Below are 113,317 nucleotides of genomic sequence, written 5' to 3' on the forward strand. Positions count from 1 at the left end.
GTATCGTTCACAAAACCGCAAGACTATCGCATACCCAATTTGCTGAAGCGTCGAAAGACGAGTCGGCACACCGAATTTCTTGACGACCATAGAGCATTGGAACCACCTGATCCCATCCCGAACTCAGCAGTGAAACGATGCATCGCCGATGGTAGTGTGGGGTTTCCCCATGTGAGAGTAGGTCATCGTCAAGATTAAATTCCAAAACCCCTGTCTGCTAAAGCGGACAGGGGTTTTGTCGTTCTCGGCCCGTCAAAAGTCGCAGACGTAAAAAAGCCAGCTCCTGGATTCAGGGGCTGGCTTTTTTATGCTCGCAAGAATGAAATGATTAGAACGGCTAGATCACCGTCGCAGAGACCTTGCGCTCTTCGCCCAGGTAGCAGAAGTTCAGGCTCGCACAGAACGCTACATAAGATTCATTGGTACCACTGCTAAACGAAGCCTTATCCAAACAGCTTCAGCACATTGTTCATCGCATCATCGGCAAAATCCTGGATGAACGCCTGGAATCCCGGCGCGTCACCACCCTGCGCCGGTTCGGCGATGATGGTCCAGGTGGCGATGGATTTGTCTGAGCCCAAAGACTCCACCTGCATCGCCGCCCACAGATTCGCCACCCCCAGGGTGTTGTAGATCGTGGTCCAGGTCATGTTCCGTGCCTGATCGTCGCGGGAGTTGAGTTGTTCAACGACGAGGTTGCCGTCCTTGAAGAACTTCTTGCGCAGCGAAGTCACACCTTCACCGGTCATTTCGATGTGTGACAGCGCCGGAATGAATCGGTCGAAGCCGGCAAAGTTACCGACAACGGCCCAGACCTGTGCGGCCTTGGCCGGGACTTCCACTGTGGACACGATGTGGCAGCCTTGCGGGTTTTTGATCAGGGTATCGGGTTGCAGAGTGCTCATGGTTTTGCTCCGTGCTGGTTTGGATGGAATCAGATGAAATTGATTTCTTTGAGGTAGTCGCACCCGCGTCGCAGCAGCGCCGGGGATTTATCCGGATAGCGCGCGCCCATCTGCCGCACACCGGCCTGGGCGTTGGCGTGACCAATCATTGAGATGTCGCCGATGTCTTCTTCGAAGCCGTTGAGGTAGAAGCCCAGCACGCCGAACAGCGCGTTATCGCTGTCGACCCGGCCCAGTTGCTGCTGCCAGTCGGCGACGCTGACCAATGAAAATTCCCGCCCGGCGTCACGAAACGACGCCACATAGCGCTCCCAGCTCAGGGGCTCGGGATTGTGCAAGTTGAACACCGCGTTCTCCGGCTGATAGCGGCTGGCATGGAAGGCGATGAAACGGGCGAGGAAGTCCACGGGCATCAGGTCGAAATTCAGCGCGAACTCCGGTACCTGGCCGAGCTGGATCGAGCCCTTGAGCATCAACATCAAACGATTCTTGTGTGGCTGACACACGCCAGTGAGGCTGTTGAAACTGATGTTGCCGGGGCGATAGAGATTGACCTGCACACCGCGTTCGCGCGCGCGTTCGAGGATCCGCTCGCCGACCCATTTGGAAAGGTTGTAGCCGTTCTTGATGTAGATAGGCGGGGTTGGCGCTGCGGGTAGCTCGAGTACCTGGCCATCGGCGTTAATCGTGCTGGACGCCGAGAGTGTCGAGACGAAGTTGAAGATCTTTTTGCTCTGCCCTTCGCACAATCGCAGGCATTCGAAAATCGGCTCGACGTTGTCCCGCGCCAGTGACTCGTAATCGAGTACGTGATTGACATTGGCAGCGTTGTGCACCAATGCGCCGAACTCTCGATCAAGGCGCTGATAGGCCTCATCGGCCAGCCCCAGGCAAGGCTGGGTGATGTCCGCCGTGTACACCCGCACCCGACTCAGGTCCAGATGCTCCAGCCGGTTCTCACGCAATGCCTGAGCGAACCGCTCGACTGCCGATTGCCCGTTGCCATCGCGGACCAGGCAGGCGACTTCGCTGGCGCCCCCGGCCAACAAGGCTTCGACAATGTGCACGCCGACAAAACTGTTGGCGCCGGTGACGATCACCTTGCGTACATCGCCCAGACGGCTGATGGGCAATGGCTGCACATGCAGTTCACGGGAGGCATCTGCCAAGGCTTGCTCGCTCAATACTTGTTCGCTGCCTGAACCTCGCATCAGTGTCGCAAGCTTGGCGATGGTGGGCAGTTCGATGAAGCGGTTAATCGAAATGCTGCGACCAAATTCTTCGCGCAAACGCAGGAGCATGCGCGACAACAGGATCGAATGACCGCCCAGATTGAAGAAGCTTTCATCTGTGGAAATATCGCTGGCCGGCAACGCCAGCAACTCGGTCCAGATCTCCAGCAATAGCGCTTCATCGGCGTTGGCCGGTAGCCGTCGCAAGGTGTTTTCGCTAACACTGACCGGCAGCTCCAGCAGCGCCTTGCGATCGACCTTGCCGTTGCTGGCGTACGGCATGCTCATCAGTTCGGTCCACGCCACGGGCTGCATGTAGTCCGGCAGACACTGCAGGGCATGAGCCTTCAGGGCATCGCGAGCAGTACCGGCTCGATGCTCCTGAGGCTGCGCAAGGAAGGCCAGGATTCGCCGGTGGCTGTCGATCACCACCGCCACCTGACGGTACAACTGGCTGTCGCGCAGGCAGCGTTCGATCTCCTCCGGCTCGACTCGAAAGCCGCGAATCTTTACCTGGTTGTCGCGCCGCCCGCACAGCTCGATTCCCTCGCACGTCCACTTCGCCATGTCGCCGGTGCGATAGACGCGCAAGGCTTGGCCATCAGGCAACGTCAGGGTCAGATAGCGTTCGGCAGTCTGCTGAGCGTTATTCAAATACCCAAGGCACACGCCGGGACCGGCGATGTACAACTCACCGACGGTCTGCTCAGTCACCGGCTGCAAGTCCTCATCGAGAATCAGCACCTGACTGTTGGCGATCGGGTCGCCGAGGGTTCGGTTGTTGTCGTCCGCCTGCAGCTGCCGCGCGGTAATCAGCACCGTGGCTTCGGTCGGGCCGTAGAGGTTGTAGAACTTGCCTTGGCCGGTCAGTTGCTGGATGACCCAAGGCTCGCAGACATCACCGCCGGTCATGACGTGTTCAAGGTTGCGCAGTTGCTCCAGCGGCAGAATGCTCAGCAGTGCCGGTGGCAAAAAAGCGTGGCTGAGTTGCCATTGACGGATCAGCTCCACCAGTTGCAGTGGATCGCGGCGCTGGTTATCACCGGGCACGACCAGTTCGGCGCCTTGCAGCAAGGTCGGGAAAATATCGATCAGCGACGAGTCGAAGCTTAGTGAGGAAAACTGCAGCACCCGGCTTTGTTCGGTCAACTGCACATAGTCGGCATACCAGGCGGAGAAGTGAGCGAGGTTGGCCTGGCTGAGCAATACGCCTTTGGGATGGCCGGTGGTGCCCGATGTGTACAGCGCCATGCACGGTGCATCGAGAGCGGGGCGCTGACGCATCAGTGGTTGCTCGAGATTCACGGCGGTGCCGTCGATAGCCGTGATATCGAATCCCGGCATTTCAGTTGCTAGCGGATGCTGCCCGTCATGCAGTAATAACGCCGCATCGGCATTCGACAGAATGTACTGTTGGCGTTGCAGCGGATGGCTTGGCTCCAGTGGCAGGTACACTGCGCCGCTGCCCAGAATCGCCAGAATCCCAGCGTATAACGCGCTGCATTTCGGCAGGCAGATCCCCACGACCACTGGGCCTTCATGCAGAGAGAGCAAGGGCTGCAATCGTTGTTCGATCGCACGGCTCAGGTCATGCAGTTGACGATAGTCCAGGGTGATGTCGGCAACGTTCAACGCAGGCCTTTCGGCGCTCTGAATGAGGCGCGGCTCAAGTCGCTCGATCAGCGGCTGCTCAGCCAGTTTGAGCAGTTGCGGATGAGCCGTGGCATTGCGGTGATGGAGGTACGCGAGGCTGTCGAGAAACAGCAGGTTTTCGCGCGTCGCGACGTGAACGTCGGTGGCCGGTTCGGTGCGCAGGAAATACTCGGCGTCCCGGGAGTAGCGACTGACCAGCAGCGCCACGTGATCGACCAGGTCCGCCATCGCGCGCAAACGCAGCGCCTGGCCGTTGCCCGTGGTTTCATCGGCGATCGGCAGGCGAGTGAGCAATGTCGAGTCGACGGTGAATATCAGATCCAGCGCCGGTAGCCCCGAAGCGACCGACAGGTCGATGCCCAGTTGCAGCGTCAGGCGCGGCGCAATACTGGGAATCTGAATGTTCAGGCTGGCATCATCGATCACCAGATCCAGATGCGCCGGCACCGGTGCATCGAATGTCGTTATCCGCGTCAGTGCATGACCGTGTTGTTCGAGCTCCAGCGCCAGCGCGGTCAGGGCCTGGCTGTGTCCAGCGAGAAGAATGTCGAGACGTCTCATGACGGGGTCCTCGTCAAAGCAAATAATCGCTCAAGGCGCTTTGCACGCACGGCGAATCGAGCAGCGAACTGCTGCGGAAAAACCGCACGATGTTGGCGACCAGCGGATGGTGGCGATTGATCGGGAAGGCCAGGCCGGACATCTCGTTCTTGAGGGACTGGCGCGTGGCGTTGTTGATCTGCAAAGCGTCGATCAGGTGGAAGTCGAAGGCTTTCTGAATGTCGTTGGTCAGGTAGTGGCCGATGAACACTGGCAGGATCTGCGCGATGCGCTGGCGGTCGTTTTCGCTCGCGGTATGCCAGTAGATGCGCACCATCCGCGACCAGAATCCAGAGTGCCGACCTTCGTCGAGCAAGTGGTCGGCCATCAGCCCCTTGATCGACTGCTTGACCGTATCGTCCTTGGCAAACGCCGCGACATCACCGGTTACGGTGTTCTCGGCGATCGCCACGCAAATCAGCTCCACGGCGCTGCGCAGGTGTTCCGGTGCGAGGGCGATGGCGGCCGGGATCGCGCGGCTCAACTCGATTTCGTCGGGCAACTCAATGGGCGTGATGCCGGTCATGGCGACGGTCTGTTGCATGAAATCCATGGCCACCAGCGCGTGGTAATCCTCGTCGACGACCACGGTCATGGCGTCATAGCGACAGGCGAAAGGGAACGTCATGGCGAAGCGATTCTTGGCGATGCTGCGGGCGGTCTTGTCGACGATCTCGGTTTCGAAGATCACCACATCGTTGATGAATTTGTAGAGCGTCTGCACCAGGGCGAAGTCGCGCTGCTCCGGGCATTCGCGCAGGAACGTCTCGCTGAGTACCAGTGGTTGCCGACTCAGCGGATAGATCAGTTTGTCGTCGTTCTCCAGCAAGCGCCGCGGGCGGGTGCGGATGGTGGCGCGGCTCTCCCAGGCGTCGGCGAACGACAGATAGTCGGCGGCGTTCATGGGGTCACCTCCGCCAGAGGCATGCTCAGGCGCAAGCCATCCCACAGGGCGATGCGGCTTTCCACGGCGGCGATGGCGCTGGCGTACACGTCTGCCTGGCGTTGCGGATCGCTGTCGACTAGTCGGGCAAGGAGTCGTTCTGCGGCGGGGCCATGGTCTTCAGAGTCGACTTCGATGTGACGTTCGAGGTAGTAACGAAAGGTTGGGGCCTGCTCGATGCCGATTCCCCAGTCGTCAAGAATGCGCTGGAACATAAGCGGAATCACACTCTCGCGACCATGCAGAAATGCCGCCGCGACACTGTGTCCCGGGGCGTGCAACGCGGTGTACAACGTATGGCGCACGAACCGCGCAGTTGCCGGGTCGACCTCGACACTTTGCAGCGCCACGTCATAGCTCACGCCTTCCTGCTGCAGCGACACGAATCGTTCTATGGCGGACGTGTTCGCGCCGACCTCGCGCATGGCATCGAGGTATAACTCGAAATGGCTGTAGTGCCCCTGTGCCGGGCGGTCGTCGGATTCTTCACCGAGTACGATCTCGTTGATCAATCGTGCCGCCTGTGGGTCGCTAGGGGGGAGCCAGGGTAATTGCGTACACGTCAGTTCCTGTTGCAATCGCTTGGTCAGCGACATGAAGTCCCAAACTGCAAATACATGGCTTTCCATAAAACGCTGTAGAACCGAGAGTGAATGTATTTCGGAGAAAATCGGGTGTGCACTCAGTTCGGCTTTCTTTTGCTCAAGATGCTCTCTGGTGGGTCTCATTGGCGAACCTTTAAGTTGTCAGTTGTGTAGGCTTGATCAAGAGTTGGTTGCGGGTTTTAAGTTTCTTCAGGCGAGCAGTTGCCTCAATTGAATTGATCATTTTTTGTTACTTTTGAGCCATATTTTGCGGGTCGTTCAGCCAGTGCCCTATGTCGGCGTAGAAAAACTAGTACACAAATAAAGCGCTGGGCAAGTTATTTTTTTAGTGTTTTTGACTTCAACTTTATTTGACGTGATAAGTTCCAATAAGACTATTTGTATAAGTTTTATTTTGGCGTAGTTGCTCCTTCCGTCTTATATAAGTCAGAATTTTTATAAAGAGTGAATGCCTCACTCGAAGCAACTTTCTTGATGAACTCGTTGAGGTGATCTTAGGGGGAAGTTCGCCGGGGATGACGTCGACGCTTCCGTTCCCGTGGCAAGGCTCCTTCCGTAGGTTCTTGGTGCGGGGGGACTGTTCCATTACTGCAGTGCGTCGCCCCGTTCTTAGGTTGTCGGCACCCCAAGAGTGAGCGTAATTCAAGGCAGCCGCTATCACCGACCCCTGGGGGGCGGACAGGGCTGTATAGGCGGGAGATTTGTAAGTGGATCGTTCGATTTCAAGCGGACTGTCGGCTGTACAGCCGAGAGGGAGCGGGCTCCCTCATCACTGCTTTACTTCGGGTTGTTTCTGCTCTGGGCTTCAGGGCTGTTGAGGTATTGGGTGATGACCTCAACCCCACGATTGAGGTGAAGGGTGAGCAACTTCACCGAACCTTCGACATCCCGCTCTTGGGCGGCACGCAACATGGCCCGGTGGTCTTCCTGGGACAGTTTGCCAAGGCCCATGGCTTCCAGATTGAAGCGCAGGAAGCGTTCTTCCTCATTCAAACCGTCTTCTACCAGTTTCAGCAGGCGCTTATTGGGCGCCTTGCCGTAAAGCGCCATGTGGAAGAGGCGGTTGAGCCGGCCGATTTCGGTGTAGTCGAGTTCGGTTTCCAACTCATCGATATACCGGGCGGCCTGTTCGAGGTCCGCAGTGTCAAGCAACGGCACCGACAGGCGCAGCGCTTCGGACTCCAGCAGTATGCGCAGGGCGTAGGTTTGCGCGGCGTCACCCTGGACCAGCGGGGCGACTACGGCACCTTTGTGGGCGACCACGTTAAGCAGCGCCTGGGCTTCGAGCTGGCGCAGGGCTTCACGCACCGGCATGCGGCTGACACCGAAGAGGTCGGCCAGGTCTTGCTGGCGCAGGGCGATACCGCAAGGCAGGCGACCATCGAGAATGGCCGAGCGCAAGGTTTGCTCGATGACTGAGCGTGCCAAGTGAGCGGGAATCGGCCCGTTGACTTTGATACTGCTAAGCGGGTTGGGCTTTTGTGACACTACTACACACCCTGATTGGCTGATTTGTTTTTGGATCCAACTGACACTAGTAACCGCCTGACGGCTTGTCAAACGCGCAACAGAGCGCCTTTCCATGAGTTTAGCGCGGCCTCGTTGATCTCACCGTGCCGTTGTTTTTTCGCAAGCTAACCTACACCATCAACCGACTTCCACCTGCCCAACCTGGATACCTCGCATTGGCGGTACGTTTCCCGATCTCACGGACATTGTGCTCGCTGTGCGGCGCGTTGCTGCTGGCCGGCGTAATGCTGGGCGCAGTGCAGGGCGATTGGAATTTTTCCTCCATCAGCCGCCGGGCGCAGGCATTGTACGGACCTTTGGGCGAAGGTCAGCAGCGCATCGATGATTGGCAGCACCTGCTGGCCACCCAGAAGCAGGTCGGCGAGCTGGAGCAGCTCAAGCAGGTCAACCAGTTCTTCAACCAGCGCATACGCTACGTCGAAGATGTCGATCTGTGGCATCAGACCGATTACTGGGAGACGCCGATCGAAGCCTTGTGGAAAGGCGCTGGCGATTGCGAAGACTACGCTATCGCCAAGTATTTCAGCCTGCGTCACTTGGGCGTCGCCAGTGACAAGCTGCGTATTACCTACGTGAAGGCGTTGCGCCTCAATCGTGCGCACATGGTGTTGACCTATTACTCGAGCCCGCAGGCCGTGCCGCTGGTGCTCGACAGCCTGATCGACGAAATCCGGCCCGCCAGCCAACGAACTGATCTGCTGCCGGTCTACTCTTTCAATGCAGAAGGGTTGTGGTTGCCCGGTGCCAAGGGCAACCAGAGGGTCGGTGATACCAAACGCCTGTCCCGTTGGCAGGACGTACTGAAAAAAATGCAGGCCGAAGGATTTCCGGTCGAGTCGATTAACTAGGAGCAGCCCACAGATGTCATTGTTCAAACAACTGTTGATCGCAATCTGTCTGTTCCTGGTCATCGCCTTCACCGGCAGTTTCATGGTCAGCCTGGAGAGTTCGCGAACCCAGTACGTCAATCAGTTGCGATCCCACGCCCAGGACGCGGCAACGGCGCTGGCGCTGTCCCTGACACCGAACATCGATGACCCGGCGATGACCGAGTTGCTGGTCAGCTCGATTTTCGACAGCGGCTATTACGCCAGCATCCGTGTGGTTGATTTGTCCAACGACAACACACTGGTAGAGCGCAGCGGTATCCCGGCGGATACCAACGTCCCGGCCTGGTTCGTCAAATTGATCGGCCTGGAGCCTGCCGGCGGTGATGCGATCGTTAGCCGTGGTTGGGAGCAGGCTGCTCGGGTAGAGGTAATCAGCCATCCGATGTTCGCCCTGGCCAAGCTGTGGCAGAGCGCGTTGGGCAGTCTGGCCTGGTTGCTGATCTGTGGGGTGGTCAGCGCGATACTGGGTGCGCTGCTGCTGCGCCGACAATTGAAACCGCTTGATTACATGGTCCAGCAGTCCCATGCCATCGCCCGTCGCGAGTTTCTCAGCTTGCCCGACCTGCCTCGCACGCCTGAACTGCGGCGCGTGGTGCAGGCCATGAACCAGATGGTCGAGAAGCTCAAGGCGCTGTTTCAGGAACAGGCCGAGCGCAGTGAAAAACTGCGGGCCGAGTCATATCAGGACAACCTGACCGGGTTGGCCAACCGGCGTTATTTCGAGATGCAGTTGCACGCGCGGGTGAGCAATCCTGAGCAGGCCAGTTCTGGCTATTTGTTGTTGTTGCGGGTTCAGGATCTGGCGGGGCTTAACCAGCGTTTGGGCGGTCAGCGTACAGACGAACTTTTAAAGGCCGTCGGCGAGCAACTGTCCCGAGAGTGCGCGCGATACCCGGAAACCCTGAACCTGGTCACACGGATTCGTGGCGGCGAGTTTGCCGTGCTGGCGCCAGGGCTGGTGCGCGAAGAAGCGTTGCAGTTGGCCCAGCACCTCGACAGCGCCATGGCCAGCCTGCATGCGACCGGTGCGACGGACGTGGCTACGGTGGCCGCGATCGGGCTGGCGCCATTTGTCTACGGCGACGCGCCGCAAGCCGTGCTCGGTCTGGCGGATCAGGCGCTGGCGCAGGCTGAAGGCCAGAGCGATTCGAACTGGGTCTGCCTGGATCGCAGCGCTTTGGCCGGTGTCGGCGATGATCACCATGCCTGGCACGGTTTGCTGGATCAGGCGCTGAATCAGCGGCGGTTCACGTTGTTTTTCCAACCGGTAGTGGCCAGCCAGGACACGCAGCTGGTGCTGCATTTCAAGGTCCTCTCACGGCTGATCGACGATCAGGGCCAGAGCATTCCGGCCGGGCGCTTCCTGCCATGGCTGGAACGCTTCGACTGGACCGCGCGACTGGACCGCCTGATGCTGGAGTTGGTGCTGGAACAGATGGCCAATCACGAATCATCCCTGGCGCTGAACCTGTCTTCGGCAACCCTCGAAGACCCGCAGGCGCTGAATGGGCTCTACGAACTGCTGCGTTCGCATTCCAATCTGGGATCGCGCCTGACCCTGGAAATCGGCGAAGAACAACTGCCGGACCAAGCCTTACTTGAAGACCTGACGCGGCGTCTGCGCGAACTTGGGTTCTCGTTGAGCCTGCAGCATTTTGGCGGGCGTTTCAGCATGATCGGTAACCTGGCGCGGCTCGGTTTGGCGTACTTGAAGATCGATGGCAGCTACATCCGCGCGATCGATCAGGAAAGTGACAAGCGCCTGTTCATCGAAGCCGTTCAGCGAGCAGCCCACAGCATTGATCTGCCGCTGATTGCCGAACGGGTCGAAACCGAGGGCGAACTGGCGGTGATTCGTGAGCTGGGGGTTTATGGGATTCAGGGACGGTTGGTGGGTGAGCCGAAGCCTTGGGGGTAGGCCTCTGGATTTTCAGATGTCTGTGAGGGCGCCATCGCGGGCAAGCCCGCGATGGCGTCAGTACAGGCGACGAAGGAAAAGCTCAGATCAACCCATCCTCATCATCACCCACCAAATGACTCAACCCGCCCAACGCTTCCCGCGCCTGGCTCCGGTCCATGAGTTTGGCCTGTGCCGGCGCTGGCAGGTCGGTGACGAGGATCACGCCTTTGCTGATCAGCACTTCGATCAAGTCGTCGAGTACCCGGATCATTTCCAGGTCGCTTTTGCGCAGTTGCTTGAGCTGTTTGATCTGCTTGAGCTGGGTGAGGCTGTTGGCCATGAGTTCATTGGCGAACCAGGCCTGGAGATCAGGGTGGTCGGCCGGCAGCGTTTCCGTGGATTCGGCGTAGGCTTCGGCTTCCACGCGCATCAGTTGTCCGTCTGTATTGCGTTGCACGTAGAACATGGAACATCCCTCGGAGAAGAACCGCGTCATGCTGTCAGCAGCATAGGCGAATTCAGCCATATGGTTATTCGCTAACGGTATTTAAAATCCTGTTCTTATATCTATAAAGTTAAACCCCTGCGTACCTGCCGACCAATCGGCGCGCCGCACGACACGAACCATCACGACATCCGTGAGTTTCTGATCGACGTGCGCGCCCCTGAGCGTGCCGTGCGTGGGAGTGATTTATGTCAGCCGTATCCGCATCACCAGCCATCGCGCCACAACACTTTGAAATTCGCCCGTTCAGCGGCGCAGTGGGCGCCGAAATCATTGGCCTCGATTTGTCCCGCCCGATCAATGACCAGGATTTTGCCCGCATTCACCGCGGGCACCTGGATCATCACGTGGTGGTGTTGCGCGACCAGCGCATTTCGCCCCAGCAGCAAATCGATTTCAGCCGCCGTTTTGGCGTGTTGCAGATCCATGTGCTCAAACAATTCCTGCTTGCCGGTCACCCGGAAATCCTCATCGTTTCCAACATTGTCGAAAACGGCCAGAACATCGGCCTCGGTGATGCCGGCAAGTTCTGGCACTCCGATCTCTCCTACAAAGAGCTGCCGAGCCTGGGTTCGATGCTGCATGCCCAGGAGCTGCCATCGGAGGGCGGCGACACGCTCTTCGCCGATATGCACAAAGCCTGGGACACCCTGCCCGAGGCGCTGCGCAAAGCGGTGGAAGGTCGCTCGGCGGCGCACTCCTACACGGCGCGTTACAGCGAGACCAAATTCGAAGGCAACTGGCGCCCGACGCTGACCCCTGAGCAACTCGCCCAGGTCGCCGAAGTGGTGCACCCGGTGGTGCGCACTCACCCGGAAAACGGTCGCAAGGCGCTGTTCGTCAGTGAAGGTTTTACGACCCGAATCGTTGGTTTGCCCGAAGACGAGAGCAAGCACCTGCTCGACGAGCTCTACGCCCACAGCGTGTTGCCACAAAACATCTACCGCCATCAGTGGCAGCCCCACGACCTGGTGTTCTGGGACAACCGTTCGCTGATCCACCTTGCCGCCGGATGCCCAAGCCATCTGCGCCGCAAGCTGTATCGCACCACCATCCAGGGCGACGCGCCTTTCTGATTTGTCGGAGATTGATCATGTCCAAACGTCTTCCATTTGCGCCGCTGGCCGCCGCCATCGGCCTTGGTTTCAGCCTGATCGCCGGCAGCCTGGTGGCGCCGACCGTGGCTCACGCCGAAGGTGAAATTCGCATCGCCGAACAGTTCGGCATCGTTTACCTGTTGCTTAACGTGGTACGTGATCAGAACCTGATCGAGAAGTACGGCAAGCAGGAAGGCATCGACATCAAGGTCGACTGGACCCAACTCTCGGGCGGCGCGGCGGTCAACGATGCGTTGCTCTCCGGCTCGATCGACATTGCCGGTGCCGGCGTCGGTCCTTTGCTGACCATCTGGGACCGCACCCACGGCAAGCAGAACGTCAAAGCCGTCGCTTCCCTGGGTAACTTCCCGTATTACCTGGTGAGCAATAATCCGAAGGTTAAAACCATTGCCGACTTCACCGAGAAGGACCGCATCGCGGTGCCGGCCGTGGGTGTTTCGGTGCAGTCGCGCTTCCTGCAATACGCCGCCGCCAAGCAGTGGGGTGACAAGGAATTCAATCGCCTCGACAAGTACACCATCGCCGTTCCGCACCCGGATGCGACCGCCGCGCTGGTGGCCGGTGGCACTGAGCTGACCGGGCACTTTTCCAACCCTCCGTTCCAGGATCAGGCGCTGACCAATCCAAATGTGCACGTGGTGCTCAACACCTACGACCTGCTCGGCCCGAACTCGCCGACAGTGCTGTTCGCCACCGAGAAATTCCGCAACGAAAACCCGAAAACCTACAAAGCCTTTTTCGATGCCTTGACCGAAGCGGCCACGTTTGCCCAGAACGATAAAGGTGCGGCGGCCGACACCTACATCCGCGTCACCAAGGCAAAAATCGACCGCGCCGAGTTGCTGAAAATCATCGACAACCCGCAGTTCGAATTCAGCATCACGCCGAAAAATACCTATCCGCTGGCCGAGTTTCTCTATCGCGTAGGCGCGATCAAAAACAAACCGCAGTCGTGGAAGGATTACTTCTTCCAGGACGCCAAACCGCTGCAAGGGAGCTGATTGAAATGAATGCCCCCTTGCAAGGCCACACGGTCAGCAAACCGAATGCAACAGCACAGGCGCTGTTGTCGGTCAATAAAGTCAGCCTCGAATACCGCACGCGGCAGCGTGTGGTACGAGCCACCCACCAAGTCAGTTTTGAAATCGACCTGGCAGACCGCTTTGTGCTGCTGGGGCCGTCCGGTTGCGGCAAGTCGACACTGCTCAAAGCGGCTGCCGGATTCATCCAGCCCGTGGAAGGCGAGATCCGTCTGCAAGGTCAGCGCGTCGATGCGCCGGGGCCGGACCGGATTGTGGTATTCCAGGAATTCGATCAACTGCCACCCTGGAAAACCGTCAAACAAAACGTAATGTTTGCGCTGCTGGCCTCGAAAACCCTCAAGCGCAAAGAGGCAGAGGAACGGGCGCTGCACTACCTGGAGAAGGTCGGTCTGGCGGCGTTTGCCGAGGCTTATCCGCATACCCTGTCGGGCGGTATGAAAGCGCGGGTTGCGATTGCGCGGGCGCTGGCGATGCAGCCGAAAATCCTCTTGATGGATGAACCCTTTGCGGCCCTCGATGCACTGACCCGACGCAAGATGCAGGAAGAGTTGCTGCTGCTTTGGGAGGAAGTGCGCTTCACGCTGCTGTTCGTTACGCACTCCATCGAAGAGGCGCTGGTGGTGGGCAACCGCATCCTGTTGCTGTCACCGCACCCGGGGCGGGTGAGGGCAGAAGTCCACAGCCATCAATACGACTTGCACAGCCTTGGTGGGGTGGCGTTCCAGGCGTCGGCACGACGCATCCACCGGTTGTTGTTCGATGAAGGCCAGTCGCCGGAAACCGAGCGTGAGCTCGACTTCGCCGACATCCGCATCGCTTATTGAGCCAGTGTGAGAGGAGGGCCCGATGCGCCATTTATCATCCCCGCGTGAAGAGTTTGAGACCGTTCTGCAGCCACTGACCAGCGTGCCGCTGGAGCGTGAACTGCCCATCGGCCAACGTCTGTGGCAACAGGGCTGGATTCGTAAAAGCCTGATCCTGATGATGCTCGCCGTGCTGTGGGAAGCCGCTTCGCGCTATACAAACAACGACCTGCTGCTGCCGAGTTTCATGCAAACCGCTCATGCGCTGTACGACGGTCTGCTCAGCGGCGAATTGCTTGGCAAGGTGTGGATTTCACTGGTGGTGTTGCTCAAGGGTTACCTGATCGGGATCGTCCTGGCATTTGCCCTGACGACGCTGGCGGTGTCGACGCAATTCGGTCGCGATTTGCTCAGCACGCTGACCTCGATGTTCAACCCGCTACCGGCCATTGCGCTGCTGCCGCTGGCGCTGCTGTGGTTTGGCCTGGGGCAGAACAGCCTGATTTTCGTGTTGGTGCATTCGGTGCTCTGGGCGCTGGCGCTGAACACCTACGCCGGGTTCCTCGGCGTTTCGGAAACCCTGCGCATGGCCGGGCGCAACTACGGCCTCAAGGGCATGCGTTTCGTGTTGTTCATCCTGATTCCGGCGGCGCTGCCTTCAATCCTCGCCGGCTTGAAAATCGGCTGGGCGTTTGCCTGGCGCACGTTGATCGCGGCGGAGTTGGTGTTCGGCGCCACCAGCGGCAAGGGCGGGTTGGGCTGGTACATCTTTCAGAATCGCAATGAGCTGTATACGGACAAGGTATTTGCCGGTTTGGCGGTGGTGATTCTGATCGGGTTGCTGGTGGAGAACCTGGTGTTTGATTCGTTGGAACGGATGACGGTCAGGCGGTGGGGGATGGTGCGGTGAGGTGAATCTCTCACAAAACTAAACGTGGTTCCTACTTTCTTTGTCGTATGGTGCTCGAAGTAGAAAGCCCATCCATACGATTTCTGTGTGCTAGACGAAGTCGAGTTTGATATCCCGGAGGTGGCGTTCCAAATACTCCGATTGGATCTGGAACAGATAGTAGATTCCGAGAATTGCCTGCGTCTGGCATCGACGTCGAGAACAAGCTTGGGTCTTGTCTTGAGTATGAAGGCGGCTTTTCACCTGCCGATGCTGGCAGTAGCGTTGAGCGATTGAGGGGATAGGGTGGTGGTGACGATGGCATTTCGATCGAGACCCGACGGGGATAAAGATCGAAGTAATCGGGAGGGCTTCCTCTGGGTCTGCTGAACGGAGCCTCATACCACCCGGCGTGCCTGACTAGCCGTTGAATCGAACGAGTACCCAGATACGTAGACGCGGCTCCCGTTATCACACTAGTAGCGGAAAGCACTTGAGATGCTTGGGGAGCGAAATCAAAAATGGTTGCAAGTCCAGCAGCCATACCTGTCATCCCGGATATCGTCCCTAGTCCATTTGCCAGCGTGAGTTGTCCGCGACCAGCTATTAAGGAGGCAAGATTCATGCTTGATCCCAGAGTGGAAGTCACGTAACCAATTGTTCCGATCTCTCTTACTCTGGAAAATAACGCAAGTACGCCCCAATGGCCCGTCGGATCCGACCGATTCACAGGGTCCCCCACGCAATACATATACGCATTCAACCCCCCCCCACCAAACGGGCTCCAGCTGTCCGGGCTATGAAACCGCAACAATCTCGGGTTGTAGGCGCGATAGCCGTTGCCCAACAAATACCAGCCAAAGCTTGCTTCACGCAATTGGCCATTGAAGCCCAGTCGTGTCTCGACCTTCTGCTGCGCGGATTGCTCGCCATAAGCTGAGTAACCGATGGTGTTGGTCTGACTATCGACGATTTCGCCAATGATGGATTGGCTGTGGTCGGTTGCCAGCAGCACTACGCGTGGCCTACTGCAGTTGTCTTGATCAACAGGTTTGCCTTGACTCATACCGGCGCCTTCCAGGCAGTGGAGCAGGTCTTGAGTTTTACTCGCTTGAGCAAGGCTTGAGAACTATCAGAACTGATAGTGGTGTGAGTCGCTTTTTTGGCTGGTGCCAATAGATGCGGTGACTATTCGGCCGCCTTCGCGGGCAAGCCCGCTCCCACAGGTTTTTGTGTGATGCACCAATTCTGCTACCACCGCCAATCACTGTGCGGGCTTGCCCGCGATGGGGCCGGTACCGCCGGCCCATCATTCTGAGGTAGTTTGCTAGCATTGCGTCTGAATCAACCCAGACCAGTCACGAGTGCTCGCCATGCAATTGCCAGACATGAACCTCTTGGTCGCCCTCGACGCCTTGCTCGACGAGGGCAGTGTGGTGGGCGCGGCGCGGCGGATGAATTTGAGCCCGGCGGCGATGAGCCGCACGCTGACGCGCATTCGTGAGGCCATTGGTGATCCGATCCTGGTGCGCGCCGGTCGTGGTCTGGTGCCGACGCCCAAGGCGCTGGAGTTGCGCGAACAGGTGCGCGATGTGGTGGAGCAGGCCGCGCAGTTGTTCCACTCCGCGGGCGTGGTGGATCTGGGCAGTTTGCGGCGGCGCTTCAGTATTCGGGCCAACGATTTCTTCATTGGCATCTATGGCGGCAAGCTGTTCGACACCATGGAGCGTCAGGCCCCGCATTGCGAATTGCGCTTCGCCCCGGAAGGCGACGGCGATGACGAGGCCTTGCGCGAGGGCCGCATTGATCTGAGCGTCAGCAACAATCGGCCGGTGATGCCGGAAGTGAAGGTGCAGAACCTGTTTTCCACCCAGTTTGTCGGGCTGGTGCGCGAGGATCATCCCTTGCTCGATCAGGAAATCACCGCCGAACGGTTTGCCAGTTATTCGCACATCAGCATGTCCCGCCGCGGCATCGCCCGTGGGCCGATCGATGCGGCCCTCAACGCGTTGGGGCTGGAGCGGCGGGTGGCGGTGATCGCGCCGAGTTTCCATGCGGCGATGTTCGCTTTGCCTGATTCGGATCTGATTCTGCCGGTGCCCCGGGAGACGCTGCTGAGCGTGCGCCGGCTGGGGCTCAAGTTGCGTTCGTTCACCCTGCCCATCCCGCTGCCGACCATCGTGCTCAGCCAGGCCTGGCACCCACGTTTTGACAATGATCCCGCCCACCGCTGGCTGCGTGAAACGCTCAAAGCCTGTTGCGATGCGACGTGGCTGGCCGCTCAGCCCTGAGGTGCGCAAGGGGCCACTAACACCTATGGATGGTGGTTGAGCTGAAGCGGCGGTGGTAGTTTTTTCCGTCATTTCTATGCGTGACAAAGGTTCGTTGTCGCGGTGATTGGCAGCGTCTGAATGCTGCGTCCAACGCACTTATAAATTGCCGATAAGTCAGTTTTCGTCAGCGATCAGCGTTCGTAGACTGCCACCTTATTTTTTCGGAGTTGTACACCGATGACCTCCCTGACGGCCACGGCGCCTTTGGCTGCCCCCATGGCGGCCCCTGCGCCGATGGTGTTTGGCCCACGGCTCATCATTGGCCTAGTGGGCGTGTTGCTGGCGGTGCTGGTTGCAGGCCTCAACGAGATGGTGACCAAGGTGGCCCTGGCGGATATCCGGGGTGCGTTGGCCATCGGCTATGACGAGGGCACCTGGCTGGTCGCCAGCTACGCCGCGACTTCGGTGGCCGCCGCGGCGTTTGCACCCTGGTGCGCAGTGACCCTTTCATTGCGGCGCTTCACGCTCTGGGCGATCAGTGCCTTCACCCTGTTGGGGGTGTTGTGCCCGTTGGCACCGAACTACGAAAGCCTGCTGGTGCTGCGCACCTTGCAAGGCCTGGCCGGCGGGGCATTGCCGCCGATGTTGATGACCGTTGCCCTGCGTTTTCTGCCGGCCAACGTGAAGCTCTACGGTCTGGCCGGCTACACTCTGACGGCCACCTTCGGTCCGGGGCTGGGCACGCCACTGGCAGGGCTCTGGACCGAATACGTCGGCTGGCAATGGACGTTCTGGCAAATCGTCGTGCCGTGCCTGATCGCCATGGTCGCGGTGGGCTATGGCATTCCTCAGGACCCCGTAAGGCTGGAGCGTTTCAAACAGTTCAACTGGCGCGGATTGCTATTGGGCTTCCCGGCGATCTGCATGCTGGTGATCGGCATTGTGCAGGGCAATCGGCTGGACTGGTTCGAGTCGAGCCTGATCTGCGCTTTGCTGATCGGCGGGGTGCTATTGCTGGTGCTGTTCCTGATCAACGAATGGTCGCAGCCCGTCCCGTTTTTCAAAATACAGATGCTCGGCATCCGCAACTTGTCGTTCGCCTTGATCACCCTTGCCGGGGTACTGGTGGTGTTGTCGGCGGTGGTGATTCTTCCATCGAGCTATCTGGCGCAGGTCCAGGGGTATCGCCCGGTGCAGACCGCGCCGATCACGCTGCTGGCAGCATTGCCGCAGCTGATCGCGCTGCCGTTGGTGGCCGCCCTGTGCAACCTGCGCTGGGTCGATTGCCGTTGGGTATTGGGGCTCGGCCTGAGCATGCTGGTGCTGTCCTGCATCGGCGGTTCGCAGCTGACGTCGGCGTGGATTCGTGATGATTTCTATGTGCTGCAACTGCTGCAGATCTTCGGTCAGCCGATGGCGGTGTTGCCGTTGCTGATGCTGTCGACCGGCAGCATCAGCCCGATGGATGGCCCTTTCGCTTCATCATGGTTCAACACCGTGAAAGGCTTGGCGGCGGTCGTTGCCACCGGGGTGCTGGACACCTTGACCACCCAGCGCCTGCACTTCCACTCGACGATGCTGGTGGACCGTCTGGGCAATTCGCCCCTGGTCGACAGCGACGCGCCGGGCCTTGCCCGTCGGCTGCATGAGCAAGCCGTGGTGCTCGCCGCCTCGGATCTTTACCTGTGCATGGCCGGTGTCGCCGTGGCGTTGATTCTGCTGATTTTCTGGATGCCGACGCGGATCTATCCGCCGCGCGCACCGACCTGAATGCTCCACTGAAACTGAAGGTTTTTTATGACGACTCAATCAAAGCAAAAAGTGACTGTGGGCGTTGCCGTCGTGATCACGCTGGGCGTACTGGTTTATCTGCTGGCGCCCAACCTGTTCGGCCAGCGCACGCAGCAGAGCACCAACGACGCTTATGTCGCGGCGGACTACACGCTGGTGGTGCCGCGCGTTGTGGGGTTCATCAAGCAAGTGCTGGTGGAAGACAACGAGCAGGTCAAGGCTGGGCAGTTGCTGGCATTGATCGATGATCGCGACCTGCGCGCCGCCGCTGAGGCCGCCGCTGCCGAATCGATGGTGGCGCAGGCGCAACTGCAAAACGCCCGGGCGACCCTCGAACGTCAAGCATCGGTGATCGCTCAGGCGCAGGCAAAAGTGATATCGGCCAAGGCTGAAATGGCATTCGCCGAACACGAACTGAATCGTTACAACCACCTCGCCGGCGTCGGTGCGGGGACGGTACAAAATGCGCAGCAGGCGCGCACGCGCATCGACCAGGCCCGCGCGCAATTGACCAATGCCACGGCGGTGCTGGCGGCGGAGCGCAAGCAGGTCGACATTCTCACCGCTCAGCGTGACGCGGCTGACGGCGGCCTGAAACGCGCGCAGGCGAAACTGGAAATTGCCAGTTATGAGCTGTCTTACACACGCATCGTTGCGCCGCAGGACGGCATGGTCGGCGAGCGCGCGGTGCGGGTCGGCGCCTATGTCACGCCAGGCAGCAAACTGCTTGCCGTGGTCCCGCTGGCACAGGCTTATGTGGTTGCCAACTTTCAGGAAACCCAATTGACCAATGTTCAGCCGGGCCAAGACGTGCAGGTACGTGTCGATACCTTTGGTGGTGAACTGCTGACCGGGCGCGTCGAGAGTATCGCCCCGGCCACGGGCGTGACGTTTGCTTCGGTGAAACCGGACAACGCGACCGGTAACTTCACCAAGGTTGTGCAGCGGATTCCGGTGAAGATTGTGCTGGAACCGGGGCAGCCGCTGGCCGAGCGCTTGCGCGTGGGAATGTCGGTGGAGGCGCGGATTGATACAGCCAGTGGCGATGTGAACGAGGTTGTTCAGCGATGAGTTTTCCAGACAAACATCGATCTCTGTGGCGAGGGAGCTTGCTCCCGATTGAATGCGTAGCGCTCACGGATTTTTCGGCCGTCTCGCAGCCTGGCGCAAGCAAGCTCCCTCGCCACAAGGCGTTGGCCCAGTCGGCAGTGTTTGTTTTTAGCCTGTTTGCGTTGGGCGCCTGCACCGTCGGCCCGGACTTCCAGAAGCCCGAGGCACAACAAATCGCCGAGTGGTCGAAACCCTCAAAAGCCGCCGCCAGCCAGGCCATCAACGAGACCTTGAATGAGCGCTGGTGGGAAGTGTTCAACGATCCGAAACTCTCGGCGTTGAGTCAGCGCGCCTTGACTGACAACCTCGACCTGAAGCTCGCCAGCAGCCGCTTGCAACAGAGCCGCGCCGTGCGCCAGGTGGTGACGGCCGACCGTTATCCAGGCACCGCCGCTGGCGGCAGCTACGCACGTAAACGCAACAGCGGCGAAGGTTTGATGGACCCGTCGGGGAACAACGGCAATTCTGCGTTCAACCTGTGGGATGCCGGTTTCTCCGCATCGTGGGAACTGGATTTCTGGGGCCGGGTGCGCCGCGAAACCGAAGCCGCCGACGCTACCCTCGAGGTCGCGGAAAATGACCGCCGTGGTGTGTTGTTGTCGGTGCTCGCTGAAACCGCACACAACTACATTCAGTTGCGCGGCGTGCAAAATACCCGCGTTGTCACCGAGCAGAACCTCGATGTCGCGCGCCACAGTTTTAAACTCTCGCAACTGCGTCTGGCCGACGGCGTGGCGACCGATCTGGACGTCGCCGAAGCCGCCGCACAAGTCGCCGCCATCGAGTCGCGCCTGCCGGCGCTGGAGCAGCGTCAGGCGCAATTGATCAACGCGTTGAGCCTGTTGATGGGCGAGCCACCGCAGGCGTTGGCCGCCGAGCTATCCAGCGACGCGCCAGTGCCGCAAACGCCACGCCAGGTCGCCATCGGCCTGCCGTCGCAACTGGCCGAGCGTCGTCCGGACATCCGCGAGGCCGAAGCCCGTTTGCATGCCGCAACCGCGAGCATTGGCGTGGCCAAGGGTGATTTTTATCCGCGCATCACGCTGTCGGGCAATGTCGGTTCACAAGCCATGCAACTGAGTGATTTCGGTTCGTGGGGCTCGCGTGCGTTCGGCATCGGCCCGCAGTTCAGCTTGCCGTTGTTCGACGGCGGACGTTTGCGCGGTGTGCTGAACCTGCGCGAGGCCCAGCAACAGGAAGCCGCCATTGCCTACCAGCAAACCGTGTTGCGTGCCTGGCATGAAATCGACGATCAATTGAGCGCCTACAATGCCAGCCAACTGCGCCGTGACAGCTTGGCCGAAGCGGTGCGGCAGAACCAAATTGCCTTGCAAACCGCGCAACGGCAATACGTTGAGGGCGTGGTGGATTTCGTCAACGTACTCACCGTGCAAAGCGCCTTGCTGGCGACTCAGGAGCAATGGGTCGAGAGCTCTGCCGGGGTCTCGCTGGCCGCGGTCGGTTTATACAAGGCGCTGGGTGGCGGATGGCAGTCGGTGTATCCGCTGGCGGCGCAACGCTGAGGGTCGTTCAAGGCTTCGATGACAAATCCGCCATGCCCTTGAGCAATTCGATCGGCAACGGAAAGACGATGGTTGAGCTCTTGTCGCCAGCAATCGAACTCAGTGTCTGCATGTAGCGCAACTGCATTGCGCCGGGCTGGCGGCCGAGCATTTCGGCGGCTTGCATGAGTTTTTCCGAGGCTTGCAGTTCGCCTTCGGCGTGGATCACTTTGGCCCGGCGTTCGCGTTCCGCTTCGGCCTGTTTGGCGATGGCGCGGATCATCGATTCGTTGAGGTCCACGTGCTTGATCTCGACGTTGGCGACCTTGATCCCCCACGCATCGGTCTGGGCGTCGAGCACTTGCTGGATGTCGACGTTCAGCCGTTCGCGTTCGGCCAGTAATTCATCGAGTTCGTGTTTACCGAGCACGGCGCGCAACGTGGTTTGCGCCAATTGGCTGGTGGCCATGAGAAAGTCTTCGACCTGGATGATTGCCTTTTGCGGGTCGAGCACGCGGAAGTACAGCACGGCGTTGACCTTGACCGACACGTTGTCGCGGGTGATCACATCCTGCGCCGGTACGTCGAGGACCACGGTGCGCAAGTCGACGCGGACCATTTGCTGAATCACTGGAACCAACAGGGTCAGCCCCGGGCCTTTGACCTGCCAGAAGCGTCCGAGCTGGAACACCACCCCGCGTTCGTATTCGCGCAGGATGCGCAAGGTCGCTCCCGCCAATGCGATCAACAGCAGTAGCAGCGCGACAAAACCCAGTTGCAATCCCATGGTTATTCTCCAGCTGCCGCCGCGTCAGTCGCGGCCACTTCCAGTGTTAATCCCTTGCGTGCCACCACGCGAACCAGTTGCCCGATTTGCAGCGGTTTGGCACTCGACACTTGCCAGTGTTCACCCTGCAAATGCACCCAGCCGTGAAACGCATCGCCGGCCTGTAATGACAATACCGGCGTCACGCTGCCCAGCAGTCCGGCATCGCCGCTGACGTTTTGCCGTGGGCGGGTTTTCAGGGCGCGGATCAGCAGGACTATCAGCAGTAGCGCACTGATCAGGCCCAGTCCGATCATTAACGGGATGGGCAGATCGGCATCGGTCAGGATCACCGCGCCAATCACGAACATCACAATCCCGCCCAGGCCAATCACGCCGTAATTGGGCAGTGCTGCTTCGGCGATCAGAAATGCGATGCCCAGGATGATCAGCCAGATGCCGACGGGATTGGTTGCCGACAGATCGGTCTCTGCGGCGATCGCAGTGCCGCTCAGCGCCAACAACAATGCAAGGGTAAAACAACGGGTATTCACGTGACCCTCCGGGAGAGTCGCCATTGGTTCTGTCTTGAGTCTAGTTGACCTGGTGGTTGTACGTTTTTTGCTCAGTTGTCGAGGTGTCCGATGGGCGGATTTCCCGTCGAGACGGTCCGGCAGGCCTAGACTTTTACTACGCAGAACAGCGTTAACCACGTCCGCCTGGCAATGTTGCGGACATCGAGGTGCATCATGCGTATGGCAAGAACCGTGCAGCGGAGCCTGGAGAAGGCTCAATGCGACTATGACATCGTCACCCACCCCCACTCGGCCAGCAGTCTTGAAACCGCGCGGGTCGCGGGCATTCCTGCCGAGCGGGTGGCCAAATCGGTGATCCTGGATGATCACCATGGGCATTACCTGATGGCCGTGCTGCCCGCCAGCCGTCACCTGGACCTGAGCAAAGTTCGCAGCAGCGGTGAATGGCAGGTGTCCCGGGAAAGCAACCTGCCGCACCTGTTCGATGACTGCGAACGTGGTGCGGTGCCTGCCCTGGGTGAAGCCTATGGGCTAGACGTAGTCATCGACCCATTGCTGACCCGGCAGAAAGATATCTACCTGGAGGCTGGCAACCACATCAATCTGCTGCACATGAACATGCCAGACTTCCTGAAAATGCTGCCGCATGCGCAGGTGCGGGAGTTGAGTGATTGAATGTGCGGTGTAGTTGCTGCCGTCATCGCGGGCAGGGCTTTCGCAATCCCTGTGGGAGCGAGCCAGCTCGCGATGACCGCGCAGCGGTCCCTTTACTGATTCACAGGAGCCCGACATGGAAAACCCAACTCACAGCCTCCCATCCTTGTTCAAGCAACTCGGCCTGGCCGATGACGCTGAAAGCATCGACAAATTTGTCGCCACCCATTCACCGCTCAAACCCGACCTGCATCTGGCGGACGCGTTTTTCTGGAACCCGAGCCAGGCGGATCTGTTGCGCAAGGAAATTCTGGATGACGCCGATTGGGCGGAGGTGGTGGACCAGTTGGATGTGATGTTGAGGAAGGGGCGGGGGGTGTAAAAATTCAGGTTTCAGGTGGCCACTGTCGAGAGGTATGAACAACGGCAAGTATCCATATTGAATCCGCCCATTGCTCATAAATAATGCGGTAACTCTGGTGGGGAACCAGCTCGCGAGTGCCTGAAATGATTCCGGCAGGTCCGCTGTTTGGATAGTGGGCAAGCCGGGATACCGCGTCGCTGAAACGGGTGTCCATCTCTATGGCTGCTTTCGGATTGAGAGCATGCAAATAATCCCAAATGTCTGCACGATCCTGTGCTGCTTCTTTCGTCCAAGTTACTTTCATTCTTGTCTGATTGCCTGCCTGCGCCTGGCGGCGAATTCTGCTTCAATTTCTTCGTTTGTCAGACCGTCACCATGGCGCATCGAAGTACGTGCGATGTCCACCTTACGTTGCAGGAACGCCTCGTACTCGCGGGATTCACGTTGGGTTTGAACAAACTGGCGCATCATTTCCCGAACGATTTGCGAGGCCGGACGATGAGCTGCTTCTGCTTCTGCCATGAACTGTTCTCGCAATTCAGACTCAAGTTTCATCGTAAAAACAGCTTGTTTTGACATGACCTGTGTTCTCGAGGTTTGTACTGAAAAAGTATATACGTTTTCAGTATCGCGATACCCCGCAGATGCGGCTTACCGATTGGCGGTCAATTTGTTTCAAAACTTGACGAAAAATCCCTTCAAATGCCATATTGATAGTTAGCAAACTAACAGTGTGTTGTCCCTCGTGCCGAATTCTCTCGACGCTCTCCAGATGAACATCAGCAGCTCCATGGTGGTGGCCGCCCGGCATTGGCGAAAAATCTGCCAGACCACGCTGGTCAACTATGGAATCTCCGAAGCGTGTGCCGTCCCGTTGTTGATGATCGGGCGTCTGGGCGAGGGTGTGCGGCAAGTGACCGTGGCCCAAGCGGCAGGGATGGAGAGCCCGTCTCTGGTGCGTTTGCTCGATCAACTGTGCCACGCCGGGTACGTTTGCCGTACCGCCGATGCCCAGGACCGCCGGGCAAAATGCCTGAGCCTGACGGATACCGGTCGGACCCTGGTACACGCTGTCGAGGTCGAACTGGTGCGATTGCGCAACGAGGTACTCGACGGCATCGCCCCGCGAGACCTGGAAGCTGCCCTGCGTGTATTGAAGGCCTTCGAGGCGGCCGGGCAACCTTCGGACACTCACCCTTGAGCGGCTTCTTTTCCGGCATGCCTCCCGCGCGGGACTGGTTTTACGGAGTACGCACGTTCGCGGCTTCGATGATCGCGCTGTACATCGCGCTGCTCATGCAAATGCCGCGTCCTTACTGGGCGATGGCCACGGTGTATATCGTCTCCAGCCCGTTTGTCGGGCCGACCAGTTCCAAGGCGCTGTACCGCGCGGTCGGCACTTTCTTGGGCGCCGCTGCCGCCGTTCTGTTCGTGCCGATGTTTGTCCAGAGTCCCTATGTGCTGGTGGTGGTCATCGCGCTGTGGACCGGGATCCTGCTGTTTCTGTCCATGCATTTGCGCACCGCCAACAACTACGCCTTGATGCTGGCCGGTTACACCTTGCCGTTGATCGCGCTGCCGGTGGTGAACAATCCCTTGGGTGTGTGGGACGTCGCCGAGGCGCGCACTGAAGAAATCTTCCTGGGCATCGCCGTGGCGGCGGTGGTGGGCGCCATGTTCTGGCCCCGACGCCTGGCCCCGGTGTTCAACGATTCGGTGGGTAAATGGTTCGCCGACGCGTCGACTTACAGCCAGCGCTTCCTTGGCCGCAACGTGCAGTCCGAGGAAGTCAGCGCCCTGCGCGCGTCGATGGTGACGACGTTCAACACGCTCGAATTAATGATCGGCCAGTTGCCCCACGAAGGCGCGCGCCCTCAAACCGTGCGCAACACCAAAGAGCTGCGTGGACGAATGATTCATCTATTACCGGTGATCGATGCCCTCGACGATGCGCTTTACGCGCTGGAGCGACGCACGCCGGAGCTGGTGGACAAGTTCACACCGCTGCTGGTCGCCGCCACGCAATGGCTCGAACGCAAGGACGCTGACCTCGATCGCTGGCAAGCGTTGAAAGATCAGCTCGAAGCCCTGCAACCCGACGCCCAAGCGCTGGAGGATCGCAAGCAACTGCTGTTCTCAAACGCCATTTACCGCCTCGGCGAATGGATCGACTTGTGGCAGGACTGCCGCAGCCTGCAACACGCCATCCAGTGTGAAAGCCAGGACAGCTGGCGTGCGGTGTATCGGCACTGGCGCCTGGGCCGGCTGACTGCATTCCTGGACCGTGGCCTGATGCTCTATTCCGCCGCATCGACCGTCATGGCGATCATCGTCGCTTCGGTGTTGTGGATTCTGCTGGGCTGGACCGACGGCGGCGCGGCGGTGATTCTGGCGGCGGTGGCGTGCAGTTTCTTCGCTTCGATGGACGACCCGGCGCCGCAGATTTACCGGTTCTTCTTCTGGACGGCGATGTCGGTGTTGTTCGCCAGCCTCTACCTGTTTCTGGTGCTGCCCAATCTGCATGATTTCCCGATGCTGGTGCTGGCGTTTGCCGTGCCGTTCATTGTGGTCGGCACCCTGACCGTCAAACCACAGTTTTACCTCGGCATGCTGCTGACGCTGGTCAACACCTCATCGTTCATCAGCATTCAAGGCGCCTACGACGCGGACTTTCTCAGCTTCGTCAATTCCAACCTGGCCGGTCCCGTGGGGCTGTTGTTCGCCTTCGTCTGGACCCTGATTGCCCGCCCGTTCGGCGCTGAACTGGCGGCCAAGCGTCTGACCCGTTTCGCCTGGCGCGACATTGTCAGCCTCACCGAACCTGCCACCCTGGCCGATCACCGGAAGCTGGGCGTGCAGGTGCTGGATCGACTGATGCAGCATTTGCCGCGGTTGGCCATGACCGGCCAGGACACCGGCATCGCCCTGCGCGAAGTCCGTGTGGCGCTGAATATGCTGGATTTGCTCGCCTACACGCCCCGGGTTCACGGTGCACCGCAGACGTTGCTGCATCAAGTGGTGACCGAGGTCGGCGAGTATTTCAAGGCTTGCCTCAAGGCTGGTGAACGCCTGCCGGCACCGAGTCCGTTGCTGATGACCCTCGACCGCACCCGTCGTGCCCTTGCCGGCGCGGGTGACGATGAAACCCGTCGGCATCTGCTGCACGCCTTGAGCGGCTTGCGCCTGGCGTTGTTGCCCGGCGTCGAGTTTGTCGGTCCCGCCGACGCTGAAGAACCGCTTCCCCATGGCATCGATGGAGCGCCTTTATGATCGGTGATCTGGATATCAGCGGGGTGTTCCTGCCTACGTTGCTGGTGCTGATGGGCATTACGTATGTGTTGTACCTGTTGGTGCACGGGGTGCTGACGCGCCTGCAATTTTACCGTCTGGTCTGGCACCGGGCATTGTTCAACGTGGCCCTCTACGCCTTGCTGCTTGGCGCCGTGGATTCACTCAGTCGATACCTGATGACATGAAAAAACCGTTTCTAACCCTCGGTCGCGTGGTGCTGACCCTGTTGATCGTGAGCTTCGCCGTGGTCGTGGTCTGGCGCATGGTGATGTATTACATGTTCGCGCCCTGGACCCGCGACGGGCACATTCGGGCCGACATCGTACAGATCGCGCCGGACGTGTCCGGGCTGATCCAGCAGGTGGAAGTGCGCGACAACCAGTGGGTCAAGCGCGGCCAGGTGTTGTTCAGCATCGATCAGGACCGTTTCAAGCTGGCCCTGCGTCAGGCAAAAGCGGCAGTCGCCGACCGCGAGGAAACCCTGGCCCAGGCTCAACGCGAAGCCAAGCGCAACAAGGACCTCGGCAATCTGGTGCCGGGCGAGCAACTGGAAGAAAGCCAGTCACGAGTGGCCCGCGCCCAGGTCGCGTTGATGGAAGCTCAAGTGGCGGTGGACAGCGCGCAGCTCAACCTCGACCGCTCGGTGATCCGCAGCCCGGTCGACGGCTACGTCAACGACCGCGCGCCGCGCACTCAGGAATTTGTCAGTGCCGGACGCCCGGTGTTGTCGGTGGTCGACAGTAATTCTTTCCACATCGACGGCTATTTCGAAGAAACCAAACTCAACGGCATTCACATCGGCCAGCGTGTCGATATCCGCGTGATCGGCGACAACGCACGCTTGCGCGGGCACGTGGAAAGCATCGTTGCCGGCATCGAAGACCGCGACCGCACCAGCGGCAACAACCTGCTGCCCAACGTCAACCCGGCGTTCAGCTGGGTGCGCCTGGCCCAGCGGATTCCGGTGCGGATTGCCTTCGACGACGTGCCGGCGGACTTCCGCATGATCGCCGGGCGCACCGCTACGGTATCGATCATTGACGACAATCATCGGGAGCCCGCGCAATGAGCAAGGCCTCGGGTTTGGCGATTGCCGGATTAGGCTTGTTGCTGACGGCGTGCCAGGTGGTTGGCCCGGACTATCAGGTACCTGACGATGCCGCCATCCACCGCAAAGACTTGCAGGGCGAGTTGGCGGTGGAGGGCAAGCCGGTGGTCTCGATACCCGTGCCAGCCGATTGGTGGCGCTTGTATCAGGACCCGCGACTCGACCAATTGGTCCAGCAGGCCATGGCTTCCAACACCGATTTGCGGGTGGCGGCAGCCAACCTGTCCAGGGCCCGCGCCCAGGTCGACGAGGCTGAGGCCGCCGGTGGCTGGAGTGGCGGGGTGAAGGTGGGTGCCCAGCGCTTGCAGGAGTCCGGTGAAGCATTCTTGCTGCCGGAAAAAGTGCCGGTGGCCAACATCGGCGATATCGGCATCAGCGCCTCGTACCAGTTCGACCTGTTCGGCACTCTACAGCGCGGCATCGAGGCCGCGAAGGCCAATGCCGATGCGACCCAGGCGGCGGCTGACACGGCACGCATCACGTTGGTGGCCGATGTGGCCCGCGCCTACACCCAGGTGTGCGCGGCCAACGAAGAGCGCGAGATTGCCCAGCACTCCCTCGACCTGCAATCGCAAAGCACCACGCTCATCCAGCGTCTGCGCGATGCCGGGCGTGGCGACGAAACCCAGGTCACTCGCTCGCAAACCCAATTCAAATCCTTGCGCGCCGATATGCCCCGTTATGAGGCGGCGCGTCAGGCAGGGCTGTTCCAGTTGTCGATGCTATTGGCCAAGCCTGTCGATCAACTGCCGTCAGGCACGGCGACCTGCGCCGAATTGCCGAAAATCGCGCAACTGATGCCGGTGGGTGATGGCGCATCGCTGCTCAAGCGTCGTCCCGACATACGGCAGGCCGAGCGTCGACTGGCGGCGGCAACCGCCACGATTGGCGTCGCCACGGGGCAGTTGTATCCGGACATCAGCATCGGCGCGACCATCGGCACCGTGGGTATTGTCGACAACCTCGGCGAGCCGTCGACCAATCGCTGGGGCTTCGGGCCGTCGTTGACCTGGACCGTGCCGACCAACGGCGCCCGAGCGCGCATCCGCGAAGCCGAGGCGGCCACCCAGGGCGCGCTTGCGCATTTCGACGGTGTGGTGCTCAACGCGATCCGCGAAGCCCAGACTGGCCTGGCCCAGTATTCGGCATTGCTGCAACGCCGTGATGCCCTGGCAGACGCCGAGCAGTCGGCAAAACTGGCGGCGGATCAGACTCACCGCTTCTTCCAGGCGGGCCGCGCCTCCTTCCTGGCCGACCTGCAAGCGACACGCACCTACATCGACGTCACCGCGCAACTGGCGGCGGCGAACACCCAGGTTGCCGCGAGCCAGATCAATTTGTTCCTGGCGCTGGGCGGTGGTTGGGAAAGCGGACGAACGCAAGCGTCGAACTCCGGCAAACCCTGAGGCCGTTGCTATGCTTTGAAGTGTTGGAAGGGCGCCCCGTGCAAAGCGCCCTTGCTGCACTTAAGGCTCGCGCAGGTCATGGGGAAACCAATAATGAAAAACCCTTATGCTCTCGGCTTCTGGTGCGCCGTCGTAGCGTTGTTGCTGCTTTCGGCCACCTATTTCTACGGCATCATGCTCGCCCACCAGATCGACAAGGCGATGGTGTTCCTCGACAGTGCGGTGGCGCTGATCGCCGTGATGTCCGTCGCGGTGGTGGCCTGGGTGTCCGTCCAGACGCAACGCATCAAAAAAAGACAACTCCAGCAAGGCAAGACGCTGCTGCTGATCTGGGACACCAAGGTCGCGTTGCGTCGGGTCGAAACGGTGTTCGATCGCTATTTCTGGGGCAGTTACTGGCAGCCGGGGCGCACGTTCCAGGAAGTGATGGGTGAACTGACCGGCACGCCGCTGGAAAAAAGTCTCGAAACCCTGAAGAAGCAATGCCTGGAACTGGACAAGCAAGTCGAGGACGACGGCCGACACTGGCTCAACAACGCCCGGGAACTGGCCGACGTCGCCACCGCCATGGCCCGCGAGCGCTATCAACTGGATTTCTGTGACCCGCGTGGCGAAGTGACGGGTGGGGCCGTGATCAATCGGGATTTTGAAGTGCTGGTCTACACGTGGACCGCGCGGCTGAAAACCTTTGATCATCAGCTCGATGAGATTGAGGTTCAGTATTCCTGATCCTGTGATGGTCATGCTGACGCCATCGCGAGCAGGCTCGCTCCCACAGTGATTATGTGTCGATCACAAATCCCCTGTGGGAGCGAGCTTGCTCGCGATGGCGGTCTAATGAGCGCCGACATGCTCAGCACTTCGTTAATAATCCACAGACACTCTTTAACCTTTAATCATTGGGCCGTCCCGCGCGCCTGATGCTAATCTGCACCGCACTTTCAGCGCAGTCGTAACCGTAACCCGCCATGGGTTCAGGGAAGACGACCACACCTTCAACAACGGATATTGAACGGGTCATACATGAATAAATCAGCAGGCGTGCTTCTGGGAATTGTTGTCGCCATGGGTGCAATCAGCGCTGGCGGTGCCTGGTTTACCGGCACCAGGATCGAAGGGGTGTTGAACACTTCCCTGTTGGATGCCAACAAGCAATTGCAGGCCGCACTGGTCGGTTACAAGGGCACTGCATCGCTGGAGCTGGTCTCGCTGGAGCGTCATGTATTCAGCAGCACCGCGCACTATCGGCTCAAGGGTGAAGGCGAAATGTTCGGCGAGGCCCCGGTGGAATTGCTGTTCGTCGATCACATTGAACACGGTCCGTTGCCGTTCTCGCGCCTGATGTCGCTGAAGTGGTTGCCGGTCATGGCCACCAGTCACTACGAACTGGAAAAGACGCCGCTCACCGAAAAATGGTTCGCCGCCGCCAAGGACGCCTCACCGCTCAAGGGTGTCGTGAATATCGGCTACGACAACGCCACCAACGGCACCCTGGAGTTGCTGCCTCTGGAAATGGCGCTGGACGACAAATCCAGCATGAAGTTTTCCGGCCTGAAGATGGATGTCGCGGCGAGCGCCCAGGCGCAGAAGGTCAAGGCCGATGGCTACATGGACAGCCTGAAGCTGACCACCGTTTCCGAAGATCAGGCGCCGGTATTGGTCGAGCTGAACGGGCTGACCCTGGCCAGCAACCTGACCAAAAGCACCTATGGCTACTACACCGGCGACAACACCATCGAACTGAGCAACAGCAAAACCACCTATGGCGTCAAACAGTCGGTGCTCGGGTTCAAGAATTTTGAAATGAAGAACCACACCGAGGAATCGGGCACCAGCGCTTCCGGGCGTGCCGATTACAAAGTCGGTGAAGTGTCGTTGAACGGCAAGGCAGTGGGTTCCGCGCAGATGGCCATGAGCCTGAAGAATCTCGACATCCCGTCCACCCTGGTGCTGATGCAGATTTACCAGACCAAACTGCAACCCTATGAACAGGCCGCCGCCGAGGCTGCCGAAGCAGGGCAACCGGTGCCGGAACTGAACCTGACCGAAGCCGAGGAAGCGCAGCTCAAGACCAACCTTGAACAGTTGCTCGCCGCCGGCCCGCAAGTGGCATTGGAGAACCTGTCATTCAAAACGACCAACGGCGAGAGCCGGGCGAACCTGGTGCTTGACCTGACCAAACCGCAATCGATCGATTTGCCGGCCGATCAATTGGCGAAACAGCTGGTCGCATTGCTGGACTTCAATCTGCAAGTGTCCAAGCCGATGCTCGTTGACGTACTCACTGTGCAGTCGCAACTCGACGGACAGACCGACGCCAAACTCATCGCCGATCAGGTCACGGCCACGGCTGACATGTTCAGCAGCATGGCCGTTGGCTCACAGTTGGCGAAACTGGACGGCAACAACATCGTCACTAAATTGCATTACGCCAACAATCAGGTGGACTTCAACGGCCAGAAAATGACCCTCGAAGAATTCGCCGGTTTCCTGATGAGCAAGTTCGGTGGTACTGGCGAAATCCAGTAAAACCACCGCGCCCACCTTCAGGCGCTGCCGCAGGCTGCGATCGTTTGTTTTTCAATAACCAAAAGATCGCAACCTGTGGCAACTCCTGTGTGCTTGTGTAACCGCAATGTTCATCCAAATCCCACTGCCACCGCGTGAACGGTCCGGCTATAGTTTGCACGCCGACGACGGCCCAACACGCACAAGGTGCTCCGGAATGACCCGTATGACCTCTCTGAAACCTTGGCTGGCGGCCGCTGCCGTGGCTTTTTGCGTGCAACTTCCGGCACACGCCGCGCAGGAGCGTTTCACCCTGAACATCCCGGGTGTTTCCGATGACCGCTTGTTCACGTCGGCCGCCGCCAGCGATGCAGCGGGCTGCGGCGGGCACAACGTTTCGCCGGCATTGGCCTGGAACGCCGGCCCGGCAGGCACCCTCAGCTACGCCATCGTCATGCACGACCCCGATGGCCAGAAAGGGCAGGGCGTTGATCACTGGGTGCATTACGGGATCAAGGCCGGCACACATCAGATTGCGTCCGGCGTCGGCGCCAAATCCGCGCTGGAAGGCGTGGGCGGCACCAACAGCAAAGGCACCACCGGATACGTCGGCCCATGCCCGCCCGTGGGCGACAGCGCGCACCATTACATCATTCAGATCTACGCCCTGGACCTGGCCCCGGATGCCTTGCCTGCCGGCCTGACCCGTGCGCAGTTTCTGGAGAAAATCAAAGGCCATGTGCTGAAAAACAGCAGCGTGGTACGGCGTTACCATCGCTGAAGAATTTTTTAGCGCGGCTTAACCCGAATCGAAAAGGCTGACCGTCTCAGAGGATGAATGGATCATTTTCCTCCTGAGGTCAGCCCCCATGTCCGTCCCTCTGCATTTCCTCCGCCCGGCCGCCCAGGGTTTCGCCGTCGGGTTATTGCTGGCCGTTGCCGGCTGCGGTGTTTCGTCAAAACCCGAGTCTGCCGCAGCGCCGTCTCCGGCTCAGCCTGAGTTGAAAACCGAAGCACTGGCGCAGCACGAAATGGTCGCGGCCGATGCACCGCTGGCCAAGCGCAGGGTGCGAGCAGCGCCGATCGCCAGCTTCGCGCCGATGCCTGCGGGCGAGGCTTATCCACAGGGTTATCGCGACGAGCAGCGCGAGCAGTATCAAACGCTGGCGGACAACCCCATCCACAGCGTCGCCGAAGCGCCGGTCTCGACCTTCAGCGCCGACGTTGACACCGGCTCGTACGCCAATGTCCGCCGTCTGCTCAATCAAGGGCGCCTGCCACCGGAAGGGGCGGTGCGGCTGGAGGAGATGGTCAATTACTTTCCCTACGATTACGCCCTGCCCACTGATGGCTCGCCCTTCGGCGTGACCACCGAACTGGCGGTATCGCCGTGGAATTCGCATACCCGCTTGCTGCGCATCGGCATCAAGGCCTCTGACCGCGCCGTTGCGGAACTGGCCCCGGCGAACCTGGTGTTTCTGGTGGACGTGTCCGGCTCAATGGACCGCCACGAGGGGTTGCCGTTGGTGAAAAACACACTGAAATTGCTGGTCGAGCAATTGCGTGGACAGGATCGGGTGTCGTTGGTGGTCTACGCCGGGGAATCGCGGGTCGTGCTGGAACCCACCTCGGGACGGGAGAAAACGAGGATTCGCGCCGCCATCGACCAATTGACCGCTGGCGGCTCCACCGCCGGGGCCTCGGGCATCGAATTGGCTTATCAACAGGCGCAACAGGCCTATATCCCCAACGGCATCAACCGCGTTCTGCTCGCCACGGACGGCGACTTCAACGTCGGCATCAGCGACTTCGACAGCCTCAAGCAAATGGCTGTGGATAAACGCAAGACCGGCGTGTCCCTGACCACCCTGGGTTTCGGTGTGGATAACTACAATGAACAGCTGATGGAACAACTGGCCGATGCCGGCGATGGCAACTACGCCTACATCGACAACCTGCGTGAGGCACGCAAGGTGCTGGTGGATCAGCTCGGCTCGACCCTCGCCGTGGTGGCGAAGAATGTGAAGCTGCAACTGGAGTTCAACCCGGCGCAGGTCAGTGAATATCGGCTACTCGGCTACGAAAACCGCGGGTTGAAGCGTGAGGATTTCAGCAACGACAAGGTCGATGCTGGCGAGATCGGTGCAGGACACACGGTAACGGCGTTGTACGAAATTGTCCCGGCAGGCGAGAAGGGCTGGTTGGAACCCCTGCGTTACGCTCAATCGGGAGCCGCTGTTGCGCAGAAGAGCGGAGAATTGGCCATGCTGCGTGTGCGTTATCAGCTGCCGGAAGGTGGGAACAGTCGCCTGATCGAACACCCGATCATCAACGCTCCGATTGGCAAGCCCAGCGATGATCTGCGCTTTGCCGCGGCGGTGGCGGCATTCTCCCAGCAGCTCAAGGATGGGCGCTACACCGGCGAATTCAGCCTCAAAGACACCGAAGTGCTGGCGCGTGGTGCGCGGGGCGATGATCGATTCGGCTTGCGCAGTGAGTTCGTGCAGTTAGTGGAACTGGCGCAGAGCCTGCGCACCACCACGGCTGCAAACAATCAGCCGCTCAAGGGAGGCTACAACTGATATGTCTGGCGCTGAATCAAGCGATGAATCGCTGCTGGCGCGCTATCGTTCGGGTGACGGGCCGGCGTTCGAGATTTTGTACGCCCGTCACCGCCAGGGACTCTACCGCTTCCTGTTCGGTCTGAGCGGCAAGGCCGAACTGGCCGAAGAGGTTTATCAGGATACCTGGCTGAGCCTGATCCGCAGCACCAGTCAGCCACAGGGACGGGCGAATTTTCGTACCTGGCTTTACCAGATTGCCCGCAATCGATTGATCGATCACTGGCGCAAACACGGCATCCATAACCCCTTGCACGACAGCTATGACGAACAGGCTCACGCGGTGATCGACAGTACCGCCGATCCCGAGCAATTGCTGAGCCTGAGTCGCGACAGCCAACGTCTCGAACGCGCGTTGCAAAACCTGCCCGCCGACCAGCGTGAAGTGTTTCTGCTGCGCGCTCACGGCGAACTCGACTTTGCGCAGATCGCCACCCTCACCGAAACCCCGCTGGAAACCGTGAAAAGCCGCTTGCGCTACGCCCAGCAAAAACTGCGTCGGCTGCTGGCCGAGGAGGTACTGACATGACTGACGCCCGTCCTACGCCAGAAGAACAAATGGTGAAGCACTTTCGTGAACATGCCGCGGGTGAACCGCCGGCTCATCTGGATGCATTCATCCTGGCCGCCGCGCAACGGGAAGCGCCGGTACGCAAACCGAGCCTGTGGCAACGCTGGGTACAGGCCTGCCAGAAACCCCGTTGGCAAGTGGCATTCGCCAGCCTGGTCGGCGTCGCTCTTATACTGGCGCTAGTACAACCCACGCCTGAACAGGCACCCGGCTACGACTTCGCCCCCAAAGCATCTGCGCCACAAGCCAAAAAAGAGTTCGCCGAAGCCCCGGCGGCTGCGCGCTCATTGGCTGCCCCGGCGCCTGCGGTACCCATGGCCGACGTCGCTGCCCCCGCGCAGAGCGAGTCCTTGAATGTACAAATGGCCGAACAAGCCAACGTCAGCAAGCGCGCCGCTGCACCGTTGAAATCCCTGGACGAGCAACTACGCGAAGTGCTTCGCCTGCAAAAAAACGGGCACAAGCAAGCGGCCGACAAATTGCTCGCCGACCTGCACAAGCGCTTCCCCGACGAAAACCTCACGGCCCGACTCAAGGATTTGCAGAAAAACTGATCGGCACAAGGTTCGACAATTTGGCATCAAGGCCCGAAAGCGCGCACTATCGGGCCATAGTCGATGCGTTGGAGGATGCCGTGACAAAAAAAATCGACCGCATCGCCCAAATGCTCAGCTGCCCACAAAAGGGCGAGGAACTGCGGCGAGCGATTACCGAGAGTCGTAAGGACTTTCTGCTGAATCAGCCGGAAGAAGCCGTGGCTGAAGACGACGACCTTGAAGAGGAACTCTTCGAGGAAGACGAGGATGATGAGTACGACGAGTTTGACTGGACCACTGAGTAACATTCCCTGAAAAATGATCTTCTGTAGGAGGCTCGCTCCTACAGGTAAAGCCCCGCAGCCGAGTGATTTTGGGCTTGTTTAAAAGGGCTTCGGTTTACTTCCTGCAAGCTACAAATTCTTGCGCCATTACCTACGGCTACGCCAGAATCCGCCGGCTTGTGCGCTTGAGAGCGGGTCGGTAGTTTGATTCGCGTCACTGGTTGTCAGTGACCGGGTTTAGCAGCCCGCCGTGGTTAGTGAAGTGCATAGCATCAGTCAGGTTACTTACCTGCACGTTATGGTGGCTGTGCGTGGGGCGCCCTCGGGCGCGCCGGTTTGCTAACTCCCCGGTCTGCTAACCCGCGCACAGCCGCCACCCATCGTTTAGCAGCGACGTGTGTAAGGCTCCACTTCTGGAGTTAGTCAAATGTCCAAAAAAGTCCCCGACCCACCAGCATCCGAATCAGAGCAACCTGAACGCAAAGGCTCGCTCTTCACCGTCAGCCCCAACATCAACACTGAAACTCTGCTCGCCAACGCCTCGGAAGACCTGCTGTCGATCAGCGCCATAGCCGCCGACCTCGCCGACAATGTAGACGGTTCACGCCGCTCCAAAGCCCTGGCGCTCAGCCGCATGGCCGATGGCGTGCATTTGTTGGTGGAGCGGGCGCTGGATCATCTGGATGAACCTGAGATGGCGGCGATTTTAGCCATGCAGCAAAACCAAACCGCTGACGCTCAGGTGCCGGCCAAAAAATAGGCGCGTGTCCCGTCCTGAATAAGCTTTACCTATTATTAATAGGCCGTTTGATTCGACGATAAAATGAAAAAACCGCTTCGGCGGTTTTTTTGGCTTCGGCCAAATGCTCGTTGACCGTAGCTCCGACAATCAATCACTATAAAGTACTATTTTTAGTACCTTTGGAGCCGTCATGGAGCAATTACTCGCTAGCCGGTCGGTTAGCATCACCGAACTCAAGCGCAGTCCCAGCACTGTGATCGAGCAGGCAGGCTCAGAGGCTATTGCTGTTCTTAACCATAATCGTCCCGCCGCTTATCTCTTGCCGCACGCGGCTTATCAGGAATTGCTGGATCGATTGCAGGCAGCGGAAATTCGTGAGGCCATTGCTGCCAGCCGCAATGATCCACGTCCAGCCATCGCCGCCGATACTGTGTTTGCTGAGCTCGACGCCCTCATTGATGAGGTCGCAGCTGAGCAGGGGCATCTGTGAGGCAACTGCTTTTCTCCGCTCAAGCACGAGATGATTTGCAGCAGATCGTGAGATACATCGCCCGTGACAATCCTGGCCGCGCCAAGTCGTTTATTGGTGAGCTGCGAGTGCAGTGTTCACGGCTGATTGCGCAGCCGCTTCTTGGGATTTCTCGGGAGGACTACGCCAAAGGCGTACGAATGATTACTCATGGTCGATGTCTGATTTTTTACTGCGTGGTCGCCAACGATGTTCACATCGAGCGGGTACTGCATAGCGCGCGCGATATTGGCCGGCTGTTTGAATCAAGCAGCGTGGATCACTAGGTCAAAACCCATCACCCACAAAAAAGCCCCAGTCCCTAAGGCCTGAGGCTTTCTCGTTTCTTCTATATGGTGCCCAGGCGTCGTTTGAACTGAGCTCTGCGGCTCCCGGTTTATAAGGGTTTGACTGGTAATGGTTGGGTTAGGCATACACGTGGGCATACACGCTGATGAATGCTGGCAATTAACTGAGGCATACAACGGCTCCTAGTGTCGATGCTGCGCGACCAGGAGCAATGAGTCGTTCAAGCTGTCTCTGTCCACCGAAAAATGTGCATCCCTATGGCAATTTGGACAAAGCGCAACGCAGTTTGATACTCGATCACTGACCTCCACACCTAGTATGTGGTGGACGTCCAGAAATCCAGTATACGGACGGCTTGCTCCGCAACCAGGCCGTTCACAACGCGCACCGCATCGATCTATGACCGCTTTTCGGACCTTCGGATCCCGAGCCGCTCTAGAAATGGTGACTTGAAAACGTAAGGTTTCATCCCGGCCCAAGAGCGATAGGTCGATACCCGGTAGATCGCTAAAGGTGTCATTGGTCGCTATTTCGTAACCATCGGATACCTGCTGTTGAGCAAGGTCCTCCACCCCAGGCCATTTCCATAGAACATCGGCAACCTTGTATGCCTCGTCATAGCGATCATCCATCAGCCACATGGTTGGACTATCTCCATTTACCGCATGGTTCTTTTTGAGACGTCCTAGCTTTCCTTCGGCGATAAGCTTCGCACTTACATTTCTTTGCCCGTTGATAATTCCAGTTATGGCGTTTACAGGGATTAGAGCCGCGAATTTGATAGCCGATTCATAGCGTTGGATCAAGAGTGAGTGAGTGACGCCTTGAGGAGCTTCACGATCAACGATTTCGGCAATTGTTTTGTCCCAATCACCATCGCTTAGACGTGCTCGTAATTGCGCCGCAGAGTATTTCTCCGGTTGGCTTTCCCACCGCCAACACAAGCGGACGCGGGCCGTGAATGTCTTACCTTCAGGTGTGGTGGCGGAAAGAAGTTGAGAATGACCTTTACGTACATCACTCACACTACTGAAGCCGATACCTTCCAAAAAAGGCTTGAGCATTCCACGAGTGACTTTCTCAGCCTCAATGCTTTCGACCGTGCGGAAGGCGCGTTTCTGAGGAGAACTTTCCATAGGTGAATACCGTGCAACAGGCGGTGATGGTGGAAGCACAAGATAGTGTCTAGTGCTTCTTGTAGATAGCGATTTGACGATAGATCAGCCTGAGATAAATGCTCCAGAGGACGCTGGAGCGCCCAAATATTGCTGGGGCCCCTGAGAGTTTCTTATCCACACGGGGTCGGAAACCCGCGGGGATTTGTTAGTGGGAGGTGCTCCAGCTTACTGAAATTTCAATGCTGAAATTGAAAGGATCTTTACGAAATAGGGACATCGTTACCGTATCGGTAATGGTGAGCTCAGATCGGTCGTTTCGTAGGGCAGATGCACAAGTGAACAGGCAGTTCACCGAGTTCACCTGTTCACTAAGCTGGGAGGGCTCCCGCTAACAAGGTCCGGCGGGTTACTCGCCCCGTACGGCAGGGCATTCCTCAGGGGCCCCGGCACAATCTGGGTGCCTGTTACCGATTTTTTTCTCCGGCCAGACACCTGAACTCGCGGGTTTTCGACTCCGAACCCATCGAATATCGCCTGAGGCCGGGGCAATATCGGTGTAATGGTGTCGATCTATCTATCCTTTTCGTTGTTGGTAGACGACGCCTCTCAAGCGTCCTAGCATTCGAATTCTGGATTCGATACCAAGCCAGTGTTGCTTCCGCTGGTGGTGCTATTACCTATTGGGGTGTGGGGAGCTCGAAAAGACGTGTTACAGGTGTTACAGGTGTTGCAGTCGTTGATAACAAGTTGAATTTATTGAGTTTTACAGGTGTTTCACGCTGTTTGTCTTTCACGCACGTTGAGTGTTACAAACCAATTAGGTGTTACAGGTGTGTCTACAAATGTGGATAGGCTGTAAACCGCAATAGCCAGAAGCGGACATGTCTCGCTACTCGACAAGTCCCAAACGACACCATCTCCTTGGATAAAGCATAAAGACATCATGCCGTCGGCCAATCGGTTGCGGTTCTCGAAATCGTGCTATACCCATCAAGGATCGTGGCAGAAAGCCGATATGTAATAGATCATCAGGAGGCGAAGCTAACCACTCGTCTGCTTCTGTGAGATGCTCACTTGATATTATTGACTAATAGATACATGCGCTCATAATTTCGCGCCCTCGAAACCGTAATGCCCATGGATGGCGCAAGAGAGGTGACTCTTGATTTTTTCCGAACAAAAAGTGGCCCAGATGGCGGCTTTCTTTTTGGCTCGCCGTGAAGCTCCGATGGCTCACATCAAGCTGATGAAGCTGCTCTATCTGGCTGATCGCTTGAGTATGGAACGCTACGACGTTCCAATGTCTGATGACTACCAATGCAACATGAAAAACGGCCCGATTCTTTCGGTGACCCTGGATCTGATGAATGGCACTCGTCGAAGTGATGCGTGGAGTGCGCTCATTTCCCCAATCAAAAACAACGAAGTGGCACTCCAGCGAAATTTTGCATGGGAAGAGCTTGATGAGCTGTCTCGGGCAGAATTGGCGATTCTTAATGAGGTGTTCGCGAATTTTGGCCACATGAAGCGCTGGGACATAGTGGATTATGTCCATACGCTGCCGGAGTGGGAGAATCCCGGCAGTTCCAGCAAGCCGATTGACACTGAGTTGACCTTCAAATCCTTTGGATGCAACGAAGTGCAAGCTCATGAGAAGGTCGAAATGCTTCAAACCCGCACGCTGCTAGGTCGGAAACTCGCCGAGATGTCTTGATGCCGCAACGGATTGTTTTTCAGCAAGGAACGCTCTTCATCCTCACTGGGCCTGTCCCGCATCTCCACGTGGTAATGAACGATCCTGTTCATTGTGGCGAAATCAACGAGATGAGCGTTCTGGTAGTAAATTTCTCGTCTGTTCAACCCGGGACGTTCCATGATCCTGCATGTGTCCTCCAGCCAGGTTGCCATCCCTTCATTACCCGCGACAGTTGGGTAGTTTACAGAGGCGCTACAGTGCTAAAGTTGCCCCGACTGGAGACGCAAATTGCAGCCGGGGATGTTCGACCGGACGCCCCAGTCAGCCGCCTCGTCTATGAACAAGTCAGGGCAGGTTTCGATGTATCAGATCTTGTCGCTCCGAAAATCACCCGCTACCTCCGCAGGCACGGTCTCTAGGCACTATTGTGCTGAAGTTCCATCACTCTAGTATTCACGCGCAACCTGGAGCGAATGAGAGCACCAACGGGGTTTTAAGGCAGTACTTTCCGAAAGGAACCGACCTTGCGGATCATTTGCAAGCCACGCTCAATGATGTGGTAAGGCAGCTAAATAGCCACCCTCGGTAAATATTACACTACGAAACGGCCGCTGAACGATTTAGCCAATCCGTTGCGTCCACTGGTTGAATCAACAGCCAAAAGCGGTTATCCAAAAGACATCAAAGTTCGCGAAGCAGATCACAAAAGATAGCACCTTTGATCCAATTCACTCCCATTCCTAGGGCCATGGTGCAAGGTGTACCATATGATTCGGCTTAGGCTCAATTTGCGATTCTTACGCATAAGGACATGATGTGAAGAAAACAATGTATTTGATCCCCGATACAAATTTTTTTGTTCAATGCAAAGAACCACGTGAGTTGGATTGGTCGGCATATCTAGATTTTGATGAGGTTGAGCTTCTAATCACCCGACCGGTTCAGGTAGAACTCGATAACCAGAAAGGTAAGGGCTCGGGGCGCGTGGCTAAAAGAGCTCGAAAAGCATCAACTCTAATCCGTGATTTGCTCATTTCAGAGTCCAATTACATCGAGGTTAGAAGCAAAGAGCCAAGGGTTTTGATTAGAATTCGACAAGATCTCAAGCCTGATACTTTACTGAGTGATGAATTATGTTATGAAGAACGCGATGATCAGTTGGTAGGGGTAACCTCAACTTTAATGAAAGTCAACCCAGCAGATCACATCGCGCTTCTTACGCATGACACGGGGCCGATGGCAAGTTCTAAGTTGGTTGGAGTGCCTTTTAAGGTAATACCGGACGATTGGTTGCTTCTTCCCGAAACTGACGAATTAGATAAGCGCACTAACGCGTTAATAACAGAGCTGAATAAATATAAAAACGCCGAACCTAAATTTCAGATTTCATTCATTTATGATCGCTCAGAGACTGCGAGTATCGACTGCGAAGTTGAATGTTATAAGAAACTATCCAGTACCGATATTGACGAACTATTGACCACTTTGAAGCTGGTATATCCCGAAGAAACTGACTTCGGGGACAGCAAAAAGACACAGCCTCCACCCGAAGATATTCACTCGTCTATTTTTTCAGGATTTAACTCTAAAGATGTTTTTACATCTGCAAGCGAGGATGAAGTGATTGCCTATCAAGGCACAGCATATCCAAACTGGCTTAAAGAGTGCTCGGTTTTTTTTGAAAAGCTTCATTCGCAGCTTAACTTTAGAACCAATTGGCCTGAGGTTTGTATAGCCGCACAAAATATCGGCTCTAGACCAGCAATCGACGCGTTGACGACTTTTTCAACAAAAGGACCTCTTTTGATTTATCCGACGGATAGCTATGAGAGTCTGATGAAGGATTTAGATGACCAGGTACAGCTTCCGACCGTACCCAAAGCACCCCAAGGCTATTGGAAAAAGATTAATATGTTTACAGCTCTGGGGGACTTGCGCGACCTCATGCCGAGGGGCATATATGGCAAGGAATATTCCGGAGCAAACCTTGCCAACCTCTCCAGACTGAGTGCTTCGAGAGATCAAAATCAATTTTACTGGAAGCCAGAGCGCCCATCTGGACCACAATCTGTTATCGCATTGGAGTGCCAACAGTGGCGACATCAAGTTGAAAAAGAAAACTTTAAATTTTTTATTCGTACGGATACTGGGGCTACTGAATATCAGGGCGCATTAGAGTTGCGAATCGATTCCGCCAACCTGACGGAGTCGGTTGAGAAGAGAATTAATATTAATGTCCGCGTCAAGGTTGCGGAAACCATGGAGGTTGCCAGGCAGCTTATTAGCCAGCTGGCATATAGCGTGTAGTGTGAGCCACCATTCCCGACGTCGCGTCCCCCAGCACACGGTTTTAATCAATCAGGGACGGGCGTTCGGACACTCGGAACTGGGTGAGAGTTATCTTGCATAACTCTTTGAGCAGCCGCTTCAGCCTCAATTTCATTTAGTTCTTTCTGGCTTCTGAATATAGAATCTGCTAATCGCGTTCCAGTTGATACTAGTTTTGATAAAACTCGGAGCTGTTCCTTGCATGCGCGACTGTTTGTAGGTTTTGGGTAGTTTATTGTATGGTCGATTTCTCCCCATATTTCTTCAAAGAGAGTGCGTACCTGTATTTCACAGTAAATTGTCGAATCTTGTTTTGGGCTTACAACATAATGAATACTGGTGTAGTACGTCTCCCTTGTTTCCGCGCGGAGGCCAAGTGACTTGAAAAATTCACTAGCTTCTGGATCCCAAGAGTAAGCAACAGGAGGTTCTCTCAGGAACCAATCTCCAGATTCAACCTGCTTAATTATATGGTTGTGTATTTCTGGAAACTGATCTTGGTAAAGATGCAAAACTCTTACGCCAGCTAGATCCGTAACCTTTGTAAATAGATTTTCTGCGGTGATAGGGTTTGCATCTGTCCACTTTCTGGATATTTTGTCCTTCAAATGCCCAGCATCTTTGAGCCTGCTTTTGATTGTATAAATCAAAGGGTTTCCGTAAAGATTAAGCTTAGGCTCCAGCCTGAATGAATCGACTACACCATTTAGAAATTTTTCAAAAAGGTGTTTTTCATTTTGGTATGCCTCAACAGCAGCATTGATAATGGCTTCTCTAGGCATTTTGCTAGTCCAGTAGCTTAATACGAGAAATAAGATCTTCACCAAACGCGATATAACAATCCTTGGTTTCTTCGTAACGTTGGCTAGCACCTCTCAGCGTATTAACGTGATCCGTCTCGATATTCCTGAGGGACGGAACTTGCCACATCGGTTTGTGATAGTGCTGAGCCATAGAAGGGAACGTATTGTGACTGTGCATCACAAGAGTTCCACCTATGGGCTGTGCTAAAAGTTCTGGGGTTAGATGCGAGCGAAGATCCTCTGCAATACATTGTTCAATGACTGTAGGGATTTGATTGGCGTAATGAAGATGTGCCTGCGCTAAATCCCATTTGTTAGTGTATCCGCTATATTTTTTTGCATTGTAAATGGTGTATCCGAGGAAGGTTACAAATTTATCTGGAAAGTTATGGCGCTTTTCGGTTGAGATGAGTTTATATATTATCTCAAATTCATCTTTCCATGCAGATAAAGCTTTTCCTATGTTTCGAATGCCATATAGAGAGAATAAATCTGGAGAGGCTGGTACGAAAAAGCCATCGACTGTCGAAATAATAACTTTATTAAGTGATCCTAAACTTGGAGATGTATCAATAATCACATAGTCGTACCCGTTCTCTTTCGCGTATTGTTCGGCAAGAGACCTAATTTTTGTGATTGTTCTGATCGCCAGTGGCTCTCCGCGATAAGTGTCGGTCCATCGACTAGCGATTTTCTCTTCATAAAGGTGTAATGTTAATCGGCCAGGAATTATATCAAGGTTGTCGCTGATTTTATAAGGAGGTGGGAGGTACTCTAACTCGCCCGTACCTTCTTCCGTTGGCTTAAGCAAGTAATGAAGGCTTCTCGTGTTGGCATTTAAAATCCCAAACTGCATAGATCCTATTTTTTCTTTAGAAGCTTCAAAGCCTTCGTCTATGAATGAGTCTTCGGCCTCCCAAATGGCGTGAACAGTTTCTTGCTCTAAAGAGTAAATTGTCAAATTACATTGTGGATCAGCGTCTATCATTAGGACTTTTTTGCCACTTTCCGAAAGTGCGTGCGCCAAGTGATAGGTTAATGTCGTCTTACCAACGCCTCCCTTGTTATTGAAGACAGAAATTACTTTCACCTAGTCTCTCCTTTTAGGGTGCTATTACCCCATGACTTATGCGTTGAAATCCACTTTAAAAACTAGCTATGTCATGCATCTTGATTGATGTGGTGTTTGAGTCTCTATCCCTTTCCACTTTGGGTCCTAGACCTTTCCTGCTCGCCATCCTAACGAAGGGCAGAGCTAGTCGCTAGCCCTCTTGTGATGGCCTAGTGATACTGAGGGATGAGTTGACTGAAAAATGACGTTTAGAAAAGTAAAACGTGGTTAGGAATCGAGCAACATGGCGCACCAAACTCCTTGCCATTACCCTGTATCGGCCGAAAGCTGGCTGCCGATATGAATGCAGCGGAAGCTCTCGCGAGCTTCCGGTTATCCTCTTCATCGTTTTTTCAGCTTACGTTCGATTAGCTCCATTTCTGCCTTCATTGCAGTGATGGTGAGCTGCTGTGTTGCTGTGCTTTTTCCGAATTTGATATCAACGAGCTTGAGTAGGGCGATCAGGTGGGCTTTTCTCGCTTGAAGAATTTCGGACAGGGATGAGCTGTTTTGTATCGCTGCATTCATGTGTTCAATCCTTGGAATGATGTTAAACAGCCCGCGAAAGCAGGCTGTTTCAGGGTGAATCGACTTTTACATTGAGAGGACATCTTGCATACGGTGCTGGCCGGCTCGGTCAGCCAGCTCTCCCCACTTCCAGCTACCGAAGTTTTCACCCTGCTCCGGGATATCTAGTTTATACATCGACACGGATTCGTGATCGATCAAGCGGGCTGCAGCCCAGAGTTTGCCCCCGACATCGAGTAGCGCCCGTGCCGCCTCATTCCACTTCTCTTCCAAAGCGGTATGCGCAAGGCGTAGCGCTTGTTTCTCGATTTTCTTTTGTTCCTGCTGGGCCTCGGTGATGTGTTGATCGACGATTGTCAGCTCCTGCTCCAACGCGCTGATAATCAGGCTCTGCCGGCGATGTTGTTCCATGGCGGAGGAAAGGTTTTTGGCTGCTTTCTGAGCATCGGTGTTGGCGGCCTTTTCGCCTTCTACATCACCCCAGGCCACAGCCTGTGCATAGGCTGTGGCTGCCTCGGTCTCAGCTTGACGAGCGCGTGTCATGTCTTCCTGCGCGAGCTGACGGATTTCATTCAGGCGCGTGCTGAGGCTTTCTCGTTTTGCATTAAGTTCCAGCTCATCCGCCGCCCAGTTCGCCATGTCCGCGATATAGCCCGCCATCAGGGTTTCACGATTGTCGAGGTTCTCTCGGCGGTGGATCTTTCTATTCAGCACGTGAATTTGTAGGTCCAATGAGTCGATCGTTCTTTTGCGATCGTTGTACTGATCCCTTACTTCGCGTTCTTGGCCTTGCTCGATGGTTTCGGGACTTTCCAGTGCCGCTTCATAGGGGATGAGCGCTGCTTGGAGTGTTTCCAGTTCCATGGTCTGTTGGTCGCGGCGGTCTTTCATTTCTTGAAGTTCGTTCATTTGTCTTTTCTCTATGCAATGGGATTATGGGCTCAATGAATGGCTGGCGAGGCCGGATCGGGCCGGCTCTACCTCTGTCAGTAGGCTGGCCACTAAGCGGCCTGTGCCTCGCTCTCATCTACCGGTACGGTTTTCACCACATAGCAACGCTGGGTGCCCATCCCGGGTAAGCGGACGGAGCAGGAGGCTTTGCCATTGGGACCCGGCTCAAGAACACCGCGGCGAATCAGCTCCTTGTTCACGGCGTTGAGGTTCATGCCCTTGAACACTTCGGAACGCCATGCTTCGGGCAACACGTAGTAGGTATTGGTGGTGTGCAAGGCATCACCTAGGCCGTGCTCCAACGTCTTGCGAAAGCCCAATCGGTCGATGGTGCGCGGACCGTGCTCATCGATCTTCGCAGCGGCTGACTCCCAGCGGGTGAAGCGGCTTTCACCGAAGCGCTCGATCACCTGGCGCAAGCGCGCCAAGATCGCGTCCCCTTCGAGGTTCCCTGCGCCGCCACGTTCATTCATCCAGGCACTGAGGCACACCCGAGCGGCGGTAGTGGCGGTGCCGTCAGGCCAGCCAGTGATCCCCATCGCGGTGGCCAGCTCGCCGGCGGCTGCTGCTAGACCAAACCGGGCCGCCGCACGGTACGCTTGACCGCTGGCCGAGGCGGGCAGTGCCTTGGCAATAAAACCTTCCAAGGTATGGCGCAGAATCGTTGACCACCCATGAAGCTTGCCGGGTTCACAGAGGGCCGACAGGAAGGCGGTGAGTGGTGTGCCGTAGTATTTGGCTACTCGCGCCTTGAGCGCATCGGAGAGCGCGGCGGCGTCATCAAAACCGTTCAGTACGTCGAACATGCCCAGACCTTTGCTGGCGTCCGCTGGCACGGCGAGCATCCGCACTTCCATGCCTGCTTTGAGCTCCTTGTTGGCTTCGGCCATGTGCTGCGCCAAGGTCTTCTCACCGGTCGAGAGAAATAGCAAACGCCACTCCTGCACCTGTCGGCCTGCTTGTCCTCGATCATTGGCGCGAGCCTTGCCAGTGCCGTTGCCAAGCATGTACACCGTTTCGCCAATGATGCGCGGGTCGCACATGCCAATTTCATCCAGCACCAAGAGCCCGTCCGAATGCGCGGCGGCGATGGATTCCAAGGCGTTATCCGTTGATCGCCAGGAACGCACCAAACGCGGGCCACCGTAGATCGAGGCGGCTACTTGCAGGTGGGTCGTCTTGCCGCCCGAACTGTCACCGTAGAGGTGAAAGCCGCCCGACTCGTGGCCAAGAAGGTGTAACAGTGGACCGGCAAACGCTACGCTGGCCACAAACGCCAAGCGGTGATTGCCGATGCACAAGGCGCCGATTTGCTCTTGCCATTGCTCCAGGGTGCCGGCTTCGCTGATTGGTGGGAGCTGCGCGCCGGCCTCATAGAAGTGCAAGTGCTCGACGTGCGCACCGACCTGTTTTTCGGGCAGCAAGAAGGCGCTATCGTGCCAGCCCAAACGGGTGACCAAGCGTGCGCGCTGAGCGCTGTCGAAGCCGCCGAGGTAACTCTGCAAGTCATTGCGTGCATTGCGACCGGAGCGACTGCCGGCGAGTCGCAGGCCCATGTCCACCAGTGGGCCGAGTACGTCTTTGCCAAAGTCGCCAGTCATGGTTCGTGCCGGTATGTTCCAGCGTTTTTTGGCACCGTCTGGATCGTCGAACTCGACCAGCAAACCCCAATTATGGCCTTGCGCATCGCGAGTGCGCGCCAGGATCTCCAGTGGCGAACACACCGGCCGCGCCTCGCCATCGTCACCGGAATAGAACACGCCTTCCGGCGTGAGGCGGAAGCCACCGGGCAGCAGATCGTTTTTGGGTTTCGCGACACGCTTGGTTGTGGCCTTGGCTTTGATTTCCAATGATTCGGCCGGTGCTTTCTCCGGCTCAACACCGAACAATTCGCCGCTGTGTTCCAGCTCGCCTATGTGTGCCGCCGTCCAGCCTTTGGCTTGGGCATCGGCCGCGTCGTCACCGTCGTCCCATTGACCACCTTTAGCGAAAGCTGGTTGGTCATTCTTGAGCGTGGGCTTGAGTTTGAAGACGTCCAGGGCGATCAGTCGCACAGACGCGGCGCCGATCTGGTGAAGTTGATCGGCGACGGCATTCATGCAGCTTTTTCCACTGGCGTCATTGTCTGGCCACAACACCACGGACCGACCTTTGAGCGGTGTCAGGTCAGCTTTGTGCCAGGAGTTTGAGCCGTTCGGCCAGCACGTGGCCACGTAATTGGGCAGCAGAGCCGTCACGGCGTCGGCGGCCTTTTCGCCTTCGCACAGAATGACCGGAGCCTCTGCGCGTTGCGCCAGTTCATCCAGGCGCAGCAGTGGGCGCGGCTCAGGCAGACCTTGCCAGCGCCATTGCTGCGTTTGACCGTCGGCGCGTTGGCACCAGGTCAAGGGTGCAAACACCTTGCGTGGCTTGCCGTCTTCATCCGGGCCCAAATCGAAGCGGTAGAGCGCCATGACTGGCTGGCCCTGAGCGTCGCGGTAAATCCAGACTTTGGACGGCGTACCGTGTTGCCGGTGTTTGGCCGGGCACTTGCTCATGGCCTCGGCCGGGATCGGCTGAATGGCAATCCATTCCGGTGTTTTGTTTTTGCTGGGGCTCGATTTCGATTGAACCGCATCAGCGGTAACGTGCAGCAGATCGGCAAGCCTGTTGCAGGCTTCAACGTCGGTGCTGCCATCCAGATAGCGAACCAGATCAATCAGGTCGCCGCCTTTGTCTCCGGTGGCAAAATCCGCCCAGGTGCCTTTGCTCAAGTTGACCTTGAGCGAGCCGGCGCGCTTGTCGGCACGGGTTGGATTGGGAGCGGTGTATTCCTTGCCGCCATCCACGTGTTTGCCGTTGGGCAGCCAGTGAGCAAGCACACGATCAATGTTCTGCAACGCAACAGCTTTGACTTGAGCGAACGTGGGTCGACGGACGTTGGAAGTAGAGGTGGTCATGCGCCACCGCCTTGCGCCAATTGCAACCCACTGGTGACGTCATCAATGATCGCCTTGACCATCTCACTCAAATAATGCGAAGCCCAGACCATTGAGGCGTTGTCATTCTCCATACCGCTCAGGAAGGTGAGTTTGTTCACGCAATCCATGAGCAAGGAGGCTTGCTCAAGCGCCTCTTCGCACGAGACGCCGGCATTAATTCGGAACAGTGGCTGATTCTGAGCGTTGCACTTGGCAAAGGTAGCGCCGCCAACGGTATTGATCACCATGGAATGATTCATTGCGCGCCTCCGCCCATGGCTTGTCGGGTGGAGTTGTCGGCGTGCACGGCGAGGGTGCGGATCAATCCCAAGGTGCCCCGAACATCCCACAAGGCAGCCGCGATGACGTGGTTGGCTAGACGTGGGCCGTCGCAGTCGAACTGATCTTCAAGAAGCAAAAGTACAGAGTTGGCGCGTTCCACAGCACAGGTAAGGGCGTCAATAGGAACACCGGCTTCGGCGTCGTTGTGGACGCAAAGCAAGTCCTCGGGCAGGGCGAAACTCAGAGCGGAATTCATTGAGCACCGCCGACGGCTTCGAGAGCGCGGGCTTTGGCCATATGGGCGTTGTAACGGGTGAGACGTGTGGCGAGACTGGAGTTGGCGTGTAAAGCGGCGAGAGCCATTGCACGATGGGCAGCGGCGTGAATTTTGGACGGATTGAGGGCTTGCATGGGGTGGAACTCCTATTGTTGAGGAGCTACCACCGTCCGCCGTCAAACGAATTAGGGTGGTAGCTGTGCGCAGGTTGACGGACCGGGACAATAGGAACCCGGCAGACCCGAAGGTCTCCCACGCACAGCCACCATAAATTGGGAATGCGGGCACAAAAAAAGCGCCTGCAATCGTAATGGGGGCGCCTGTGCGCCTATTGTTGATCGGGCCGTCAAACCCGGTCGCTGAATTTGCAGCGACGGCCAGAGAGTAACGTCCGTTTTTCGAAAGTGCAACTGTGCGTATAACTTGCGAAATTTTCAGGTGCGGCATAAATTGTTCTGGCATGCAGATTTACCTCAACGCCTCCGGATCGCTCCCGGGGGCGTTTTCGTTAGTGCTGGGTAGTTATGGGTCGGCTGAGGGTGAGCCATTGCAAGTGGCTACCTTGGCCGGCGCGCTGCCGCATCTGCTGGAGTGCTTCGGGATTGCGCAGCAGGTTGGGAATCAGTTCGCGAGCGTCGTTGATCACCACGTCTGCTGGTGGCTGAACCGCTAGTAGCGTCCACTCCAGGTTCTGCCACAGCACGATCAACACGTGTGCGCCGGCTGCGATCGCCTGATCGCGGAGCGCAAGCAAGCGCTGGCGACCCTTGATCTCTGTTGATGAAGGCATAGGCGCTTCAAGTACGCCGACGAGATCCAAGGTTTGATGGGGAAGAAAGGTCGGAGTCATGCCGCCTCCTGTGTGCAGGTGAACAACGGTTGCGGCGTTTCACCTTTGAGCCACGCCAGGATTTTGTTGTCCTCGACGCACCGTCGGCGGTGTTTTGCCGCGAGCAGATCGCGGCGCTCTGCTAGGCATTCGTCGATGTAGCCGGACAGGTCCGAGGTCAACTTCATTTCACGGTGAAGGCGTTCGCTTGCAGTTTTTTCCTCGGCAAGATCCTGCTCAGTGATGCGTTGCCACACCGCCGGATCGTTCGCGTAGCCGGCCGACTGGTCGACCAGCCAATACGTTACCCAGTCGTTCAAATCCAGCGATTTCAGGGCGGCGCGACGACCTTGCTTCATCGCGAAATGACCCGAACCGTGGATGCTGGAAAACTCCCTGCGTACCGCGTTTTTGCCGATCAGTTGAGGTAATTCCCATGGATTGGGTTTGAGCGGAAGGACCAAGCCATCAGGATTGAAAAAGAAGGCTTCTTGTTCTTCCCCGTTCCAGCTCACACCCGCAATGGTGCGGTGCCGCCAATTGATTGCATCAGGTTGATACAGACGAAATCCGACGCTATAGGAGTCGAGAAAAGGGCCTTTGAATGGGCAATAGTTGCGTGTCATGCGGCCACCTGATCACGTGCTTCAATACGGCTTTTGACCCAGCTCTGAACTTCAGAAAAAACCCAGGCAACTGGTGCGCCACGTGCGGTGCTGTTGCTCAGTTTGACAGGCTGTGGGAAGCCACTGTCGGGGCACTGCATAAGCTTGTAGATAGTCGAGCGCTTGAGCCCTGTAGCAATCTCAAGACGCGGCATGCGTATGAGGGTGGTGGCGGGATCAAAAGGAGTGATGAGGCTTGGGAAGGTGGGATCAAAAGGGGTGACGAGGTTTGGGAAGTTTGAATCGGGCTTTTGTGCGAAGTCGTTTTTCATTGGCATTGCTCTCGATTGGTATGGACTGACGAGAGCAATGATCTAGGCGTTGAAATGCGGTGAGCAGTTCACTTCCACTTTGAAATTTTCGGTTTACATCAAGTCATGCTTAGTGAGGATGGCATCTACTTGTCTGCGGGTGAGAGCCTTCTCAATTTCCGAAGGTAGCCAGGTGGGTCTCTGTTTTGGGGGCAGTGCTATTTGATCTTCCAGCCAGCGATGGACGTGTGTAGCCAAGTTTCGACGTGGAAGCCCCTGGTCTCGAAGGTTGTCCGCTTGCTTCAAAATGGCGGCGTCGCGGGCTGACATTTCTTCGTTGCGATCCTTGCCGCTTAAGATGCCACCTTTACGGCGGATCGCGGTTTTGATGGCTGCGGAAGCAAGTTCAGTAATGTCGTCGTCGTAAAGGGAAATCAGTGAGGTGACCACTTCCAGATGAGCGACATAGCTTTCTAACGCTACGACGCGGCCATCAGGATTGATTTCGGTCGAGACAGCTTGGCAAAACTCCTCCCAAGGCAGTTCCAATATCCGCCAATTCTTCGAAATGACTTTCTGTTCGCTCGCCTGCATCCAATCGCTGAGAGATTCAATCGCCTTTACTGCGCAAGCCATCGCGTAGGCGGCATACGCCTCTTCATCGGATGCTGATTCACAGCATGTGAAGTGGCGGATCCAGTCAGCTAGACGCGATGTTCGAGGAGTTTCCGCATGCTGGAAGATTGACCCTTCCATCCTTACGGCCTCAATACAGAGCGAATTAAGATAACTGCTTTCGTTAGCTTGAATGCGAAACACGCATTGGTCGAGTAAGCGGCATGCATCCATTATTTGCTCGCCGATAAGCGCATAGAGCGACTGGTTCGACAGGTGATCGATAAGTCTGGCCGTCGGTTTTAGGCCCAAGGCGAGATCAATGCCTTCTATAAGTTCCAAGCGGCCTTTCCTTTACCGAAATGTATCCAACCATCCCCGCGCCCTATGTTGATGCGGCACAACCAGCGCGCCGAGCTTGTTCGCACGCGTCGGAAATGGCTAGCCAGCAGTGGCAATGATGGGCTTTCTATGTAACACCAAAGGGTAGCGTTACACGGCGTGTATGGCACCGCTCTAAAACGTGTTACAGGTGAGAAGTCCAATATATTCAGGGGGTTGGTGATGCCCGTTACACCTGTTACACCCGTAACACCGCTTTTGGAGGGGGGATGGATAAGGAGTTTCATACTGCCTTCCCAAATTGGCCTTGCACGACCTTACCAGTCGCTAGCTCATCAAGACGATCGGCGTACCACTGCATCATCACTTTACGCTGTGGGAGGTACACCGCCTTGTTGTACACACCTGCAATTCCTTCTTTTACGTGAGAGAGCTGTGCCTCGATATGGTTTTCGTCGAACCCCTGTTCATTCAGGATCGTGCTGGCGATGTGACGGAAACCATGGCCGGTTTGCCGGCCCGCATATCCCAGCCTGCGCAGCGCCATCAGAAACACGGTGTTGCTGCGGGGTATGGTCCGATCTTTTCTTCCTGGAAATAACAGCGGGTATGCCCCTGTCAGCTTGCGTAGCTCCGTAATTGCTTCAATGGCCTGGCGAGATAGAGGCACTACATGCTCGCGCCGACGCTTCATTCGCTCGGCTGGAATCGTCCATAGCTTTTTGTTGAGGTCGATCTCTGACCAGCGTGCTTCTCGAATCTCACTCGGGCGTGCCGCTAATAAGGCCAGCAATTGGAGACCTAGACGGACGTCCTTCGCGTGAGGGTAAGAGTTGATGGCGCGAAGTAATGCAGGCAACTCTTCTATTGATACGTGTGCATAATTTTCAGCACTGCGCGTCTGTAGAAATTTATTGAGGCCTTCAAGGGGGTTGTGGATCGCTCGACCTGTCACGCGTGCCAAGTCATAGATCTCTTTGCAGAAGGCTCGAACTCTGCCCATTTGCTCAATGATCCCTTTCTGCTCCATGCCGCGCAGAAACTCCATCCATTCAAGGGGCAGTATTTCTGTGTAGATGCGTTTGCCGAAAACGGGGAATACGTGAAGCTCCAGTGCTCCAAGGACTCGACGGGACGTGCCGGCTTCCCAGCTTGAGCGTCTAGCCTCAAACCATTCGCGGCCTAATGCTTCAAAAGTGTTGTTGGCAGCCACCCGGTCAGCAATCTTACGAGCCTGCTTACTGACCAAAGGATTTTTACCAGTTGATGCGTCATCCCGCAGTTGCGCCGCCTTCTGCCTGGCTAGCGAACCACTAATTTCGGGGTAACCGCCTAGCCCCAGCCAGGACCATTTCCCGTCTGGTTTTTTGTAGCGTAACTCCCACGACTTCTGCCCATTTGCCTTGACCCGAAAATACAAGCCGTTGCCGTCTTGCTCCCGGTACGTCGCATTCTCCGGCTCCAATCCTGCGAGAGTAGTGTCGGCCAGTGGGCGGCGTTTGATTTCAGTACGCTTCACTGCGTGTATGCCTCCAGTTCAATGAATCTCAAAGCATACACGTGGGCATACACGGCGTGAAGTTATAGGGGTAGACAGGGATGGATAGCCAGAAACAAGAAAGCCCGCACAGGGCGGGCTTCTTGGAGTGTTTCGTAGACTGTCTGAGACAGGTCTAGACTGCTATATGGTGCACCAGGCGGGATTCGAACCCACGACCCCTGCCTTCGGAGGGCAGTACTCTATCCAGCTGAGCTACTGGTGCGATGCGGGCGCCATGATACTCATATGCATTGCGGGCGTCCATGCTGCTGAAACGCCTGCGTTTTTCCAAAGCGTAACCTGCGGTTGCTACGCTGATCAGAAAATTGCAGCAAAAAACGGCTTTTCGTTCTTTTTTTCGAACGCCCTATTGTCCTTTACCCCCTTTGATCCTAGGATTCGTTTGAGATTTCAAACGCTCTTGTCTGGGTGCTGAACCGCACGAGTTTCGAACAGTGCGCTATTTATGTGCTTCAGCCCGGTGAATGATTTCCCTGACGGCAGCCTACTGAGGCGCCTTTCTACAATCATAATTTGCTCCGCGTATCGCGCGGTGCTGTTAAGGAAAGCCGACATGCAGCTTAAAGACACCCAGTTGTTCCGCCAGCAAGCCTTCATCGATGGCGCTTGGGTAGATGCGGACAATGGTCAGACGATCAAGGTCAACAACCCGGCAACGGGCGAAATTCTGGGCACTGTGCCGAAAATGGGTGCTGCCGAAACCCGCCGTGCAATCGAAGCCGCTGACAAAGCGCTGCCGGCCTGGCGTGCACTGACCGCCAAAGAACGTGCCGGCAAACTGCGTCGCTGGTTCGAATTGATGATCGAGAACCAGGACGACCTGGCTCGCCTGATGACCCTGGAACAAGGCAAGCCATTGGCCGAAGCCAAGGGCGAAATCGTTTACGCCGCTTCGTTCATCGAGTGGTTCGCCGAAGAAGCCAAGCGCATCTACGGTGACGTGATTCCGGGCCACCAGCCAGACAAACGCCTGATCGTGATCAAGCAGCCTATCGGCGTGACCGCTGCCATCACCCCATGGAACTTCCCGGCCGCGATGATCACCCGTAAAGCCGGCCCGGCCCTGGCCGCCGGTTGCACCATGGTGCTCAAGCCTGCTTCGCAAACGCCGTTTTCCGCCTTCGCCCTGGCCGAACTGGCCCAGCGTGCCGGCATCCCGGCTGGCGTGTTCAGCGTTGTTTCCGGCAGCGCCGGCGACATCGGCAGCGAACTGACCAGCAACCCGATCGTGCGCAAATTGTCCTTCACCGGTTCGACCGAGATCGGTCGTCAACTGATGTCGGAATGCGCCAAGGACATCAAGAAAGTGTCCCTGGAACTGGGCGGCAACGCACCGTTCATCGTGTTCGACGACGCGGACCTGGATAAGGCCGTCGAAGGCGCGATCATTTCCAAATACCGCAACAACGGCCAGACCTGCGTCTGCGCCAACCGCCTGTACATTCAGGATTCGGTCTACGACGCGTTCGCCGAGAAGCTGAAAGTGGCCGTCGCCAAGCTGAAGATCGGCAACGGTCTGGAAGACGGCACCACCACCGGTCCGCTGATCGACGAAAAAGCGGTCGCCAAAGTACAAGAGCACATCGCTGACGCCGTTGCCAAAGGCGCTACCGTGCTGTCCGGCGGCAAGCCGATGGAAGGCAATTTCTTCGAACCGACCATCCTGACCAACGTGCCGAAGAACGCTGCCGTGGCCAAGGAAGAAACCTTCGGTCCATTGGCGCCGCTGTTCCGCTTCAAAGACGAAGCCGAAGTGATCGCGATGTCCAACGACACCGAGTTCGGTCTGGCCTCGTACTTCTATGCTCGCGACCTGGGCCGTGTGTTCCGTGTGGCTGAAGCCCTGGAATACGGTATGGTCGGCGTCAACACCGGGCTGATCTCCAACGAAGTCGCGCCGTTCGGCGGTATCAAGGCCTCGGGCCTGGGCCGTGAAGGCTCCAAGTACGGCATCGAAGATTACCTGGAAATCAAATACCTCTGCCTGGGCATCTAAGCCCGGCAAGGCATTGCTTCAAACGCAAAGGGCACGAGAGCGCTGTCCCTTTGCGTGCATCAAACCGGAATTTTCTCTGTGGCCGGGAACGCCGTGGCAGTCGATCATCGCATGCTGCCACCGTTGAATCCCCGTCGCATTTTCCTTGAACCACGCCGCCCGATGAGCGGCGAATGAGGACTGTATGAGCAAGACTAACGCTTCTTTGATGGCCCGCCGTACCGCTGCTGTTCCACGTGGTGTGGGCCAGATTCACCCGATCTTCGCCGAGTCCGCGAAGAACGCTACCGTGACCGACGTTGAAGGTCGCGAGTTCATCGACTTCGCCGGCGGTATCGCCGTGCTGAACACCGGCCACGTACACCCGAAAATCATCGCCGCCGTGACCGAGCAACTGAACAAGCTGACCCACACTTGCTTCCAGGTGCTGGCTTATGAACCGTACGTAGAACTGTGCGAAAAAATCAACGCCAAGGTGCCAGGTGATTTCGCCAAGAAAACCCTGTTGGTCACCACCGGTTCCGAAGCCGTGGAAAACGCCGTGAAAATCGCCCGTGCCGCCACTGGCCGTGCCGGCGTGATCGCGTTCACCGGCGCATACCACGGTCGCACCATGATGACCTTGGGCCTGACCGGTAAAGTCGTGCCTTACTCGGCAGGCATGGGCCTGATGCCAGGCGGTATCTTCCGCGCGCTGTACCCGAACGAACTGCACGGTGTGAGCATCGACGATTCGATCGCTTCCATCGAACGCATTTTCAAGAACGACGCCGAGCCGCGTGACATTGCTGCGATCATCATCGAGCCGGTCCAGGGCGAAGGTGGTTTCTACGTCGCGCCGAAAGAATTCATGAAGCGTCTGCGTGCCCTGTGCGACCAGCACGGCATCCTGCTCATCGCTGACGAAGTACAGACTGGCGCTGGCCGTACCGGTACCTTCTTCGCCATGGAACAGATGGGTGTTGCTGCCGATCTGACCACCTTCGCCAAATCCATCGCTGGCGGCTTCCCGCTGGCCGGTGTGTGCGGCAAGGCCGAATACATGGACGCCATTGCTCCAGGCGGCCTGGGCGGAACCTACGCCGGTAGCCCGATCGCTTGCGCCGCTGCATTGGCCGTGATGGAAGTGTTCGAAGAAGAGCACCTGCTGGATCGTTGCAAAGCGGTCGGCGAGCGTCTGGTCACTGGCCTGAAAGCCATCCAGGCCAAGTACCCGGTAATCGGTGAAGTCCGTGCCCTGGGCGCGATGATCGCGGTCGAGTTGTTCGAAAACGGCGACAGCCACAAGCCGAACGCTGCCGCGGTGGCTTCGGTTGTGGCCAAGGCTCGCGACAAAGGTCTGATCCTGCTGTCCTGCGGCACCTACGGCAACGTGCTGCGTGTCCTGGTACCGCTGACTGCACCGGACGAGCAACTGGACAAAGGTCTGGCGATCATCGAAGAGTGCTTCTCCGAGCTGTGATCACTTAGTGTGACCTGATCGACAAAAAACCCGCTTCGGCGGGTTTTTTTATGCCAAGCGAAATATAACCCGCGCTTTAGCGCTGTATCGAAAGGCCAGCATTCGCTAAGGTTCAAGCATTGCAAGGGAGAGCCGTATGACAGTCGTCAATTTACCCGCCGTGCCAAGAGTGCTGATCGCCGAGGCCGACCCTTGGTCCCGGGACTTGCTCAAGGAAGTGTTGTTGCACGTTCGCTGTGACGCGCGACTGGACTTGTGCGCCGATGGCCAGGCAGCGTTGGAGTTGTTGGCGCTCAACCCGTATGACCTGGTGATCGTCGATTGGGAGTTGCCCGGCGTCGATGGTCTGAATGTGTTGCGCAATATTCGTCAGCGCAAACGCAATCCGCCATTGCCCTTCATCCTGATGAGCAGCCGCAACGACAGTGCGAGCGTGCGCGAGGCCTTGCCGCTGGCGCCGACCGCTTACCTGACCAAGCCACTGAACATGGAAAGCCTGACCCAACGCCTGCAGGATTTACTGCTCAGCGCCGGTCAGGAGGTGTCGTGCGAAGTGCCGGCGTTGGCGCCGGGGATGACATTGTCGGTGTTCCTGGAGCGTCGTCGTGAGCTGGCCGAGGGCGCGCCATTGATGACCGACGTGCAGTTGGCGGTCAAACGCAGCCTCAATCCCAACGGCCTTGATCTGACGGTGCTGGAAGATGAAATTCGCACCGACCCGCAGATCACCGCCGTGCTCATCGCCGCCGCCAATAGTGCCGCGCATCACCACGGCGCCGCCGTACAGACCCTGTCTCAGGCGCTGCATCGACTGGGCACCGGACAAAGCATGAACCTGATTCTGGGGCTGGCGCTCAAACGCAGTGCGCGGCTCAGCGATCCCTGTCTGGCGGACTACGCCGAGCGTTATTGGGACCTGTCGCTGCACACGGCTGAATACGCCCGAACCCTGGCGCGGTTACTCGACCTGGATCAGGCGCGCTGTTATTGCGCGGGCATGTTGCATCGCTTGGGTGACTTGGCGTTGTTGCGTTGCTTGCAGGAATGGAAGCAGGCTGGTGGCGAATTGGACGAACAGGAAGAGGTCGGCGAAGCGCTGGCCAAATTTGGTGCGGCCTATGGTTCGGCGTTGCGTACGCGCTGGCGGCTGCCGCTGGAGCTGCGAGAGCTGATTGCCGCGGTATACCAGCTCGGTGGCGGGGTTTACTCCCGCGAAGCCTTGGTGATGAACATGGCGGCGCAGCTGGCGCGGCTGAACGAACATGAAGGCGTTGAGGAACTGGCCAGAAGCCGCACGGCGCGGTTGCTCAAGATCGGGCTGCCGGAGTTGATGCGGATGCGCAAGAAGTAAGCGCACCAAATCCCGTAGGCGCGAGCCTGCTCGCTCCAACAGGGGATGTGTGGGTTCTGTCAGCCGGTGACAATCCGGTTCTTGCCCTCGCGTTTGGCTTGATACATCGCTGCGTCCGCACGGGCGAAGAGGCTGTCGATGGTTTCATCCTCGTCTGTCAGGCTGGTCAGCCCCTGGCTGACGGTGATGCCGAATGTCTGGCCATCGTGGTTGAAGCTCAGGCGCTGGATCTCCCGTTGCAGGCGCTCGGCCACTTGCAGGGCCATCTCCGGGGTGCAGCCGGGGAATACTGCTGCGAACTCCTCTCCACCAATTCGCCCGAACAGATCGCCTCGACGCAACGCGGCGCGGCCGCTGTCGGCGATGTGTTGCAGCACGTTGTCGCCTTCCTGATGCCCGTACGTGTCGTTGATCACTTTGAAATCATCGATGTCCAGCATCAGGAATGACAGCGGCGTGCCTTGTTGCCGTGCCAGCTCGAACTCCTGATTAGCGCGGTCGAAGAAATGGCGGCGATTGCTGCTCTGGGTCAGGGCGTCGGTGGTGGCCAGGCGTTGCAGCTCGGTTTCCATCTGCTTTTTTTCGGTGATGTCTTCCGCGATGCCAACAATGATCAGCGGCTGGCCGGGCTCCGCCTGACGGTTGATGAAGCATTTGTCGCTGAGCCAGCGCACCTGGCCGTCGCCGTCGATGATCCGGTATTCGCGGTCTTCCACGGCACCTGTGTCGAGCACCTTTGCCAGGCTGCGCTCGGCGTAGTCCAGGTCGTCGGGGTAGATGCTGTCGCGCCACTGGTTGTAGTCGGACAGCAAAAGATCGGCGCAGCGGCCGAAAATCCGTTCGTAGGCGGGGCTGACATACAGCACCTGACGGGTTTCCCAGTTGAACGCCCAAAGCACGGCGTTGACGCTGACCAGCAGCGTGCTGAACAACTGTTCGCGTTCACTCAGGCGCGCCACTTCACCTTGGGCGTGCATCAGCGCCAGCAAGGTTTTTGCGGCTTCTGGCCACTGCGGTGAAGTGGGGTCTTTCAGATTTTTATTGACCATCGGCACAAATCTCAAAGGGCGTACGCCGCTTGAGATTCGAAAGCGGCCATAGCGAAGCCCGCCAGGATGGCGAAGTGTCTTTGAGAGGGGGTATTTTTGACGAAGTTCCCGCTTTTTTGTGACGAGGGAGCTTGCTCCCGCCGGGCGGTAGGGTTGTCACTATTTTCGGCCAGTCCAAAAACCAGTGTGGGAGCAAGCCTGCTCGCGCTAGCGGTCTTCCAGCCAACATCAATGTTGAGTGTCAGTTCGTCATCGCGAGCAAGATCGCTCCCACAGGTTTTGTGACCTTTTGCTGCAATCAGGCGGCCGTAGGACGCAGGGAGTAGGTTTTCAGCTGATCAGCGAAATCACGCAGGGATTGAATCCCGCTGGCTTCCGCTTCGTGTACCCAGTCCTTGATGGCGGCCAGCATGTCATGACCATTTGAGCTGGTCTTGACCCAGATCTGCTGCAATGCCAGGCGTTTTTCGTAAATTACCTTCAGTGCGTGGCTGTGCTCGAGCATGTTCTGGATGCGTACGTGGTGTTTTTCGTCCAGCAGGCTGGTCTCCCGGGAGAGCAGACGCTTGGCGCGGTGGAATTGGTGACGAACCGAATGATCGACCTTTTCCAGCTCTTGCTTGACCAGCGGGCCGATCACCAATTTGCGGTACTGGGCCATGATCTGGAAGCGGTTGTTGAGGATCGCCATCGCGGTGTCCATGTCCAGGCTGCCCTTGCCCTCGACGCGGTGAGCTATCGGCGCGACCCGCTGGACCTTGGCCAGGCGCAGGAAGCTGAACACTTGAATCCATGCCCAGCCCATATCGAACTCCCACTTCTTCACCGACAGTTTGGCCGAGTTAGGGTAGGTGTGATGGTTGTTATGCAGTTCTTCACCACCAATGAGAATGCCCCAAGGCACCAGATTGGTCGCCGCATCGCGGCATTCGAAGTTGCGGTAGCCGACGGCGTGCCCCAGACCATTGACCACGCCGGCAGCCCACACCGGGATCCACATCATCTGGATGGCCCAGATGGTGATGCCGATGGTGCCGAACAGCAGCAGGTCGATCACGCCCATGATCGCCACGCCCAGCAGCGGAAAGCGGGAATAAAGATTGCGCTCGATCCAGTCTTCGGGGCAGTTCTTGCCGTAGATGCGCAGCGTCTCGGGGTTTTCCGCTTCGGCGCGGTACAGCTCGGCGCCTTTGCGCAGAACGGTGGACAAGCCTTTGATGACCGGGCTGTGCGGATCATCTTCGGTTTCGCACTTGGCGTGGTGCTTGCGGTGGATAGCCGTCCACTCGCGGGTGTTCTGCGCCGTGGTCAGCCACAGCCAGAAGCGGAAGAAATGTTTCAGGCCCGCATTCAGCTCCAGGGAGCGGTGGGCTGAATAACGGTGCAGATAGACCGTGACGGCGACGATTGTCACGTGGGTCATCAGCAGGGTGACTGCCACCAGTGACCAGGGCGACAAGCCGAGAAAACCTTCGTACCACATAGGCTATAGGGCCCTCGATAAAGAAAAAAACAGCCGTTGCATTATCACTAAGCCCACAGAGAAAACCAGTCGCCCTTTCAGATAAGAGTGGCTGAATGTGTCTTTAGCCTATAATCCCGGCATTTTTGTAGGGACATGGACCGTCGTATGTCTGCCAGCTATCGCGATGCCTTGCGTGCAGCGCTGCTTTACCTGTTGCTCTCTGTGATCTGGTTGCAGGCGAGTGACTATTTATTGAACAGTCTCTTCGATCACTCAGTCGAGCGGATGCGCTGGCAACTGATCAACGGTTACGTGTGGATGGTGTTGAGCGCCGGGTTGATCTTTATTGCCCGCGCTCGACGGCTTCGAAGCCGAATCGGCGCCAAATCGCGTGAACGCAGCGAAGATCGCGAGCGTTTGCAGCAGGCCGCCGCCGTGTTCGATTGCACCCGCGAAGGGGTGTTGGTGACGGATCGCAACGGGCTGATTGTTCATGTGAACCGCGCGTTCATGGAAATCACCGGCTATCAAGGTGAAGAGGTGCTGGGGCAGCGGCCCAACCTGTTCAAATCCGGCCGTCATTCGGCGGATTTCTATCAGGCGATGTTCGCCACCCTGGACCGCTTGGGCGAGTGGAGCGGGGAAATCTGGAATCGGCGCAAAAGCGGCGAGATTTACCCGCAGTGGCAAACCATCCGCATCATTTTCGATGAGCTGGGGCGGCGTAGCCATTACGTGGCAGTGTTTTCCGACATCAGTGCGATCAAGCATTCCGAGCACGAATTGATGCACCTGGCGCACCACGACCCGCTGACCGATTTGCCCAATCGCTTGCTGTTCACCGACCGTGTCGAGCAGGCATTGGCGTCGGCGCAAATGCACAAGCGTGGTTGTGCCTTGCTGATGGTGGATCTGGATCACTTCAAGATGATCAACGACAGCCTTGGGCACACCATCGGTGACCAATTGCTCAAGGCCGTCGCCCAGCGTTTGCAGGCTATGTTCGGGCCGGGCATCGCCCTGGCGCGGCTTGGGGGCGATGAATTCGCCGTGCTGGCTGAAAGTTGTCCGCAGTTGGTGCAGGCAGCGGCATTGGCCCAGCGCATCATCGACGGCCTCAAAGAGCCTTTCCCGATCGACGGGCAGTCGTTGTTTATCAATGCCAGCATCGGTATCAGCCTGTTCCCCAGCGATGCCCTGAACGCCGAGCAACTGTTGCGCAATGCCGATTCTGCCTTGTTCAAGGCCAAGAGCGCGGGCCGCGATGGTTACGCGCTCTACACCGAAGAGTTGACCGCCCATGCCCGGCAGCGGGTTGAGTTGGCGTTCGAATTGCGACGCGCCCTGGAGGACCAACAGCTGCGGGTGCATTACCAGCCGGTTCACGATTTTCAGACCAGTCGTCTGGTCGGCGTCGAGGCGTTGGTGCGTTGGGAGCATCCGCAACGTGGTCTGGTTTCGCCGGCGGAATTCATTCCCGTCGCCGAGCGCACGGGGCTGATCGCCGACATCGACGCCTGGGTGATGCGCCAGGCATGTCAGCAGATGTGCCAGTGGCGTCAGGCCGGTGTCGAATTGTCGTTTGTCGCGGTGAATGTTTCCTCGCGGCTGTTCGCTCGTCGCGAGCTTTACCAGCAAGTTTCGCAGGTGCTGCGTGAAACCGGACTCGACCCGGCCTGTCTGGAACTCGAGGTCACCGAGAGCGCGGTGATGGACGATCCGGAAGTCGCACTGGAACAAATGCATCGCCTGCGGGAGCTGGGCGTATGCCTGGCCATCGACGATTTCGGTACGGGCTACTCGTCCTTGCTGCGGCTCAAGCGCTTGCCGGTGCAGAAGCTCAAGATTGATCAGGGTTTCGTCGCCGGGCTGCCGTGTGATGAGGATGACTCAGCCATTGTGCGGGTCATTATCGCCCTGGCGCAGAGCATGGGCATGCAGGTGCAGGCAGAAGGGATCGAGCAAGTGGAACAGGCGGCATTCCTGCTCGAGCACGGTTGTCATTTGGGGCAGGGTTATTGGTTCGGTCGACCGATGCCGGTCGGGAAACTGGATTGGGCTCATGCGCCGCTGATTCGGTAAAAGAACCAGATTGCAGCCTTCGGCAGCGCCCACAGAGCAACCCGAAGGCGGCGAGCTTTTGATGTTCCCTCGCCGCAAACCCTTGCGCCGTCAAATAATATCTTCTAGTTATATAAAAATTCTTAAATAGTCTTTTTAAGAATATCAGCGCCTCTCTACTATTGGTTCCACGCCGCAAGCAGTGCCGCCCACTGCCTGGCAACCACACAGTCGAAGGAGCAGCACCATGAGCGCATCTCTGCGTAGCGTTGACGGTCAGGACGAGGCAACCATTCTGCGTGAAATCCAGAGCGCTCTGCGCGATCTGCGTTTTGGCGCCGTGGAAATCACTGTGCACAACGCCCAGGTGGTTCAGATCGAACGCAAGGAAAAATTCCGTTTGCAGCAGCCGGGCAACAAGCCGAGCTGATGCGAACAATCAAAAGATCGCAGCCCGATTCCAGCACCCCATAAAAAAAGCCAACACACCAAGAATTCCAGGAGCTTTCACCATGTCGTCGATTCGCCATTTCGCTTTGGCCGCCCTGGCCAGTGCCCTTTTTGCCGGTTCCGCGGTTGCCAAGGATTACGAGCTGTTGAACGTGTCGTATGACCCGACCCGTGAGCTGTATCAGGAATACAACGCCGAGTTCATCAAGCACTGGCAGAAGGATCACGCGGGCGACACGGTGAAGATCCAGCAATCCCACGGTGGTTCGGGCAAGCAAGGCCGGGCCGTGATCGATGGCCTGCGTGCCGACGTGGTGACCCTGGCCCTGGCCGGTGACATCGACGAAATCGCCAAGCTCGGCAAGACCCTGCCGGCGGACTGGCAGACGCGTCTGCCGGAAGCGAGCACGCCATACACCTCGACCATCGTGTTTCTGGTACGCAAAGGCAACCCTAAAGGCATCAAGGACTGGGGCGATCTGGTCAAGAACGACGTCTCGGTGATCACCCCGAACCCGAAAACTTCCGGCGGCGCACGCTGGAACTTTCTCGCGGCCTGGGCTTACGGCCTGAAAGCCAATGGCGGTGATGAAGCCAAGGCCAAGGAATATGTGCAAACCCTGTTCAAGCACGTGCCTGTGCTGGACACCGGCGCCCGCGGCTCGACCATCACTTTCGTCAACAACGGTCAGGGTGACGTGTTGCTGGCCTGGGAAAACGAAGCCTTCCTGGCCCTGAAAGAAGATGGCGGCGCCGACAAGTTCGACATCGTCGTGCCTTCGCTGTCGATCCTCGCCGAGCCACCGGTGGCGCTGGTCGACAAGAACGCCGAGAAAAAGGGCAACACCGAGATCGCCGAGGCGTACCTCAAGCACTTGTACAGCCCGGCCGGTCAGGAAATTGCGGCGAAAAACTTCTATCGTCCACGTGACAAGGACGTGGCCGCCAAGTACGCCAAGCAGTTCCCGAAACTGGAGCTGGTGACCATCGACAAAGACTTCGGCGGGTGGAAAACCGCGCAGCCGAAATTCTTCAACGACGGCGGCGTGTTCGACCAGATTTACCAGGCGCAGTAATCTGAGCAGAATCCAGACTCATTGTGGCGAGGGAGCAAGCTCCCTCGCCACACAACCAAGGACTTTTATGTCGCGTCGTATCTCCCCCGTCATACCCGGCTTCGGGCTGACGCTGGGTTACACCTTGGTGTACCTCAGCCTGATTGTGCTCATACCACTGGCGGCGATGTTCGTGCATGCCGCTCAACTCACCTGGGATCAGTTCTGGGCAATCATCTCGGCGCCAAGGGTGCTGGCAGCGCTGAAGCTGAGCTTCGGCACCGCCCTGTATGCCGCGATCATCAACGGCATCATCGGCACGCTGCTGGCCTGGGTGCTGGTGCGCTATACCTTTCCCGGACGCAAAATCATCGATGCGATGATCGATTTGCCGTTCGCTCTGCCCACCGCCGTGGCTGGCATTGCGCTGACCGCGTTGTACGCGCCTAACGGTCTGGTCGGTCAATTTGCAGCCGACCTGGGTTTCAAGATCGCCTACACCCCCCTGGGCATCACCCTTGCCCTGACGTTTGTGACCCTTCCATTCGTGGTACGTACCGTACAGCCAGTATTGGCCGATATTCCTCGTGAAGTGGAAGAAGCGGCAGCCTGCCTGGGTGCGAAGCCGTTTCAGGTGTTCCGTCATATCCTGGTGCCGGCACTGTTGCCCGCATGGTTGACCGGCTTCGCCCTGGCCTTTGCCCGCGGGGTCGGCGAGTACGGTTCGGTGATTTTCATCGCCGGTAACATGCCGATGAAAACCGAGATCCTGCCGCTGCTGATCATGGTCAAACTCGACCAGTACGATTACACGGGCGCTACCTCCATTGGTGTACTGATGCTGGTGGTTTCTTTCATCTTGCTGCTGCTGATCAATTTGCTGCAGCGACGCATCGAAACCCCTTAAGGAGGCGCGAACATGTCCCAATCGTCTATTGCTGCCGCCTCTTCGGCCAACGCTGCCCGTCGCGGCAGTGCGACGTCGCGGCGTATCCTGATCGGTCTCGGCTGGCTGATTTTTGCGCTGTTCCTGCTGCTGCCGCTGTTTATCGTGGTGTCCCAGGGTCTGAAGCTCGGCCTCGGTGCGTTTTTCACCGCCATCTTCGAGCCTGATGCGTTGTCCGCCTTGAAGCTCACGGTGATTGCCGTGCTGATTTCGGTGCCGTTGAACCTGGTGTTCGGCGTCAGCGCTGCGTGGTGCGTGAGCAAGTACTCGTTCCGCGGCAAGAGCATGCTGGTCACGTTGATCGACTTGCCGTTCTCGGTATCGCCGGTGATCGCCGGTCTGGTCTATGTGCTGATGTTCGGCGCCCAGGGCCTGTTCGGGCCGTGGCTGCAGGATCACGACATCCAGATCGTCTTCGCCTTGCCAGGCATCGTGCTGGCGACGATTTTCGTCACCGTGCCGTTCGTGGCGCGAGAGCTGATCCCGCTGATGCAGGAGCAGGGCACCCAGGAAGAAGAAGCCGCGCGCCTGCTCGGCGCCAATGGCTGGCAAATGTTCTGGCACGTCACCGTTCCCAATATCAAATGGGGCCTGATCTACGGCGTGGTGCTGTGTACCGCGCGAGCGATGGGTGAGTTCGGTGCGGTGTCGGTGGTTTCCGGGCACATTCGCGGGGTGACCAACACCTTGCCGCTGCACGTCGAGATCCTCTACAACGAATACAACCACGTGGCCGCGTTCGCCGTGGCGAGCCTGTTGCTGATCATGGCGCTCTTCATCCTGCTGCTGAAGCAGTGGAGCGAAAACCGTATTAACCGCCTGCGCGCCAGCGCCGCGGAGGAATAATTCATGTCGATCGAAGTGCGTAACGTCAGCAAGAATTTCAATGCGTTCAAGGCGCTGGATAACATCAGCCTGGACATCCAGAGCGGCGAGCTCGTCGCGCTGCTCGGTCCTTCGGGCTGCGGCAAGACCACGCTGCTGCGGATCATCGCCGGACTGGAAACGCCGGATCAGGGCAACATCGTGTTCCACGGTGAAGACGTATCCGGCCACGACGTGCGTGATCGCAATGTCGGTTTCGTGTTCCAGCACTACGCGCTGTTCCGCCACATGACGGTATTCGACAACGTCGCGTTCGGCCTGCGCATGAAGCCGAAGAACCAGCGCCCGAACGAAAGCCAGATCGCGGCTAAAGTTCACGAACTGCTGAACATGGTGCAGCTGGATTGGTTGTCGGATCGCTACCCGGAACAACTCTCCGGTGGTCAGCGTCAGCGTATTGCACTGGCCCGAGCCTTGGCGGTGGAGCCGAAGGTGCTGCTGCTCGACGAACCGTTCGGTGCGCTCGATGCCAAAGTCCGTAAAGAGCTGCGCCGTTGGCTGGCGCGCCTGCACGAAGACATCAACCTGACGTCGGTGTTCGTGACCCATGACCAGGAAGAAGCGATGGAAGTCGCCGACCGTATCGTGGTGATGAACAAGGGCGTGATCGAGCAGATCGGTTCACCGGGCGACGTCTACGAAAACCCGGCCAGCGATTTTGTTTATCACTTCCTGGGTGATTCGAATCGTCTGCACCTGGGCGAAGACAATCACGTGCTGTTCCGTCCGCACGAAGTGTCGCTGTCGCGGCATGAGCTGGACGATCACCACGCGGCTGAAGTGCGGGATATTCGTCCGCTGGGCGCGACGACGCGGGTGACATTGAAGGTTGAAGGTCAGAGCGATCTGATCGAGGCCGAAGTGGTGAAGGATCACGATAGCCTGATCGGGTTGGCGAAGGGCGAGACGCTGTTCTTCAAACCGAAGGTCTGGCAGAAAGTCGCCAACCTCTAAAAGCATCGCGGGCAAGCTCGCTCCCCAGGGATATCGGTCTGTCACAGATTTTGTGCTCAACACCGACCCATTGTGGGAGCGAGCTTGCTCGCGATTGTGATCTAAACAGCTGCACGTTTCGGATTGACCCTCACCCCGCCCGCACGCGCTTCGATCTGCTCTTTGAGTTCATGGCGCATCCCCAGCAAAAACGCCAGTTCAGCCACCACAAACAGCGGCCCGACAATCAAGCCGGTCACATCATCGACGAACGCCGGTTTGCGGCCTTCATAGTGGTGGCCGACAAACTGAATCGCCCAGCCGATCACAAACATCCCGACACCGCTGGCAAGCCAGACCATGGTGCTTTGCTGCGCCAGAACGTGACCCGCCCATACGCACAGCCCCAGCAACACTGTCATCAGCACCCCGAGGCGCCGTTCAAGGCGCAGGTAAAACCAGGCCGATGCCAACGACACCAACACCGCCGGCGAGAGCCAGCCCCCGCCCCATTGCGGACGCGACAGCAGTACGGCGACGGCCGCGACGATCAGCGGAATACCGATGAAGTGCGTGGCGATGTTGCGCGGGTCACGGTGATACGCGGCGTATTGACTGAGGTGGTCGACGAGGCTTTTCATTGTTGTTCTCCTGTAGGGTGATTGATCATGCCCCGGGGCCGTTTTCCGCTCTGTCAGCCAGGCGACAATCTCTAGGAGTTTTTATGGATATGCAGGTCTGGCGTCCACGCCTGACAGGCGGTCAGTGGTTCAGCCATTTGCCGGTTTCCCTACAGGATAGTCTGCTGTCGGCGGCCAGGGTGCGGCGTCTGTCGCCGGGCCAGCGGCTGTTCAAGCGTGGCGACGCGCCCTGTGGCCTGTACGCGGTGCTTGAAGGGGCGATGCGCATCGGTGCCGTGAACGAGCAGGGAAAAGAGGCATTGTTGAGTGTGGTGGAAGCGCCGCACTGGTTCGGTGAAATCGGTCTGTTCGATGGCCAGCCACGCACCCACGATGCGTTCAGCCTGGGTCATAGCACCCTGGCGCATATTTCGCAGGCGACGTTGCTGGCGCTGCTCGAAGAGCAACCGGTGCATTGGCGACAGCTGGCCTTGTTGATGAGCCAGAAACTGCGCCTGACCTTCATCAACCTCGAACAATTGAGCCTGATGCCGGCCCCCACGCGATTGGCCCATCGCTTGTTGATGATTGCCGAAGGCTACGGCGAAATCGACGAGCCACGCCGCGTCCTGCAACTGCCGCAGGAGCAGCTCGCTTCGATGTTGTCGTTGTCGCGCCAGACCACCAACCAGATCCTCAAGGATTTGCAGGGGCAGGGGATCATCGGACTGAGCTACGGCGAAATCGAAATCCTCGATGCCGGGCGGTTGCGGGCACTCGCTGCAATTTAACGGCTTACACCCACCCCATGTGGGAGCGAGCCTGCTCGCGATGGGGCCGGTCCTGCCAACCACCTGCCTGATCAATCAGCGCAACCCATCCCGAAACTGCCCCGGCGTCATCCCGGTCCAGCGCTTGAAGGCGCGGCTGAAGCTGCTGGTATCGGCAAACCCCAGCAGATAACTGATCTCGCTCAGCGAGACCTGCGAGTCGCGCAGGTGCAGCAGTGCCAGGTTTTCGCGGCTTTCGTTGAGCAGCGTATCGAAGCGACAGCCTTCATCCGCCAGATGCCTTTGCAGGCTGCGCAGGCTCAGGTGCAGGGCCTTGGCGATGTGTTCGGCGCTGGGTTCGCCTTCGGGCAGTTGTTCTTCAATGGCGTCGCGGACCTTGCGCTCCCACGTCAGCGGTTTGAGTTGCGCGAGGGTGCGTTTGAGCACGCTTTCGTTGTGCTCGGCCAGCTCCGGGTTAGCGTCATCCAGGTGGCTGTCGAAGTCGACCAGGGCGAATTCCAGCCGGTCTTCGTCGGCGCCGAAGTGCACCGGCGAGCGAAAGACTTTATGCCACTGATGCGCGTCTGCCGGCTCCGGGCGCCGCAGGTATGTCGCCAGTGGCGCGTAGTCCCGGCCCAGGCGATTGCGGCAGGTGCGCACGTAAATCGCCATGAATGCATCGATGGCCTCAAAGGCCGGGGCCGGGTTGCCGCAAGGGATTTTCAGGCAAAAAAGGTAGCGATCCTCGGTGCGGGTCAGCTCCAGTTCCAGGGCATCGCTGACCACCTGGTGGTAGCGCACGATGCGTTCGAACACCTCACGCAAACTGCCGCTGGCCACCAGCGCATAACCCAACGCATGGAAGGTCGTCGGGCTGACGAAACGCGACACGCGCAAACCAATCGCCGGGTCGCCACTGGTCTGTACCGCCAACTCCCACAGACGCGTGGTTCCGGACAATGGATAGCGCGCGTTGGGGTCTTCCATCAACTGTGGATCGAGCCCCGCTTGCCGGCACAGGCTGGTGCTGTCGAAGCCCAGAGCATCGAGTTGCTTGCGCAAGGCGCGGGTCCAGCTGGCGAGTGAGGTCGGTTCAGTCATGCTGATTGGCGCTTCCGGTCAACAGGTTGGCGTTCACGGCTACCGCTGCAAACGGGCGCAGCAGGCAGGATGCGAGCATCCATAATCAGAGGATGGAAGCATGGACCCTACTTCTGCAAGCCCCCAACGACTGAATGCAGCTCAACGATCGGCACATATTCGCGAGGTGGTGCTGGCCAAAGGTGTCGAGTTGCGTGAGCGCTATCCGGTTCTCAAGCATCAGGACGCAATCGGCGCAAGCATTCTGGCTTTCGCGTTGGCCGGCATGCTCGGTTCTGCGGCGCTCTATATCACTGGGCATCTGGCCTGGTGGGCGTGCCTGTTGCTCAACGCGTTTTTTGCTTCGCTGACCCATGAGCTGGAGCACGATCTGATTCACAGCATGTACTTTCGCAAGCAGAAAGTGCCGCACAACCTGATGATGGGCCTGGTCTGGCTGGCCCGGCCGAGCACCATCAATCCATGGATTCGCCGCCATTTGCACCTCAATCACCACAAGGTTTCCGGTACTGAAACCGACATGGAGGAACGCGCGATCACCAATGGCGAGCCTTGGGGGTTTGCACGGTTGCTGATGATTGGCGACAACATCATGTCGGCCTTCATTCGGATGCTTCGGGCGAAAACCCGGGCGCACAAATTCAGCATCATCAAACGCACTCTGAAGGTCTACGCGCCGCTGGCGCTGATGCATTGGGGCGCGTGGTACGCGTTTCTCGGCTTTCATGCGGCCAACGGCCTTGCGCATCTGATGGGCGCGCCTATCGAGTGGTCGGCCACCACGCTGTCGGTGATGCAGGTGGTCGACATCGCGGCAGTGGTGATCATCGGGCCAAATGTGCTGCGCACGTTCTGCCTGCACTTCATCAGCTCCAACATGCACTACTACGGCGACGTGGAACCGGGCAACGTCATGCAGCAAACCCAAGTGCTGAACGCTTGGTGGCTGTGGCCATTGCAGGCGTTCTGCTTCAACTTCGGCAGCAGCCACGGGATCCATCATTTCGTGGTGAAGGAACCGTTTTACATTCGCCAGATGACGGTGCCGGTGGGGCACAAGGTGATGCGCGAGATGGGCGTACGGTTCAACGATCTCGGCACGTTCGGTCGGGCAAACCGCTTTGTGCGCAAGGACATCACAGAATCACAGCAGGTCCGTGCTGCTCAGGTTTGAGCCAGGCACAAGAAACTCGTTTCACGGTTGCTCGTCATCATTTTGACCCAAAGGGAGTTTAGGTTATGACGCAAGCAAGGAGGTCGGCAGGTGTTGGTTATATGCAAGTAAGGTCTAATAAAGTAATTAAATATTCCTTTGTTGGATAACGGTTTTAGCCAATCATCGGCCTCCAGTGCTGTTGAACAGCGCTGACAGAATTCGAGTTTCCGGGGCCGTCTCCTTGGCAGGGTGCGGCCCCTTTTTTTGCTTTGGAAAACACTCGCGGCGCCCGGAAAAAACGGTTATATATTCTATAATGGTATTAATAAATAGCTTCTTATTCCTTAACGTAAATAGCTCGCCTCCCTATACTCGACCGGGAACAGACATGCAGCAGGAGAGCTCCCCCATGCGCAACGAATCAATTCGCTATCTGATTGTGCCGGGCTGGCAAGGATCGCCAGAAGATCATTGGCAAAGCCACTGGCAGAACAGCCTGCCGAACAGCGCGCGGGTGGAACAGGCCGACTGGCTGACCCCGCGTCGCGAAGACTGGGTCGCAGCGTTGGCTGAGGCGATTGCCGCCGACAGCACTCCGGTGATCCTGATTGCCCACAGCCTGGGATGCATCACCGTCGCCCATTGGGCAGCGACCGCGCCTGTGCAGTTTTTGCGTCAGGTTCGCGGCGCCTTGCTGGTCGCGCCGGCGGACGTCGAGCGTCCGGCGTGTGCGCCGGCCTTGCGCAATTTCGCACCGATTCCGACGGACCTGCTGCCATTCCCCAGCCAGGTCGTCAGCTCCGACAACGACAGCGCCGTCAGTGCGGCGCGAGCCCTGGAACTGGCGCGCAACTGGGGCGCGGAGGCGGGCATTCTCGCGGGTGCCGGCCACATCAATGTCAAGTCCGGTCACCAGCGCTGGGAGCAGGGTTTTGCCTATCTTTATCGCCTGCAAAACCGTCTGGAACAACACGCCCTGCGCCGTGCCTGAACACGTTCTTTAGTTAGCGCCCCCGTCTCCCGGCGGTGTTGGGCGGGAGTCTGCCATGAGTATTGAAACCTTCGGTCAGCCACTGCTGACCTTTCCCGACGCTGAAAAAAGCCCCTTGAGCATTCGTGCCAAGGCGCTGGTGTTCATCGATCCGCGTTCCCGGCAATTGCGCCAGGCGCTGGAGCAACTGGCGCCGCGTGAGATCTCGGTGCTGATCCGTGGCGATACGGGTACCGGCAAAGAACTGCTGGCGCGGCACATTCATCGCGCCAGTGATCGTGGTGGCTTGTTCGTGTCGGTCAATTGCGGCGCGATCAGCCCAACCTACGCCGATGCCGAATTGTTCGGCTATGCCGCCGGCAGTTACAGCGGATCGGCCAGCAGCCGTGCGGGATGGTTTGGTTCAGCCAACGGCGGCACGCTCTACCTGGACGAGATCGGCGACTTGCCGCTGCCGATCCAGATCAAACTGCTCGCCGCTCTGGAAAACCACGAAGTGACCCGCGTCGGCGCCCATCAGCCGAGCCCGGTGGATGTGCGGCTGGTCGCGGCCACCAGCATCGACCTGGCCAAGGCGGTTGCCGCCGGTAAATTCCATGAGCGGCTCTATCACTACCTCAGCGAAGGGCAACTCGAATTGCCGGGCTTGCGCGAGCGGGTGGGCGACATTCTGTCGTTGGCCGAATACTTCCTCGGCATTTACAGCCAGCGCCTGGACCTGCCCGTGCCACTGATCAGCGAAGCCGCACAGGCGGTGCTGGAGCGACACAGCTGGCCGGGCAACACCCGCGAGCTGGAAAACGTCATTCACTTTGCGCTACTGGTGAGTACCGGTGACGAGATCCTGCCGGAGCATCTGAATTTGCCCGACGAAGGATTGGCGCAAATCGAACGGCAGCTCCAACAGATCCTCGACAATGGCTCCGCCGCCGAAAAAGAAGCTCTGAAACAAATGCTTAAGCAAGTAGACCGGCTGTAGGCGCGAGCTTGCTCGCTCTCACATGGAATGCGCGAGTTAGAGCTGTATGAGCAAAATGGAATATGAAAGTGAATAAAAGATATTGTTCGGGAATAAAAAATCCCGGTATTGTCCGCTTCACGCCAGCGATAGCACTTCACTGGCACACGTACTATTGGCCGTCGCCACAAGCGACTGTGATTTTCGATAAGGACACTGCATGAAAAAGGTTCTGTTGTTCACCGCTTTGGCGGCTGCCCTGACCGCGGGCCTGGCCCAGGCTGGCGAGAAACTGGTGGTGGCGGCGACCCCGATTCCACACGCCGAGATTCTTGAACTGATCAAGCCAACCCTCGCCAAAGAGGGCGTGGACCTGGAAATCAAAGTCTTCACCGACTACGTTCAGCCCAACGTACAGGTTGACCAGAAGCGTCTGGACGCCAACTACTTCCAGACCCTGCCGTACCTGAAAAGCTTCAACGAAGGCAAAGGCACCAACCTGGTCACCGTGATCGGTGTTCACGTTGAACCGTTCGGTGGCTATTCGAAGAAAGTCAAATCCCTGGCCGAGCTGAAAGACGGCGCGACCATCGCTATCCCTAACGAAGGCAGCAACAGTGGCCGCGCCCTGATCCTGCTGCAGAAGGCTGGCCTGATCGAGTTGAAAGACCCGAAAAACGCGTTGGCCACGCCGAAAGACATCGCCAAGAACCCGCACAACTTCAAGTTCAAGGAACTGGAATCGGCCATGCTGCCGCGCGTGCTGGATCAAGTCGACCTGGACATGATCAACACCAACTACGCGCTGGAAGCGGGTCTGAACCCGGCCAAAGACGCGCTGGTGATCGAAGGTGCAGATTCGCCTTACGTGAACTTCCTGGTGGCTCGTCCTGACAACAAGGACAGCGCCGCCATCCAGAAACTGGCCAAAGCCCTGACCAGCCCGGAAGTGAAAGCCTTCATCGAGAAGAAGTACAGCGGCGCGGTGCTGCCGGCGTTCTGATTCGCGAGGTAAACCCCTTTACGGTTTCCAACGCCGACGGCTAATGCAGCGTCGGCGTTTTTTATGGGGCGTTCTCTGAAACCTGTGGCGAGCGAGCTTGCTCGCGCTGGGTTGCGAAGCGACCCCAAAGCGTGAATGGGCGGTAGAACATGCACGCCGCGTTGCCTGGCTGTGCGACTGCTGCGCAGCCGAGCGGGAGCAAACGCCCTCGCCACCAAAGCCCGACATCAATCAACGATGAAATCAGGCCACCCTGGCCTTCAACGCCCGGCGTAACGCCACCAATAACTTCACGATGTCCTGCGGGCTCATGGGTTGAAGCGCTTTTGCATCTGCCATTTTCTCTTCCTTGTGAGTGATCGGCCGGGGAGTCTGGCCAATAGCGGTCCGTCCTTGGAGGGGCAAATCGAAAAAAAGATCCTTCCTACAGCGCAAAGGAAAATAGACGTCTTACGTCGCCCCGGCAAATGTCGCAGGGCAATTCGTTGTTTATTTGACGCCGCGCAGCGTGCGCGTTTCAAAGCCTGTTCTAAGCTCACAGACGTATTGCGCTCGCATAACGCAAAGGAGTCTGCATGGCTGGTCCTGGAATCAAAATGGCGATCGGCTTGTGCCTTCTGGCTTCGCTGACCGCGTGTGATGAACAAGCACCGAGTGAGAAGGCCCGGCCACGGGTTTTCGTCCAAGAAGTCAAACCTGCCGAATATGCCGCCAACATCACCTTGACCGGCGATGTGCAGGCCCGGGTGCAGACCGAACTGTCTTTTCGCGTGAGCGGAAAGATCATCCAGCGTACGGTCGACGTCGGTGACCGGGTCTCGGCCAGGCAGGTCCTTGCGCGGCTCGACCCGAAGGACCTGCAAACCAATGTCGACTCGGCGCAGGCTCAAGTCGTCGCCGAACAGGCCAAGGTCAAACAGAACGCCGCTTCTTTCGTGCGTCAGCAAAAACTGTTGCCCAAAGGCTATACCAGCCAAAGCGAGTACGACTCTGCCCAGGCTGCATTGCGCAGCAGCCAAAGCTCGCTGGCGGCGGCCCAGGCGCAGTTGGCCAATGCCCGTGAACAACTGAGTTACACCGCGTTGATTTCCGATGCGCCGGGCGTGATCACTCAGCGCCAGGCAGAAGTCGGGCAAGTGGTTCAGGCCACGGTGCCGATTTTCAGCCTGGCCCAGGACGGTGAGCGCGATGCGGTGTTCAACGTCTATGAATCGCTGCTGGCCGAACCGCCATCGGACAAAGCCGTCGTGGTCAGCCTGCTCGACAATCCGGCGATCAAAACCACTGGCACCGTCCGGGAAATCACCCCGGCGGTCTCCGAGCAGACCGGCACCGTACAGGTCAAAGTCACCCTCGACAGCTTGCCACCGGGCATGCAACTGGGCTCGGTGGTGAGTGCCAGTGCCAATACCCGGGGTAAATCCGCGGTGGAATTGCCATGGTCGGCGTTGACCAAGAAAGTCAGCGACCCTGCCGTGTGGCTGGTGGACGGCGAAGGCAAGGCGCAATTGCATACTGTCACCGTTGGCCGCTACCTGACCGGTAAAGTCATCATCAGCGATGGCCTCAAAGGGGGCGAAAAAGTTGTCATTGCCGGCGGCCAGTTGCTGCACCCCGGCGTGACCGTGGAAATCGCTGAAAACACCTACAAGGAATTGGCCGCGGAGAGTCAACCATGAAGCATCTGTTACTGGTGTTCGCCAGTGTGATGCTGGTGGCCTGTTCGAAAGAGGAAGCAGCACCGGAACCGGTCCGCCCGGTGCTGTCGATCAAGGTCGAAGCGCTGGGTGAACAAAACCTCGGCCGCTTCGCGGGGAGCATCCAGGCCCGATATGAAAGCAACGTCGGTTTCCGTGTGCCGGGACGCATCGCCAGCCGTAGCGTCGATGTCGGCGCGGAAGTCGAAAAGGGCGCCTTGCTTGCCTCGCTCGACCCTACCGATCAGAAGAACCAGTTGCGCTCCGCAGAAGGCGATCTGGCGAGTATCCGGGCGAATCTGATCAATGCCCAGGCCACCGCAAGGCGACAGCAGAGCCTGTTCGATCAAGGCGTGGGCTCCCAGGCGCAACTCGACGCTGCGCAGACTGACTTGAAAACCACCCAGGCTTCCCTTGACCAGGCCCAGGCGGCGGTCAATCAGGCCAAGGACCAGCTGAACTACGTTGAACTGCGTGCCGATCACAAAGCGGTGGTCACCGCGTGGATGGCCGAGGCCGGGCAAGTGGTCACCGCCGGCCAGCAAGTGGTCACCCTGGCACAACCGGACATCAAGGAGGCGGTGATCGATCTGCCGGACACCCTGGTCGATCAGTTGCCCCAGGACGTGGTGTTTCAAGTGGCCTTGCAACTGACCCCGGAAATCAACACCACAGCCGTCGTCCGGGAAATCGAACCCCAGGCAGAAAGCACCACCCGTACCCGCCGTGCGCGCCTGACCCTGAGCGAAACGCCCACCGCGTTTCGTCTGGGCTCGGCGATCAGCGTGACCTTGAGTTCGGCGATCAAGCCGCAAATCGAACTGCCCCTGAGCGCACTGCAGGAGGTGGAGGGCAAATCGCGCATCTGGATCGTCGATACGCAGTCACAAACCGTTTCCCCGCGGGACGTCAGCATCGTCAGCCGCACGGATACCACGGTGGTCGTGGCCAGTGGCGTGAAGTCCGGCGAGCGGGTTGTCAGTGCGGGTGTGAACAGCCTCAAGCCGGGGCAGAAAGTGAAAGTAGATGAGGGCAGCCCACAATGAAAGGGAGTTTCAACTTATCCGAATGGGCGCTCAAACATCAGTCGTTTGTCTGGTATCTGATGTTCGTCGCGTTGCTGATGGGCGTGTTCTCGTACTTGAACCTGGGCCGCGAGGAAGACCCTTCCTTCACGATCAAGACCATGGTGATCCAGACCCGCTGGCCGGGTGCGACCCAAGAGGAAACCCTCAAGCAGGTCACTGACCGCATCGAGAAAAAGCTCGAAGAACTCGACTCGCTCGACTACGTGAAAAGCTACACCCGGCCGGGTGAGTCCACGGTGTACGTTTACTTGCGCGACACCACCAAGGCCAAGGACATTCCGGAAATCTGGTACCAGGTGCGCAAGAAAATCGGCGACATTCGCTACTCGTTTCCCCAAGGCATCCAGGGACCCTCGTTCAACGACGAATTCGGTGACGTGTTCGGTTCGATCTATGCGTTTACCGCCGACGGCCTGACATTGCGCCAGTTGCGCGACTACGTCGAACAGGCCCGTGCCGACATCCGTGGCGTGCCGGGATTGGGCAAGATCGAGATGGTCGGGCAGCAGGATGAAGTCCTGTACCTGAATTTCTCGACCCGCAAACTGGCGGCGCTGGGCATCGATGAGCAACAGGTGGTTCAGGCCTTGCAAGCGCAAAACGCGGTGACTCCGGCGGGGGTGATCGAAGCCGGTCCCGAGCGGATTTCGGTGCGCACATCCGGGCAGTTCATTTCCGAGAAAGACCTGGCCAACGTCAACCTGCGTCTCAATGATCGCTTCTATCGCCTGGCCGACATTGCCGATATTCGCCGTGGCTACGTCGACCCGTCGACCCCGGAATTCCGTTTCAATGGCCAACAGGCGATCGGTCTGGCCATTGCCATGCAGACCGGCGGCAACATCCAGGAATTCGGCAAGGCCCTGCATCAACGTATCAGCGAGCTCACGGCGAACCTGCCGGTGGGCGTCGGGGTGCACAACGTCTCCGATCAGTCCGTCGTGGTCGAGGCCGCCGTTGGCGGGTTCACCAGTGCCTTGTTCGAAGCCGTGGTGATCGTGTTGGTGGTCAGCTTCATCAGCCTCGGCGTGCGCGCCGGTCTGGTGGTGGCGTGCTCGATCCCCCTGGTGCTGGCGATGGTGTTCGTGTTCATGGAATACAGCGGCATCACCATGCAGCGGATTTCCCTCGGTGCGTTGATCATCGCGCTGGGCCTGCTGGTGGATGACGCGATGATCACGGTCGAGATGATGGTCTCGCGTCTGGAGTTGGGCGATACCAAGGAGCAGGCGGCGACCTTTGCCTATACCTCGACTGCCTTCCCGATGCTCACAGGCACGCTGGTAACCGTGGCGGGTTTCGTACCGATTGGCCTCAATGGCAGCTCGGCCGGTGAATACACCTTCACCCTGTTTGCGGTGATTGCCGTGGCCATGTTGGTCTCGTGGGTGGTGGCGGTACTGTTCGCCCCGGTCATCGGCGTGCACATCCTCAGCGTCAATGTGAAGCCGCATGCGGCGGAACCGGGTCGCCTGGGGCGTGCATTCAACAGCGGCCTGTTGTGGAGCATGCGCAACCGCTGGTGGGCGATCGGCTTCACCGTCCTGCTGTTCGCGCTGTCGGTTGTCGGTATGCGCTTTGTGCAAAACCAGTTCTTTCCGGCCTCGGACCGCCCGGAAATCCTCGTGGACCTGAACCTGCCGCAAAACGCCTCTATCGATGAAACCCGCAAGGCTGTGGACAAGCTCGAAGCGACGCTCAAGGGTGACCCGGATATCGTGCGCTGGAGTACTTACGTCGGCCAGGGTGCGATTCGTTTTTACCTGCCTCTCGACCAGCAACTGCAAAACCCCTACTACGCGCAACTGGTGATCGTCGCCAAAGACTTCGAGACGCGCACAGCCCTCAGCGATCGCCTGCGTGAACGTCTGCGCAAGGATTTCGTCGGCATCGGCAGTTTTGTCCAAGCGCTGGAAATGGGCCCGCCCGTGGGCCGGCCGATCCAGTACCGCGTCAGCGGCCCGGACATCGACCAGGTGCGCAAGCACGCCATCGATCTGGCCAGCCAGCTGGACAAGAACCCGCACATCGGCGAAATCATTTTCGACTGGAACGAGCCGGGCAAGGTGCTGCGCATCGATATCGCCCAGGACAAGGCCCGCCAGCTCGGTTTGTCGTCCGAAGACGTGGCCAAACTGATGAACAGCATCGTCAGTGGCTCGACGGTGACCCAGGTCGACGACGACATCTACCTGATCAACGTGGTCGGTCGCGCCGTAGACGCCGAGCGGGGTTCGCCGGAAACCCTGCAGAACCTGCAGATTCTCACCCCGGGCGGCACCTCCATTCCGTTGCTCGCGTTTGCCTCCGTGCGCTACGAACTTGAGCAACCGCTGGTGTGGCGTCGCGACCGCAAACCGACGATTACCATCAAGACGGCGGTAATCGGTGACATTCAGCCCACCGATCTGGTGAAGCTGCTCAAGCCGGACATCGACCAATTCGCTTCGGCATTGCCGGCGGGCTACAAGGTCGCCACGGGTGGTACGGTGGAAGAGAGCGCCAAGGCCCAGGGGCCGATCAACAAGGTCATTCCGTTGATGGTGTTCCTGATGGCCACCTTCCTGATGATTCAACTGCACAGTGTGCAGAAAATGTTCCTGGTGGCCAGCGTCGCGCCGCTGGGCTTGATCGGCGTGGTGTTGGCACTGGTGCCGACGGGAACGCCGATGGGCTTTGTGGCGATCCTCGGCATTCTGGCGCTGATCGGCATCATCATCCGCAACTCGGTGATTCTGGTGACCCAGATCGACGCGTTCGTGGCCGAAGGTTCTTCACACTGGGATGCGGTGGTGGAAGCCACCGAACACCGTCGGCGACCGATCCTGCTGACCGCCGCGGCCGCGAGCCTGGGCATGATCCCGATTGCCCGGGAGGTGTTCTGGGGGCCGATGGCCTACGCGATGATCGGCGGGATCATCGTCGCGACCTTGCTGACGCTGCTGTTTTTGCCGGCGTTGTACGTGGCCTGGTACAGGATTCACGAACCGAAGAAAGAAGTGCGATAAGGCGAGCGCTGCGCGCTCATCGCCAGCAGGCTGGCTCCCACAGGTGCATGCGTTCAACGGTGGGAGCCAGCCTGCTGGCGATGGCGTCCGAACTGACTACACCGGCTTACGCCACACACTCGCCAGCCAAGGCTGCTGCTCCCGCGGCAGTCCCGCTGGCCGGTAGTAATGTTCCAGCTCGACAAACCCCGCTTCGGTGAGCAACTGCTGCCACGCCTGAAGATCGTGATACGCCCCATAGCGCGGCCCGATCCAGCCTTCCTGATTCTCGCCACGGGGGTTGGAGCTGAACAACACGCCACCAGGCTTCAGCGCCCCGCGCAACTCCAGCAATACCCGAGGCAGCTCCTGGCGCGGGATGTGGAACAACACCGCGTTGGCAAAAATGCCGTCGAAACGCCCGGCCGGCAGATCGAGTTTCAGAAAGTCCTGCTGCCAGACTTCGCAGCCGCTGTCCTCACGGGCCATCTGCGCGAATTTTTCCGAACCATCGAGGCCGACAGCTTTGTGGCCCATGCGCGTAAACGTCTGCAGATCCCGACCGGGGCCGCAGCCGAAGTCGAGAATGTCGAACGGTGCCTCGCCCTGAATATGCCGGAGCAGAGCATCGATGTTCTGGCTGACATCGTGATCGCGCGTGCCTTCGCGAAAACCCTCCGCCACCGAGTTGTAGTGGCCGAGGGTGGTAGTGGTGATTTTTTCGAGGTCGTCGGGGGTTTGTTTCATGGTCGGCTGCGCAGGCAATTGGGATTTGCCGAATATACGCCATGAAAATTCAGGTCGTGCAATCTGTGGCGAGGGAGCCTGCACCCGCTGGGCTGCGAGGCCGCCCCAAACCGTGTGTCTGAGAAATTGATGTGTCCATTTTGCGATTGCTGCGCAATTGAGCGGGAGCAAGCTCCCTCGCCACAAAGCCTCCTCACGCGCCCCGACTTCTATCGCTTGTTCAATCCCCGCGCCAGTCTGTCGCCACCCAACTGAATCACCGCCACCAACGCCACCAGCAACACAATCACCGTCAACATGATCTGGCTGTCAAAACGCTGATACCCATACCGGTACGCAATGTCCCCCAGCCCACCCGCGCCAATGGCCCCGGCCATGGCCGACGAATTGATCATCGTGACCAAGGTGATAGTGAACCCGCCGACAATCCCCGGCAGCGCTTCCGGCAACAGCACATGCCAAACGATGTGCCCGCGCCGGCAACCCATGGCCTGCGCGGCTTCGATCAGCCCGTGATCGACCTCGCGCAAACTGACCTTGGCAATCCGCGCAAAGAACGGCGTCGCCGCGATGGTCAGCGGCACCACGGCGGCCCACACGCCGTACGTGGTGCCGACAATCAGGCGGGTGAAGGGGATCAGCGCCACCATCAGAATCAGAAACGGGATCGAGCGGAACAGGTTCACGAACGCGCCCAATGCGCGGTTGATCGCCGGGGCTTCGTAGATTCCGCCTCTGGAACTGGTGACCAGGATCACCGCCAGCGGTATACCCGCCAGCAGTGCGATCAGCGATGACACACCGACCATCAAAAACGTGTCGATAAAGCCTTGCAGCAAACGATCAAACCACATAACCCAACACCTCCACCTGTTGCGCCCAGCGGCCGGCGCGTTGCTGCAGTTCTTCGGCGGTGAGGGATGAACCCGTCACCGACAACAGCAATTGCCCGAGGGCGTGCCCTTGAATCCGTTCCACGCCACCCTGCAACAAGCGCACTCGGCCGCCGAGAGCGCCGAACAGGGCCGCGATGTCAGGTTCATCACCGGCGGCACCGGTAAATTGCAGGCGCAATACCACCGCGTCTTCCGCTGACTGTGGTTGAGCCCGCAAGCGGCTTTGCAGCTCTGGCGGCAGGGCGTGTTGCAATGGCGCGAGCAGGGTCTTGCTGACGTCGTGCTGCGGATTGCCGAACACTTCCCACACCGGGCCTTGCTCGACGATGCGCCCATGTTCGAGCACCACGACGCGATCACAGATCTCGCGGATCACTGCCATTTCATGGGTGATCAAAATGATGGTCAGGCCCAGGCGCTGGTTGATCTCGCGCAACAACCCGAGGATCGATTGCGTGGTCTCCGGGTCCAGCGCGGACGTGGCCTCGTCGCACAGCAGGATCGCCGGGTCGTGCACCAGTGCGCGGGCGATGCCGACACGTTGTTTCTGGCCACCGGACAGTTGCGCGGGGTAGGCCTTGTGCTTGGCTTGCAGGCCCACCAGTTCCAGCAGTTCGCGGACCTTCTGATCGCGTTTTTCCTTGGGCACGCCGGCGACTTTCAGCGGTAATTCAACGTTCTGCCAAACAGTCTTGGCCGACATCAGATTGAAGTGCTGGAAGATCATACCGATGCGTCGACGCAGCGCCACCAGACGATCCTCATCGAACTCGCCAATGTCGACCTGATCGATCAGCACCCGGCCCGAAGTCGGTTGTTCCAGGCGATTGATGGTACGGATCAACGACGATTTGCCGGCGCCGCTGCGACCGATAATGCCGAACACTTCACCGCGCTGGATCGCCAGGTCAATGCCGTGCAGGGCGGCCACCGGGCCTTGTTTGCCGTCGTAGGTTTTACCCAGGCCGACAAAGCGCACGTGGGCACGATTGAGTTCCGGGTGCAGCTCGGTCTGTTTTGCATGGCGGGGCTCTGGAATCTCCAGTCGCCGTTGGGTTGCGGTCGTCATGCTCAGCTCTCCCAGCCGGCTTGATAGAGCTTGCCATGGGCTTTATCCAGTGCGGCGCGCACGGCTGGCGAATGCTGGTAGATGTCGACGAACTTGATCAGGCGCGGGTCGGTTTTATTCTTCGGCTGGATCACGAACTGGATCACGTATTCCTTGTGATCGAGGCCGTCGAACAGTAGCGCGGAACCGGCATCGAAGGTCTTCGCCAGGCGGATGTATGCGGGGTAGCCCTGGACCAGATCGGCGTCGTCATAGGCGCGTACCAGTTGCACGGCTTCAACCTGGAGGATTCTGATTTTCTTCGGGTTGGCAATGATGTCTTCTTCGGTGGCCTTGTAGCCGACACCCGGTTTGAGGGTGATCAGGCCAGCCTTGGCCAACAGCTGCAAACCACGACCGCTGTTGATCGGGTCGTTGGCGATAGCCACGCTGGCGCCTTCTGGCAGCTCGTCGAAGCTTTTGTATTTTTTCGAATAGAGGCCGACGTTGTTGATGATCCCCGGCGCGAACGGCACCAGGTCAAAACCGGCGGCAGCCTTGGCGTTTTCCAGGAACGGGATGTGCTGGAAGTAGTTCACGTCGATGTCGCCGGAAGCGAGGCTGACGTTGGGGGCAATCCAGTCGGTGAACTCCACCAGCTCGACTTTCAGGCCTTGTTTGCCTGCTTCTTCGACCGCGGCTTCCAACGGAATGGCGAAGGCAGCGGTGGTGCCGATTTTCAGGGGCGCGTCGGCGGCAAAGGTTACCGAAGTGAAGAGGCCGAGAGCCAGGGCCAGTGCTTTGACTGGGTGAGAGAGGTAGTTCTTTTTCATGATGGTTTTTCCAGTCAGTGCATAAGATTTTTGGTGTTCGGGCGGGCCTCATCGCTGGCAAGCCAGCTCCCACAGTGTTCTCGGGTGTTCACGCGACCCCTGTGGGAGCTGGCTTGCCAGCGATGCTTTTAGCGTCGGTACGCCGAGCCGGTATGTTGCCCAGGCAAATGCGCCTCTCGGTGAAACAGCTTTTCCCGCAAGCTGCCGTCGTCGTAGGCGGTCTTGTACGAGCCTCGGCGCTGCAGCTCGGGGATCACCAGATCAATGAAATCCACGTAGCTTTCCGGCGTGACGATCCGCGTCAGGTTGAAGCCGTCGAGGCCGGTTTCGGCGATCCATGATTCCAGCTCATCGGCCACTTGCTCAGGCGAGCCGACCACGGTGATGTAGCGTCCGCCGAGGGCGTGTTGTTCGAGCAATTTGCGTCGGGTCCAGTCGTTGTTTTGCAGGTGTTTGGTGGCTGACTGGATCGCGTTGCTCTTCACGTACTGGATCGGCTCGTCGATGGCGTACTCGGAAAAGTCGATGCCGGTGGACGCCGAGAAATGCGCCACGCCGGCTTCGGCACTGGCGTAGCTCAGATATTCGGCGTGCTTGGCCCAGGCCAGCTCTTCGGTTTCGCCGACAATCACGTTCAAGCCCATGAACACCTTGATGTCCTCGGGATTGCGCCCGGCGGCGACCGCGCTGGCGCGGACCTTGTCCACTTGCACCTGGGTCGACGCCTTGGTCTGGCCGCTGATGAACACACACTCAGCGTGCCGGCCGGCGAACAGCAAACCGCGATCCGAACTGCCGGCCTGGAACAGCACCGGTGTGCGCTGCGGTGACGGCTCGCACAGGTGATAACCCTCGACCTGATAGAACTCGCCCTTGTGCTCGACCTTGTGCACCTTGTCCGGCTGCGCATAGATGCGTTGCCGGGGATCGTTCAACACCGCGCCGTTTTCCCAACTGCCTTCCCAGAGTTTGTAGAGCACCTCCAGGTACTCGTCGGCCTGGTCGTAACGGCGGTCGTGCTCGACCTGCTCGCTCAGGCCCATGGCCTTGGCGGCGCTGTCGAGGTAGCCGGTGACGATGTTCCAGCCCACACGACCACGGCTCAGATGATCCAGCGTCGACATGCGGCGGGCGAACAGGTACGGCGGCTCGTAGGTGAGGTTGGCGGTGAGACCGAAACCGAGGTTTTTGGTCACCGCCGCCATGGCCGAGACCAGCAGCAACGGGTCGTTGACCGGCAGCTGAATCGACTCCTTGAGCGGAACGTCCACCGAGTTTTGGTAGACGTCGTAAACGCCAACGATGTCAGCGATGAACAAACCGTCGAACAGGCCGCGTTCGAGCAACTGCGCCAGTTCGGTCCAGTACTCAATGGTTTTGTATTGGGTCGACGTGTCGCGCGGGTGGGTCCACAAGCCATGGTTGATGTGCCCGATGCAGTTCATGTTGAACGCGTTGAGCAGGATTTTTTTCCTGGCCATCAGATAGTCCCCCGTAGCGGCGGGTTTTCATCGTTGAGGTAGTAATTGCCCACCACGTGATACTTCCAGCGCACCGGGTCGTGCAGGGTGTGCACCCGGGCGTTGCGCCAGTGGCGATCGAGGCCGTGTTCAATCAGGGTCGCCTGGCTGCCGGCCAGTTCGAACAAGGTACTGCCGGCCGCGAGGGAGATTTCGGTGCTGATCGCGCGGGCTTCGGCGATGGCAATCGAAGCCGCTGCGACGGTCTCGGCGTTGGTGTCAGCCTGAGCCCTGTCGAGGCATTCGCCGGCGCGTTCGAGCAGCGCTTCGGAGGCGTGCAAGCGAATGCTCAAGTGGCCGAAGCTCTTGAGGGTCAGCGGATCATCGATGGCTTTTTCATGGGTCGCGTCGATCCACGGCCGGGTCTTGGTGCGCACAAAATGCAGCGCATCTTCATAGGCCGCGCGGGCGATTCCGGTGTCGATGGCAGCGTGGAGAATTTGCGCGAGTGGACCGACCGGCGTCGGGCGCTCGAACGCGGTTTGAAACGGGATCACGTCTTCGGCGGCGACGAAGACATCTTCGAATACCACCGAACCGCTGCCGGTGGTGCGCTGGCCGAAGCCGCTCCAGTCGTCGATGACGGTCAAACCTTTGCTGTTGCTCGGGACGAACGCCAATTGCTGCACGCCGTTTTCATCGATGACCGAGGTCGGGATGCGCTGGGCATAGATTGCGCCGGTGGCGTAGAACTTGCGCCCGTTGATGCGATAGCCGCTGCGCCCTCCATGTAAATCAGGGGTCAGGCGGGTGACGCGATCGTGGGCGGTTTTAGTGCCCAGTTCGGCGAGTGCATTACCGAAACGCTGACCGGCCAATACTTCGGCGTACAGGCGTTTTTTCTGCTCGGGGCTGGCGTTTACGCGCAGCACTTCCAGGGCATAAAAATGATTTTGCGGGATCTGCCCGAGGGAGCCGTCGGCCTGGGAAATCAGGGCGATGACTTTGGCCAGAGTGACGTTGGAAACGCCCGCGCCGCCATATTCCTTCGGCACGCTGATGCCCCACAGGCCCGAGCGGGAAAACACGTCCAGCTCCGGGTGTGGCAAACGGCGTTCGCGATCACGAAGGGCGCTGTCGCGCTTGAAATCGTCGGCCAAGTCGCTGGCGACAATCAGGGCTTGCTCATCGCTGGTGATGACCGCGACGTGGTGAGTACTTGTCATGTGTTTCTCCAGAGCTCTGGTAGAAGTGTTCTGGTCGTTAAATCCAGGAATGGCGAGCCGGTAAAGTGCCGTTCAGGTGATAGGCGCCCACGGCGTGGTACTTCCAGCGCACCGGGTCATGCAGGGTGTGCACCCGGGCGTTGCGCCAATGGCGGTCAAGGTTGAATTCGGCAAGGGTCGCGCGGCTGCCGGCCAGCTCGAAAAGCTTTTCGCTGGCCAGCAGCGAGATCTCGGTGGTCAGCACCTTGGCTTCGGCCACGGCAATCGAGGCACGGGCAGCGGACTCGGCGGTGAGCGGCGCCGCGCTGACCTGATCGAGCACTTGTCCGGCCTTGCGCAGCAGGGCCTCGGCGGCGTGCAATTCGATTTTCAGCTTGCCGATATCGGCGATCACGTACAGGTCATCGCTGGCCCGTTCAACGTTGGCGTCGATCCATGGTCGGGAACGGGTTTTCACGAATTCGATGGCATCGTCGATGGCGTCGCGGGCGATGCCGGCGTCGATGGCGGCCTGAATCAGTTGCGAGACGGCACCCTGGGTGTTGGGCTTTTCATTGATCTTCCAGTTGTCCACCACCAGATCGGCGTCGACCCGCACGTTGTTGAGCAAAATCGTACCGCTGGCGGTGGTGCGCTGACCGAAACCGGACCAGTCATCGACGATGCGCAGCCCCGGCGTACCGCGACGGACGAAGGCCAGCACTTGCTTGCCATCGTCATTGAGCGCCTTGACCGCAACCCAGTGCGCGTACAGCGCGCCGGTGGAATAGAACTTCTGCCCACTGATGACAAAACCGTCGCCATCGGCGGTGATGCGCGCCTTGAGGTCCAGAGTGTTCTTGGTGCCACGCTCTGGCCCGGCATTGCCGATGCGCCAACCGTCGAGCACGCTTTTGAACAGCTGTTTTTTCTGCGCTTCGGTGGCGCTGCCCAGCACCAGGTTCAGGATGCCGAACTGGTTCTGCGGGATCTGCCCGAGGGCCGGGTCTGCCGCGGAAATGATCGCGAACACCTCGGCCAGGGTGACGAACGAAACCTGTGGGCCACCGTACTCGCGCGGGATGCAAATGCTGCCCAGCCCGCTGCGGGTGAATTGTTCGATTTCCGACCAAGGCAGCTTGCGCTGCTGGTCACGTTTGGCCGCTTGCTGGCGGGCGACTTGCGCCAGTTCATGAGCGACCTTGATCGCTTGCGCGTCATTGCGCAGCACTTGCGCGGGCAACAAAAGCGGGGCGATATCCAGATCACTCTGGACGATTGCATCTGCCAGACTGGACATCAGCGCCGCTCCTTGGCTGCACGCAATGCCCTGGCGATCTGCACTGGGGTGATTGTGTTCCGGACCATACCTACCTCACATCTCATGGAAACGCCGCAGTGCGGCGAGCGAAAACAAGAATGTCCGGTGGTCCGGTGCATATACCCTAAGCGTTTATAAATAAGTTATGAACTAACTTTTAGGAATATGAATAGAAGTATGAATACTTCGTTCAGCAGCCTTGAGCACGTTCTTTGGCGTGACGTTGAGGTACGGATTGGCACAACCAATCTTCAGCGTGCGTGCGGGCGCCCACCGTGAGTTGTTGCCGACCCGGTCGAGGATGCAATAAGTCACTTCCAGGCGCAGGTCTTCGCCGGCCTCGACAATGATCGCCGGTGGCACCCAGACCTGGATTGGCTGGCCCACGTCATTCGCCTTGAGTCGTGGCAGGTCCATGCGCACGTCGCCCCAGCGCAGAGTGATTTCGTCGTCGGCCGCCATGTTCAGGTACGGCTCGATGGTCACGGGCACGCCGCGCTTGATCTGGTTGGGATTCACGCCCTGGCGGCGAATCGTTTCGGGGATGCTCACGGGGGCCAGGCACTGGTTTTCATCGCCGCACAAGGCAGAAGGCTCGCCACCCGGACAATCGAGTTTGACTTGCACACGCCTGGCCGCCGAAACCGCCGGCCCCTGGCCGACCTGCATGATCCGGTAATGGACGCGCGATGAGCCATTGACGATGAAGCTCTCCGGCACCCTCAGTTGAACGGATCGCCCAACCTCATCCTTGGTCAGCACCCGAGAGGCGACATAGCAGTTGTCCCAGAACAGTTCGATCAGATCGCCATCGTCCATTGCGGGGTAGGGCGGCACGTCGATCAGCAGGTGCGCGGCGGAGGTGATGTTGATGTCGCTCTTGTGAGATTGCGCCAGGGTCGGCGCTGCGAGTTCGGGGTGGTTCGAAGTGCTTTTCATGGAGTCTCCTTGAAGGTGTTGCGGCGAAGTCCGTTTCTGAAAAATAAAGGCGTGAAAGATGATTAATTATTCTGGCTTTAATCATCGCGGGTGCGGTTTGAAGACTAGATAAGAGTTCGATTGAATCAGTGTCAATAGCGATTGTTAGTTGGGTGAGGAATATGGCGTTATTCAGAAAAATCCTACGCATTGAAGTTAAGAAACGCTATTGGTGCGTAGATTTTGCTTATGAATACGGGGTGTGTCGGCCTTGGATGCGCTGGACGTGGGAATAGGCGGGGGATGGTCGATTGGCCGTGAAAGTTTGTTGGAAACGTATAGATATTTATCGCCAGCTCGGACAAATGATTAATTATGATATTCGGGGTTGTTATAGGTGAGCGGGGGAGGGTGTATAACTTCCATCCGTGGAAGTTAACCGTTTTGCGAAGGAGTATTAGTTGTGCGAGTTGTTAAGGAACTTGCTGAGGAACTGTTTCGTACGTTCTTCTTTCGGGTTGGCAAACAACGCCTTCGCTTCGCCTTGTTCGACGATCACGCCCTTGTCGAAAAACACCACGCGATTGGCCACGTCACGGGCGAAAGCCATTTCGTGGGTCACGATGACCATGGTGCGATTCTCTTCGGCCAGGCCGCGGATCGTCGCCAGCACTTCACCCACCAGCTCCGGGTCGAGTGCAGAGGTCGGTTCGTCGAACAGGATCACTTCCGGTTCCATCGCCAGCGCCCGGGCAATCGCCACGCGCTGTTGCTGGCCGCCCGAAAGACGGCGCGGGTACGCATCTTCCTTGCCTGCAAGGCCGACCTTGGCCAACAGCTTTTTACCCAGGGCAACGGCGTCGGCGTGGGGGATCTTCTTGACGATGATCGGGCCTTCGATAACGTTTTCCAGGGCGGTGCGATGGGGGAACAGGTTGAAGTTCTGGAACACGAAACCCACGTGCTGGCGCAAGTTGCGCACCAGGCTTTGTTGCTGGTTCAACGGGCGGCTGGTATCAATCTCGATATTGCCGACCTTGATCCGGCCACTGGTGGGCGTTTCCAGGAAATTCAGGCAACGCAGGAACGTGGTCTTGCCCGAGCCGCTAGGCCCGATGATCGCCACGACCTCACCTTCCTTCACTTGCAGATCGATGCCGTTGAGCACGACTTGACCCTTGAACTGCTTTGTCAGTTTTTCCACGACAATCATGGGGTCAGGACTCCTGGTCGTGCCGATTGACCCGCTCTTCCAACTTGTTCTGCAGGTGCGAAAGCACCGTGGCCAGAATCCAGTAGATCAGTGCGGCGGCAAGGTACATGGTGAAAACTTCGAAGGTACGGGCGGTAATCAGTTGTGCCTGACGGAACAGCTCCGGCACCTGGATGGTGGCCGCCAGCGCGGTGTCCTTGACCAGCGAAATGAAGCTGTTGCCCAGCGGTGGCAATGCGGTGCGCATTGCCTGCGGCAGGATGGCCCGGCGCAGGGTCTGCGCGCGGGTCATGCCGATGCTGGCAGCCGCTTCCCATTGGCCGCGTTCGATCGAACTGATCGCGGCACGCAGGATTTCACAGGCGTAAGCGGCCATGTTCAGCGAGAAGCCGATCATGGCCGCCGGAATTGGATCGAGTTCCATGCCCAATTGCGGCAAGCCGTAATAGATCACGAACAGTTGCACCAGCAACGGCGTGCCGCGAAAGAACGACACGTAGATGCGGGCGATCCAGCTCACCAGCTTGAAGCGCGACAAGCGCATCAGTGCCAGGCCGAAGCCCAGCACAAGGCCGAAGAACATCCCGCCGAGGCTCAAGATGACCGTGTAGTACGCGCCCTTGAGCAGAAAGGGCGCAGAATCCAGTGCGAGTTGGAAAGCTTCTTCCATTATTGAGTGACGTCAGCGCTGAAGTATTTTTCCGAAAGCTTTTTCAGCGTACCGTCGGCACGCAGCTTGTCGATGGCCTTGTTCACCGCAGCCAGCAGTTCCGGCTCGCCTTTGCGCAGGGCAATACCGGCTTCCTGGCGGGAGAACGCTGCGCCGGCGGCAACGGTGTCGGTTGCCTTCTTGGCGTATTCCAGTGCGGCGAGGCGGTCGATCAGAATGGCGTCGATGCGGCCTACACGCAGATCCTGGAACTTGGTCGGATCATCGTCATAGGTCTTGATGATGGCTTTGGGCTGATTGTCCTTGAGCCATTGCTCGTAGTTGGTGCCCAGGCCAACACCGACTTTCTTGCCGGCCAGGTCGTCAGCGGACTTGATGCTGCCTTCGTTCTTTTTCAGGACCAGCGCCTGAATACCGGAGACGGTGTAGGGCTCGGAGAAGTCGTACTTCTTCTTGCGCTCTTCAGAGATGGTCACCTGGTTGATTACCGCGTCCAGACGCTTGGATTCGAGCGCTGCGAGGATGCCGTCCCATTTGGTCGGTTGCAGTTTGACCTTCACGCCCAGCTCTTTGGCCAGGGCTTCGGAGAACTCGACTTCGAAGCCAGCCAGTTTGCCGTCGGCGTCGACGAAACTGAACGGTGGGTAGGTGCCTTCCAGGCCGACGTTGATCACGCCTTTGTCCTTGATTTGTTGCAGTTGCTCACCGGCCACTGCCTGGCCGATCAGGCCGGCGCTCAGTGCCAGGCCCAGCGAGCCCACCAGCAGATTTCGACGTAGTGCGGAAAAATTCATGACAAGCCCCTGTGTTTTCTTATGGAAGACGCTTAAGGAAAGTTGGCAAATTCGGGAATTGGACGACAGCGATATCCTGCCCTAAAGCAGCGTATGCGTCTCGCTGCAAATTCGCCTGCGGCGTGACTATATGATGGCGTTATTAGATTAGAAAATAATAAATTCTATTTTTATTATTCTCTAAATGAATATGAGTTTTCACCAGTCTGTGGCGAGCGAGCTTGCTCCCTCGCCACAGGGTCAGTCAGTCAGAAAAGCTTTATAAGCAAACAACGCCGGCGCCCCACCGGTGTGCAGGAAGATGATCGGCCCCTCGTCGAATCGCTGACGCCCGATGCCATCAAGTAATCCCGCCATGGCCTTGCCAGTGTAGACCGGGTCCAGCAACAGCCCTTCCTGGCTCGCCAGCAATTTGACTGCCGCCAGCGTCCCGGCATTCGGCTCGCCATAGCGCGGCCCGAAATACTCATCCCACAACTCAACCTTGAAACTGTCCGGCAGGCTCACACCCAACAGTTCTGCCGTGCGTTCGGCCAACCCTTGCACTTTTGGCCGCTGATCTTCATCGCTGCGCGAAACAGTCACGCCAATGACGGGCAATTGCGGCAGTGCTTCACTCAAGGCCAGTGCCAGACCGCTGTGGGTCCCGGCGCTGCCCGAGGCCAGGACGACGGCGGCGAAATCCAGGCCGGTGTCCTTGATCTGCTCGGCCAGTTCCAGGCCTGCACGCACGTAGCCCAGCGCACCCAACGCATTGGAGCCACCGATAGGCACCACATACGGCTTTTTGCCGTTGTTGCGCAGGCGCGCGGCCACTGCCTGCAATTGCTCGTCGGCGTTATCGAGGTTTTCAACCCGCTCGACTTTGGTGTCGAACAGGTCCAGCAGCAGCCGATTGCCGTTGCCGAGATAGTTACCATCGTCGGTACCCAGAGGATTCTCCAGCAGGGCGACACAGCCGAGACCCAGCCTGGCGGCAATCGCAGCGGTCTGGCGCACATGGTTCGACTGCAGCGCACCCGCGGTAATCAGGGTATCCGCGCCCTGGGCCAAGGCATCCGCTGCGAGAAATTCAAGTTTGCGCAGCTTGTTGCCGCCCATCGCCAGTGGCGTCAGGTCATCGCGTTTGACGTACACATCACGCCCCAGCCAGGTCGACAGGCGTTCGAGTTTTTCCAGGGCGGTGGGCTGACCGAGCAGGTCGAGGCGGTTGAAGCGGGCAAGCTGTTGCTTGATCAACTCTTGATTGGACATGGTTCCGTACTGGCGGTGAATGATGTCAGGACTATAGGCACGCCCATTTCACGGGGCAACCGCCATTCGCTTATAGCTGATAGTGCTTGAGACAGCACAATTGGTTCTTAATTTGGCCACAGGCCCTTGCCGTAAAGTAATCGCCGTTGACGCGGCCAGACCGTCCGGCCGCCCGTGAGGAGTTTTTACCGTGAGTGAGCGTTCCAGCCATTGGCAATTGCAGACCATCGTCAGCCAGCTGCGCACGGCCCGTGATCAGTGGCGAGCACAGAACGGCCGCGTCAGCGGCGAGCAGGGCGGTCGCGAATTGCCGTCCCGGGCGGCCATGGCGGACATTCTCGAAGCCTTGTGTGGTGCGCTGTTTCCGATGCGTCTGGGGCCGGTGGACCTGCGGGAAGAGAGTGAAGACTTCTACGTCGGCCACACCCTTGATGTGGCGCTCAATGCATTGCTGGCGCAGGCACGGCTCGAACTGCGTTACGCCGCGCGTCACAGTGCCCAGGCCGAGGCTGAGGTGGAAGCCAGGACCATTCAGATCATTCAGGAATTCGCCCTGGCCTTGCCCGGACTGCGCAGCCTGCTGGACACCGACGTGTTGGCGGCCTATCACGGTGACCCGGCGGCGCGCAGTGTCGATGAAGTGCTGCTGTGCTACCCGGGGATTCTGGCGGTGATTCACCATCGTCTGGCCCACCATTTGTATCGCGCCGGCCTGCCACTGCTGGCAAGGATCAGCGCAGAAATCGCTCACTCGGCCACCGGTATCGACATTCACCCGGGTGCGCAGATCGGTCGCAGTTTCTTCATTGACCACGGAACCGGCGTGGTGATCGGCGAGACCGCCATCATCGGCGAGCGTGTGCGGATTTATCAGGCGGTGACATTGGGCGCCAAGCGTTTCCCCGCAGACGAAGACGGCCAATTGCAGAAGGGTCAGGCGCGGCATCCGATCGTCGAGGATGACGTGGTGATTTACGCCGGGGCGACAATTCTGGGGCGGATCACCATCGGCAAGGGCTCGACCATTGGCGGGAATGTCTGGCTGACCCGCAGCGTGCCGGCGGGCAGTAACCTGACCCAGGCTAATTTGCAGCTCGATGATGGGGCGCAGAAGTAAGGCCGCAGTCCTCCGCTGACGGATCTACCGTCATCGCGAGCAGGCTCGCTCCCACAGAGTTTCCCGTCGATCACAACCTTTGTGTTCAACCCGATCCACTGCAGGAGCGAGCCTGCTCGCGATGCTTTTAAATCCCTGCGTATTCCCTCCTTGAGCTAGCGTAAAAGCACGACCGTCCGACCCTGCGATTAGTCCTTAGCACCCTATTCATGTTTAAATTGAACGTTCATTCAAGTTAAACCGGTGGTTCGCTGCCCGCTCACAACAGGAGGCTTGCCTTTGCTGAGTCCGATTTCTACAGCCACGTTTTTCCTCTGCGAGGTGCACCGTTCATGAGTGCATCGTCCCTTCCTCCAAGCGGCCTGGTCCGCATGAACCCGCCGGTGTTTTACTTTGCGGCGAGCTTTATTCTGTTGTTCGGTGTCGTGGTCATTGCCATGCCCGAGCAGGCCGGTGCCTGGTTGCTGGCCGCGCAAAACTGGGCAGCCAACACGGTCGGCTGGTACTACATGCTGGCGATGACCCTGTATCTGGTCTTCGTGGTGGTCACCGCGTTATCGGGCTACGGCAAGATCAAACTCGGTGCCGACCACGACGAGCCCGAATTCAGTTACCTGTCCTGGGCGGGCATGCTGTTCGCCGCCGGGATCAGCATCACGCTGTTCTTCTTCTGCGTGTCCGAACCGTTGACCCACATGCTGCAGCCGCCCCAAGGCGAGGCAGGTACCGCGGACGCCGCGCGCCAGGCCATGCAGATCCTGTTTCTGCATTGGGGCCTGCATGGCTGGGGCGTATTCGCCTTTGTCGGCATGGCGCTCGCTTACTTCGCTTACCGGCATAACCTGCCACTGGCGTTGCGCTCGGCGCTGTATCCGTTGATCGGCAAACGCATCAACGGGCCGATCGGCTACGCGGTGGATGGCTTCGGCATCATCGCCACGGTGTTCGGCCTCGGTGCCGACATGGGCTTTGGCGTGCTGCACCTTAATTCCGGCCTCGACTACTTGTTCGGCATCGCCCACACGCAATGGATTCAGGTCGGCCTGATCACGCTGATGATGGGCGCGGCGATCATCGTCGCGGTGTCCGGCGTCGATAAAGGCGTGCGCGTGATGTCCGACATCAACATGTTGCTGGCCTGCGCGCTGCTGCTGTTCGTGTTGTTCGCCGGCCCTACGCAGCATTTGCTCAACACGCTGATCCAGAACGTCGGTGACTACCTCGGCGCCTTGCCGATGAAGAGTTTCGACCTCTACGCCTACGACAAACCCAGCGACTGGCTGGGTGGCTGGACGGTGTTTTACTGGGCCTGGTGGATCGCATGGTCGCCGTTCGTGGGTCTGTTCATCGCGCGGATTTCCCGTGGCCGGACCATCCGCGAGTTCGTCTTCGGCGTGCTGTTGATTCCACTGGGTTTCACCCTGGCGTGGATGTCGATTTTCGGTAACAGCGCCATCGACCAGGTGCTCAACCACGGCATGAGCGCGCTCGGCATGTCGGCCATCGACAACCCATCGATGACCCTCTATCTGCTGCTGGAAACCTACCCGTGGAGCAAAACCGTCATTGCGGTCACGGTGTTCATCAGCTTCGTGTTCTTCGTCACTTCCGCCGACTCGGGCACCGTGGTGCTGTCGACCCTGTCCGCCAAGGGCGGCAACCCGGATGAAGACGGGCCAAAGTGGCTGCGGGTGTTCTGGGGGGCGATGACTGCGCTGGTGACCAGTGCGCTGCTGTTTTCCGGCAGCATCGATGCGTTGAAGTCGGCGGTGGTGCTGACCTCATTGCCGTTCTCGCTGATTTTGCTGCTGATGATGTGGGGGCTGCACAAGGCGTTTTATCTGGAGTCGCAGAAGCAGATTGCGCAGCTGCACTCGCTGGCACCGGTGTCCGGCTCACGGCGTGGTGGCTGGCGTCAGCGCTTGAGTCAGGCGGTGCACTTCCCGTCGCGGGACGAGGTGTATCGCTTTCTCGATACGACGGTGCGTCCGGCGATTGAAGAGGTCTCGGCGGTATTCATCGAGAAGGGCCTCAAGGTGATCACGCATCCCGAGCCGGTCAACGACAGCGTCAGCCTGGAAATCGGTCACGGTGATGAACACCCGTTTATCTATCAGGTGCAAATGCGCGGCTACTTCACGCCGTCGTTTGCCCGGGGTGGCATGGGCTCCAAGGAGCTCAACAATCGTCGCTATTACCGTGCCGAAGTGTATTTGAGCGAGGGCAGTCAGAACTACGATCTGGTGGGTTACACCAAGGAGCAGATCATCAACGACATCCTCGATCAGTACGAACGGCACATGCAGTTCCTGCACCTGGTGCGTTGATCGGGGATTTCATGTCTCGCGGATCAGCACCATGAACAACACCAGCGCCGCCACCGGGATACCGAACACGGCGCTGCCCACCACCAGTTCAGTACCCAACGGCTGGCCGGCATGCACGATGCCGACCGCGCCGTTGATCAAGGTCAGCGCCAGCCACAGCACGATAAAGCTGTAGGCGAGGATCTGACGGCTGAAGCCGATCTTCTCGCCGATGTAGAGCATCAGCGCCAGGAGGATCAGGCCGAAGGTGATGATGATCGTGGTGTGCATGGTGGATTTCCTCCAGTGGGTGCTGCTTTTGAGGCGTTCAACATGCCTCCATAGCAGCTTAAACCGGCGGTAGTATTGCGCGAGTTGTCGGCATAGGGTTTTTCGAAAGAAGTGTGAAACGTTTCAGCAATTGGTCGAATCCGGGGTTTTTTGGCGTTTGTCTGGGCGTATGCTGGGCGACTGGCAAAGCAGTCGATACCAGATTCAAGACAGACAAGAGAGGATTCGATGACTTACACCGCTGCCGAAAACCGCTATGACGCCATTCCTTACCGCCGCGTAGGCCGCAGCGGTCTGGTGCTGCCGGCGCTGTCCCTGGGCCTGTGGCACAACTTTGGCGACAGCACGCCGATCGACACCCAGCGCGCGTTGCTGCGCACCGCATTCGACCAGGGCATCAACCACTTCGACCTGGCCAACAACTATGGCCCGCCGTATGGCAGCGCCGAGATCAATTTCGGTCGTTTGCTGCGAGAGGATTTCAAGCAGTACCGCGACGAACTGATCATCTCCAGCAAGGCCGGTTGGGACATGTGGCCAGGCCCTTATGGCCAGGGCGGCGGCTCACGCAAATACGTGCTGGCCAGCCTCGACCAGAGCCTGCAACGCCTGGGCCTGGATTACGTCGACATTTTCTACTCGCACCGCTTCGACCCGGACACGCCGCTGGAAGAAACTGCCAGCGCATTGGCCACGGCAGTGCAGCAGGGCAAGGCGTTGTACATCGGTATCTCTTCGTACTCCGGCGTGAAAACCCGCGAAATGGCGGCGCTGCTCAAAGAGTGGAAAGTCCCGTTGTTGATCCACCAACCGGCCTACAACCTGCTCAATCGTTGGGTGGAAAAGGACCTGCTCGATACCACTGACGAACTCGGCACCGGCGTCATTGCCTTCACGCCACTGGCCCAAGGGTTGCTCACCGACAAATACCTCAACGGCGTGCCGGCGGATGCGCGGGTCAACCGTCCAGGCGGTGGTTCGTTACAGGCTTCGCATCTGTCCGAAGCCAATATCGCCCACGTGCGTGCGCTCAATGAGATCGCCAAACGTCGCGGTCAGAGCCTGGCGCAACTGGCGCTGGCCTGGACCCTGCGCGACCCGCGCGTGACTTCGGCGCTGATCGGTGCGAGCCGGCCGGAGCAGATTATCGAGAACGTCGGAGCGTTGAAGAATCTGCGTTTCAGCGCAGAGGAACTGGCGGAGATTGACCGGTTTGCCCAAGAGGGCGGGATCAATCTTTGGGAGAAGCCTTCGACGGCGGAGTAAGAGTTCGGCGCTGGATTACCCGGCGTCTGTTACATGGCTATCGCTAGCAGGCTAGCTCCCACATTGGAATGCATTCCTCCTGTGGGAGCTAGCCTGCTAGCGATGGGGCCAGAAATGGAAACAAAAAATCAGCGAAAAAACGGCACATCCCCTAGCACCGTCGCCCGCTGCATCACCCGCCGGGCCGGCCGGTAATCATCTACCGCGTAATGTTGTGTCACGCGGTTGTCCCAGAACGCGATGTCATCCTTCTGCCAGCGCCAGCGAATGGTGAATTCCGGCCGGGTGGCGTGGGCAAACAGGAACTTCAAAATCGCCTCGCTTTCGGTTTCCGACAGTTCGTTGATCTTCGACGTGAAACCTTCATTGACGAACAACGAACGGCGCCCGCTCACCGGATGCGTGCGGATTACCGGGTGCGACAGCGGTGGATTCTTGCGTCGTGCTTCCTCCCACTGGGCCAGCGCTTCGGGCGTGTTGCCGTAGCGTTCCAGCGGGAATGAACGGGTGAAGTCGTGGGTGGCGGTCAGCCCTTCGAGCAAGGCTTTCACTGGCGCCGACAAGGCTTCGTACGCTGCAATGCCGCTGGCCCACAGGGTGTCGCCGCCGAACTCCGGCAGTAGCTTGGCGCTAAGCACCGCGCCCATCGCCGGGGTGGGCAGGAAGGTCACGTCGGTGTGCCAGATCGCGTTGTCGCGCACGTCGGTGACAGCGGTGTCGAGGATCAGCACTTCCGGTTGTTCCGGTACGTTCGGGTAGATCGGGTGAATGTGCAGATCACCGAAATTGGCCGCGAAGCGCGCTTGCTGCTGTGGCGTGATCGGTTGGTCGCGGAAGAACAGCACCTGATGCTTGAGCAACGCTTGCTCGATGGCGTCGCGCTGTTCCAGGTTCAGCGGCTGGCTGATGTCGACGCCGCTGATCTGGGCGCCGAGGGCTGAGCTGAGGGGGACGATGGTCAGGTTGCTCATGGTGATTTCTTCAATCCGAGGTGTGCTTTTTGTGGGAGCGAGACTGCTCGCGATTGTAGTGAGACAGGCAATACAACGTTGACTGATGGACCGCTATCGCGAGCAGGCTCGCTCCCACAGGTTTGTTCACTCATCAATGAGCCTGGCCGTGCCACGGCACCAGTTTGCGCTGCAGTTTGCGCAAGCCCATCTCCATGGCAAAGGCGATCAGCGCGATCACCAGAATTCCCAGGACCACCACATCGGTGACCAGGAACTGCGCGGCCGATTGCACCATGAAACCCAGGCCGCTGGTGGCGGCGATCAGCTCGGCGGCGACCAAAGTCGACCAACCAACGCCGAGGCCAATACGCACGCCAGTCAAAATGTCCGGCAGGGCACTCGGCAGAATTACATGGCGAATCAACTGCGCACGGGTCGCGCCCAGAGACTGCGCAGCGCGCAATTTCGCCGGGTCGACCGTGCGCACACCGGTAGCGGTGGCGATGGCAATCGGGGCGAAAATCGCCAGGTAGATCAGCAGCACTTTCGACAGCTCGCCTATGCCGCACCAGATCACGATCAGCGGCAGATAGGCCAGCGGTGGAATCGGGCGGTAGAACTCGATCAGCGGATCGAGAATGCCGCGAGCGATGCGGTTGTGGCCAATGGCGATGCCGACCGGAACAGCTGTCAGCACCGCGAAGCCGAGGCCCAGGCCGATGCGGCTGAGACTCGCGCCCAAGTGCTGCCACAGGGTCGAATCCATGTAGCCGCTGGTCGCCAGCAGCCAGCCTTTTTGCAGCACGGCGGAGGGTGGCGGCAGGAACAACGGTTCGATCATTCCAGTGGCGGTGACAGCCCACCAAATGGCAACGAGCGCGATCAGTGTCAGCACGCTGATCCAGCGCGTGCTCAAACGGCGGCGTACGGGAATGACCGTGGAGCTTGCCTTTACCGCTGCGGCGGGAATTTCGTAGCTGCTCATGCGTGCTCCTGCCGTGGCGCGGCGCTGCGTTGGGAGAACACTTTGGCGAGGACGTGTTCGCGGGTTTCGATAAAGCGTGGGTCGGACTTGATCGAACGTGCCGACTCACCGGCGGCGTAGCGCTGACCGAAATCCAGGCTCAGACGTTCGACGATTTGCCCAGGATTCGGCGCCAGCAGAATCAGATCCGTGGCGAGGAATACCGCTTCTTCAATGTCGTGGGTAATCAGGAACACCGGCTTGGCCGTGCGCCGCCAGACTTGCAGCAACAGCTCTTGCATCTGCTCGCGGGTGAAGGCGTCGAGGGCGCCGAAGGGTTCGTCCATCAGCAACACGCGAGGATCGGCAGCCAGCGCGCGGGCTAGCCCGACGCGCTGCTTCTGCCCACCGGACAGTTGCCAGATGTGGCGGTTTTCAAAACCGGAAAGATCTACCAGTGCGAGCATCTCCCGGGCGCGGATTTCGCGTTTGTCTCGAGCGATGCCAGCCAGTTCCAGGCCGAAGCCGACGTTGGCCAGCACGTCCTGCCAGGGCAGCAGGGCGTCGTCCTGGAACACCACGCCGCGTTCGGCACTGGGGCCTTTGACCGGCACGCCGTCGAGGGTGATGCGCCCGGCGCTGGGTTCGACGAAACCGGCAATCAGGTTCAACAGCGAAGTCTTGCCACTGCCGGACGGGCCGAGGGCAACCAGCAATTGCTGGGGCCCCAGGGTCAGGGAAATATCCACCAGCACAGGTTCTGCTGCGCCGGGGTACTGTGCGCTGATGCGCTCCAGCTGTAGCAAGGCCATCGCGGTTAACTCCCGATCAGTTGGTGATGAACTTGGCGCTGACGTAAGGGGCGTAGTCCGGCAGCACGGCTTCGACCTTGCCTTGTTCCTTGAGGAATACGGCGGTGTCGGTGATGGCTTTGGTGGTCGGTGCGCCGAGGCTGGTTAACTGGTCAGCCGCCAGTGGATAAACATTGCCTTGCAGCAGCAGCGGAATATCGCTGGCCTTGGCGCCAGACAGTTTTACAAGCTTGTCGACGTTGCCTTGATTGGCCAGCCAGGCCTTCGGGTCTTTGCGGTAATCGGCGTAGGCATCCAGGGTCACTTTGGCGAACGCGGTGACGATGTCTGGGTGCTTCTCGGCGAAGTCTTTGCGCACGATCCAGGCATCGAAGGTCGGCGCACCGAACTTGGCCAGTTCACCGGAGGTGATCAGCACTTTACCGTTTTCCTTGGCCACGCCGAGGGCCGGGTCCCAAACGTATGTGGCGTCGATATCCCCGCGCTTCCACGCAGCAATGATCGCTGGTGGTGCGAGGTTGAGGACGGTGACTTTCGACGGGTCGATGTTCCAGTGCTTCAGCGCCGCGAGCAGGCTGTAGTGGCCGGTGGAAACGAATGGCACGGCGATTTTCTTGCCGATCAGGTCTTGTGGGGTCTTGATCCCGGAACCGTCACGGGCCACCAGCGCTTCGGCGGCGCCGATCTGGGTGGCGATGAGGAAGGTTTCCACCGGCACTTTGCGGGTAATGGCCGCCGTCAGGGGGCTGGAGCCGAGGTAGCCGATCTGTACGTCGCCGGAGGCGATGGCGGCGATGATGTCGGCACCGTTATCGAATTTGCGCCAGCTGATGTCGGCCTTGGTGGCTTTTTCATAGGCGCCGTCGGCCTGGGCGACTTTCGCCGGGTCAACGGTGGTCTGGTAGGCGACAGTCACGTCAGCTGCCTGGGCAAAGAAGCTCGCTGCCGCCAGAGAGGCGGCCGCCAGCAGGCGAAGAGGGAAATGCAGTTTCATCGGGAAGCTCCTTGTCAGGCGGACGAGAGTCGGCGTGAAAGGAGACTAAATGATCTAAGAATCCTAAAATAAATAACTTTTTAGAATGAGCATATGAGCGGAAAATTCTAAGCTCGACCGTAGCGCGGCCTTCCCGAGCAGGCTCGCTCCCACAGGGACTGCGCAAATCCTGTGGGAGCGAGTCTGCTCGCGAAGAGGTCCGCAGGACCTTCAGAGGTTAGTTGCTGATCGCCAGGATGCTTGCCTGATACGACCCGACAAACACATCGAAATCACCGACTTCGTTCTGTTCCAGCTCAGCCTGTTCAGCCAGCGACGAACGCGCCCGCTCTTCGAACTTTGCCTGTTCCTCAACCGGCAACGGCTCGCTACGGAAAAACTCGGCATGGGCCTGGCTCTGGCGCAGGGAGAACTGAGCGAAGCTTTCCTTGTGCTCGGCCATGGCCGCCAGCACCTGGGCCGATGGCGTCAGCGACGGGTCCTGAACCTTGGCCAGCTGTGCATCCAGCGCCTTGCTGTGAGCATCGCCGCCATGGCTCTGATCCAGCAACGCCGCCAGTGGCGCGATGTTTTCCAGCAATTGGCTTGCCCACTCTTTCAAGTCGACCGGCTGCCCGTCGCGCTGCAGTTGCAGGCCAGGACGGCGACCTTCCTTGACCACACTGAGGAAGTTCGACGTGGCGTTACCGCAGCTGGTGTTGGTCAGCAATGGGCTGTCGTTCAGCGCGCAGAACAGCAGGAAGGCGTCGAGGAAACGCGATTCGGTGAGGTCGATACCCATCGGCAGGAACGGGTTGATGTCCAGGCAACGCACTTCGACGTACTGAATGCCCCGGGCCATCAATGCCTGAATTGGCCGCTCACCGGAGTAGGTCACGCGTTTCGGGCGGATGTTGGAGTAGTACTCGTTTTCGATCTGCAGGATGTTGGTGTTGAGCTGCACCCACTCACCATCCTTGTGCGTGCCGACTTCGACGTAGGGCGCATACGGCGTGGCGACCGCTTTGCGCAGGCTGTCGGTGTAGCTGGTCAGATCGTTGTAGCACGGCGTCAGGCCGGCCTGGGCGTTGCTCTGGTAACCCAGGTCACTCATGCGCAGGCTGGTGGCGTAGGGCAGATACAGGGTGTCCGGATCCAGCTGTTCCAGCTGATGCGAACGACCGCGCAGGAAACCGGCATCCAGCGCTGGCGATGCACCGAACAGGTACATCAACAGCCAGCTGTAGCGGCGGAAGTTACGGATCAGTGCGATGTAGGACGACGACTGGAAATCGCGGTCAGTGCCGACAAAACCTTCGGCTTCCTTGAGCAGCGGCCAGAGCTTTTCCGGCAGGGAAAAGTTGTAATGAATCCCGGCGATGCACTGCATGGTCTTGCCGTAACGCAGGGCCAGGCCCTTGCGGTACACGTACTTGAGCTGCCCGATGTTGGAGGTGCCGTAATAGGCGATCGGGATGTCTTCCTCGGCCGGCAGCGGGCACGGCATCGATGGGCTCCACAGGTACTCGTTGCCGAGCTTGCTGTAGGCAAAGCGGTGAATGCTGTCCAGGCTCGCCAGCGTATCGGCAGGGTCGGGCAGGGCCGGAGTGATGAACTCCAGCAGCGACTCGGAATAGTCGGTGGTGATTTGTTCATTGGTCAGCGCGGAACCCAATTCTTCCGGGTGCGGCGTTTGCGCCAGCCGACCTTCGCTGGTCACGCGCAGGCATTCACGTTCGATGCCGTGAAGGCACTGTTCGAGCAGAGAGAGGTTAGCGCGCTCGCCGAGCAGGGCCAGGCGGCGGTTGAAAAGTTCGCTCAAGTTGGATTCCTTCACGCGTCAGTCGCCCCAATATGGGGGTGGGCAAGACGGTCTACAAGGGTGAAGTTGAAACTAGCGTTTTCGCCTGGTTTTATGCCGTACTGAATCGGTCAATCACGGACTGCAGTAACCCCCTGTGGGAGCGAGCCTGCTCGCGAAGAGAGTAGATCAGTCAGCATGGTCGCCGACTGACCCACCGCCTTCGCGAGCAGGCTTGCTCCCACAGAGGGCTATTGCTGAAATTAACTCAAATCGATGACATCTAGCTACAGGACAGCGAACGTGCCTTGTGCTTTTGCGACCAATTTGTCGCCTTGCACTACGTCGGCCTCGACCACCAGCGTGCGCCGGCCCGGGTGAATCACCCGCGCCGTGCACATCACCTCGCCGTCAGCGACGGCGCGGATGTAGTTGATCTTGCACTCGATGGTCGCGCTCTGCTGGTCAAAGCCGTGGGTACTGGAGCAGGCCAGCCCCATGGCAATGTCCACCAGACTGAACAAGGCCCCGCCGTGCAGCTTGCCAGCGCGATTGCGCAGCGCCGGTTCCAGCACCAGGGCGACTTGCGCCACCCCGGTTTCCAGGCTGTGCAGGCGACAGCCCAGCAGTTTGAAAAAAGCGCTTTCGGTATACCCGGCAGGGACCTCCATCAACGTTTCTTCAACTGCTTGGCGTTGGCGAAGAGCGAAGCCATGGCGTTGTTGGCCGGAGCCGCCGCCGTGGTTTCCTTGCGCGGTGCGGTGTTCTGGGATTGGCGCGGTGCCGACCCCGGACGCGCGCCGCGAGCACCGTCGATTTTCTCGCCCGGGGTGTCGCTCATGCGCATCGACAGGCCCACGCGTTTACGCGGAATGTCGACTTCCATGACCTTCACCTTCACCACGTCACCGGCCTTCACCGCTTCCCGTGGATCCTTGATGAATTTCTCGGAAAGCGCAGAGATGTGCACCAAACCGTCCTGATGCACGCCGATGTCGACGAACGCGCCGAAGTTGGTCACGTTGGTCACCACGCCTTCGAGGATCATGCCCAGTTGCAGGTCCTTGAGGTCCTCGACACCTTCCTGGAACTCGGCGGTCTTGAACTCGGGACGCGGGTCGCGACCCGGTTTTTCCAGCTCTTGCAGGATGTCGGTCACGGTCGGCAAACCGAAGGTTTCGTCGGTGTACTTCTTCGGGTCGAGGCGCTTGAGGAACGCGGCATCGCCAATCAGCGAGCGAATGTCACGGTCGGTTTCAGCGGCGATGCGTTGCACCAGCGGATAGGCTTCCGGGTGCACTGCGGACGAATCCAGTGGATTGTCACCGTTCATGACGCGCAAGAAACCAGCCGCTTGCTCAAAGGTTTTCTCGCCCAGACGTGCGACTTTCTTCAGCGCCGCGCGGGTTTTGAACGCGCCGTGTTCGTCGCGGTGGCTGACGATGTTTTGTGCCAGGGTCGCGTTGAGGCCGGAGATCCGTGCCAGTAGCGCCACGGAGGCGGTGTTCACGTCGACGCCGACGGCGTTCACGCAGTCTTCGACCACCGCATCCAGGCCCCGCGCCAGTTTCAGCTGCGACACGTCGTGCTGGTACTGGCCGACGCCGATGGATTTAGGATCGATCTTCACCAGCTCCGCCAGCGGATCTTGCAGGCGGCGCGCAATCGACACCGCACCACGGATCGACACGTCGAGGTCCGGGAACTCCTTGGAGGCCAGTTCCGACGCCGAGTAAACCGATGCTCCAGCCTCCGAGACCATGACTTTGGTCATCTTCATGGCTGGGTATTTTTTGATCAGCTCGGCGGCGAGCTTGTCGGTCTCGCGACTGGCGGTGCCGTTGCCGATGGCGATCAGGTCCACCGAGTGCTTGGCGCACAGGGCGGCGAGGATCGCGATGGTCTGGTCCCACTTGTTGTGCGGCACGTGCGGGTAAACCGTGGCGTGATCCAGCAGTTTGCCGGTGGAGTCGACCACCGCAACCTTACAGCCGGTGCGCAGGCCCGGGTCGAGGCCCAGGGTCGCGCGCGGGCCGGCCGGGGCCGACAGCAGCAGGTCGTGCAGGTTGTGGGCGAACACGTTGATCGCTTCGGTTTCCGCGCCATCGCGCAGCTCACCCAGCAAATCAGTCTCCAGGTGGGTGTAGAGCTTGACCTTCCAGGTCCAGCGCACCACTTCGCCCAGCCATTTGTCGGCGGCGCGGTTCTGGTTCTGGATGCCGACGTGCTGGCCGATCATGCCTTCGCACGGGTGCATGGTCCCCGGCAATTCGTCGCCGACTTTCAGCGCAGAGCTGAGAATGCCTTCGTTACGGCCACGGAAAATCGCCAGCGCACGGTGCGACGGCATGCTTTTCAGCGGTTCGTCATGTTCAAAGTAATCGCGGAATTTGGCGCCTTCCTCTTCCTTGCCGGCGATCACGCGGGCGCTGAGGGTGGCTTCCTGTTTCAGGTAGCTGCGCAGCTTGTCGAGCAGACCGGCGTCTTCAGCGAAACGCTCCATCAGGATGTACTTGGCGCCTTCGAGGGCAGCCTTGACATCGGCCACGCCTTTTTCCGCGTCGATGAAGCGGGCGGCTTCGGTTTCCGGGCTCAGGGTCGGGTCGTTGAACAGACCGTCAGCCAACTCGCCGAGGCCGGCTTCCAGGGCGATCTGGCCCTTGGTGCGGCGCTTCTGCTTGTACGGCAAGTACAAGTCTTCGAGGCGGGTCTTGGTGTCGGCGAGTTTGATATCACGCTCGAGCTGCGGGGTCAGTTTGCCTTGCTCCTGGATGCTGGCCAGGATGCTGATGCGCCGTTCGTCGAGTTCTCGCAGGTAGCGCAGACGCTCTTCCAGGTGACGCAACTGGGTGTCATCGAGGCTGCCGGTCACTTCTTTCCGGTAACGGGCGATGAAGGGAACGGTAGAGCCCTCATCGAGTAGCGCGACGGCCGCTTCGACCTGTTGTGGGCGTACACCGAGTTCCTCGGCGATGCGGCTGTTGATGCTGTCCATAAAACCACCTGACAAATTGTGAAAGCAGGCTCGCAGGCGCAGAGTTAGGGCCCTGGCGAGTCTGGTTGAGCGGCCTGACCTGCGCCGCTGCCTGGATCAAAAGGTATCCCGTTGACCCGTGAAATCGAACAATGACTGCCGGCACCCTGAAATAAAAACGGTGCACGACTGTAGTAGCTGTCTGATGTTGCCTGACACAAAAGGCCGCGCATTATAACCAGCGTTCCGGCATTCGGGGGCATCGCGGGCAGTGGCTTCGGTGGCCGGTTTTCTGGCGATAAAGGAAAAATCTGCTAACAATGCACACGGTGCGTATAACGGCAGCTACGCCATAATGCGCGCCGAGATCAAAGGAGCATCTAATGAGCAGCACTGCAAACATTGCTGAAGGTGAAAAAATTCTTATTGTTGATGACGATCCGGGCCTCAGCAGCCTGCTGGAGCGTTTCTTCGTCAGCAAGGGCTACCGCGCCCGCGCCGTGCCGAACACCGAGCAAATGGATCGCCTGCTGGCACGCGAAGTGTTCAACCTGGTCGTCCTCGACCTGATGCTGCCCGGCGAAGACGGTCTGACCGCCTGCCGCCGCCTGCGTGGCGCGAACAACCAGATCCCCATCATCATGCTGACCGCCAAGGGCGATGAGCTGAGCCGCATCAAGGGCCTGGAACTGGGTGCCGACGACTATCTGGCCAAGCCATTCAACCCCGATGAGCTGATGGCCCGTGTCAAAGCTGTTCTGCGTCGTCAGTCGGCTCCGGTGCCGGGCGCGCCGGGCAGCGAAGACGAAAGCGTGACTTTCGGTGATTACGAACTGTCCCTGGCCACCCGCGAACTCAAGCGCGGCGAAGAAGTGCACATGCTCACCACCGGTGAGTTCGCGGTGCTCAAGGCCCTGGTGATGAACGCCCGTCAGCCGCTGACCCGCGACAAGCTGATGAACCTGGCCCGTGGCCGCGAGTGGGATGCCCTGGAGCGCTCCATTGATGTGCAGATCTCCCGTCTGCGCCGGATGATCGAACCCGATCCGTCCAAGCCGCGTTACATCCAGACTGTCTGGGGCGTGGGTTACGTGTTCGTTCCGGATGGCGCCGCCAGCAAGTGATCGGCGATTTGTAGGAGCGGGTCGTGCGGGTGGCAGGTCAATCAGCCTTGCCCGCAGACTCGCGATCCGCAATATGCGAGCATCGCTCGCTCCTGCAAGTATGTAACGGTTATCCATGAAAACCCCGGTTTGGTTCCCCCAGAGTTTCTTCTCCCGCACCCTTTGGCTGGTGCTCATCGTCGTCCTGTTCTCCAAGGCACTGACCCTGGTTTACCTGTTGATGAACGAAGACGTGCTGGTGGACCGCCAGTACAGTCACGGCGTCGCCCTGACGCTGCGCGCCTATTGGGCCGCCGATGAAAACAATCGTGACAAGATCGCCGAGGCCGCGACCCTGATCCGGGTGGTGGGTGCTGGCGTACCTGAAGGCGAACAGCACTGGCCCTATAGCGAAATCTATCAGCGGCAGATGCAGGCCGAGTTGGGCGCCGACACCGAAGTCCGGTTGCGCATGCATTCACCGCCGGCGCTGTGGGTCCGGGCGCCGAGCCTGGGCGATGGCTGGTTGAAAGTGCCGTTGTATCCGCACCCGTTGCGCGGTCAGAAAATCTGGAACGTACTGGGCTGGTTTCTTGCCATTGGCTTGCTGTCCACCGCCTCGGCGTGGATTTTTGTCAGCCAGCTCAACCAACCGCTCAAACGTCTGGTCTACGCGGCACGGCAACTCGGCCAGGGTCGCAGTGTGCGCCTGCCGATCAGCGATACGCCGAGTGAAATGACCGAGGTTTATCGCGCCTTCAACCAGATGGCTGAAGACGTCGAGCAGGCCGGTCGCGAGCGCGAACTGATGCTGGCCGGGGTTTCCCACGACCTGCGCACGCCCCTGACCCGTTTGCGCCTGTCTTTGGAGTTGATGGGCGATCGCAACGACCTCACGGACGATATGGTCCGCGACATCGAGGACATGGATGCGATTCTCGACCAGTTCCTGGCGTTCATTCGTGATGGTCGGGACGAGTCGGTGGAAGAAGTGGACTTGAGTGATCTGGTTCGCGAAGTGGCCGCACCGTACAACCAGAACGAAGAGAAAGTGCGCCTGCGCCTGGAACCGATCCAGCCGTTTCCGTTGCGTCGGGTGTCGATGAAGCGCTTGCTGAACAACCTGATCGGCAATGCGCTGCACCACGCCGGCAATGGCGTGGAAGTGGCGGCATACGTGTCTGGGGATGTGAACGCACCGTACGTGGTGCTGAGCGTCATGGATCGCGGTGCAGGGATCGATCCGTCGGAGCTGGAAGCGATCTTCAACCCGTTCACCCGTGGTGATCGTGCCCGGGGTGGCAAGGGCACCGGATTGGGCCTGGCGATCGTGAAGCGGATTGCTTCGATGCACGGCGGCAACGTTGAGCTGCGCAACCGTCCGGGCGGTGGCCTGGAGGCGCGGGTGCGCTTGCCGCTGGGGCTGATGTTGCCGAGGGATGCGGTTTAACCGCTGACTGTTTCGGTGGGGCTGATGGCCCCATCGCGAGCAGGCTCGCTCCCACATTGGAATGCAATCCCCTGTGGGAGCGAGCCTGCTCGCGATGGCGGCATCCCTGCCGCCACAAGGCTCAAAATTTAACCCTTGCCTTTGGTCCGGGTCATATTCGGCCCGCCATTCTTCTCCAGATGCTCAATGATGATCCCTGCCACATTCTTGCCAGTGGTGGTCTCGATCCCTTCCAGCCCTGGCGACGAGTTCACTTCCATCACCAGCGGCCCGTGATTGGAGCGCAGGATATCCACACCCGCCACCGAGAGCCCCATGACCTTGGCCGCACGCAATGCGGTCATACGTTCTTCCGGGGTGATCTTGATCAGGCTGGCGCTACCACCGCGATGCAGGTTGGAGCGGAACTCGCCGGGCTTGGCCTGGCGCTTCATGGCCGCAATCACCTTGTCGCCCACCACGAAGCAACGAATGTCGGCACCGCCAGCCTCCTTGATGTACTCCTGAACCATGATGTTCTGCTTGAGGCCCATGAATGCCTCGATCACCGACTCTGCGGCCGTGGCGGTTTCACACAACACCACGCCGATGCCCTGGGTGCCTTCCAGCACCTTGATCACCAGTGGTGCGCCGTTGACCATTTCGATCAGGTCGGGAATGTCATCCGGTGAGTGGGCAAAACCGGTGACCGGCAAACCAATGCCCCGGCGTGACAGCAATTGCAGCGAACGCAGTTTGTCCCGTGAGCGGGCGATGGCCACCGATTCGTTGAGCGGAAACACCCCCATCATTTCGAACTGACGCAACACCGCGCAGCCATAAAAAGTAACGGAGGCGCCGATCCGCGGTATCACCGCATCGAATCCCTCCAGCGGCTTGCCGCGGTAGTGGATCTGCGGCTTGTGGCTGGCAATGTTCATGTAGGCGCGCAGGGTATCGACCACCACCATTTCATGGCCGCGTTCGGTACCGGCTTCGACCAGGCGGCGGGTGGAATACAGACGCGGGTTCCGCGACAGCACAGCGATCTTCATGCAACACCTGTGGAGGAGGTAGATACCGGGAACACCGGCTTGTCTTGTACATACTTGATGCCCGGATTGACCACCAGTTGGCCATCGATCAGGGCTTTGGAACCGAGTAACAGGCGATAACGCATGGACTTGCGGCAGGCGAGGGTGAACTCGACCCGCCAGACCCGATCACCGAGGGCCAGGGTGGTACTGATCACGTATCGCACCTGCGCGTGACCGTTGGAGCTTTTAATGGTTTTTCTTGTCACCAGCGGTGCCTCGCAGCGACGGTGACGCAGTTGCACCACCGTGCCCAGGTGCGCCGTGAAGCGCACCCACTGGCTGCCATCGCGCTCGAAAGTCTCGATGTCGGTGGCATGCAGGCTTGAGGTACTGGCACCGGTGTCGATTTTTGCCCGAAGGCCGGCCACTCCCAGATCCGGGAGCGCCACCCACTCGCGCAGACCGACAACGGTCAAATGGTCAAATGTCTTCAAAATGGCTCAACCGGTAGAAACCACGGAGGCCGCAGGCGGCCGAATTCGCGGTATTCACGCAGAATAATGGTTAAAAGGCGACAGATATCTACGGCCCGGATTTCCAGCCCCGCAAGGAGGTTATGGAATGTCAGCATTGTAATCCGGGACGGAGTAATTCTTGGTACGACAGAACGGTAGTACAGTTCACCAATATTTCAGAATGAGGAAATCCCATGGCACAAAAAAGCGATGAGGACGACAAAGTCCGCCTCGATAAATGGTTGTGGGCTGCGCGGTTTTACAAAACCCGTGCCTTGGCCAAGGCGGCGATTGAAAGCGGCAAGGTGCATTGCCGGGGCGAGCGCTGCAAGCCTGGCAAAGAGCCGCGCATTGGCGATGAATTCGTGATCCGCGCCGGTTTTGAGGAGCGCACGGTGGTGGTTCGGGCGCTGTCGATCGTGCGCCGTGGTGCGCCGGAAGCGCAGACGCTGTACGCCGAAACCGAAGCCAGCCTCGCCAAGCGCGAAAACGCCGCCGCCGAGCGCAAGGCGGGCGCCCTGGGTGTGAGCACTGATGGCAAGCCGAGCAAGAAACAGCGGCGTGATCTGTTCAAGTTTCGTGGCAGCAGCATCGAATGATTGACCCGTCCGCCGATCGTTCCAAACCGGCGAAGACTTGTAATTGCGCCTTTGCGTAGCCATATGAGGTAATTCGCCTGCCGTGCATGTGCCATTCGTCGTAAAGCGCACACAGTCGCCGGCCTGTAAGCCATAACCAGACAGCACGACCCGATGGCCAAGGCGTAACCTCGAATTCTGTAACCACTTTTGTCACCACTTCAGATACCCAGACTTATGACCGACCTACCGGATAACGACTTCACCCAACGCTTCATCTTTGATGACAGCGACACCCGTGGCGAGATGGTTTCGCTGGAGCTCAGCTACGCTGAGGTCTTGGCCAAACACGCCTATCCGGAGCCGGTTGCGCAGCTGCTCGGCGAACTGATGGCGGCTGCGGCGTTGCTGGTCGGCACCTTGAAGTTCGACGGTTTGCTGATCCTTCAGGCCCGCTCCGAAGGCCCGATCCCGTTGCTGATGATCGAATGCTCCAGCGAGCGCGACATTCGTGGCCTGGCCCGTTACGAGGCCGACCGCATTGCCCCCGACGCCACCCTGGCCGACCTGATGCCCGACGGTTCGCTGACGTTGACCATCGACCCGAAACAAGGCCAGCGCTACCAGGGCGTGGTCGATCTGGACGGCGAAACGCTGTCCGACTGTTTCACCAACTACTTCGTCATGTCGCAGCAGATCGGCACGCGCATCAAGCTCTGCGCCGATGGCCGTCGCGCCCGTGGCCTGTTGCTGCAGCAACTGCCCGCCGATCGCCTGAAAGACGAAGAAGAACGCGCCGCCAGCTGGCAGCACCTGACCGCATTGAGCGGGACGTTGACCGCCGATGAACTGCTGAGCCTGGACAACGAAACCGTGCTCCATCGCCTCTACCACGAAGAGCAGGTGCGTCTGTTCGACGTGCAGAAACTGCGTTTCCGTTGCAGCTGCTCACGCGAACGTTCGGCCAATGCGCTGGTCAGTCTGGGCATGGAAGATGCGCAAAACCTGGTGGTCGAGCACGGTGGAAACATCGAGATCGACTGTCAGTTTTGCAATCAGCAGTACCTGTTCGACGCCGCCGATGTCACTCAATTGTTCGCCGGCGCGGGTGTCGAGACACCGTCAGATACCCGTCACTAAAACGGTTCAGCGCAGGTAAATTCACTGGTTTGTGCCGGAATAACGCCGTTACGACAGGAGGGGCCTACTCTTTTTGGGCTTTTCTGGCATAATCCGGCCCACTTTTTTCGCGGTAGTAGTGCACGACTTTCTACTACAAAAACGTTTGGAGCACTCGGCCAATGGCCGACGGGGAACCTCATGACGCAAGCCAATAACGCCGTGTACACCGATCTGAGTGTTGATGATCTGGTTAAAGAAGCCCTCAACCGCGGTGAAGGCGAGCTTGCCGATACCGGCGCACTGGTTGTTCGTACCGGTCACCGTACCGGCCGTTCGCCAGTCGATCGTTTCATCGTTGACGAGCCGTCCACCACCGGCGCCATCGCCTGGGGCCCGATCAACCGCAAGTTCCCGGCCGACAAGTTCGATGCCCTGTGGAACCGTGTTGAGGCGTTCAACAACGCGCAAGAGCATTTCGTTTCCCACGTGCATGTAGGTGCGGCCGAAGATCACTACCTGGCCGTGAAGATGACCACCCAGACTGCCTGGCAGAATCTGTTCGGTCGTTGCCTGTTCATCAACCCGGCCCAGTACAACCCGGCTGGCCGTGAAGAGTGGCAAGTGCTCAACGTCGCCAACTTCGAATGCGTGCCTGAGCGTGACGGCACCAACTCCGACGGTTGCGTGATCCTCAACTTCGCACAGAAAAAAGTGCTGATCGCCGGCATGCGTTACGCCGGTGAAATGAAGAAAGCCATGTTCTCGGTGCAGAACTTCCTGCTGCCGGCTGCTGACGTGCTGCCAATGCACTGTGCTGCCAACATCGGCGAAGAAGGCGACGTGACCCTGTTCTTCGGTCTGTCCGGCACCGGTAAAACCACTCTGTCGGCCGACGAAAGCCGTTACCTGATCGGTGACGACGAGCACGGCTGGGGCGAAGGCGTTGTCTTCAACATCGAAGGCGGTTGCTATGCCAAGTGCATCGACCTGTCCGAGAAGAACGAGCCGGTCATCTGGAAAGCCATCAAGCACGGCGCAGTCCTGGAAAACGTTGTCATCGATGACGCCAAGCACGCCGACTACGCTGATGTCAGCCTGACCCAGAACAGCCGGGCCGCTTACCCGCTGGAGCACGTTGCCAAGCGTTCCGAGAAGAACCTCGGTGGCGAGCCTAACGCTGTCATCTTCCTGACCTGCGACCTGACTGGCGTGCTGCCGCCAGTGTCGATCCTCAACGAAGAACAAGCGGCCTACCACTTCCTGTCCGGCTACACCGCTCTGGTGGGTTCGACTGAAATGGGTTCGGGCAGCGGCATCAAGTCGACCTTCTCCACTTGCTTCGGCGCACCGTTCTTCCCGCGTCCGGCTGGTGAATACGCGGAGCTGCTGATCAAGCGTATCCGCGGCTTCGGCTCCAAGGTCTACCTGGTCAACACCGGCTGGACCGGCGGTGGCTACGGCGTCGGCAAGCGCTTCAACATCCCGACCACCCGTGCGGTGATCGCAGCGATCCAGAGCGGCGCATTGATCGGCACCGAGACCGAGCACCTGGACACCATCAACCTCGACGTGCCACTGGCCGTACCGGGCGTTGAGACTGGCCTGCTGAACCCACGCAACACCTGGGCTGATAAAGCCGCCTACGACGAAGCCGCCAAAGCACTGGCCGGCCTGTTCATCGAGAACTTCAAGAAGTTCGAAGTGAGCGACGCGATCAAGGCTGCGGGTCCCAAGTTGTAAGTGTTGGTTTGATTGTCTAGTCCTGAAATAGGTTTACACCTGTTTCACCCTAACGCCCGATGCACCGCATCGGGCGTTTTGTATTTTAAAGAGAGGTGCGGCCGCTCTTGGTTGTAGATCGTGACGGCCTCTCGCACCAT

Annotated in this window: 106 protein-coding genes, 1 tRNA gene, 1 rRNA gene and 1 pseudogene; 56 read left to right on the plus strand and 53 right to left on the minus strand. The window is 58.6% G+C overall.

Annotated elements, in window-relative coordinates:
• Positions 1-78: 78 nt before the first annotated feature.
• Positions 79-194 (plus strand): 5S ribosomal RNA (gene rrf / locus BVK86_RS22570).
• A gap of 249 nt (positions 195-443) precedes the next feature.
• On the opposite strand, the gene BVK86_RS22575 is transcribed toward rrf, so the two are convergent.
• The 5 genes from BVK86_RS22575 to BVK86_RS22595 form a co-directional block, all read right to left on the minus strand.
• Positions 444-905 (minus strand): SRPBCC family protein, encoded by a 462-nt coding sequence (locus BVK86_RS22575; protein ID WP_075948525.1) that lies wholly within the window; start codon positions 903-905, stop codon positions 444-446.
• 29 nt (positions 906-934) lie between these two features.
• Positions 935-4,351 carry a non-ribosomal peptide synthetase gene (locus tag BVK86_RS22580; RefSeq protein WP_075948526.1) on the minus strand — a complete coding sequence of 1,139 codons (3,417 nt, stop codon included), beginning with the start codon at positions 4,349-4,351 and terminating at the stop codon, positions 935-937.
• A 13-nt stretch (positions 4,352-4,364) separates the two neighbouring features.
• On the minus strand, positions 4,365-5,294 hold the full coding sequence (locus BVK86_RS22585) for a diiron oxygenase (RefSeq protein WP_075948527.1): 930 nt from the start codon (positions 5,292-5,294) through the stop codon (positions 4,365-4,367).
• The gene (locus BVK86_RS22590; RefSeq protein WP_075948528.1) at positions 5,291-6,061 is read right to left on the minus strand and encodes a DUF3050 domain-containing protein; all 771 of its coding nucleotides are present in this window, start codon (positions 6,059-6,061) and stop codon (positions 5,291-5,293) included. The genes BVK86_RS22585 and BVK86_RS22590 overlap by 4 nt, the downstream gene beginning before the upstream one ends.
• A gap of 654 nt (positions 6,062-6,715) precedes the next feature.
• Positions 6,716-7,426, minus strand: coding sequence for a GntR family transcriptional regulator (locus BVK86_RS22595; protein ID WP_075948529.1), 711 nt, complete (start codon positions 7,424-7,426; stop codon positions 6,716-6,718).
• Positions 7,427-7,623: 197 nt separating this feature from the next.
• Here BVK86_RS22595 and lapG point away from each other — a divergent pair, with 197 nt between their 5' ends.
• Both lapG and lapD read left to right on the plus strand, forming a co-directional pair.
• Positions 7,624-8,316 (plus strand): cysteine protease LapG, encoded by a 693-nt coding sequence (gene lapG / locus BVK86_RS22600; RefSeq protein WP_075948530.1) that lies wholly within the window; start codon positions 7,624-7,626, stop codon positions 8,314-8,316.
• Positions 8,317-8,329: 13 nt separating this feature from the next.
• Entirely contained in the window at positions 8,330-10,276 is a 1,947-nt protein-coding gene (gene lapD, locus BVK86_RS22605) for a cyclic di-GMP receptor LapD (RefSeq protein ID WP_075948531.1), read from the plus strand.
• Between the two features lie 82 nt (positions 10,277-10,358).
• Here the strand turns inward: lapD and BVK86_RS22610 are convergent, their stop codons facing one another.
• A complete protein-coding gene (locus tag BVK86_RS22610; RefSeq protein WP_075948620.1) occupies positions 10,359-10,724 on the minus strand; it encodes a tryptophan synthase subunit beta in 366 nt (121 codons plus the stop codon).
• A 227-nt stretch (positions 10,725-10,951) separates the two neighbouring features.
• Between BVK86_RS22610 and BVK86_RS22615 the strand changes: the two genes are divergently transcribed.
• The 4 genes from BVK86_RS22615 to BVK86_RS22630 are packed head-to-tail and all read left to right on the plus strand — an operon-like array spanning position 10,952 to position 14,637.
• Positions 10,952-11,839: a TauD/TfdA dioxygenase family protein gene (locus BVK86_RS22615; RefSeq protein WP_075948532.1), complete on the plus strand. Its 888-nt coding sequence runs from the start codon at positions 10,952-10,954 to the stop codon at positions 11,837-11,839.
• Between the two features lie 17 nt (positions 11,840-11,856).
• Positions 11,857-12,882 (plus strand): ABC transporter substrate-binding protein, encoded by a 1,026-nt coding sequence (locus tag BVK86_RS22620; RefSeq protein WP_075948533.1) that lies wholly within the window; start codon positions 11,857-11,859, stop codon positions 12,880-12,882.
• Positions 12,883-12,887: 5 nt separating this feature from the next.
• Positions 12,888-13,748: an ABC transporter ATP-binding protein gene (locus tag BVK86_RS22625; RefSeq protein ID WP_075948534.1), complete on the plus strand. Its 861-nt coding sequence runs from the start codon at positions 12,888-12,890 to the stop codon at positions 13,746-13,748.
• Between the two features lie 22 nt (positions 13,749-13,770).
• Positions 13,771-14,637: an ABC transporter permease gene (locus BVK86_RS22630; protein WP_075948535.1), complete on the plus strand. Its 867-nt coding sequence runs from the start codon at positions 13,771-13,773 to the stop codon at positions 14,635-14,637.
• Between the two features lie 31 nt (positions 14,638-14,668).
• Here the strand turns inward: BVK86_RS22630 and BVK86_RS30615 are convergent, their stop codons facing one another.
• On the minus strand, positions 14,669-15,682 hold the full coding sequence (locus tag BVK86_RS30615) for an RHS repeat-associated core domain-containing protein (protein WP_075948536.1): 1,014 nt from the start codon (positions 15,680-15,682) through the stop codon (positions 14,669-14,671).
• Positions 15,683-15,989: 307 nt separating this feature from the next.
• On the opposite strand from BVK86_RS30615, the gene BVK86_RS22640 reads away from it, so the two are divergent.
• The 4 genes from BVK86_RS22640 to BVK86_RS22655 all read left to right on the plus strand — a co-directional run bounded on the left by BVK86_RS22640 (position 15,990) and on the right by BVK86_RS22655 (position 21,313).
• Complete coding sequence (locus tag BVK86_RS22640) at positions 15,990-16,907, plus strand: LysR family transcriptional regulator (RefSeq protein WP_075948537.1); 918 nt, start codon at positions 15,990-15,992, stop codon at positions 16,905-16,907.
• A 219-nt stretch (positions 16,908-17,126) separates the two neighbouring features.
• A complete protein-coding gene (locus BVK86_RS22645; RefSeq protein WP_075948538.1) occupies positions 17,127-18,659 on the plus strand; it encodes an MFS transporter in 1,533 nt (510 codons plus the stop codon).
• A gap of 27 nt (positions 18,660-18,686) precedes the next feature.
• The gene (locus BVK86_RS22650; protein ID WP_075948539.1) at positions 18,687-19,751 is read left to right on the plus strand and encodes an HlyD family secretion protein; all 1,065 of its coding nucleotides are present in this window, start codon (positions 18,687-18,689) and stop codon (positions 19,749-19,751) included.
• Positions 19,748-21,313: an efflux transporter outer membrane subunit gene (locus tag BVK86_RS22655; RefSeq protein WP_075948540.1), complete on the plus strand. Its 1,566-nt coding sequence runs from the start codon at positions 19,748-19,750 to the stop codon at positions 21,311-21,313. The genes BVK86_RS22650 and BVK86_RS22655 overlap by 4 nt, the downstream gene beginning before the upstream one ends.
• Positions 21,314-21,320: 7 nt before the next feature.
• Here BVK86_RS22655 and BVK86_RS22660 read toward each other — a convergent pair whose 3' ends face one another.
• Together BVK86_RS22660 and BVK86_RS22665 are read right to left on the minus strand one after the other, a co-directional pair.
• Positions 21,321-22,079, minus strand: a complete 759-nt coding sequence (locus BVK86_RS22660) for a slipin family protein (protein ID WP_075948541.1) — start codon at positions 22,077-22,079, stop codon at positions 21,321-21,323.
• Between the two features lie 2 nt (positions 22,080-22,081).
• The gene (locus BVK86_RS22665) at positions 22,082-22,612 is read right to left on the minus strand and encodes an NfeD family protein (protein ID WP_173668851.1); all 531 of its coding nucleotides are present in this window, start codon (positions 22,610-22,612) and stop codon (positions 22,082-22,084) included.
• 195 nt (positions 22,613-22,807) lie between these two features.
• On the opposite strand from BVK86_RS22665, the gene BVK86_RS22670 reads away from it, so the two are divergent.
• Together BVK86_RS22670 and BVK86_RS22675 are read left to right on the plus strand one after the other, a co-directional pair.
• Positions 22,808-23,269 (plus strand): aminoacyl-tRNA deacylase, encoded by a 462-nt coding sequence (locus BVK86_RS22670; protein ID WP_075948543.1) that lies wholly within the window; start codon positions 22,808-22,810, stop codon positions 23,267-23,269.
• Positions 23,270-23,384: 115 nt separating this feature from the next.
• Positions 23,385-23,630 carry a DUF2789 domain-containing protein gene (locus BVK86_RS22675; protein ID WP_075948544.1) on the plus strand — a complete coding sequence of 82 codons (246 nt, stop codon included), beginning with the start codon at positions 23,385-23,387 and terminating at the stop codon, positions 23,628-23,630.
• A gap of 4 nt (positions 23,631-23,634) precedes the next feature.
• Here the strand turns inward: BVK86_RS22675 and BVK86_RS22680 are convergent, their stop codons facing one another.
• Both BVK86_RS22680 and BVK86_RS22685 read right to left on the minus strand, forming a co-directional pair.
• Positions 23,635-23,916 carry a type II toxin-antitoxin system RelE/ParE family toxin gene (locus BVK86_RS22680; RefSeq protein WP_075948545.1) on the minus strand — a complete coding sequence of 94 codons (282 nt, stop codon included), beginning with the start codon at positions 23,914-23,916 and terminating at the stop codon, positions 23,635-23,637.
• Positions 23,913-24,191, minus strand: a complete 279-nt coding sequence (locus BVK86_RS22685; protein WP_075948546.1) for an antitoxin of toxin-antitoxin stability system — start codon at positions 24,189-24,191, stop codon at positions 23,913-23,915. The genes BVK86_RS22680 and BVK86_RS22685 overlap by 4 nt, the downstream gene beginning before the upstream one ends.
• 193 nt (positions 24,192-24,384) lie before the next feature.
• On the opposite strand from BVK86_RS22685, the gene BVK86_RS22690 reads away from it, so the two are divergent.
• From BVK86_RS22690 to BVK86_RS22760, 15 genes are all read left to right on the plus strand, one after another.
• On the plus strand, positions 24,385-24,813 hold the full coding sequence (locus BVK86_RS22690) for a MarR family winged helix-turn-helix transcriptional regulator (RefSeq protein WP_075948547.1): 429 nt from the start codon (positions 24,385-24,387) through the stop codon (positions 24,811-24,813).
• Positions 24,810-26,882 carry an FUSC family protein gene (locus tag BVK86_RS22695; RefSeq protein ID WP_075948548.1) on the plus strand — a complete coding sequence of 691 codons (2,073 nt, stop codon included), beginning with the start codon at positions 24,810-24,812 and terminating at the stop codon, positions 26,880-26,882. Before BVK86_RS22690 ends, BVK86_RS22695 begins: the two co-directional genes overlap by 4 nt.
• Entirely contained in the window at positions 26,879-27,088 is a 210-nt protein-coding gene (locus BVK86_RS22700; RefSeq protein WP_075948549.1) for a DUF1656 domain-containing protein, read from the plus strand. Before BVK86_RS22695 ends, BVK86_RS22700 begins: the two co-directional genes overlap by 4 nt.
• A complete protein-coding gene (locus BVK86_RS22705) occupies positions 27,085-27,972 on the plus strand; it encodes an efflux RND transporter periplasmic adaptor subunit (RefSeq protein WP_075948550.1) in 888 nt (295 codons plus the stop codon). The genes BVK86_RS22700 and BVK86_RS22705 overlap by 4 nt, the downstream gene beginning before the upstream one ends.
• Positions 27,969-29,417, plus strand: a complete 1,449-nt coding sequence (locus BVK86_RS22710) for an efflux transporter outer membrane subunit (protein ID WP_075948551.1) — start codon at positions 27,969-27,971, stop codon at positions 29,415-29,417. Before BVK86_RS22705 ends, BVK86_RS22710 begins: the two co-directional genes overlap by 4 nt.
• A 93-nt stretch (positions 29,418-29,510) precedes the next feature.
• On the plus strand, positions 29,511-30,146 hold the full coding sequence (locus BVK86_RS22715) for an NADH:ubiquinone oxidoreductase subunit N (protein WP_075948552.1): 636 nt from the start codon (positions 29,511-29,513) through the stop codon (positions 30,144-30,146).
• A gap of 294 nt (positions 30,147-30,440) precedes the next feature.
• Positions 30,441-31,946, plus strand: a complete 1,506-nt coding sequence (locus BVK86_RS22720; RefSeq protein ID WP_075948553.1) for a YdgA family protein — start codon at positions 30,441-30,443, stop codon at positions 31,944-31,946.
• 196 nt (positions 31,947-32,142) lie between these two features.
• Positions 32,143-32,706, plus strand: coding sequence for a YbhB/YbcL family Raf kinase inhibitor-like protein (locus BVK86_RS22725; protein WP_075948554.1), 564 nt, complete (start codon positions 32,143-32,145; stop codon positions 32,704-32,706).
• 88 nt (positions 32,707-32,794) lie between these two features.
• Positions 32,795-34,507, plus strand: a complete 1,713-nt coding sequence (locus tag BVK86_RS22730) for a vWA domain-containing protein (protein ID WP_075948555.1) — start codon at positions 32,795-32,797, stop codon at positions 34,505-34,507.
• 1 nt (position 34,508) lies between these two features.
• On the plus strand, positions 34,509-35,075 hold the full coding sequence (locus tag BVK86_RS22735) for an RNA polymerase sigma factor (protein WP_075948556.1): 567 nt from the start codon (positions 34,509-34,511) through the stop codon (positions 35,073-35,075).
• Entirely contained in the window at positions 35,072-35,671 is a 600-nt protein-coding gene (locus BVK86_RS22740; protein WP_075948557.1) for a hypothetical protein, read from the plus strand. The genes BVK86_RS22735 and BVK86_RS22740 overlap by 4 nt, the downstream gene beginning before the upstream one ends.
• A 20-nt stretch (positions 35,672-35,691) precedes the next feature.
• Positions 35,692-35,958 carry a hypothetical protein gene (locus BVK86_RS22745; protein ID WP_231977962.1) on the plus strand — a complete coding sequence of 89 codons (267 nt, stop codon included), beginning with the start codon at positions 35,692-35,694 and terminating at the stop codon, positions 35,956-35,958.
• Between the two features lie 406 nt (positions 35,959-36,364).
• Entirely contained in the window at positions 36,365-36,697 is a 333-nt protein-coding gene (locus BVK86_RS22750) for a DUF6124 family protein (protein WP_075948559.1), read from the plus strand.
• A gap of 172 nt (positions 36,698-36,869) precedes the next feature.
• The gene (locus BVK86_RS22755) at positions 36,870-37,169 is read left to right on the plus strand and encodes a type II toxin-antitoxin system prevent-host-death family antitoxin (protein ID WP_075948560.1); all 300 of its coding nucleotides are present in this window, start codon (positions 36,870-36,872) and stop codon (positions 37,167-37,169) included.
• On the plus strand, positions 37,166-37,474 hold the full coding sequence (locus BVK86_RS22760) for a type II toxin-antitoxin system RelE/ParE family toxin (protein WP_075948561.1): 309 nt from the start codon (positions 37,166-37,168) through the stop codon (positions 37,472-37,474). Before BVK86_RS22755 ends, BVK86_RS22760 begins: the two co-directional genes overlap by 4 nt.
• A gap of 204 nt (positions 37,475-37,678) precedes the next feature.
• On the opposite strand, the gene BVK86_RS22765 is transcribed toward BVK86_RS22760, so the two are convergent.
• The gene (locus tag BVK86_RS22765; protein WP_075948562.1) at positions 37,679-38,632 is read right to left on the minus strand and encodes an HNH endonuclease; all 954 of its coding nucleotides are present in this window, start codon (positions 38,630-38,632) and stop codon (positions 37,679-37,681) included.
• A gap of 1,144 nt (positions 38,633-39,776) precedes the next feature.
• On the opposite strand from BVK86_RS22765, the gene BVK86_RS22770 reads away from it, so the two are divergent.
• From BVK86_RS22770 to BVK86_RS22780, 3 genes and pseudogenes are all read left to right on the plus strand, one after another.
• The gene (locus tag BVK86_RS22770) at positions 39,777-40,328 is read left to right on the plus strand and encodes a Panacea domain-containing protein (protein WP_092267218.1); all 552 of its coding nucleotides are present in this window, start codon (positions 39,777-39,779) and stop codon (positions 40,326-40,328) included.
• Positions 40,329-40,770: 442 nt separating this feature from the next.
• Positions 40,771-40,899, plus strand: a pseudogene (locus BVK86_RS30210) (IS30 family transposase); the annotation flags it as partial.
• A gap of 227 nt (positions 40,900-41,126) precedes the next feature.
• Positions 41,127-42,617, plus strand: coding sequence for a PIN domain-containing protein (locus tag BVK86_RS22780; RefSeq protein WP_075948564.1), 1,491 nt, complete (start codon positions 41,127-41,129; stop codon positions 42,615-42,617).
• A gap of 47 nt (positions 42,618-42,664) precedes the next feature.
• Here the strand turns inward: BVK86_RS22780 and BVK86_RS22785 are convergent, their stop codons facing one another.
• The 14 genes from BVK86_RS22785 to BVK86_RS22845 form a co-directional block, all read right to left on the minus strand.
• Entirely contained in the window at positions 42,665-43,420 is a 756-nt protein-coding gene (locus BVK86_RS22785; RefSeq protein ID WP_083659346.1) for a RelA/SpoT domain-containing protein, read from the minus strand.
• 4 nt (positions 43,421-43,424) lie between these two features.
• Positions 43,425-44,531, minus strand: a complete 1,107-nt coding sequence (locus BVK86_RS22790) for a ParA family protein (protein WP_075948565.1) — start codon at positions 44,529-44,531, stop codon at positions 43,425-43,427.
• Positions 44,532-44,894: 363 nt separating this feature from the next.
• Positions 44,895-45,080 (minus strand): hypothetical protein, encoded by a 186-nt coding sequence (locus BVK86_RS22795; RefSeq protein WP_075948566.1) that lies wholly within the window; start codon positions 45,078-45,080, stop codon positions 44,895-44,897.
• A gap of 66 nt (positions 45,081-45,146) precedes the next feature.
• Positions 45,147-45,989 carry a coiled-coil domain-containing protein gene (locus tag BVK86_RS22800; RefSeq protein ID WP_075948567.1) on the minus strand — a complete coding sequence of 281 codons (843 nt, stop codon included), beginning with the start codon at positions 45,987-45,989 and terminating at the stop codon, positions 45,147-45,149.
• 92 nt (positions 45,990-46,081) lie between these two features.
• Positions 46,082-48,970, minus strand: coding sequence for a DUF927 domain-containing protein (locus BVK86_RS22805; RefSeq protein ID WP_075948568.1), 2,889 nt, complete (start codon positions 48,968-48,970; stop codon positions 46,082-46,084).
• Complete coding sequence (locus BVK86_RS22810) at positions 48,967-49,251, minus strand: DUF3077 domain-containing protein (RefSeq protein ID WP_075948569.1); 285 nt, start codon at positions 49,249-49,251, stop codon at positions 48,967-48,969. The genes BVK86_RS22805 and BVK86_RS22810 overlap by 4 nt, the downstream gene beginning before the upstream one ends.
• Positions 49,248-49,529 carry a hypothetical protein gene (locus BVK86_RS22815; protein WP_075948570.1) on the minus strand — a complete coding sequence of 94 codons (282 nt, stop codon included), beginning with the start codon at positions 49,527-49,529 and terminating at the stop codon, positions 49,248-49,250. Before BVK86_RS22815 ends, BVK86_RS22810 begins: the two co-directional genes overlap by 4 nt.
• Positions 49,526-49,684: a hypothetical protein gene (locus BVK86_RS29860; RefSeq protein WP_167371516.1), complete on the minus strand. Its 159-nt coding sequence runs from the start codon at positions 49,682-49,684 to the stop codon at positions 49,526-49,528. The genes BVK86_RS22815 and BVK86_RS29860 overlap by 4 nt, the downstream gene beginning before the upstream one ends.
• Positions 49,685-50,058: 374 nt before the next feature.
• The gene (locus BVK86_RS22820; protein WP_075948571.1) at positions 50,059-50,400 is read right to left on the minus strand and encodes a hypothetical protein; all 342 of its coding nucleotides are present in this window, start codon (positions 50,398-50,400) and stop codon (positions 50,059-50,061) included.
• Positions 50,397-51,005, minus strand: coding sequence for a hypothetical protein (locus BVK86_RS22825; RefSeq protein ID WP_075948572.1), 609 nt, complete (start codon positions 51,003-51,005; stop codon positions 50,397-50,399). The genes BVK86_RS22820 and BVK86_RS22825 overlap by 4 nt, the downstream gene beginning before the upstream one ends.
• On the minus strand, positions 51,002-51,316 hold the full coding sequence (locus BVK86_RS22830; RefSeq protein WP_231977960.1) for a helix-turn-helix transcriptional regulator: 315 nt from the start codon (positions 51,314-51,316) through the stop codon (positions 51,002-51,004). The genes BVK86_RS22825 and BVK86_RS22830 overlap by 4 nt, the downstream gene beginning before the upstream one ends.
• Before the next feature lie 93 nt (positions 51,317-51,409).
• Positions 51,410-52,252 (minus strand): hypothetical protein, encoded by an 843-nt coding sequence (locus tag BVK86_RS30215; protein WP_231977959.1) that lies wholly within the window; start codon positions 52,250-52,252, stop codon positions 51,410-51,412.
• Between the two features lie 283 nt (positions 52,253-52,535).
• Positions 52,536-53,771, minus strand: a complete 1,236-nt coding sequence (locus BVK86_RS22840) for a tyrosine-type recombinase/integrase (protein ID WP_075948573.1) — start codon at positions 53,769-53,771, stop codon at positions 52,536-52,538.
• Positions 53,772-53,938: 167 nt separating this feature from the next.
• Positions 53,939-54,015 (minus strand) — tRNA-Arg (locus tag BVK86_RS22845).
• Positions 54,016-54,366: 351 nt separating this feature from the next.
• Between BVK86_RS22845 and gabD the strand changes: the two genes are divergently transcribed.
• The 3 genes from gabD (at position 54,367) to BVK86_RS22860 (ending at position 58,622) form a co-directional block, all read left to right on the plus strand.
• Entirely contained in the window at positions 54,367-55,809 is a 1,443-nt protein-coding gene (gabD, locus tag BVK86_RS22850) for an NADP-dependent succinate-semialdehyde dehydrogenase (RefSeq protein WP_075948574.1), read from the plus strand.
• 184 nt (positions 55,810-55,993) lie between these two features.
• Positions 55,994-57,271, plus strand: coding sequence for a 4-aminobutyrate--2-oxoglutarate transaminase (gene gabT, locus BVK86_RS22855; protein WP_075948575.1), 1,278 nt, complete (start codon positions 55,994-55,996; stop codon positions 57,269-57,271).
• Positions 57,272-57,407: 136 nt separating this feature from the next.
• The gene (locus BVK86_RS22860; RefSeq protein WP_075948576.1) at positions 57,408-58,622 is read left to right on the plus strand and encodes an HDOD domain-containing protein; all 1,215 of its coding nucleotides are present in this window, start codon (positions 57,408-57,410) and stop codon (positions 58,620-58,622) included.
• Positions 58,623-58,681: 59 nt separating this feature from the next.
• On the opposite strand, the gene BVK86_RS22865 is transcribed toward BVK86_RS22860, so the two are convergent.
• Positions 58,682-59,671 (minus strand): GGDEF domain-containing protein, encoded by a 990-nt coding sequence (locus BVK86_RS22865; protein WP_075948577.1) that lies wholly within the window; start codon positions 59,669-59,671, stop codon positions 58,682-58,684.
• 298 nt (positions 59,672-59,969) lie between these two features.
• Positions 59,970-61,154: a delta-9 fatty acid desaturase DesA gene (desA, locus tag BVK86_RS22870; RefSeq protein ID WP_075948578.1), complete on the minus strand. Its 1,185-nt coding sequence runs from the start codon at positions 61,152-61,154 to the stop codon at positions 59,970-59,972.
• A 147-nt stretch (positions 61,155-61,301) separates the two neighbouring features.
• On the opposite strand from desA, the gene dibA reads away from it, so the two are divergent.
• The 6 genes from dibA to BVK86_RS22900 all read left to right on the plus strand — a co-directional run bounded on the left by dibA (position 61,302) and on the right by BVK86_RS22900 (position 67,487).
• On the plus strand, positions 61,302-63,218 hold the full coding sequence (dibA, locus tag BVK86_RS22875; RefSeq protein WP_075948579.1) for a phosphodiesterase DibA: 1,917 nt from the start codon (positions 61,302-61,304) through the stop codon (positions 63,216-63,218).
• A gap of 226 nt (positions 63,219-63,444) precedes the next feature.
• Complete coding sequence (gene oscA / locus BVK86_RS22880; RefSeq protein ID WP_022643503.1) at positions 63,445-63,627, plus strand: sulfur starvation response protein OscA; 183 nt, start codon at positions 63,445-63,447, stop codon at positions 63,625-63,627.
• Between the two features lie 82 nt (positions 63,628-63,709).
• Positions 63,710-64,723, plus strand: coding sequence for a sulfate ABC transporter substrate-binding protein (locus BVK86_RS22885; protein WP_075948580.1), 1,014 nt, complete (start codon positions 63,710-63,712; stop codon positions 64,721-64,723).
• A gap of 67 nt (positions 64,724-64,790) precedes the next feature.
• Entirely contained in the window at positions 64,791-65,609 is an 819-nt protein-coding gene (gene cysT / locus BVK86_RS22890) for a sulfate ABC transporter permease subunit CysT (protein WP_075948581.1), read from the plus strand.
• 12 nt (positions 65,610-65,621) lie between these two features.
• Complete coding sequence (gene cysW / locus BVK86_RS22895) at positions 65,622-66,494, plus strand: sulfate ABC transporter permease subunit CysW (RefSeq protein ID WP_027922271.1); 873 nt, start codon at positions 65,622-65,624, stop codon at positions 66,492-66,494.
• Between the two features lie 3 nt (positions 66,495-66,497).
• Positions 66,498-67,487 (plus strand): sulfate/molybdate ABC transporter ATP-binding protein, encoded by a 990-nt coding sequence (locus tag BVK86_RS22900; RefSeq protein WP_075948582.1) that lies wholly within the window; start codon positions 66,498-66,500, stop codon positions 67,485-67,487.
• A gap of 101 nt (positions 67,488-67,588) precedes the next feature.
• Here BVK86_RS22900 and BVK86_RS22905 read toward each other — a convergent pair whose 3' ends face one another.
• Positions 67,589-68,107: an Mpo1 family 2-hydroxy fatty acid dioxygenase gene (locus tag BVK86_RS22905; protein WP_075948583.1), complete on the minus strand. Its 519-nt coding sequence runs from the start codon at positions 68,105-68,107 to the stop codon at positions 67,589-67,591.
• A gap of 83 nt (positions 68,108-68,190) precedes the next feature.
• On the opposite strand from BVK86_RS22905, the gene BVK86_RS22910 reads away from it, so the two are divergent.
• A complete protein-coding gene (locus BVK86_RS22910; RefSeq protein WP_075948584.1) occupies positions 68,191-68,877 on the plus strand; it encodes a Crp/Fnr family transcriptional regulator in 687 nt (228 codons plus the stop codon).
• A gap of 75 nt (positions 68,878-68,952) precedes the next feature.
• Here the strand turns inward: BVK86_RS22910 and BVK86_RS22915 are convergent, their stop codons facing one another.
• Positions 68,953-69,957 (minus strand): AraC family transcriptional regulator, encoded by a 1,005-nt coding sequence (locus BVK86_RS22915; RefSeq protein WP_075948585.1) that lies wholly within the window; start codon positions 69,955-69,957, stop codon positions 68,953-68,955.
• A 100-nt stretch (positions 69,958-70,057) separates the two neighbouring features.
• Between BVK86_RS22915 and BVK86_RS22920 the strand changes: the two genes are divergently transcribed.
• From BVK86_RS22920 to BVK86_RS22950, 7 genes are all read left to right on the plus strand, one after another.
• Positions 70,058-71,131 carry a fatty acid desaturase gene (locus BVK86_RS22920; RefSeq protein ID WP_075948586.1) on the plus strand — a complete coding sequence of 358 codons (1,074 nt, stop codon included), beginning with the start codon at positions 70,058-70,060 and terminating at the stop codon, positions 71,129-71,131.
• A gap of 391 nt (positions 71,132-71,522) precedes the next feature.
• Complete coding sequence (locus tag BVK86_RS22925; protein WP_075948587.1) at positions 71,523-72,104, plus strand: alpha/beta hydrolase; 582 nt, start codon at positions 71,523-71,525, stop codon at positions 72,102-72,104.
• Positions 72,105-72,159: 55 nt separating this feature from the next.
• On the plus strand, positions 72,160-73,083 hold the full coding sequence (locus BVK86_RS22930; RefSeq protein ID WP_075948588.1) for a sigma 54-interacting transcriptional regulator: 924 nt from the start codon (positions 72,160-72,162) through the stop codon (positions 73,081-73,083).
• A gap of 199 nt (positions 73,084-73,282) precedes the next feature.
• Entirely contained in the window at positions 73,283-74,065 is a 783-nt protein-coding gene (locus BVK86_RS22935; protein ID WP_075948589.1) for a MetQ/NlpA family ABC transporter substrate-binding protein, read from the plus strand.
• 575 nt (positions 74,066-74,640) lie between these two features.
• On the plus strand, positions 74,641-75,744 hold the full coding sequence (locus BVK86_RS22940) for an efflux RND transporter periplasmic adaptor subunit (protein WP_075948590.1): 1,104 nt from the start codon (positions 74,641-74,643) through the stop codon (positions 75,742-75,744).
• Complete coding sequence (locus BVK86_RS22945) at positions 75,741-76,808, plus strand: efflux RND transporter periplasmic adaptor subunit (protein WP_075948591.1); 1,068 nt, start codon at positions 75,741-75,743, stop codon at positions 76,806-76,808. The genes BVK86_RS22940 and BVK86_RS22945 overlap by 4 nt, the downstream gene beginning before the upstream one ends.
• Entirely contained in the window at positions 76,805-79,858 is a 3,054-nt protein-coding gene (locus tag BVK86_RS22950; protein WP_075948592.1) for an efflux RND transporter permease subunit, read from the plus strand. The genes BVK86_RS22945 and BVK86_RS22950 overlap by 4 nt, the downstream gene beginning before the upstream one ends.
• A gap of 96 nt (positions 79,859-79,954) precedes the next feature.
• Here BVK86_RS22950 and BVK86_RS22955 read toward each other — a convergent pair whose 3' ends face one another.
• The 12 genes from BVK86_RS22955 to BVK86_RS23010 form a co-directional block, all read right to left on the minus strand.
• On the minus strand, positions 79,955-80,584 hold the full coding sequence (locus tag BVK86_RS22955; RefSeq protein WP_075948593.1) for a class I SAM-dependent methyltransferase: 630 nt from the start codon (positions 80,582-80,584) through the stop codon (positions 79,955-79,957).
• Between the two features lie 209 nt (positions 80,585-80,793).
• The gene (locus tag BVK86_RS22960) at positions 80,794-81,438 is read right to left on the minus strand and encodes a methionine ABC transporter permease (protein WP_075948594.1); all 645 of its coding nucleotides are present in this window, start codon (positions 81,436-81,438) and stop codon (positions 80,794-80,796) included.
• On the minus strand, positions 81,428-82,549 hold the full coding sequence (locus BVK86_RS22965) for a methionine ABC transporter ATP-binding protein (protein ID WP_075948595.1): 1,122 nt from the start codon (positions 82,547-82,549) through the stop codon (positions 81,428-81,430). The genes BVK86_RS22960 and BVK86_RS22965 overlap by 11 nt, the downstream gene beginning before the upstream one ends.
• Positions 82,550-82,551: 2 nt before the next feature.
• Entirely contained in the window at positions 82,552-83,361 is an 810-nt protein-coding gene (locus BVK86_RS22970) for a MetQ/NlpA family ABC transporter substrate-binding protein (protein WP_075948596.1), read from the minus strand.
• Between the two features lie 128 nt (positions 83,362-83,489).
• Positions 83,490-84,842, minus strand: a complete 1,353-nt coding sequence (locus tag BVK86_RS22975; RefSeq protein ID WP_075948597.1) for an LLM class flavin-dependent oxidoreductase — start codon at positions 84,840-84,842, stop codon at positions 83,490-83,492.
• Positions 84,842-86,047, minus strand: a complete 1,206-nt coding sequence (locus BVK86_RS22980) for an SfnB family sulfur acquisition oxidoreductase (RefSeq protein WP_075948598.1) — start codon at positions 86,045-86,047, stop codon at positions 84,842-84,844. The genes BVK86_RS22975 and BVK86_RS22980 overlap by 1 nt, the downstream gene beginning before the upstream one ends.
• Positions 86,048-86,084: 37 nt before the next feature.
• The gene (locus tag BVK86_RS22985) at positions 86,085-87,326 is read right to left on the minus strand and encodes an SfnB family sulfur acquisition oxidoreductase (RefSeq protein WP_075948599.1); all 1,242 of its coding nucleotides are present in this window, start codon (positions 87,324-87,326) and stop codon (positions 86,085-86,087) included.
• 171 nt (positions 87,327-87,497) lie between these two features.
• On the minus strand, positions 87,498-88,286 hold the full coding sequence (locus BVK86_RS22990) for a hypothetical protein (protein WP_075948600.1): 789 nt from the start codon (positions 88,284-88,286) through the stop codon (positions 87,498-87,500).
• Positions 88,287-88,722: 436 nt separating this feature from the next.
• Entirely contained in the window at positions 88,723-89,478 is a 756-nt protein-coding gene (gene tcyN, locus BVK86_RS22995; RefSeq protein WP_075948601.1) for an L-cystine ABC transporter ATP-binding protein TcyN, read from the minus strand.
• Between the two features lie 4 nt (positions 89,479-89,482).
• Entirely contained in the window at positions 89,483-90,148 is a 666-nt protein-coding gene (gene tcyL / locus BVK86_RS23000) for a cystine ABC transporter permease (protein WP_075948602.1), read from the minus strand.
• The gene (tcyJ, locus tag BVK86_RS23005; RefSeq protein ID WP_034148458.1) at positions 90,148-90,942 is read right to left on the minus strand and encodes a cystine ABC transporter substrate-binding protein; all 795 of its coding nucleotides are present in this window, start codon (positions 90,940-90,942) and stop codon (positions 90,148-90,150) included. The genes tcyL and tcyJ overlap by 1 nt, the downstream gene beginning before the upstream one ends.
• 240 nt (positions 90,943-91,182) lie before the next feature.
• Positions 91,183-92,181 (minus strand): D-cysteine desulfhydrase, encoded by a 999-nt coding sequence (locus tag BVK86_RS23010; RefSeq protein ID WP_075948624.1) that lies wholly within the window; start codon positions 92,179-92,181, stop codon positions 91,183-91,185.
• A 205-nt stretch (positions 92,182-92,386) separates the two neighbouring features.
• Between BVK86_RS23010 and epsC the strand changes: the two genes are divergently transcribed.
• Positions 92,387-93,313, plus strand: a complete 927-nt coding sequence (gene epsC, locus BVK86_RS23015; RefSeq protein WP_075948603.1) for a serine O-acetyltransferase EpsC — start codon at positions 92,387-92,389, stop codon at positions 93,311-93,313.
• Positions 93,314-93,684: 371 nt separating this feature from the next.
• A complete protein-coding gene (betT, locus tag BVK86_RS23020) occupies positions 93,685-95,640 on the plus strand; it encodes a choline transporter BetT (RefSeq protein WP_167371517.1) in 1,956 nt (651 codons plus the stop codon).
• Positions 95,641-95,649: 9 nt separating this feature from the next.
• Here the strand turns inward: betT and BVK86_RS23025 are convergent, their stop codons facing one another.
• Positions 95,650-95,910, minus strand: a complete 261-nt coding sequence (locus tag BVK86_RS23025) for a hypothetical protein (protein ID WP_075948605.1) — start codon at positions 95,908-95,910, stop codon at positions 95,650-95,652.
• 228 nt (positions 95,911-96,138) lie between these two features.
• Here BVK86_RS23025 and mgrA point away from each other — a divergent pair, with 228 nt between their 5' ends.
• The gene (gene mgrA, locus BVK86_RS23030; RefSeq protein WP_075948606.1) at positions 96,139-97,176 is read left to right on the plus strand and encodes an L-glyceraldehyde 3-phosphate reductase; all 1,038 of its coding nucleotides are present in this window, start codon (positions 96,139-96,141) and stop codon (positions 97,174-97,176) included.
• Between the two features lie 128 nt (positions 97,177-97,304).
• On the opposite strand, the gene tauD is transcribed toward mgrA, so the two are convergent.
• From tauD to BVK86_RS23065, 7 genes are all read right to left on the minus strand, one after another.
• Positions 97,305-98,147, minus strand: coding sequence for a taurine dioxygenase (gene tauD / locus BVK86_RS23035; RefSeq protein WP_075948607.1), 843 nt, complete (start codon positions 98,145-98,147; stop codon positions 97,305-97,307).
• A 133-nt stretch (positions 98,148-98,280) separates the two neighbouring features.
• Positions 98,281-99,114 (minus strand): taurine ABC transporter permease TauC, encoded by an 834-nt coding sequence (gene tauC / locus BVK86_RS23040; protein ID WP_075948608.1) that lies wholly within the window; start codon positions 99,112-99,114, stop codon positions 98,281-98,283.
• Complete coding sequence (gene tauB / locus BVK86_RS23045; protein ID WP_075948609.1) at positions 99,111-99,905, minus strand: taurine ABC transporter ATP-binding subunit; 795 nt, start codon at positions 99,903-99,905, stop codon at positions 99,111-99,113. The genes tauC and tauB overlap by 4 nt, the downstream gene beginning before the upstream one ends.
• Positions 99,906-99,921: 16 nt before the next feature.
• Positions 99,922-100,899 (minus strand): taurine ABC transporter substrate-binding protein, encoded by a 978-nt coding sequence (tauA, locus tag BVK86_RS23050; protein WP_075948610.1) that lies wholly within the window; start codon positions 100,897-100,899, stop codon positions 99,922-99,924.
• Positions 100,900-101,116: 217 nt separating this feature from the next.
• Positions 101,117-102,700 carry a glutamate--cysteine ligase gene (gene gshA / locus BVK86_RS23055; RefSeq protein WP_075948611.1) on the minus strand — a complete coding sequence of 528 codons (1,584 nt, stop codon included), beginning with the start codon at positions 102,698-102,700 and terminating at the stop codon, positions 101,117-101,119.
• Between the two features lie 266 nt (positions 102,701-102,966).
• Positions 102,967-103,350, minus strand: coding sequence for a PaaI family thioesterase (locus tag BVK86_RS23060; protein ID WP_075948612.1), 384 nt, complete (start codon positions 103,348-103,350; stop codon positions 102,967-102,969).
• A complete protein-coding gene (locus tag BVK86_RS23065) occupies positions 103,350-105,674 on the minus strand; it encodes a Tex family protein (protein ID WP_075948613.1) in 2,325 nt (774 codons plus the stop codon). The genes BVK86_RS23060 and BVK86_RS23065 overlap by 1 nt, the downstream gene beginning before the upstream one ends.
• Positions 105,675-106,036: 362 nt before the next feature.
• Here BVK86_RS23065 and ompR point away from each other — a divergent pair, with 362 nt between their 5' ends.
• Together ompR and BVK86_RS23075 are read left to right on the plus strand one after the other, a co-directional pair.
• Positions 106,037-106,777, plus strand: a complete 741-nt coding sequence (ompR, locus tag BVK86_RS23070) for an osmolarity response regulator transcription factor OmpR (protein WP_075948614.1) — start codon at positions 106,037-106,039, stop codon at positions 106,775-106,777.
• A gap of 115 nt (positions 106,778-106,892) precedes the next feature.
• Entirely contained in the window at positions 106,893-108,206 is a 1,314-nt protein-coding gene (locus tag BVK86_RS23075) for an ATP-binding protein (protein ID WP_075948615.1), read from the plus strand.
• Between the two features lie 128 nt (positions 108,207-108,334).
• Here BVK86_RS23075 and rimK read toward each other — a convergent pair whose 3' ends face one another.
• Together rimK and rimB are read right to left on the minus strand one after the other, a co-directional pair.
• Positions 108,335-109,240 carry a 30S ribosomal protein S6--L-glutamate ligase gene (gene rimK / locus BVK86_RS23080; RefSeq protein WP_053160729.1) on the minus strand — a complete coding sequence of 302 codons (906 nt, stop codon included), beginning with the start codon at positions 109,238-109,240 and terminating at the stop codon, positions 108,335-108,337.
• The gene (gene rimB / locus BVK86_RS23085) at positions 109,237-109,716 is read right to left on the minus strand and encodes a retropepsin-like aspartic endopeptidase RimB (protein ID WP_075948616.1); all 480 of its coding nucleotides are present in this window, start codon (positions 109,714-109,716) and stop codon (positions 109,237-109,239) included. Before rimB ends, rimK begins: the two co-directional genes overlap by 4 nt.
• 215 nt (positions 109,717-109,931) lie before the next feature.
• Between rimB and BVK86_RS23090 the strand changes: the two genes are divergently transcribed.
• The 3 genes from BVK86_RS23090 (at position 109,932) to BVK86_RS23105 (ending at position 113,177) form a co-directional block, all read left to right on the plus strand.
• Positions 109,932-110,336 carry an RNA-binding S4 domain-containing protein gene (locus BVK86_RS23090; protein ID WP_075948617.1) on the plus strand — a complete coding sequence of 135 codons (405 nt, stop codon included), beginning with the start codon at positions 109,932-109,934 and terminating at the stop codon, positions 110,334-110,336.
• Between the two features lie 216 nt (positions 110,337-110,552).
• The gene (gene hslO / locus BVK86_RS23095; protein WP_075948618.1) at positions 110,553-111,455 is read left to right on the plus strand and encodes an Hsp33 family molecular chaperone HslO; all 903 of its coding nucleotides are present in this window, start codon (positions 110,553-110,555) and stop codon (positions 111,453-111,455) included.
• Positions 111,456-111,635: 180 nt separating this feature from the next.
• Positions 111,636-113,177, plus strand: a complete 1,542-nt coding sequence (locus BVK86_RS23105; protein ID WP_075948619.1) for a phosphoenolpyruvate carboxykinase — start codon at positions 111,636-111,638, stop codon at positions 113,175-113,177.
• 44 nt (positions 113,178-113,221) lie between these two features.
• Here BVK86_RS23105 and BVK86_RS29555 read toward each other — a convergent pair.
• Positions 113,222-113,317, minus strand: a 96-nt coding sequence (locus BVK86_RS29555) for an integrase core domain-containing protein (protein WP_139315762.1), incomplete at its 5' end; no start/stop codon positions are given.

The organism is Pseudomonas reinekei, assembly GCF_001945365.1.
Taxonomy (GTDB): Bacteria; Pseudomonadota; Gammaproteobacteria; order Pseudomonadales; family Pseudomonadaceae; genus Aquipseudomonas; species Aquipseudomonas reinekei.

Coding starts and splice junctions, on each gene's coding strand:
- BVK86_RS22575 (WP_075948525.1), bottom strand. CDS start 905: ATGAGCACTCTGCAACCCGATACCCTGATCAAAAACCCGCAAGGCTGC.
- BVK86_RS22580 (WP_075948526.1), bottom strand. CDS start 4,351: ATGAGACGTCTCGACATTCTTCTCGCTGGACACAGCCAGGCCCTGACC.
- BVK86_RS22585 (WP_075948527.1), bottom strand. CDS start 5,294: ATGAACGCCGCCGACTATCTGTCGTTCGCCGACGCCTGGGAGAGCCGC.
- BVK86_RS22590 (WP_075948528.1), bottom strand. CDS start 6,061: ATGAGACCCACCAGAGAGCATCTTGAGCAAAAGAAAGCCGAACTGAGT.
- lapD (WP_075948531.1), top strand. CDS start 8,330: ATGTCATTGTTCAAACAACTGTTGATCGCAATCTGTCTGTTCCTGGTC.
- BVK86_RS22610 (WP_075948620.1), bottom strand. CDS start 10,724: ATGTTCTACGTGCAACGCAATACAGACGGACAACTGATGCGCGTGGAA.
- BVK86_RS22615 (WP_075948532.1), top strand. CDS start 10,952: ATGTCAGCCGTATCCGCATCACCAGCCATCGCGCCACAACACTTTGAA.
- BVK86_RS22620 (WP_075948533.1), top strand. CDS start 11,857: ATGTCCAAACGTCTTCCATTTGCGCCGCTGGCCGCCGCCATCGGCCTT.
- BVK86_RS22625 (WP_075948534.1), top strand. CDS start 12,888: ATGAATGCCCCCTTGCAAGGCCACACGGTCAGCAAACCGAATGCAACA.
- BVK86_RS22630 (WP_075948535.1), top strand. CDS start 13,771: ATGCGCCATTTATCATCCCCGCGTGAAGAGTTTGAGACCGTTCTGCAG.
- BVK86_RS30615 (WP_075948536.1), bottom strand. CDS start 15,682: ATGAGTCAAGGCAAACCTGTTGATCAAGACAACTGCAGTAGGCCACGC.
- BVK86_RS22640 (WP_075948537.1), top strand. CDS start 15,990: ATGCAATTGCCAGACATGAACCTCTTGGTCGCCCTCGACGCCTTGCTC.
- BVK86_RS22645 (WP_075948538.1), top strand. CDS start 17,127: ATGACCTCCCTGACGGCCACGGCGCCTTTGGCTGCCCCCATGGCGGCC.
- BVK86_RS22650 (WP_075948539.1), top strand. CDS start 18,687: ATGACGACTCAATCAAAGCAAAAAGTGACTGTGGGCGTTGCCGTCGTG.
- BVK86_RS22655 (WP_075948540.1), top strand. CDS start 19,748: ATGAGTTTTCCAGACAAACATCGATCTCTGTGGCGAGGGAGCTTGCTC.
- BVK86_RS22660 (WP_075948541.1), bottom strand. CDS start 22,079: ATGGGATTGCAACTGGGTTTTGTCGCGCTGCTACTGCTGTTGATCGCA.
- BVK86_RS22670 (WP_075948543.1), top strand. CDS start 22,808: ATGCGTATGGCAAGAACCGTGCAGCGGAGCCTGGAGAAGGCTCAATGC.
- BVK86_RS22675 (WP_075948544.1), top strand. CDS start 23,385: ATGGAAAACCCAACTCACAGCCTCCCATCCTTGTTCAAGCAACTCGGC.
- BVK86_RS22680 (WP_075948545.1), bottom strand. CDS start 23,916: ATGAAAGTAACTTGGACGAAAGAAGCAGCACAGGATCGTGCAGACATT.
- BVK86_RS22685 (WP_075948546.1), bottom strand. CDS start 24,191: ATGTCAAAACAAGCTGTTTTTACGATGAAACTTGAGTCTGAATTGCGA.
- BVK86_RS22690 (WP_075948547.1), top strand. CDS start 24,385: ATGAACATCAGCAGCTCCATGGTGGTGGCCGCCCGGCATTGGCGAAAA.
- BVK86_RS22700 (WP_075948549.1), top strand. CDS start 26,879: ATGATCGGTGATCTGGATATCAGCGGGGTGTTCCTGCCTACGTTGCTG.
- BVK86_RS22705 (WP_075948550.1), top strand. CDS start 27,085: ATGAAAAAACCGTTTCTAACCCTCGGTCGCGTGGTGCTGACCCTGTTG.
- BVK86_RS22710 (WP_075948551.1), top strand. CDS start 27,969: ATGAGCAAGGCCTCGGGTTTGGCGATTGCCGGATTAGGCTTGTTGCTG.
- BVK86_RS22715 (WP_075948552.1), top strand. CDS start 29,511: ATGAAAAACCCTTATGCTCTCGGCTTCTGGTGCGCCGTCGTAGCGTTG.
- BVK86_RS22720 (WP_075948553.1), top strand. CDS start 30,441: ATGAATAAATCAGCAGGCGTGCTTCTGGGAATTGTTGTCGCCATGGGT.
- BVK86_RS22725 (WP_075948554.1), top strand. CDS start 32,143: ATGACCCGTATGACCTCTCTGAAACCTTGGCTGGCGGCCGCTGCCGTG.
- BVK86_RS22730 (WP_075948555.1), top strand. CDS start 32,795: ATGTCCGTCCCTCTGCATTTCCTCCGCCCGGCCGCCCAGGGTTTCGCC.
- BVK86_RS22735 (WP_075948556.1), top strand. CDS start 34,509: ATGTCTGGCGCTGAATCAAGCGATGAATCGCTGCTGGCGCGCTATCGT.
- BVK86_RS22740 (WP_075948557.1), top strand. CDS start 35,072: ATGACTGACGCCCGTCCTACGCCAGAAGAACAAATGGTGAAGCACTTT.
- BVK86_RS22750 (WP_075948559.1), top strand. CDS start 36,365: ATGTCCAAAAAAGTCCCCGACCCACCAGCATCCGAATCAGAGCAACCT.
- BVK86_RS22755 (WP_075948560.1), top strand. CDS start 36,870: ATGGAGCAATTACTCGCTAGCCGGTCGGTTAGCATCACCGAACTCAAG.
- BVK86_RS22765 (WP_075948562.1), bottom strand. CDS start 38,632: ATGGAAAGTTCTCCTCAGAAACGCGCCTTCCGCACGGTCGAAAGCATT.
- BVK86_RS22785 (WP_083659346.1), bottom strand. CDS start 43,420: ATGCCTAGAGAAGCCATTATCAATGCTGCTGTTGAGGCATACCAAAAT.
- BVK86_RS22795 (WP_075948566.1), bottom strand. CDS start 45,080: ATGAATGCAGCGATACAAAACAGCTCATCCCTGTCCGAAATTCTTCAA.
- BVK86_RS22800 (WP_075948567.1), bottom strand. CDS start 45,989: ATGAACGAACTTCAAGAAATGAAAGACCGCCGCGACCAACAGACCATG.
- BVK86_RS22805 (WP_075948568.1), bottom strand. CDS start 48,970: ATGACCACCTCTACTTCCAACGTCCGTCGACCCACGTTCGCTCAAGTC.
- BVK86_RS22810 (WP_075948569.1), bottom strand. CDS start 49,251: ATGAATCATTCCATGGTGATCAATACCGTTGGCGGCGCTACCTTTGCC.
- BVK86_RS22815 (WP_075948570.1), bottom strand. CDS start 49,529: ATGAATTCCGCTCTGAGTTTCGCCCTGCCCGAGGACTTGCTTTGCGTC.
- BVK86_RS29860 (WP_167371516.1), bottom strand. CDS start 49,684: ATGCAAGCCCTCAATCCGTCCAAAATTCACGCCGCTGCCCATCGTGCA.
- BVK86_RS22820 (WP_075948571.1), bottom strand. CDS start 50,400: ATGACTCCGACCTTTCTTCCCCATCAAACCTTGGATCTCGTCGGCGTA.
- BVK86_RS22825 (WP_075948572.1), bottom strand. CDS start 51,005: ATGACACGCAACTATTGCCCATTCAAAGGCCCTTTTCTCGACTCCTAT.
- BVK86_RS22830 (WP_231977960.1), bottom strand. CDS start 51,316: ATGAAAAACGACTTCGCACAAAAGCCCGATTCAAACTTCCCAAACCTC.
- gabD (WP_075948574.1), top strand. CDS start 54,367: ATGCAGCTTAAAGACACCCAGTTGTTCCGCCAGCAAGCCTTCATCGAT.
- gabT (WP_075948575.1), top strand. CDS start 55,994: ATGAGCAAGACTAACGCTTCTTTGATGGCCCGCCGTACCGCTGCTGTT.
- BVK86_RS22860 (WP_075948576.1), top strand. CDS start 57,408: ATGACAGTCGTCAATTTACCCGCCGTGCCAAGAGTGCTGATCGCCGAG.
- BVK86_RS22865 (WP_075948577.1), bottom strand. CDS start 59,671: ATGGTCAATAAAAATCTGAAAGACCCCACTTCACCGCAGTGGCCAGAA.
- desA (WP_075948578.1), bottom strand. CDS start 61,154: ATGTGGTACGAAGGTTTTCTCGGCTTGTCGCCCTGGTCACTGGTGGCA.
- dibA (WP_075948579.1), top strand. CDS start 61,302: ATGTCTGCCAGCTATCGCGATGCCTTGCGTGCAGCGCTGCTTTACCTG.
- oscA (WP_022643503.1), top strand. CDS start 63,445: ATGAGCGCATCTCTGCGTAGCGTTGACGGTCAGGACGAGGCAACCATT.
- BVK86_RS22885 (WP_075948580.1), top strand. CDS start 63,710: ATGTCGTCGATTCGCCATTTCGCTTTGGCCGCCCTGGCCAGTGCCCTT.
- cysT (WP_075948581.1), top strand. CDS start 64,791: ATGTCGCGTCGTATCTCCCCCGTCATACCCGGCTTCGGGCTGACGCTG.
- cysW (WP_027922271.1), top strand. CDS start 65,622: ATGTCCCAATCGTCTATTGCTGCCGCCTCTTCGGCCAACGCTGCCCGT.
- BVK86_RS22900 (WP_075948582.1), top strand. CDS start 66,498: ATGTCGATCGAAGTGCGTAACGTCAGCAAGAATTTCAATGCGTTCAAG.
- BVK86_RS22905 (WP_075948583.1), bottom strand. CDS start 68,107: ATGAAAAGCCTCGTCGACCACCTCAGTCAATACGCCGCGTATCACCGT.
- BVK86_RS22910 (WP_075948584.1), top strand. CDS start 68,191: ATGGATATGCAGGTCTGGCGTCCACGCCTGACAGGCGGTCAGTGGTTC.
- BVK86_RS22915 (WP_075948585.1), bottom strand. CDS start 69,957: ATGACTGAACCGACCTCACTCGCCAGCTGGACCCGCGCCTTGCGCAAG.
- BVK86_RS22920 (WP_075948586.1), top strand. CDS start 70,058: ATGGACCCTACTTCTGCAAGCCCCCAACGACTGAATGCAGCTCAACGA.
- BVK86_RS22925 (WP_075948587.1), top strand. CDS start 71,523: ATGCGCAACGAATCAATTCGCTATCTGATTGTGCCGGGCTGGCAAGGA.
- BVK86_RS22930 (WP_075948588.1), top strand. CDS start 72,160: ATGAGTATTGAAACCTTCGGTCAGCCACTGCTGACCTTTCCCGACGCT.
- BVK86_RS22935 (WP_075948589.1), top strand. CDS start 73,283: ATGAAAAAGGTTCTGTTGTTCACCGCTTTGGCGGCTGCCCTGACCGCG.
- BVK86_RS22940 (WP_075948590.1), top strand. CDS start 74,641: ATGGCTGGTCCTGGAATCAAAATGGCGATCGGCTTGTGCCTTCTGGCT.
- BVK86_RS22945 (WP_075948591.1), top strand. CDS start 75,741: ATGAAGCATCTGTTACTGGTGTTCGCCAGTGTGATGCTGGTGGCCTGT.
- BVK86_RS22950 (WP_075948592.1), top strand. CDS start 76,805: ATGAAAGGGAGTTTCAACTTATCCGAATGGGCGCTCAAACATCAGTCG.
- BVK86_RS22955 (WP_075948593.1), bottom strand. CDS start 80,584: ATGAAACAAACCCCCGACGACCTCGAAAAAATCACCACTACCACCCTC.
- BVK86_RS22960 (WP_075948594.1), bottom strand. CDS start 81,438: ATGTGGTTTGATCGTTTGCTGCAAGGCTTTATCGACACGTTTTTGATG.
- BVK86_RS22965 (WP_075948595.1), bottom strand. CDS start 82,549: ATGACGACCGCAACCCAACGGCGACTGGAGATTCCAGAGCCCCGCCAT.
- BVK86_RS22970 (WP_075948596.1), bottom strand. CDS start 83,361: ATGAAAAAGAACTACCTCTCTCACCCAGTCAAAGCACTGGCCCTGGCT.
- BVK86_RS22975 (WP_075948597.1), bottom strand. CDS start 84,842: ATGGCCAGGAAAAAAATCCTGCTCAACGCGTTCAACATGAACTGCATC.
- BVK86_RS22980 (WP_075948598.1), bottom strand. CDS start 86,047: ATGACAAGTACTCACCACGTCGCGGTCATCACCAGCGATGAGCAAGCC.
- BVK86_RS22985 (WP_075948599.1), bottom strand. CDS start 87,326: ATGTCCAGTCTGGCAGATGCAATCGTCCAGAGTGATCTGGATATCGCC.
- BVK86_RS22990 (WP_075948600.1), bottom strand. CDS start 88,286: ATGAAAAGCACTTCGAACCACCCCGAACTCGCAGCGCCGACCCTGGCG.
- tcyN (WP_075948601.1), bottom strand. CDS start 89,478: ATGATTGTCGTGGAAAAACTGACAAAGCAGTTCAAGGGTCAAGTCGTG.
- tcyL (WP_075948602.1), bottom strand. CDS start 90,148: ATGGAAGAAGCTTTCCAACTCGCACTGGATTCTGCGCCCTTTCTGCTC.
- tcyJ (WP_034148458.1), bottom strand. CDS start 90,942: ATGAATTTTTCCGCACTACGTCGAAATCTGCTGGTGGGCTCGCTGGGC.
- betT (WP_167371517.1), top strand. CDS start 93,685: ATGAACCCGCCGGTGTTTTACTTTGCGGCGAGCTTTATTCTGTTGTTC.
- BVK86_RS23025 (WP_075948605.1), bottom strand. CDS start 95,910: ATGCACACCACGATCATCATCACCTTCGGCCTGATCCTCCTGGCGCTG.
- mgrA (WP_075948606.1), top strand. CDS start 96,139: ATGACTTACACCGCTGCCGAAAACCGCTATGACGCCATTCCTTACCGC.
- tauD (WP_075948607.1), bottom strand. CDS start 98,147: ATGAGCAACCTGACCATCGTCCCCCTCAGCTCAGCCCTCGGCGCCCAG.
- tauC (WP_075948608.1), bottom strand. CDS start 99,114: ATGAGCAGCTACGAAATTCCCGCCGCAGCGGTAAAGGCAAGCTCCACG.
- tauB (WP_075948609.1), bottom strand. CDS start 99,905: ATGGCCTTGCTACAGCTGGAGCGCATCAGCGCACAGTACCCCGGCGCA.
- tauA (WP_075948610.1), bottom strand. CDS start 100,899: ATGAAACTGCATTTCCCTCTTCGCCTGCTGGCGGCCGCCTCTCTGGCG.
- BVK86_RS23060 (WP_075948612.1), bottom strand. CDS start 103,350: ATGGAGGTCCCTGCCGGGTATACCGAAAGCGCTTTTTTCAAACTGCTG.
- BVK86_RS23065 (WP_075948613.1), bottom strand. CDS start 105,674: ATGGACAGCATCAACAGCCGCATCGCCGAGGAACTCGGTGTACGCCCA.
- ompR (WP_075948614.1), top strand. CDS start 106,037: ATGAGCAGCACTGCAAACATTGCTGAAGGTGAAAAAATTCTTATTGTT.
- BVK86_RS23075 (WP_075948615.1), top strand. CDS start 106,893: ATGAAAACCCCGGTTTGGTTCCCCCAGAGTTTCTTCTCCCGCACCCTT.
- rimK (WP_053160729.1), bottom strand. CDS start 109,240: ATGAAGATCGCTGTGCTGTCGCGGAACCCGCGTCTGTATTCCACCCGC.
- BVK86_RS23090 (WP_075948617.1), top strand. CDS start 109,932: ATGGCACAAAAAAGCGATGAGGACGACAAAGTCCGCCTCGATAAATGG.
- hslO (WP_075948618.1), top strand. CDS start 110,553: ATGACCGACCTACCGGATAACGACTTCACCCAACGCTTCATCTTTGAT.
- BVK86_RS23105 (WP_075948619.1), top strand. CDS start 111,636: ATGACGCAAGCCAATAACGCCGTGTACACCGATCTGAGTGTTGATGAT.